Consider the following 115,343-nt stretch of genomic DNA (forward strand, 5'->3'; position numbering starts at 1 on the left):
ACTGTTAAATATTCAAGTTCTTTGTGAGCAGCATAAAGTATAGTTCCACCTGGAGTTTCATATACTCCTCTAGATTTCATTCCTACAAGTCTGTTTTCTAACAAGTCTATAACTCCTATACCGTTCTCTCCACCTACTTTGTTTAATTTATTGATAATGTCAGTTGGGCTTAATTCTTCTCCATCAACTTTCTTAGGTATTCCAGCTTCAAAATAGATTTCTACATATGATGCTTCATCTTTTGCTTTTTCAGGTGGAACTGTCATAAGGTACATTTCTCCCTTATGTTCATTTCTTAAATCTTCTAAATCTCCGCCTTCATGACTTGTATGCCAAATATTTCTATCCCTTGAATATATTTTTTCTTTAGTTACAGAGATTTCTATCCCATTTTTATTTGCATAATCTATAGCATCTTCTCTTGATTTTATATCCCAAATTCTCCAAGGTGCAATAATTTTTATAGTCGGATCTAAAGAAGATATACCAACTTCAAAACGAACCTGATCATTTCCTTTTCCAGTACATCCATGACAGATATATTTAGCTCCTTCTTTATGTGCTACTTCTACAAGAGTTTTAGCAATTAATGGTCTTGCAAAAGAAGTTCCTAATAAGTATTTACCTTCATAAACAGCATTAGCTTTAAGTCCTTTAAAAAGATAATCTGTAACAAACTCTCCAGTAACATCTTCTACATATATCTTTGAAGCTCCAGATCGTATAGCTTTTTTCTCTATTTCTTCAAAATCTTCATCTTGTCCTACATTTACACAACATGCTATAACGTCTAAGTCATAGTTATCCTTTAACCAATGTATAATAATAGATGTATCTAATCCACCTGAATACGCTAATACTACTTTATCTTTCATAAATATACACTCCTTTTTGATTTTTTTGCCTTTTATCTCCATTAAATCTCTGCGATTACCATTGATAACCAAAATATAATATAATAATTATACATACATATTCATAATTATGCAATAGTTTTTTTGTATCTTTCTTAGATCCTACTGCTTCAGAAGTCTTAAAAACACATTAAAATTTGTCTTTATAATTCATATATACAGAAGCTAAATATATCTATTTAATAAATACACTAAAATTATTGTACCCATTACTGTAATAATCATATTTTGCTTTTTTATTATTAAAAAACTTGCAAATACTGCTCCTGTTATTGATGTTAGAATATTCCCTGTTGAATATAACACTTCTGGAAATAAAAGTCCACCAAGTGCAGCATAAGGTATATATTCTAAGAAAGATTTTAAGAATTTTCCTGGATCTTTTCCTTTATATAATATCATAGGTATAGCTCTAGACAAATATGTAACTAGTGCAGCTAAAAATATCATAGTTAATACTTTATTCATTTATTTCACCTTCTTCCTTTGGTAAGAACATTGCCCCAATTAAAGATGTGAATATAATAGTAATAACTACTCTCCAATTACCAATACTATTATTTAAAAATGGAATATAGTAAATGGTTGAACTAATTATCATAGCAATAATAGCTACAATCGCTACTTTTAATGATTTAGAAGCTACTGGAAGAAGTAATCCTAAAAACATAATATAGATTGCAATCCCTATACTATTAGAAAAACTACTTGGTAGTATCCCAGCAAGTAGTGCACCTATTAAAGTTCCAGACACCCATCCTATATAAGATATAGTCTGTACCCCTAAAATAAAAGACGGTTTTAAATTTTCTCTTGTCATAACGATAACAAATACTTCATCAGTAATTCCAAAGCTTAATAAAGCTTTTAATTTCATATTAACTGAGTCTTTTAGTTTATTTGTGATACAAAAAGACATAAGTAAATATCTTGCATTTATTATAAATGTAGTTAATACAATATTACTAACTTCAATTCCAAGATAAAACATATTAACCCCAATAAATTGTGTAGCCCCAGTAAAGTTTGTTAAAGACATTAAAACTGCTAAAGCCCCTGAAAGTCCAGCTGCTTTTGCAATTAATCCAAATGTAATAGCCACAGAAAAATATCCCATAAATATTGGTAATCCAGCTTTTATACCCTGCTTAAACTCTATTTTATAATTAGAATCAATTCCTAAATTCATAAAACACCCCCTTATTTATAAATACACGCGAAAAGATGTATAGATAAATTTTATCTACACATCTTTTAAATACATCTTACTGAAATTATCCTATTATATATAAACTATAAATTTTTTATTATTTCTTCTGCAAACTCCGTAGTTGTAGCTGTTCCACCAAGGTCAGATGTCATAACCTTACCTTCACTTAGAACCTTAGTAATAGCATTATCTATTTTATCTGCTACTTCTAATTCTCCTAAGTGTCTTAACATCATAACTCCACTTAATATAGCAGCCATAGGGTTTGCAATATTTTTTCCTGCTATATCAGGAGCTGAACCATGTACTGCTTCAAATACTGCCATATCAGTTCCTATGTTAGCTCCTGGAACTACACCTAGTCCGCCTACAAGTCCTGATGCCATATCTGATAATATATCTCCGTATAAATTAGTCATAACAAGTACATCATAATTTTCTGGAGATTGCACTAGTCTCATACTCATAGCATCTACTATCATATCATTGAATTCTATACTCTTATGCTTTTCAGCAACTTCTCTTGAACATCTTAAGAAAAGTCCATCAGATAATTTCATTATATTAGCCTTGTGCACAGATGTAACTTTTTTTCTACCTTGCTTTTCTGCTAAATCAAAAGCATACTCTACTATTCTGTCACTTGCTTTTTTTGTTATAAGCTTTATGCTCTCAGCAGCTACATCACCAATACTGTGTTCAATTCCAGCATATAGATCTTCTGTGTTTTCTCTAACTATTATAAGGTCAACATCCTCATATCTTGATTTTATTCCTGGATAAGTTTTTACAGGTCTTACATTAGCATATAGATCTAGCGCTTGTCTTAGTCCTACATTGACACTCTTAAAACCCTTACCAACTGGTGTTGTAACTGGTCCTTTAATTGCTATCTTATTCTTTTTTATACTCTCTATTACATAGTCAGGAAGAGGTGTACCGAACTCAGCTATAACCTTTTCTCCAGCTTCCACTGTCTCCCAATTTATTTCAACTCCACTTGCATCTAAAACACTCTTTGCTGCTGTCATAACCTCTGGTCCTATTCCATCCCCTGGAATCAGTGTTATATTATACGCCATTTTGTTTATACCCCCATTATTTCTTTATTGTATTAATAAGTCCGCCCTTTAATATCATCTCTTGTTGTCTTTCAGAAAGTTGTAATTTCATTTCATATTCTTTATTCTTAGTCTTATTAACAACTACAACTGTTCCTACTTCTGCTCCCTTTATAGTATTATCTATAACAAGTTCATCAAATTCATCTATAGTGTTGTAATCTTCTGGATTAACAAATACTAATGGCATAATTCCATTGTTTATTAAGTTAGCCATGTGAATTCTAGCAAAAGATTTAGCAAGTACTGCCTTTATTCCAAGATAAAGTGGTGCTAAAGCCGCATGCTCTCTACTTGATCCTTGACCATAGTTAGAACCTCCAACTACAAAGCCTCCATTGTTTTCTTTAGCTCTCTTTGGAAATTCTGGATTACATGGTGCTAAGCAATAATCTGATAAATAAGGTATATTTGATCTATATGGCAACAAACTTGCATTTGATGGCATTATATGATCTGTTGTTATATTATCTCCAACTTTTATTAAAACTTTGCCTTCTACTGTATTTTTTAAAGCTTCAGCTTTAGGGAAAGGTTTTATGTTAGGTCCACGTACTATTGTAATTTCTTCTGGCTTTTCTGCTGGATGTACAACTAGATTATCATTTATTAAAAATTCTTTTGGCATTTCTATTTCTGGTGAATCTCCAAATTCTCTTGGATCTGAAATATATCCTGTTATAGCAGATACAGCAGCAATTTCAGGACTTACAAGATATACCCCTGCAGTATTAGTTCCACATCTTCCTTCAAAGTTTCTATTTATTGTTCTTAATGATACTGCTCCATTAGCAGGCGCCTGACCCATTCCAATACATGGTCCACAACCTGATTCAATTATTCTTGCTCCAGCAGCAATCATTTTAGCTAGTGCCCCATTGGCTGCTAACATATTTAAAACTTGCTTTGATCCTGGTCCAATTACTAAGGACATATCCTCATGTATAGTCTTACCATCTAATATTTCAGCAACCTTCATCATATCTACATAAGAAGAATTTGTACAGCTTCCTATAGTGATTTGATTTACCTTTGTACCCTTAACTTCTGTAATCTTAACTACATTATCAGGGCTATGAGGACATGCTACTAATGGCTCTAATTCATTTAAGTTTATTTCAATTACCTCATCATAAATTGCATCCTCATCTGGTTTTATCTCAACATAATCCTGATCTCTACCTTGTGCTCTTAGAAATTCAAGCGTAGTCTCATCACTTGGGAATATAGAAGTTGTTGCCCCAAGTTCAGCTCCCATATTAGTTATTGTAGCTCTATCTGGAACAGATAAGGTTTTTACTCCTTCTCCGCCATATTCGAAAATTTTATCTACTCCACCTTTAACAGTTAATCTTCTTAGAACTTCTAATATAATGTCCTTAGCTGATACCCAAGAATTTAATTTTCCTTTAAGCTCTATTTTTACAACCTTTGGAGTTTTAATGTAGTATTCTCCTCCACCCATAGCAACTGCTACGTCAAGACCACCAGCTCCAATACCAATCATTCCAATTCCACCTGCTGTTGGAGTATGACTGTCTGAACCTACAAGCGTCTGTCCTGGAACTCCAAATCTTTCCAAATGAACTTGGTGACATATTCCATTACCTGGTTTTGAAAAGTAGATACCATGTTTTTTAGTTACTGTTTGTATATACGCATGATCATCAGCGTTCTCAGGTCCTGTTTGAAGCATGTTATGATCAATATAGGCTACAGATTTTTTAGTCTTAACCTTATCTACTCCTAGTGCTTCGAATTGTAAATATGCCATTGTTCCTGTAGAATCTTGTGTTAAGGTTTGATCTATTCTAATTCCTATTTCACTACCTTGTTTCATTTCTCCTACAACTAAATGCTCTTTTAATATTTTTTCTACAATATTATACCCCATAAAAGTCAACCCCTTTTAGAATTAATATGTTGCTATATGAATTTTAATTTGTAATAGCCATCATTCTACGTGAATATTACAACTTTTACACCATAATTATACACCATTATATCATATTTATACAATCTTAGTAAAGTTAATTGCAATATAGACTATTTAAAAATGCATTTTTAAATATTACTTGTCATCTTATGAGAATGAAAAATAATAATTTCCTGAAATAATACCCCCTATTTCTGAGTATAATAATTATCGAGGTGATTTTCTTGTTTGAAAGTATAAAAAATAATAACATCTATAAAAATTTATATAATGGCGAATGGGTTCAGTCTACTAATGCTCCAATAGATATTTTTTCTCCTGTAGATGGCACTTTAGTTGGGAAAATTCAATCTATGAGCGAAAAGGACGTAGATGCATCCATAAAAGCTTCAAAACTTTCACAATTAACTTGGGGTCAAACTCCCATTAACGAACGAGCAAACTTATTGTGTAAAGCTGCTGATCTGCTATTAGAAAATAAAACTATACTATCAGATATTCTTCAAATGGAAATTGCAAAAGATAAAAAGTCTGCATTATCTGAAATTGAAAGAACTGCAGATTTTATAAAATTTACTGCAGAGGAAGGTAAACATATTCACGGTGAATCTGTTGGTTCTGAGAACTTTCCAGGTTTTAAGAAAAATAAAATATCCTTTGTAACTAGAGTTCCTATGGGAGTTGTTCTTGCTATATCTCCTTTTAATTATCCAATAAACTTAGCTGCTTCTAAAATTGCTCCTGCTCTAATAGCAGGAAATAGCGTAATTTTCAAGCCAGCTACTCAAGGTTCCATAGCTGCCCTTCATCTTGCTGATATTTTTAATAAAGCAGGACTTCCAAAGGGAGTATTAAACACTATAACAGGCAAGGGTTCTACAATTGGAGACTATTTAGTAACTCATGAGGATATAAATTTTATCAACTTCACCGGAAGCTCTGATGTAGGAAAGCATATAGCTGTCATTGCAGGTATGGTTCCTATGTTAATGGAGCTTGGCGGAAAAGATGCTGCTTTAGTTTTAAAAGACGCTGACTTAGAAAAAACTGCTCAAAACATAGTATCAGGTGCATATAGTTATTCTGGACAAAGATGCACTGCAGTAAAGAGAGTTCTAGTAGAAGAAGAAATAGCAGACTCCTTAGTTAGTAAAATTAAAGAAAAAGTTAAAAAACTAAAAATAGGAAATCCTAAAGAAGGTGCAGATATAACCCCTTTAATTAACAGCGAGGCTGCAGATTATGTTGAAGGGTTAATTCGAGATGCTATTATCAAAGGTGCTACTCTTGTTACCTCTAGCAAAAGAGTAGGAAATTTAATTTATCCAGTACTATTTGATAATGTTACTACTGATATGAGAATTGCTTGGGAGGAGCCTTTTGGTCCTGTGCTACCTATAATTAGAGTAAAAAATATAGATGAGGCTATAGATATAGCAAACTCCTCTAAATATGGTCTTCAGTCCTCTATTTTCACTAAAGATATTGATAAGGCTTTTTATATAGCTAATAAACTCGAAGTTGGTACAGTTCAAATAAATAATAAAACCGAAAGAGGTCCAGATAACTTTCCGTTTCTTGGTGTTAAATCGTCTGGCATCGGAACTCAAGGAGTAAGATATAGTATAGAAGCTATGAGTAGACCAAAAGCAATAGTTATAAATATAGAAAACCAATAATAAAAAAAGAAAATTGCGTTGCAATTTTCTTTTTTTATTATTGGATATTTTTAGCTATTTCATTTTTAACAATTTCAGCTAGATTTTTTTCTTCTTCTTTTGAAAGGTTCTCTAAGTATATGGCTTTTCCAACAATTACTCTAATCTCACCTTTTTTAAGCCATCCATTATTTTCTTCGAAGATTTTATAACTTCCATCAATAGTAACTGGCACTATAGGAGCATTAGCTTTAGTAGCCATCTTTAAGCTTCCTTTTTTAAACTCTCCTATATCACGACCTTTACTTCTTGTGCCTTCCGGAAAAATAACCATAGAATATCCACTCTTTAAGTTTTCAATCCCCTGATTTATAGCTTTTACAGACTCTCTCACATTTTCTCTATCTATAAACACACATCTAATATTCTTCATCCATTGTGAAATTATCGGAGTTTTTTTCAATTCTTTTTTTGCAATGAATCCCATAGGTTTATTAATAGCAGCTAATATAGCAAGAATATCAAAATTTCCTTGATGATTAGCTACAAAACAACATGCTTCTTCTGGTACATTTTCTAACCCATTTACCTCTAATTTTACTCCAGCTTTTTTAAGTACTTGATTTGCCCAATAAAAGACTACTTCATTTAGAAATTTTTCTGCTTCTTCATCTTTTCCTTGATTTTTCAGATTATTATACTTACGATTTAAACCAAGTGTACGTATTAAATTAAAAACGATATATGTATATATACCTATAGACCTCACACTGATCATTCCCTTCATTAATTCTTTAAACACCTTCTATTATAACGATATAAAAGTATCAATTCAATAAATAGTTTATTTTTCCAATTACTCATGTTTATTTTTTAGAAAAAGTGTAATGATTATAGATATAATTTAAAATCTAGTATATAGATGGAGGTAATCATTAAAAGTTGATATGAAATATAATAAAAAGTATTTTAAATTGTCTTTAATTGTAATAACATTTATAATGGTATATATGTTTTATATTTCTTATACTTATATAAGTAGTTCTATTAATGTAATTTCTCCCACATCTCCTAAAAATATTTTAATTCACTATATAGATGTAGGCCAGGGAGATGCTATTTTAATTCAATCCAATACTAAAAATCTACTAATTGACTCTGGCCCCAATAACAAAAAGACTATTAGTTATTTAAAGAGTCAGGGTATAAAAAAATTAGATTATGTACTGGCAACTCACCCCCACGATGATCATATTGGTTCTATGGATAAAATTATAAGCAATTTTAATGTGCTGAATTTTTACACTCCAAGAATAACAAACAATACAGATGCCTTTAAAAGTATGCTAACTGCTCTTAGTAAAAAAAATCTTAAAATAGTACCAGCAAAGGCTGGAATTAAACTCGATTTAGGAAATGATATCAATTGTACTATACTATCACCAATACGCGATCCCTATAATGAACTAAATAATTTTTCAGCAGTATTAAAGCTCTCTTACAATAATACAAGTTTTTTATTTATGGGTGATGCCGAATCTTATAATGAAAATGAGCTTATAAAAGAAGGCTATAATCTTAAAGCTGATGTAATTAAAATAGGTCATCACGGAAGCAACTCATCAACTTCAAAACTACTGTTAGATAATGTTAAACCTAAAGTTGCTATAATTAGCTGTGGCAGAAATAATGAGTATGGACACCCTAATAAAGATGTTATCAGTAGACTTCAAGAAAAACAAATAAATATTTTTAGAACTGATATAGATTCTTCTATAGTATTAGAAAGTGATGGAAATAAAATAATGAAAAGGTAGTGATAATAATGAATTCAGTAGCATTTGAGGTTTTCGGTATACCCATTAATTGGTATGGTATTATTATAAGTATAGGTATTCTTTTAGCATATTGGGTGGGCTCTAAACAAAGCAAATTATATGATGTAGATTTTGAAAAGGTAACTGACATTTTTATAGTTGCTCTGCCTGTAGCTATATTATGCGCTAGATTATATTACGTTATTTTTGAATGGAGTTCCTATAAAGATACTCCCTCTGAAATACTTAATATTCGCGGTGGTGGGCTTGCAATACATGGAGGAATTTTAGGTGCTACATTTGTTGTCTATATTATGGCAAAAATGAAGAAAATTGAGTTTGGAAAATTGCTTGATATTGCAGCTCCTTGTTTCCTACTCGGTCAATCTATAGGACGCTGGGGAAATTTCTTTAATTCAGAAGCTCATGGTGGACCTGTATCTAAAGAATTTATTTCTAGATTCCCTGAATTTATACAAAGAGGAATGTATATTAGGGGCACTTACTATCATCCAACTTTTCTATATGAATCCATTTGGAACTTATGTATGTTTGCTTTCCTTATGGTATTAAGTAGAAAAAAAGAATTAGCAAAAGGGTCTATATTTTATCTATACATGATTGTATACTCAATTGGAAGGTTCTTTATAGAAGGACTTAGGACAGATAGTTTAATGATGGGCTCCTTAAGAACAGCACAGGTTATAAGTATAGTATTTATAGTTTTTGGTATTTTACTACTTATATATTCAAACAGAAATATACGTGAGACTCACTCCATATAATAAAAAATAAGCACTACAATTTAGTGCTTATTTTTTATACAGTTAATACCCTTGCTACTTTCCAAAGCTACAATTAGGAAATCTACACTCCTCACAGTCCATGCAGATACCCCCATGTCCATACTCTGTTAAGTCTTTATTACTAAGCTTTTCATCAGCTAAAATTCTTGGTAATACAAGGTCAAATACTGTTCTTTTTGAATACATAACGCACCCTGGCAGTCCTAATATAGGTATATCATTTTTATACGCAAGTAAAAACATTGCCCCCGGTAGTACTGGTGACCCATAGCTCACCAAGTCTGCTCCTGTATTTTTTATAGCTGTTGGAGTAACATCATCAGGATCTACGGACATTCCCCCTGTGCATATAATTAGCTCTGCTCCTTTATCTATTAATTTATCTATAGCATCCCTTATCCTACTAAAATCATCTGGAAGTACTACTTGTTCCACTATCTCACATCTGTACTCTTCTACCTTTTGCATTATTACTGGTCCAAAAGCATCCTTTATCCTACCATGATATACTTCATTTCCTGTAGTAATAATCCCTACCTTATTTGATTTAATTGGTATAACCTTAACTATTTTATCCTTAATTAAGTTCTCAGCATTTTTTATTTTTTCTTCTTCAATGATTAGAGGAATCACTCTCGTTCCAGCTACCTTTTGGCCCTTTTTTACTATTGTATTATTATGTACTGTAGATAATATGATTTCACCTAAAGAGTTTAGTTTAAAAAGCTCTTCTTTATTTACTTTTAAAAGTCCATCCTCTTCTGCAATGAAATCTATTTTTCCTTCTTTTATTTCACTAAAAACTAATCCACTTCCTGCTGTTAGCTCTCTTAATCTCTCAGCTGCCTCATTTTCATGAAGCATTCCCTTTTCATATTCCCAAACATAAATATTATCCTTTCCCAAGGATAATAGTACTGGAATATCCTCTTCTCTTATAATATGACCTTTTTTAAATGCCCTTCCCTTAAACTGTCCAGGTATAATCTGTGTTATGTCATGACACAATATTGAACCTACAGCTTCTTCTGTCTTTATGGTTTTCATAGTTTTACCACCTCATAATTTCCCCATATCTTTTCTATGTCTTAAGGAACCTTTATTCTTAACTAATAGAATTTCACTCATTATTGCAAAGGCTATCTCCTCTGGTAATTCTGAAGATATATCGAGTCCTATAGGTGCATGCACTTTTTCTAGATCTTCCTTAAATACTCCTTCTTCCAAAAGATTCTTCATAACCATCACAGTCTTCCTAGTGCTACCTATCATTCCTATATAAGCCGCTCCTCTTGATACTACAGATTTCAAAGCCTTACTGTCTGGCTCATGTCCTCTTGTTGCAATAACTATATAAGTATTTTCATTAATACTATAGTTAGAAAGATTGTATTCTATATCTCCATGTATTACTTCATCTGCTTCACTAAATCTATCTCTATTTGCAAATTCTTCTCTATCATCAAATATAACAGTATAAAAATTAAGTAATTTTGCAAACTTATAAAGCTGTTCCCCAATGTGCCCTCCTCCAACTATCATAAGTCTTTTTCTTGGAGTAAATACCTTTATAAATCCTTTAGCTTCCCCACCACACTGCATCCCGATATCTCCACTATCGTTTAACTTGTAATCAAAATCACTATCTTCATTTTTCTCAATACAACTTATTGCCTTTAATATAACTTCATGCTCAATCCTTCCTCCACCAACTGATCCTAGAATCCTCCCATTAGCCCACACTGCCATAACCGATCCTTTTTTCCTTGGTGTAGAACCTACTATATGAGTTAAAGTAGCCATAGCCACTGGTATTCCATCCTTTAAACTTTCACAAACTTGCTTTAATATTTTCTCCTCCACCCTTATTCCTCCTTACCTTTTTCATATATAATATTCCTTCTAAAACTGATCCCCCAATATTTCTTGCTTTATCTGAAATTGTGTAACAATTCTTTTTCTCTGTAAGCCTTGGATCAATATCTGCAATTTTAAGTCCTTTATGTACTTTACTATTATCTCTTATGAGTCCTCTTAAAACTCCATCTATGGTAGCATTAATCTCAATATTATCTACATAAGCTATTATATCTTTAGCTTTAACAACATCTCCAATTTCCTTTACATTGTTAATAATGCCGCTATATGGACTATATAAAACTCTTTCTTTTGAGTAACCACCAATCTCACCAGGTACCCCTGTATTTTCTGTAGCTTTGCCACTAAATATTAACCTTCCTAAATCGTGTCCTCTATTAGTTTCTATAACTATATTTACATCTCTATCTGCTTCAAAACCTGGACCTAAGGCTATAGTTATAGGTGCCATATCTTTCTTGGTTCCTAAATTTTTCTTAGCTAGTATTGCATCTATTACTATATATGGTTTTAATATATCTATGTATTTACCACTTGGGTCTATTACTACAGGTATATCGTCTTTCTCCCAAGTATTTAGTATTTCTTTCATATAATTCACATGTACAGCAGTTATATTCTCTATTGTTATATACTTTTCATATATAGCTTCGCTAAAACTTACTTTTCTTCTAATCGAAGTAGGCTTATCTATCTCCAATACTAAAACTTTAAATCCACTTCTATGTAATTTTTGTATTACTCCTGAGGCAATATCTCCACCACCTCTTATTATAACAATTTCTTCAAACATCTCTTATCATTCCTTTATACTTATAAGTTTTTCATAATCTTCCCAAGTATCTACATCCATAAGCACATATTCATTCTTAACCTCTATAAATATGACTTTATTCATATTATTATTAATTACATTTCTGCCTCCTATATCTCCTTGAAGTTCTCTAAGCTCATCAAGAGCTTCAAGTGGAAATATTACAGGACTTCCTTTTTTCCCTCTATAGGTAGGAACGATTATGTAATCACTATTTTTTTTAAAGGCATCCACTAAAAGCTCAATAGTCTCAACATCTAGTAATGGCTGATCTGCCGTAAAAAACATATATCCTTTAGCTCTAGTGGTGTTATCTATTCCTAATTTTACTGCTTCACTCTGTCCTATGCTAGGATTATGATTTCTTACAACATTTAGCCCATAGTTCATTGCTAGACTTAGTATTTCTTCATCTTTTACTATAATTGTTCTATTATAAAAATCACAAGATACAACCTTTTCTATAATATGTTGAACTAATGGTTTATCCTTATAAGTCAGTAATAGTTTGTTCTTACCCATTCTTCTTCCATACCCAGATGCCATTATTATAGCATTAATCATCTTCGCTTCCACCCTCAACCTTTTTAATATTATATATTCCTTCCCATATATTCTTTGTCTTTAAGCTTCCCAATACTATTTTTTTTATATATTTGTTATTCTCTTCAAAGATTCTAGTTAATAATTTATTTGCTAAAATCATATCCTCTTTACTTTCTACCTTATTTATAAATAAAATTCTATCTCCTAAAGAATTTTTAAATAATCCTTTATGATGAAATATTAGTAATATTATATTTTCTATACTTATCAATTCACCCTCACAGGAGTTAGTAATATCTATAAATTCCTTTAATCTATGTATATTGTCATTATTGATTTCTTGTCCTATTGCCTGTATATTTAAAACCCCTATGGTTTTATTTGTTTTATTGCTTATTACAGGCTCATTATCCTTCCATCCTTTGATGCTCTTTTCTTTAGAACCATCTGCCTCTACTAAGATGTAGTCAAAATAAGCAGTTTGTTCCTCTAAAAGTTCACAACTTAGCCCAACTAACTTTTTTTCATTATTTATGCCACTTCCATATATATAAATACCTTTATAATTTTTATTATTATGTTTGGAAAAGTCCGCCTTATCTATAGCAATAAAATCAAATTGGTGTTTTCTTGGATGATATATTTTTGTTGTAGTGGTTACAAGAACCTTACTTTCCTCTCTTAATTCTTCACCTAAAGAAAACATTAAAGTAGTCTTTCCCCCTGCACCTACAATTGATATGATATCCCCTTTTCTTATCTGTAATAACTCTTTTAACTTCATTGCTCACCTCTAAACACTATTACTCTTTCACCAAATTCCACAATTTTTTAGAACTTATATTATAAAATGATGACATATATCATTCTCATAATTTCTAAAGAATTATATAATATCATCATTTTATATTAAAACATATTCTACTTATTGTACATTCCCATAAATACCTTCTCAGGAGTTATTGGGAGATCTTGAACTCTAACCCCCACTGCATTATAAACAGCATGAGCTATAGCTGGTGAAGGTGTATTAGTTACAACTTCTCCTATTGACTTTGCACCAAAAGGACCTGTTGGCTCATAACTTTCTTCAAAATCTATAATTATATTTCCTATATCTTTTCTAGATGGAATCTTATATTGCATAAATGAATTCGTCTTAAGTGCTCCTCTTTCGTCATACTTAACATCTTCATATAGTGCCATACCTATTCCTTGAACAAGTCCACCTTCTGCTTGAATCCTAGCTAAGTTAGGATTTATAACAGTTCCACAGTCAATTACAGCTACATAGTCTATTAGTTCTACCTTACCAGTTTCCTTATCAACCTCTACTTCTGCAAATCCAGCCATAAATGGTGGTGGAGATACTGGACTACCATAAGTAGCAGTACCTACTAGCTGAAGTTTTCCTGTACCTAGAACAGCAGTCTCAGCTATTTTCTCTAAAGTCATAGAGTTTCTATCATCTACTGTTTTTAATTTTTCCCCATCAAATTCTACTTCTTCAGTGGGCACTCCCATAAATTTAGCGCCATTTTCTACTATTTGTCTTTTTAATTCCTCTGCTGCATTTACTACAGCCATTCCTGTTACATAAGTTGTACTAGATGCATAGGAACCTGGATCGTATGGTGAAACATCAGTATCTGCTGCGTTTACTATAAATCTATCAACTGATGTTTGTAAAACTTCTGCAGCCATCTGTGCTAATATAGTATCACTTCCGGTTCCCATATCTGTTGACCCTATAAGAAGTGTATAGTTACCATCATCATTTAATCTTACTTCTGCTGAGGCTGTATCTATACCTGCAATTCCTGATCCCTGCATAGTTACTGCCATACCAATCCCTCTTACTTTATTGCTAGATATTTCTCTACTTGGATATTTCTCATCCCATCCAATTAATCTTTTGCCTTTTTCTATACACTTATTTAGTGTTGAACTTCCTAGTTCTTTACCATCATAGGTTAAACAGGTTTCTCCTTCTTGTATCAGGTTTTTCAATCTCAATTCTATAGGATCCATATTTAACTTTTCTGCCAGTTTGTTTACTGCTGATTCAAGAGCAAAAGTTCCTTGAGTTGCTCCATAACCTCTAAAAGCTCCTGCTGGAGTTTTATTTGTATAAACTACATTTCCCATAAACCTAACAGCATTAGTTTTATTGTATAAAGGAAGAGTTTTCTGTCCTACAACACTAAATACTGTGGATGCATGCTCTCCGTATGCCCCGGAGTCTGATAATCCTTGTATATCAACAACTCTTATAAATCCTTCCTTGTCCGCCCCAAGTCTAACTTGTAATCTCATAGGATGACGGCTAGATGTAGATTCAAAAGTCTCTGTTCTATCATATATAATCATTGATGGTTTTCCTGTTTTTAAAGTAACAATTGCCGTAAATATCTCTACTGCAGCAGTTTGTTTTCCTCCAAATCCTCCACCTATTCTTGGTTTGATTACTCTTATTTTGCTAGCTGGTATTTGTAATGCCCTAGCAAGGCCTCTTCTAACATGAAACGGAATTTGAGTTGAACTTACAACTACAAGTCTTCCCATATGATCTAAATAATTGAATGCACGATAAGTTTCCATCATACAATGCGCTTGTGCCTGAGTGTAATAAGTCTCATCTACAATAAAATCACATTTTTTTAGTTCTTCTTCTACATTTCCTACCTCTACCTTTTGGGCAGAAATGATATTTTTTTCTTTACTCATTCCTATATCAAAATTACAGTGAAGATCATCTTCAGGGTGAACTACTGATTTATGTCCTTCTGCTTTTTCAAAATCTAAAACTGGTTCAAATACTTCATATTCAACCTTTATCATTTGCATAGCTTTTTCAGCTGTTCTCTCATCTACTGCCGCTATAATTGCAACTTCATCTCCTACATACCTTACTATTTTATCTAATATTAATCTGTCGTAAGGTGATGGCTCTGGATAGGATTGTCCAGCTAAAGTAAATCTCACATTTGGAACATCTTTATGGGTAATAATACATTCAACACCCTCTATTTTTTCCGCTCTTGAGGTGTCTATAGACTTTATTTCTGCAAAAGCATGAGGACTTCTTAGGATTTTCACTATTAATGCATTCGACATTGCTAAATCTTCTGTATAAACAGGCTTACCAGTAGCAATAGCCATACCATCTATCTTTGCATAGCCTTTTCCTACAATTTTCATTACTGATTCACCCCCAAATAGGTTTTAATAGCTCTTAATTGTCCCATATATCCTGTACATCTACATAGATTACCAGTTAGATAATGCTTTATCTCTTCATCTGTTGGATTTTCAAGTTCCTTTTTCATTGCAATAACAGTCATTATAAAACCTGGACTACAAAAGCCACATTGTTCCGCTCCCTCTGCAACAAGTATCTTTGCAAATTCTTCTGCTTCCTTTTCCACACCTTCTATAGTAGTGATATTTTTACCGTTAGCCTTTATTGATATAACTGAGCATGATAAAGTTGGTTTTCCATCTATCCATACAGTACAAAGACCACAACAAGTTGTATTACATCCTTTTCTTACACTTACCATTCCATTTGCCCTTAAAGTATCTGCTAAAAATTCATTATTCTCTACTTCAAAGGTAACTTTTTTATTATTTAGTGTAAATTCTACTTGCATTGTAATACCTCCTTTATTGCTCTTTTAATTAAAACCTGACATATAGCTTTTCTATACTCTGCAGAACCTCTCATATTACTTCCAAAGGATAACTCTTCTGCTGCTATAGCTGCTGCCTTATCAATATCCTCATCATTTAAGTTTCCTTTAGCTAATTCTTCAGATGCCATTTTAGCAATCCTTGCTCTAAAAGGTCTAGCTCCTACAACTATAGTCCACTCATTATCTAATTCTGACACTGCAACATTTAATATAGGATAATCACTAACAGAATTTCTTAAACTCTTATAAACTGCCTTTCGATGGCTCTTTTTTATAAATATCTTAGTTAGAATATCTTTTTCATAAGGTCTATTTAAAAATTCTTGTAAAGACATTCTTCCACCCTTGTGTAATTCTACTTCCGTATCTAGTGCAAGAAGTGCTGGAATCAAGTCAGAAAATCCATATTTTGAAAATACAGTAGCGCCTATAGTTACTACATTTCTAAACTGAACTCCTATTATATCCTTTACCGCTTGTCCTAAGACTCCATTAAAGTATCTATTAATTAGTTCATTTATCTCTAATTCTCTAAAGTTTGTTGTTGCCCCAATTTCGATATAATCCCCAACTTCTTTTACATAATCTAAATTTAATTTTGATAATTCAATAGCTGTTCCTATTTTCTTAGAAGTCATTCTTAAAAATGCACAACCACCTAAAACTGTATTATTCTTTCTTGAAGCTAGAATAGAGTAAGCTTCCTCTAAAGTTTCCGGTTGAACTAAATTCATTACTGTAAACATAGTATTCCTCCTTTGTATATCTATACTAACTTTAGTAATTTTAAGATTATTTTTATTTTTTCCCGACAGTGGGTGACATAACTATATATTATGTCACCCACTATTTTAACATCACTTTCATTATATCAGCCTTGCTTTTTTTATGAAACCTTTTTTATCAATTTCAAATGGCCTCTACTTGCTTATTCAGTCCTACTTTTTTAACATAATAGTATCCTTCTACTTCTATATTACTTTCAGTTAATATTTTTCTAGCTAATTCAAACTCATTTATATCCACTTTTAATGAAAGACCACAACCAGCACTTATTTCTCTTGGCATAGGTATTATTTTCACTTTTAATTCACATAAGATTAGTTTTTTCTCTGCCCTTATAGCACTATGTGTTGAATTAAACACAACTAAATTAAATAATTCCTCCATAATAACTATCCCCTATGGTTTAATAATATTGTTTGCAGCACTCATTTTTTCAACAATGCTGTACATATTTGTTACTCCTCCAACAGCTAAATCTTCTGTTAATCCATAGTAATTTAGACATGTACCACAAGTTAAAATCTCTACTCCTGCTGCTTCTAACTTCTTTAAATCTTCTATTGCCGGAGATTCTTTAGTAGAAAGTTTTGCTCCTCCATTATAAAAAATGATAGTAGCAGGTAGTTTTTCTATCTCTGTTAAAGCGTAGATAAAACCTTTAATTAAAACTTCACCTAGTTCATCATTTCCTTCACCCATCTTGTCAGAGGAAATTACAACTACTGTATTTTTCTTAGAAATATCTAAGTCTTCACTTCTATTATCGTCATCATTTTCATTAGAACCTAATCCTTTTATAATTTCCACTTCATAATGATCCTTACTTATAATTTTAGAACTATACTGGTATCCTAATTCTTTAGCCATCTTTTCTAAATTTTCTTTAGCAATTTCATTATCTACAATAACTAAAATAGTTCCATCTTTTTCAATAGATTTTATAGCATTCTTAGTCTTTATAACTGGTATAGGGCAAATCTCACCTTTAAAATCCATTTTCATCATATCTTTTCCACCTATTTCCTTCCTCATTTACTATTGAGCATTATACACTACTATTCCAAAATCTTCTCTTTCTACTACCTCACCTACAATATGAGATTTTATCTCAAGTTCATTTAATTCTTTTAACAAGTTTTCTGACTCTCTCTCATCCACACTTATTAAAAGTCCTCCTGAGGTTTGTGGGTCAAACAATATCTCTTCCAAGGCAAATTCTATATTCTCTAGTTTAATCTTGTCCATTAGATGCTTTCTGTTTTTCTGTGCTGCTCCTGTTAATAAAAACTCTTTTGCATAATCATAAGCTTCTTTTATATATGGAACTTTATTTATATCAACTTTAATTGTATACTCATCTTTAATCATCTCATTCAAGTGTCCTAGAAATCCAAAACCTGTAACATCTGTACAAGCATTCACCTTATATATTTTCATTTTCTCTGCTGCATATTTGTTCAATGTTTCCATTGATCTTATCGCTTTTTTGTATGCTTCTTCGCTTGCTTCTCCTACCCTCTTAGCTGTAGTTATTATCCCTACTCCTAGTGGTTTTGTAATTATTATTTTATCACCTATTTTGCAGTTGTTGTTAGAAAGAATTTTACTTGGATGAACTATTCCTGTAACAGAAACACCATACTTAGGTTCAATATCATTTATGGAATGTCCTCCGCATACTATACCCCCTGCTTCTTGAACCTTTTCTGCCCCACCTCTTAATATTTCACCTAGTATCTCCGAATCCATTTTTTCTGGAAAACAAACAATATTAAGAGCTGTTTTCACCTCTCCTCCCATAGCATATATATCACTAAGAGCATTTGTGGCTGCTATTTTCCCAAAGGTATATGGATCTTCAACTATAGGTGTAAAAAAATCTAAGGTTTGTATTATTGCTATATCTTCCGTTAACTTGTATACTGCTCCATCATCTGAACTATCAAATCCTACTAGTAAATTTTCATCAAATTTATTTGGAATCTTTTCTAGTACACTCTTTAAAAAATCAGGTCCTAATTTTGCGCTGCATCCACCACCGCAGCTAAACTTTTTAGACTCGTCTTTATTCATGTCTGCTACCATATATTAAATGCTGTATTACAGCATGTTTTTACCTTTCTTATTGTTTATTTAATTTCATTTTTTCACTATAAACATTATACTTATAGTACGATTATACTTTATAATATACATATTGTTCAAATCACTATTACATAAAAAGAGGTATAAATTTATGATTTATTTTGATAATGCGGCTACCAGCTTTCCAAAGCCTCCCACAGTTGCTCTTGCTGTTTATAATGCTATAAATAACCTTGGAAGTCCTTCTCGTGGCTCACATTCTTTATCTTTAGAAGCCTCTAGAGTTGTATTCACTGCTAGAGAAAAGATTTCAAAGCTCTTTAATTTAAATAATCCTTTAAATGTAGCCTTTACTTCAAACGCTACAGAAAGCTTAAATATTGCTATTAATGGCTCCTTCAATTCAGGTGATCATATAATTACAACAGTAATGGAGCATAATTCTATTCTTAGACCTGTTTACGCACTTAAAAATAAAGGTATTGAAGTTTCTATTATAAACTGTGATGAAAAAGGCTTGTTAAACTACGATGAAATTAAGAATGAAATCAAATTCAATACTAAGGCAATTATCTGCACTCACGGATCAAACTTAACAGGTAATTTAAATGATATAAATAAAATCGGTGAAATTTGTAAAGCACATAAATTATTATTCATATTAGACGCTTCTCAAACTGCTGGAATATTCGATATTGATATGCCATCATCCAACATTGATATACTCTGTTTCACTGGACATAAATCACTTTATGGCCCTCAAGGTACTGGAGGAATTTGCATAAAAGACAATATACACATACGACCTTTTAAAACTGGTGGCAGCGGAAGCATTTCTTATTCTGAAACCCACCCAACTAATATGCCTGATATACTTGAGGCCGGAACTGTTAATAGCCACAGCATCGCTGGACTTTTAGCTGGGATTGAATTTATTGAACATACTGGTATGAAAAATATAAGAGACCATGAACTAAACCTTATGTGGCAATTTTATAATGGTATAAAAAATGTCCCTAAGATTAAAATTTACGGTGACTTTCATACAAGCCTAAAAGCACCTATTGTTTCTTTAAATTTAGGCAACTATGACTCTGCTACTATAAGTGAAGAATTGTGTAACACTTATAACATTGCTACTAGAGCTGGTGCCCATTGTGTACCATTAATGCATAAAGCCTTAGGTACAAAGAAACAAGGTGCTATTCGGTTTAGTTTTTCTTATTTTAACAGTTCTGAAGAAATAGATTTCGCCATTAATGCCTTAAATAAATTAGCAAACTCATAATAAACTACTTATTGGATCATCCAATAAGTAGTTTATTATGTTAAGCCACTTCTTCTGTTACATTAATCTTGAAACTTTTATCCACTGTATCTTTTGGCAATATAATATTTAGTAATATTGCTACTATAGCTGAAATTGCTACTCCTGATCCTGAAAACAGCATCTTAAGTAATGCTGGGAAGTGTTGAGTTGCATCTGGTACTAAGCTAAATCCAAGTCCTAGCCCAATTGAAACTGCAAGTATAGTACCATTTCTACCTACTAAAGGTTCTTCTGTAATCTGATTAATTCCGCCTACTATCATCATGCTAAACATTACAACAGCCGCTCCTCCTAAAACACTTGCAGGCATTATTGCCATTATTGCTCCTACTTTAGGGAATAAACCAGCAATTAGAAGAAATCCCGCTCCTGTTGCTATAGCAAATCTATTAACAATTTTTGTCATAGTAACTAATCCTACATTTTGTCCATAAGAAGTATTTGGTAAAACATTAAATATTGCTGCAATGAAACTTCCTACTCCGTCTGCAATAACTGCTCCTGATACTTCTTTATCAGTAGCTGTTCTTCCTAATCCTCCTGAAGTTATACCACAAGTATCACCTACAGTCTCAACAGTTGTAATGAGGAACATTACCATCATAGATATAATAGCATCTACATGAAATTCTATACCAAATTGTAAAGGCATAGGTATTGCAATCCATCTAGCATTTGCAACAGCTTCAAAATTAACTTTTCCCATTGGAATAGCAATCATATATCCGATTATAAGAGCTATAAGTACAGCTGACATACTCGTAATTCCTTTTGTAAAATGCTTTAAAAGTAATACAATTACTAAAACGGTAGCACCTAATAATAGGTTTTGAGGAGATCCAAAATCTTTAGCCCCAGCTCCACCTGCAAAATATTTCATTCCTGTAGCAACTAATGATAATCCTATTGTTAACATAACTATTCCTGTAACTAGTGGTGGAAAATACTTTCTAATGTGTTTTAAAAATGCTCCCATAAATATTTCAAAAATTCCTCCAACTAATGTTGCACCTAATACTCCGGGCAATCCATATTTAGTTGCTATTGCAATACATACAGGTAAAAAACCAAAACTTGTACCCATTACGATAGGAAGTCTAGCTCCTACTGGGCCTATAGGATAGCATTGAATTAGTGATACCAATCCTGCTACAAACATTGCACATTGAATTAAAAATGCTCTTTGATCAACTGGTAAATTTAATGTATTGGAAATTATTATAATAGGTGCTACATTTCCTACGAACATTGCAAGAACATGTTGCATACCCAAGGTTATAGATGTTCCTAAAGGTGGTCTTCCATCTAATTGATAAACTAATGAATTTTTGTCTTTTTTCATTATCGATTCCTCCTAAAATAAATATTATGTATAAAATGATTTGCTCATTATTTCCAACTCTTTTGTAATCTCATTTATATTATAACAGATTTTCTCAAAAAGTCGAATGTTTTTTTATATTTTATCAAAATCATTTTACCACATGCAGAACATTTTAATTTATATATACTCTAACGTATGTATAAATTATTATTCTTCTATGCTAAAGCAACTGCTTTAATCATCATATACTAATTTAAATTAGTAGCTTTCACTAAAAATAAAAAAACTGAGCCAATGACTCAGTTATCAATTCGAACTCTAATTTAGTTTATATACGCTAAATCCTAAACTTATTATATAACTACATATTCCAAAAATTCTTAAACCAGATAGATTAAATCCCTTACTTAGATAAGGAATATACCCTCTATAACCCCTGCTTTCTATACTCTCTTTTATATCTTTCCACCGCTTCATAGTGTTTAGAAATAAAAGTCCTGCCATTTTCCCTGTGTTTATTATTCTATGATTTATTCCTTGAAATCCCCCTCTAGATTTCATAGACTTATAGAGTATATAATACTCGTCATATATTACTATAAGAAATCTTTCCATAGTTTTAGCTATATCACACATATCTTTTAACCATGAATTTTTAGATAATATAAATAATATATCATCAATTGGTGTTGTAAGTGCTAAAAAGGATAAACAAAACCCTGATGATAATCCTCTAAGAAATACTATTAGGATATATTTAATTCCATAATCAAAAACTAAAGTTAGAGATGAAAATGATGTAAATGCCGCTACTGCTAATATATATTTTGTTACTACCTTCTTATTATTTTCACAAATAACATGTAAGATTAAAAATGCTAATATGTTTACAATGATAGGAAATGTAGTATTACAAAATCCTATTATTATAATAGGTATAATGCTTATCATTAATTTTTCTACAGGATGATAATGAGATATTTTATTCAGTTTTGCTAGGGATATTATTAATTTTACCATTACTCTTCTTTCCCATATAAAACCCTATAAATCCAGAACCTATTGCAGCCTGTAGAGTAAAGAGTAGGCTTTCCACTTCACCTGAAGGTGGTTCCCATATAGCATTATACCATGGCTTATAATCTTCATTTTGCATACTAATTACTTCCTCTATTTGTCCATCAGCCCCTTCAAATTCTCCTCCACTTAAAGAACCAATAAGCATGGATATACTCACTAAGACTACACAAAGCGTAATTAATAAAATGTTTTTCCTCTTCATTTTACTATACCTCCCTCAAATCTTTGAGTTCTTGAGATGAATATTTCTCTACAAATTCAAATATTATAATCGTGATAATTCCTTCTACTATAGCTAATGGAATTTGAGTTATTGCAAATATAGAAACAAATTTTATAAAAGCATGTAATACTCCACCTGTAGTACTTGGAAAAGCTAATGCTAATTGTATTGATGTGACTAAATATGTAGCTAAATCTCCAAGCATACCGGCTAAGAATACAGCTAATTTCTTATTTTTATTTTTAAATCCTATAAAAACTAAATAAGAAACTATTGGCCCTACTATTCCCATAGAAAATACATTGGCACCTAGTGTGGTTATCCCTCCATGAGCTAGAAATATAGCTTGAAATAGAAGAACTACTACCGATACTACACTCATAATAAAGGGTCCAAATATTATAGCTCCAAGTCCTGTTCCTGTAGGATGTGAAGTACTTCCAGTAACTGATGGTAGCTTCATTGCAGATAGTACAAAACAATAGGCAGCAACTAATCCTAATAACATCTTTAAATCCTTCTTACTTTCTGTCTTCTTTCTTATTTGATTTATTCCTTTCATTACAAAAGGAGCTGCTAGTAGAAAGTATGTCCCACTCCAAACTGTAGGTAAAAAACCTTCTGCTATATGCATTGCATATGCCTTAGTGCTCATACTAAATATTAATGAAATACACATAATAAAAAACCACTTATTCCTCATGCAACTTCCCCCAATTTATAATGAAATTACCCTTAATTCTATAACTCTATTACTAAATCAGATTTAAGAACTCTAGCAATTTTTCATTATTTTTTCTATCCTTTATAGCAAATCTCACATAATATTCATTTAAACCTTTAAAATTATGGCACCTTCTTATAGCTATTTCATTTTCCATAGATAAACTATATAGTCTATGACAATCTATATCTTTCAGCTTACATAATATAAAATTACTATAAGTTGTATACACCTTTTCTATTAAACTTATCCTATTTAAATTATTTATCATGAAGCTTCTCTCTTCTTCAATCCACTCTAAAGACTTCTCTATATATTTAAAATCTTTTAACACATATTTAGCTGCAATTTCTGCAAAAGAATTTATATTCCATGGATTTTGCTTTCTACTTATTTCTTTTATTAAAATTTTATCCTTGCATACACCATAGCCCATTCTTATACCTGGCATAGCATAAAACTTAGTAAGTGCTTTTATTATAAAAATACAGCTATAATTTAAAAAGTCTATAAAACTAAAGCCATTCTTTCCTGTAAATTCAATAAAAGCTTCATCTATAATAATCTTTTTATTATTTTCTTCACAATAATCTAGTACCTTTTTAAACTTTTCTTTATTAATAACTCCCCCATTAGGGTTATTAGGATTTCCTATAATAAGTGCCTCTATATTTTGCATCTTAAAAAAGATCTTTTCATAATCATAATCCATATCATCATTTAATTCACAATACTCTACTTTTACATTCCATTTCAATGCACTTTTTTCGTACTCTATAAAAGATGGAGTTAGTATACATATACTCTTAAAACAACTTACTACTAAATCTATAACTTCTGCAGCTCCATTTCCAAGGACTATGTTATCTTCATCTATATCTAATCTTGATTGTTGTTTTAAAGTACTACTAAAATATTCTATACTAAATTTTAAATAATCTAATATATCTCTTCTAAGTATCCTATACTTAACATCTGGATATTTCTCTACTGACTCTAATGCTTCTACTATATGCTCTTTAAAACTTTCCGGCACTCCTAATGGGTTTATATTTGAACTAAAGTCTATAATCTCTCTTCCTTTGAAAATACCATCTGTATAGATATCTCCACCATGTTCCATTTCATCACCTTCTTGTTATATATTCTGCTGTATATTTAATTTCTATATAAAATTTACAATAGCATAGATCATAATCATCAATATTTCAGATGAATACATTAGTTTAACTGAATCATTTATGTGTTCAAAGTTTAGCTCCTTATTTTTATCTCCAATAGTAGGTTTATCTACTCTCTCCCCAAAATAGATATTACTACCCCCTAATTGAACTCCCATAGCTCCTGCTGCTGCCCCTTCTGGATAAGCACAGTTAGGACTTTTGTGATTTTTTCTATCTCTTATCATTATCCTAAAGCTTTCCACTAAATTTCCTTTCACTACAAAAGAGGTTAAACACATTAAAACACCTGTTATTCTTGCAGGTATAAAATTAAATATATCATCTGTCTTTGCTGGGAAAAAGCCAATATATCTATACTTTTCATTCATATAACCAAGCATAGAATCCATTGTATTTATTCCCTTGTACATCACTGCAAGAGGTGCTCCACCGAGGATAGCATAAATAAGTGGTGCTATAACTCCATCTGAAGTGTTTTCAGCTACAGTTTCCACATCTGCTCTTATTATTTCCTTTTCATTTAAACCTGAAGTCTCTCTCCCTACTATATAGGAGAGTTTTACTCTAGCATCCTGCAAATCTTTATTTTTTAAAGCATAGTAAACCTTCTTACCCTCTATCTTTAAAGACTTAGCAGCTATGGTTGTCCATATTATAAATATATTTAATGTATGCTGTAGCCATGGTATTCCTCTAGCTAGCCAAAGTAGAGCAAAAGGAATAAAAAAACTTAAAAAAGCTACAATTACAACAATAAATCCTCCAAAAAATCTTAGTTCTTCATTCGTCTTACAAAATTTTCTTCCTCTTCTATCAAGGTAAGATATAAGTTTTCCTATGTAGATAACAGGATGTGGAAACCATCTTGGATCTCCTAATATCCAATCAATTATAACTGCAATAATTATGTCCAAATTTTTCACCTCTAATCTAATTCCTCCTACATATACTACACCTTATAACCCCTTGGAGTAATCATCTTACCTTCTTTAATATAGGTATGACTATTTCCTACTATAACTATAGAGAACATATCAACTATACTGTCATCAAAATTCTCTAATGTAAATAAAGTAGTTACTTCTCCATCTCTTAATGCATTTTTAACTACAGCAACTGGTGTGTCTGCTTTTCTATATTTTTTTATAGTCTCTATGGATTCCTTTAGATAATGAGGTCTACCCTTACTTTTAGGATTATAAAGTGATATTACAAAATCTGCTGAAGCTGCTGCTTCTACTCTTTTCTTTATAGTTTCATAAGGTGTCATCAAATCACTTAAACTTATGTTACAGTTGTCATGCATAAGAGGTGCTCCTACTATAGACGCTGCTGCTGAAGAAGCTGTAACTCCCGGAATAACTTCTAGATTACTTATATCCTCTTTATCTGCCAGTTCTAGTATAAGTCCTGCCATTCCGTATATACCACTATCTCCTGTACTTATAACAGAGACTATATTATCCTTACTAAGCTTTAGAGCCTCTTTGCAACGCTCTTCTTCTCCCATCATTCCATTAGAGTATATGATTTTATCCTCTACTAGTTCTTTTATCATGTCTATATATTTTACATATCCAACAATAACTTCACTCTCATCAATGGCTTTACGAGCCTTCATTGTCATATGTTCAATGCCACCAGGTCCAATTCCTATAACATATAATTTCCCCATCTATTTCTCCCTCTCAAAATGAATTTTATCTATTTCATATATGTACTCTATAAGCTTATCTATATCGCTGAACTTAGTATCACTGTTACTACTATCTTTTCTTTTTACAACAAAAACTAGTATTCCTTCATTAATAGCAGCTATGATTTTTTCCTCCGTACCTCCAGCAATACCGCTGTCTTTAAGTATTAAAGCCACTGCCCTACATTCCTTTATAAAAGCTGTGTTAAGTTCTAAGCCTACTGGCCCCTTTATTGCAATTATATCCTCAACTTTAACTCCAGAATTTAAACACTTTTCTATAGATTCTACTGTGGGAAGAACCCTGTGTACTATTCTATTTGGAATTTTAAGATTTATAAATTTATCTACATTTTTGCTTCCAGTGGTGTTTAATATAGTACCATTTATACCATATTTAATTAATATTTCTTTTAAATCCTCTAGGTTTTCAATAAGCTCTACATTTTTATATTTTAAATATTCTTTAATAACAGAAGGTCTTTCATATCTTATATAATGTATATTTCTCTCCTTACAAATCTTTTTTGTATTCTCTGTTATCTCTGTAGCATAAGGGTGAGAAGCATCAATTAGAGTTGTAACCCTATACGTAGTTAGTTTTTTTTCTAATTCCGCCTTTGTAAGTGGAGAACTATTTATATATTTGTATTTATAATCCTTTAATAGCTCCTCGCCATAGGAAGTTGCAGTGGTTACAAAGAGATCATCTGTAAATCTATTTAATTTTCTGAGAATTTCCTTTCCTTCACTTGTACCTAGTATAAGTCCTATCATAGCTATTCTCCTTCACCTATACAAAGTGTCATTCCATCACAGGCTATTTTATCTACAATAATCTTTGCTCCACATAAATCCACTGTAGGTTCACACACTGCTCTAATTCCTAAAGTTTTTTCTACAAAATCACTACCTATAAATTTATCCTGCACCCTTCTTATTTCATCTAGGGCCCAAGTCTTAATTGGCCATCCATATGTATTAGATAGATTCAGTATAGCTTCTTCATTACTTTTAACTTCTACAGTAGTTATAAGTCTTACAGCAGAAATGTCTATATTGTATTCATCTAAGCCTTTTTTGACGTAGTTTAACATTTTTTCTGAGCTATAATTCTTTCTACAGCCAACTCCTAGTACTATATTTTTCTTAATTAACTTCAATGCCTTTATATCTTTAGGTAAATCATCAACTTTAGGATGATTCTTTTTATTGGTTATATATACAAGGCCTTTAAAATCCTCATTATTTTTTGTTAACTTTACATAGCCTGAAGGAAGATAATTAGAATCTTCATCACTAAAGAATGCTACTTTTTCTCCTCTGACTAGTAAAGCTGAAATATCCTTTGCTTTAACTAGATCTTCTATTTTAGAATTATTTTTTATAGCAATAATATCTGGAGCTTCTATCCCCAAGGTATCTGTAGCAGTAGTAATTACAGGTTGTGCCTCTAGTATACTACTAACCTTTAAAGTAAGTTCATTGGCCCCACCTAAGTGACCACTTAGTAGTGAGATTACAAACTTTCCCTCATTATCTATTACTAATACTGCAGGATCCTTATCCTTAGTTGTAATATATGGTGCTATAGTTCTTATAGCAATACCTGTTGCACCCACAAATATTATGCCTTCATATTCACTCATTAGCTTTTTTCCTAAGGTTTTTATATTAAAACTTGAATCCTCGTCTTTAAAATAATGGTGTATTTCTATGTACTCCTTTAGTTTTTTAATTATCATTTCACCTTGTGGTGTAAAAGTTACTCCTGCAATCCTCATTTTTCTCCCTGCCTAAACATATGAGTAAAACTTTTATCATATAGAAGACTTTTATCATAATCACACTCAATAAAATCTCCTACTAATATTTGTGCAAGCTTAGTTATATTTGCTTCCTTTACTTTCTCTGAAATATCATCTAAGGTGCCAATAATTATTCTCTCATCTTCCCAAGTGGCCTTTTCTACTACAGCTATAGGTACATTTCTACCATAACCCTTCTTTAATTTTGCAACTACCTTATCTATCATACCTATTGATAAAAATATTGCCATGGAAGCATTACATCTTGCTAAGATTTCTAAGTCCTGCTCTTTAGGTACTGGAGTTCTTCCTTCAATTCTTGTAAGTATAACTGTTTGACTTACAGAAGGTAACGTAAACTCCTTCTTTATAGCAGCTGCAGCCCCAGTAAATGAACTTACCCCCGGTATAACCTCATAGCTGATATTATGTATTTCTAATTCATCCATCTGCTCTTTTATGGCACCATATATAGATGGGTCTCCAGTATGAAGTCTTACCACTGACTTTCCTTCTTCTTCTGATTTTTTCATAACCTCTACAACTTCTTCTAAGGTCATAGAGGCTGAATTATGAATCTCTACACCTTCTTTGCAAAAGTCTAGATGTTTATTGCTAACTAAGGAACCTGCATATATAACTACATCTGCTTGTTCTAATATTCTTCTACCTTTAACCGTTATTAAATCAACATCCCCTGGACCTGCTCCTACAAAATGAACCATGATTTTCCCTCCTTGTAGCTATTTTAATCTTTTCTATGGGCTATGATTAAAGACATGTATTCTCTACTTGATAAAATTTTTTCCCTATCTCTTATAACCTCTTGGCCCTCTCTTCCAGCTTTCTTTACATATACGTATTCAAAACCTTTCTTTTCCAAATCTTCAATAACCTTCTCTTCATTTTTATAAACTTTCATTATAACTAAATTCTTTTCATCTTTAATATTATCTATTTGGTTTGCAGGTATAATTGTTAAGGCTTCATCTCCTATTACTAAAGGTTCCTTTGCAATACTTGCACAAGCACAAAATGAAGTTATTCCTGGTACTGTTTCCGTTTCATATCCTTTTTTCTCAATATGATTTAGTAGATATATATATGTACTATATACAAATGGATCTCCTATAGTTAAAAATGCTACATCTTTTCCAGCTTTTAATCTATCTTCTATTGCTTCAAAAGCTTCATATATCTTTTGCTCTTGCTCTTCTCCACCCATTGGGAAATGCTTTACTAATATTTCTGAATCTTTTTTTATAAAGTCTTCAGCTATTTCAAGTGCAATACTCTTTCCTCCTGACATTGCACTTGGCACAACTATAACATTACAACTTTCTATAATTCTCACTGCCTTTAATGTCAGTAACTCTTTATCTCCTGGCCCTACACCTACACCATATAATTTAGCCATATGAATCCTCCTTAGTTTATTACACTTGTTTTTCTCCTGAAACAATAAATATTGGATTGTTTGCTATGAGCATTAAACTATCTCCCCTAGTTTTACTTATTGCAATTTGAGAACATTCAGTTTTGTATCCCAGTTTCTTTAATTTTTCTAAAGCCTTATAGACATTATCTAAAGTTATAAAGTTTAAAACCATTTTACCTTTAATTTTAAGCATGTTACCGTATTTCTCTATAAGATTTTCTATATTTCCACCACTTCCACCTATAAAAACTCCATCAAACTTTTCATATATTTCTATATCTTCAGCTAACCCTTCTATGATTTCAAAATTATCTGCCTGAAACTTTTCTTTATTTTTATATAAAACTTCTAAGGCCTCTTTATCTTTTTCTATTCCTATAACTTTTCCCAAATTACATATCTTGCTTATTTGAATACTTACAGAGCCTGTCCCTGCTCCAACATCTGCCACTACATAATCATTCTTCAGCTCTAACTTAGCAATACTTAATATTCGCACTTCCTCTTTAGTCATGGGGCAGTTTCCTCTAATGAATTCATCATCTTTAATATAAATCATGCTTCTTCCCCTTTTCTATCTATTATGATTACAGAAAGTTCACTAAATTTCATATCTAAAGCTTTTCTAAAATCAACTATAGTTATTTTCTCATCTTCATAAGACAGATTTTCACCTATATACATAGTTCCTTTAATGCCTTCTGCTATTAGTCTTTCACATATATAAGAAGGTGTGCTCACTTTATCTGTTAACCAAAAGGATATTTTTTCACGCTTTACTATTTCAACAAAGTTTTGCTCTCTACCATGCAGACTACCTAGTGGTATTCCTTGCCATGATTTTTTTATCTTAGCAAAAAAGTATTGGAAAGAACTTATACCAGGCACTATCTCTATATGACCCTTATAATTTTTCTTAATGTACTCTAAGATACCATAAAAACCTGGATCTCCTGAGGCTACTATAGAAATTATTTTTTTATCATTTCTTAATATAAAATCATTAATCTCTTTTAATGTTTCCACTTGCATCTTTTTAGTCTTAATAAAATCTATGCTTTCAATTGCTCTTTTAAATCCAATAACTAAATGGCTATTTTCTATAGTTTCTATAGCTATAGGAAGTATATATTTTTTATCTCCTGGACCTATACCTACTATATTTAACTTCATACAAGCTTTCACTCCCTAGCACTTTCTTCCATCATAAAGTATTCCTTTTTCCATAGAGTACATAATGGATTCCACTTCTATACTGTTATAAGTAAACTGCTTCATTCTCTTCTCTACCTTTTCACCAATAGCATGATATATTGAACTATACTTATCTTCTATAATTTTTATAGCTCCCTCTGTGGTCTTTTCATTATATACAGCCTCTACTAACTCTTTTGGTGCTCCTATTAGCGCTAGTTCAAGAGCAATAACTTCCATTCTTACATCACATACTCTGCTATGAGTATTAAAACAGCCCGCTGAAACCTTACATAACTTTCCTATATGCCCTACTATAAGAATCTTATTTATGTTATTTTCTAGAGCAGAATTTAATGAAAAACCTACAAAATTAGATATGGTTATAGCTTTATCCAATTCTAAACCTAATTTCTTTAGCACATCTTCTCCCATATTTCCAAATACAAATATCAAGTCCTTATGCCCTTTATCAGCTATTTTCTGTCTTATTTCCAAAGCTATGCATTCTTTAAGTGCTTCATCTGACATAGGAGTTACAATTCCTGTAGTTCCTAAAATAGATATTCCACCTACTATATTCAACCTTGGATTAAAAGTTTTTTTAGCAACATCTTCACCCCTAGGGACGAATATAGTAATCTCAACTCCACTGTTATGAGGCAATACTTCTTTAACTTCCTTTTCTATCATAGCTCTAGGTACAGGATTTATTGCCCATTCCCCCTTTTTCACATAAAGCCCTTCACCCTGCACAACTCCTACCCCTGTTCCACCCTTTAAAGTATATCCACTAGACTTTCTCTCTGCTCTTGCCCATATTTCTAATCCATGTGTTATATCTGGATCATCTCCACCGTCTTTAATAACACAGCACTCTACAAATTCTTCACCCTTTACTATCTTTTCTATAGGTATTATAAGTTCTATTCCCTTAGGTGTGTCTATCTTTACATTAGTTATATGTTCACTTCCATATAATATAGCTGTAGCAGCCTTAGCTCCTGCCGCTGCACAAGAACCTGTAGTATATCCACATCTCAATTTTTTGCCATTAAAAGTTATATACATGTCTAGCATATTAGTTACTCCTATCAACAATTAAATACATAAGTGCATTTACAATTGCTGCAGCTACGGTACTTCCTCCTTTTCTTCCTCTTATAGTAATCATAGGAAGTGGAAGTTTTTCTGCTTCTTCTTTTGATTCAGCAGCACCTACAAAACCTATTGGTGCTCCTATTATAAACTTTGCATTGCTTTTTCCTTCTTCTATTAATTCCTTAAGTCTAAAAAGCGCTGTTGGAGCATTTCCAAATACAAAGAATTCTACTCCATCATCTACCGCTTTTTCTACTGCTGCCATAGAACGTGTTATTCCTCTTTCCTTTGCTATCTTAGCTACTTCTTCATCATCTACATAACATTTCACTTCACAATTTAATTCCCTTAGTGCTTTCTTATTTATCCCTGATAAAGCCATCTTCGTGTCTGTATATATGATCATTCCCTTTATTAATAATTCAAGTGCTTTATCAATAGCGCCGTCTCTTATGTAGATAATACTCTTATAATCAAAATCTGCAGTAGTATGTATTACTCTTTTTACTATACTAAGTTCTCTATCATCTAGATTATGAAAACCTATCTCTTCTCCTATTATTTGAAAGCTTTTTTCCTCAATATCCATAGGTGCTTTTATATAGTTCCCCATATGTATTCTACCTTTCTTATAAGTAAGTCCTAATGTTATATTTTTTACTATTTATTTGTACTTTTATTTAAAGTTGTTTTCACAATATCCTTTTTCCGTAAAATATTTTAAAAAGTGTATATTGTTAAAGAAGTGTATATGAGCATAAGTTGCTAGAACATTTTTTTTATGATATCCACACTCCCACTCTTTAATTGTCTCATCATACATAGTTTTGGTTATCTTATAAATCTTTTCTTCAATGCTACTAGTTTTGGATTTATGAAATTCATGACAATTAATTTTAAAACCTTTTGGTAATATTGTATCGTCCTTATTAACTTCAATCTGAGCATATCCAAAGTTTTGAAGACTCTTAGTCATCTCAACTTCTCCACTAATAAATCCTACAGCTTCATGACCTTCTATATTATCTGTAAGATACATAAGTCCACCACATTCTGCATAACATTTAACTCCAGACTCTAAAGCATTTCTTATACTAATTAGCATAGATTTATTTTCACTAAGTTCTTTTATAAAAATCTCTGGATATCCTCCACCTATGTACAATAAGTCAATGCCTTCTGGAATTCTTTCATCATACAAAGGACTAAAGTATATCACTTCTCCTAGTTCTTCTAAAAGCTCTATATTCTCTTTATAATAAAAACTAAAAGCTTTGTCTCTTGCCACTGCGATTTTTATTCCTAAATTCTTTAAATGAAAATGATCTTTAAATCTAGGAGTTTCTTTAAACAATTCTATAAGCCTTTCCATATCAACATATTCTTCAATTAATTCACTACACAGCTCTATTCTTTTATCTAAATCCTTAACTTCACTGCTTTGGATAAGTCCTAAATGCCTACTTCCTAATTTTAGCCTTTCATCCTTTGGTACATAGCCTAACACCTGAACATTGCAATTCTTTTCTATAGCATACTTCAATAACTTAAAATAGTTTTCACTTATATTGTTTAATATTATTCCTCTTATATCTGATTCTTCATATTTCATTATGCCTTTTATCTCTGCACATAAGGTTGCACTTTGTGCTTTAGGAGATATAACTAAAATTACTGGTGTCTTTAGTATTCTAGATACGTGAGCTGTAGAACCTGTTGTCTCTATTCCTTTACCATCATAAAAGCCCATAACTCCTTCTATAACACCAAAATCTCCTGTACCTCTTGAAAAAGCCGCTTTTATTCCTTCTTCTCCCATTAGGAAAAAATCTAAATTTCTTGAAGCTTTACCTGTAATATAAGAATGAAAGGCCGGGTCGATATAATCTGGTCCTACTTTATATCCTTGTACCTTAAAACCTCTATTTATAAGAGCTTTCATTATTCCTAAGGTTATAGTTGTCTTTCCACCACCACTACTATTAGAAGATATAACTAAACTTCTCATATTATTTTTTCAACCCCATGATCTTATAAATATTTTCTATATCTATGTTCTCTCTAACTATATCTGCTAGTTTATCAAGTTCCTTCTCCCTAAGACTCTCATATACTACAGAAGATTTTTCTTTTAATCCTTTTTTTCTTCTAAGCTTATTTACAATATACTCTCTGAAAGCTGCCCCATCAAAAACTCCATGGATATATGTACCCATAATATTTTCTTTTTCATTTACTGCTCCATCATAGTAGCTAACATCTTCACCATTTTTATTTATTATTTCAAATAAAGGTGTAACATCTTCTCCATAAGTAGATACCCCCATATGTATCTCATAACCATATAAATATGATTCTTTGTACTTTGCCTCAACTCTAGTAGTTGTTTTTTCTTTCTCAAAAATTGTATCCACATCTAATAAGTTCATACCTTCTATTTCACCTAAAGAGGTTTCTACTTCATAAGGATCCTTTATTGTTTTTCCTAACATTTGATATCCTCCGCAGATTCCTAGGATAAAACCATATTGTGAATAATTTTTAATAGTATCCTCTAATCCAGAGATTCTTAAATACATTAAATCTTCTATAGTGTTTTTACTTCCTGGGATTATAAGCATATCTGGATTTCCAAACTCTTCATCATTAGTTATAAATCTAACTGAAACATCCTCTTCTATCTTAAGAGCATCTAGATCTGTAAAGTTTGATATGTGTGGCAGCTTAATTACTGCTATGTCTATTTTATTAGTTACCTTACTATTAAACTCTATTGCTCCATCTTCATCTTCTAGTGCTAATTTAAAATAAGGAACTACTCCAACACAAGGAACCTTAATAATTTCTTCAATCATATCTAGACCAGGTTTTAGAATATCTATATCTCCTCTGAACTTATTTATTATGGTGCCTTTTACTCTTAGCTTCTCATCATCACCTAATAAAAGCATTGTCCCTGCTAAAGAGGCAAATACTCCACCCTTATCTATATCACCTACTAATAGTACAGGAGCATCCACAAGCTCTGCCATTCCCATGTTTACTATATCTCTATCTCTTAAATTTATTTCTGCTGGGCTTCCTGCACCTTCCATAACTATAATATCAAATCTTTTTTCAAGCACTTCAAAATCTTCTTTAAGCATACTACTAAACTCAAGCTTCATATTATGATACTCCATAGCTGAAGAATTACAATATACATTTCCTTTTAAAATCACCTGACATTTTCTATCAGTAGTTGGCTTTAAAAGTATTGGATTCATATACACTTCTGGCTCTAACCCTGCTGCATAAGCTTGTAGTACTTGTGCTCTTCCCATCTCTTTTCCATCTAAAGTTATATAAGAATTTAGGGACATATTTTGAGACTTATATGGACATACACTATATCCATCCTGTTTAAATATTCTACAGAGTGCCGTTACTAATATACTCTTACCTACAGATGAGGCGGTACCTTGTACCATAATTTTCGCCACTAACTTCACCTACTTATAATAATTTTATTCCTTTTATATTTCTTCCTAGATATTCATATTTATTTTCTATTACATCATTAATGTGTTGAATATATATATCTTGAAACTTTATAACTTCACCTAAACCAGTTAAAGAGACTTTCACATCAAAGCCTTCATTTATTAAAATATTCTTCCATGAGTCTTCTTCATCTCCTGCCATATCATTTTTAGCATGTTCTCCTGCAACTAACATTAATGGCACAAGTCTTACAGTGTGTCGTCTATCTTTTACTAGTATCTTTATAATATTTTCTATAGTGGGATATCCCTCTACTGAAGCAATATATGTATTTGTGTAATTATGACTCCTTAGAACTTCTTGAAGACATAAATAACAAGCATTTGAAGGATGCATAGTTCCATGTCCCATAAATAGTATAGTCTCACTTGTATCTATAATAGGTTTTATTGCATCTATAAATATATTGTAATCATCTGGTTGACCTTCCTCATAACCTTTATAATAAAGTACTGGTCTTCCTAATTTGATATTTACCTGTGGATTATTGTACTGATAGTATCTTACTATTTCTGATACGTAATCATATTCTACGCCGGGAATAATATGAAGTGGCTGAACTATTATATCTTTAAACTCTTCTAAGATAAGCTTTTCCATAGCTTCTTCTGGAGTATCTATATTTATATTATCTCTATCCTTAAGGACCTTAATTACTCCATGAGCTGTATAAGCTCTTCTTACCTGAAAATCCTTAAAATTCTCTTTAATCCTATCCTCTATTTTATCAATGGTAACCCTCCTAGTATCATGATGGGTTGTACCAAAACTTATAACCAATATAGCCTTTTTCATTTGTATCCTCCTTCTGTTTCTAGCACAGTATTTGCCATGTTAATCTCCTCCATATACAATACTACCTATAAACCAATTACCATATTCATATTTTAAACTCCTTTATTCTCAACCATCATCTAATATCTACTAAACACGCCTTTTCAATCTTAGCTTCTTCAAAAGTTCCCATATTCTCCATAGTAAATAAAGCTGCTTCAATTATATCGAAAGCCATTGGACATCCGCTGCCTTCTCCCAATCTCATTTTTAAATTTATCATCGGCTCTAAGCTCATCTCTTTCATAACATATATAGCTCCTGGTTCTGCGGATAAGTGTGAGGCAAAAATATATTCTCTACATAAATAATTTAATCTGTAAGCACATAAAGCTGCCGCTGAAGCAATAAATCCATCAATAACTATAGGTAATTTATTTTTAGCTGCTCCTAAAAAGCATCCACAAAGCCCTGCAATATCAAAGCCTCCTACTTTAGAAATCACATCAATTACATCTTCTAAATTAGGCTTATTTACTTTTATAGCTTTACTTACTACCTTTTTCTTATTTTCATATTGACTTTCTGTAAGTCCTGAACCTTTACCAACAATTATATCTGGTGAAAGTCCTGTAAGACTACTTATTACTGCCGCTGATGTAGTAGTATTGCCTATTCCCATTTCACCAGTACCAAAAAGTTCATAGCCTTCTTTCACTAGATTATCTACAGTTTCAATGCCTATCTCAATTGCTTTAATTGCCTGTTCTCTTGTCATAGCAGCTTCCTTGGCTATATTTTTAGTTCCATAAGCAATTTTTTTATGTATTATTTCTTCATTATCCATATCAGCATTTATGCCTACATCTACTACAGCTAAATCAGAGTTATAATATTTTGCAAGAGCACATACACCTGTGATACCTGCAATAAAATTGTCTGTAACAATTTTAGTAAAACTTTGAGGACATACACTTACTCCTTCTTCCACTACACCATTATCACTACACATAATTATTATATTTTTCTTATATTTTTTATATTTCATATCTCCTTTGATACCTGCAATTTTTGCTGCAATGTCTTCTAAAGCTCCAAGACTTCCTAAGGGTTTAGTAAGATTATCAATTTTCTTCTGTGCTTTTTCTATTGCTCTTTTATTTAATGGATCTATGGAATCTAATGTATCTTTAAGTAACTTCATAAAATTTTCTCCTCTATTAGTTAAAAAATAAATCCCCCACCTTAAGGTGAGGGATGTCTTCAAAAAAATTACATAAATATACTATCAATAATCTTTAATTTTTATTAGTATACGCTGCAAATTACCTTCCCACCGAAGGATAAGCTATTCATCATGGCAGGTCTCCTGGCTCACGGGTCGCTCTCCTCCAGCCTTCCCAGTATATAATACCAGTGGCAATGGATTTGTCTCCGTTTACAGTAGCGGGGGCTGCAACGGCTTTACACCGTTTTCCCTATTAAACTTAAAGTACCAATGACAGATCAAATATTAAATTTTATTTTCATAATGATTTATAATCTCGTATCTTAATTATAAACTTTATAAAATATTCATTCAAGTTAGTTTTGTATATTTATATAGAATTAATTTATTGTAAAATAAAAAAGAACTAAGTAAAATGCTTAGTTCTTTTATCTTACCTGGCGATGTCCTACTCTTCCACACCGTCTCCAGTGCAGTACCATTGGCGCTATGAAGCTTAACCATCGTGTTCGGGATGGGTACGGGTGTATCCTTCATGCCATAATCACCAGATCATGGCTCCGCGAAAAGGATTCGAACCTTCAACCTATCGGTTAACAGCCGAGTGCTCCACCGTTGAGCTATCGCGGAATACATTATTTATATTATATGAAAGATAGAAAAAGATATACTATCTTTTTTCCATTATTCTTTCAAAATTGCACAGTGAATTTAATGTTTAGATCAAGTCCTCGATCTATTAGTATTAGTCAGCTGAGTACATTACTGCACTTACACCCCTAACCTATCAACCTGGTAGTCTTCCAGGGATCTTACTAGCTTACGCTATGGGAAATCTAATCTTGAGGTGGGCTTCACGCTTAGATGCTTTCAGCGTTTATCCCTTCCCGACATAGCTACCCAGCTGTGCTTCTGGCGAAACAACTGGTGCACCAGAGGTCAGTCCATCCCGGTCCTCTCGTACTAAGGACAGCTCCTCTCAAATTTCCTACGCCCACGGCGGATAGGGACCGAACTGTCTCACGACGTTCTGAACCCAGCTCGCGTGCCGCTTTAATGGGCGAACAGCCCAACCCTTGGGACCGACTACAGCCCCAGGATGCGACGAGCCGACATCGAGGTGCCAAACCTCCCCGTCGATGTGGACTCTTGGGGGAGATCAGCCTGTTATCCCCGAGGTAGCTTTTATCCGTTGAGCGATGGCCCTTCCATACAGAACCACCGGATCACTAAGTCCGACTTTCGTCCCTGCTCCACCTGTATGTGTCGCAGTCAGGCTCCCTTCTGCCTTTACACTCTACGCGCGATTTCCGACCGCGCTGAGGGAACCTTTGAGCGCCTCCGTTACCTTTTAGGAGGCGACCGCCCCAGTCAAACTGCCCACCTAGCAATGTCCTGTGACCAGATTCATGGCCGCCAGTTAGAATTCCAGTACTGTCAGGGTGGTATCCCAAGGACGACTCCACGAAAGCTGACGCTCTCGCTTCTTAGTCTCCCACCTATCCTGTACAGACAATACCGAAATGCAATGCTAAGCTACAGTAAAGCTCTACGGGGTCTTTCCGTCCAACCGCGGGTAGCAAGCATCTTCACTTGCACTTCAATTTCACCGGATTTGCTGCCGAGACAGTGCCCAAATCATTACGCCATTCGTGCGGGTCGGAACTTACCCGACAAGGAATTTCGCTACCTTAGGACCGTTATAGTTACGGCCGCCGTTTACTGGGGCTTAAGTTCATACCTTCGCTTGCGCTAAGCATTCCCCTTAACCTTCCAGCACCGGGCAGGCGTCAGCCCCTATACATCAGCTTACGCTTTAGCAGAGACCTGTGTTTTTGATAAACAGTTGCTTGGGCCTGTTCACTGCGGCCTCCTCTCGGAGGCACCCCTTCTCCCGAAGTTACGGGGTTAATTTGCCGAGTTCCTTAGCAGCAATTCTTCCGACGGCCTTAGGATTCTCTCCTCATCTACCTGTGTCGGTTTGCGGTACGGGCACCAATTTGCTCCATAGAGACTTTTCTTGGCAGCGTGGAATCAGATACTTCGCCCATAGGGCTCCCCATCACACCTCAGACTTAAATTGAGCGGATTTGCCTACTCAACATCCTAAGTGCTTAGACGCACATCCAATAGTGCGCACATCCTATCCTCCTGCGTCATCCCATTTGTCAAACGCATTTTGGTGGTACTGGAATATCAACCAGTTGTCCATCACCTACGCCTTTCGGCCTCGGCTTAGGTCCCGACTAACCCTGGGAGGACGAGCCTTCCCCAGGAAACCTTAGATATTCGGCCAACAGGATTCTCACCTGTTTCTCGCTACTTATGCCAGCATTCTCACTTCTGCACTGTCCACCACTCCTTACGATATGGCTTCTACCTGTGCAGAAAGCTCCTCTACCACGTGTACGTAGTACACATCCATAGCTTCGGTGGTAAGTTTTAGCCCCGTTACATCTTCGGCGCGGGATCTCTCGACTAGTGAGCTATTACGCACTCTTTAAATGAGTGGCTGCTTCTAAGCCAACATCCTAGTTGTCTTAGAAATCCCACATCCTTTCCCACTTAACTTACACTTTGGGACCTTAGCTGATGGTCTGGGCTGTTTCCCTTTTGACCACGGATCTTATCATTCGTAGTCTGACTGCCGGGGTACCAGTATGTGGCATTCGGAGTTTGATAGGGTTCAGTAACTGTTGTCAGCCCCTAGCCCATTCAGTGCTCTACCTCCACTACTTAATTACCCGACGCTAGCCCTAAAGCTATTTCGAGGAGAACCAGCTATCTCCGAGTTCGATTGGAATTTCTCCGCTATCCACAGCTCATCCCATGGTTTTTCAACACCAACGTGGTTCGGACCTCCACGGAATTTTACTTCCGCTTCATCCTGGCCATGGATAGATCACCCGGTTTCGGGTCTACGATATGCAACTAGTTGCCCTGTTCAGACTCGGTTTCCCTTCGGCTCCGCACCGTAGGTGCTTAACCTTGCTACATATCGTAACTCGCTGGCCCGTTCTACAAAAAGTACGCCGTCACACATTAACGTGCTCCGACCGATTGTAGGCACACGGTTTCAGGTTCTATTTCACTCCCCTTCCGGGGTTCTTTTCACCTTTCCCTCACGGTACTGCTTCACTATCGGTCACTAGGTAGTATTTAGCCTTGGGAGATGGTCCTCCCAGCTTCCCACAAGGTTTCACGTGTCTCGTGGTACTCTGGAGTAGATCTACTTCTCTCTTCTTTTTGCCTACAGGGTTATTACCTTCTACGACAGAACTTTCCAGTTCTCTTCGACTAAAAAGATTGAAGCGTTATGATCTATCCGCAACCCCAGAAACAAAGTTTCTGGTTTGGGCTCTTCCCCTTTCGCTCGCCGCTACTGAGGGAATCGATTTTTCTTTCTCTTCCTTCTGGTACTTAGATGTTTCAGTTCCCAGAGTGTACCTCTATATACCTATGAATTCAGTATATAGTACATGATGTTTATCATGTGGGTTTCCCCATTCGGAAATCTACGAATCACAGGCTGTGTGCGCCTACTCGTAGCTTATCGCAGCTTATCGCGTCCTTCTTCGGCTCCTAGTGCCAGGGCATTCACCGTGCGCCCTTTCTAACTTGATCGTTAGACGCTTGTAAACATAAATGTTATACAAGACTTCACTCCTCAGATATACTGAGTGAGATTTATTACTAAAACTAATTACTTAGTTATAGTAGATTTCTTAATATTCACTGTGCAATTTTCAAAGAACAAAAGCAGACATCCAAATCTTCGATTTGTGATGGTCGCTTTGCCAAACACGTAGTGTTTAGCTTCCTAGAAAGACATTAGTCTTTCAAAATTAAACAGAATTAAGGATAAATTATTTCCAGTCTATGAAAGCTGTGAGCTTTCATTTCTCCCTAGAAAGGAGGTGATCCAGCCGCAGGTTCTCCTACGGCTACCTTGTTACGACTTCACCCCAATCACCAATCCCACCTTCGACTGCTGGCTCCTTGCGGTTACCTCACAGGCTTCGGGTGTTACCGGCTCTCATGGTGTGACGGGCGGTGTGTACAAGACCCGGGAACGTATTCACCGCGACATTCTGATTCGCGATTACTAGCAACTCCAACTTCATGTAGGCGAGTTTCAGCCTACAATCCGAACTGGGACCGGTTTTTTAGTTTGGCTCCCCCTCACGGGTTTGCTTCTCGTTGTACCGGCCATTGTAGCACGTGTGTAGCCCTAGACATAAGGGGCATGATGATTTGACGTCATCCCCACCTTCCTCCTGGTTAACCCAGGCAGTCTCGCTAGAGTGCTCAACTTAATGGTAGCAACTAACGATAAGGGTTGCGCTCGTTGCGGGACTTAACCCAACATCTCACGACACGAGCTGACGACAACCATGCACCACCTGTCTTCCTGCCCCGAAGGGCTTCCTCTGTTACGAGTAATTCAGGAGATGTCAAGTCTAGGTAAGGTTCTTCGCGTTGCTTCGAATTAAACCACATGCTCCGCTGCTTGTGCGGGTCCCCGTCAATTCCTTTGAGTTTTAATCTTGCGACCGTACTCCCCAGGCGGAATACTTATTGCGTTTGCTGCGGCACCGAGGGTGGTACCCCCCGACACCTAGTATTCATCGTTTACGGCGTGGACTACCAGGGTATCTAATCCTGTTTGCTCCCCACGCTTTCGTATCTCAGCGTCAGTTACGGTCCAGAAAGTCGCCTTCGCCACTGGTGTTCTTCCTAATCTCTACGCATTTCACCGCTACACTAGGAATTCCACTTTCCTCTCCCGCACTCTAGATACCCAGTTTCAAATGCAGCGCCCAGGTTAAGCCCGGGAATTTCACATCTGACTTAAATATCCGCCTACATACTCTTTACGCCCAGTAAATCCGGACAACGCTTGCCACCTACGTATTACCGCGGCTGCTGGCACGTAGTTAGCCGTGGCTTCCTCCTTGGGTACCGTCATTATCGTCCCCAAAGACAGAGCTTTACAATCCGAAGACCTTCATCACTCACGCGGCGTTGCTGCGTCAGGGTTTCCCCCATTGCGCAATATTCCCCACTGCTGCCTCCCGTAGGAGTCTGGACCGTGTCTCAGTTCCAATGTGGCCGATCACCCTCTCAGGTCGGCTACGCATCGTCGCCTTGGTGAGCCGTTACCTCACCAACTAGCTAATGCGCCGCGGGTCCATCTCAAAGCGGATTGCTCCTTTGATTATCTTCTCATGCGAGAAAATAATATTATGCGGTATTAATCTCCCTTTCGGGAGGCTATCCCCCTCTTTGAGGCAGGTTACCCACGTGTTACTCACCCGTCCGCCGCTAATCCGTTCCCGAAGGAACTTCATCGCTCGACTTGCATGTGTTAGGCACGCCGCCAGCGTTCGTCCTGAGCCAGGATCAAACTCTCAATTTAAAAGTTTAATCTGTTACTCATTACTTAAAGTTTTTGACTGGCATTTTATTTACCTTAATTTCTGTTTAATTTTCAAAGACCAAGTTTTCTTCGCCATCTCTCGACAGCTTATTTATTATATCAATTTCAAATTGTTTTGTCAACTTTTTTTAAATTGATATCATCTTTTTTGAGAACTCTTAAATTCCCAACCCCCAGTATCTAATTCACTGCTTTATAAATTACTGTCTTAAAGGTAGCTAGTCATACTAGATATTTATTTTTCTTTGTTCTCTCCAATCGACAAGGAATATCTTATCACAGAATTATTACTATTTTTATATAAATTTAGCGTTTATATTAATAAATCAGACTCATTTCTTTGATTTTCTTTAAAATTCTTAATTTAAAACATATTGATACACTAGGATATGTATACTGAGTTTATATATTTTTGATAATTGTATGTACTATTCTAAATAGCTTTAGCTATTTAAAACAAAAACATCATAAGTTACCAATATTTTTACTATCTTTCAAAATAATAAAATTAAAGCAAAAAGTAAATAATAAAACTAAATATTAATAGAGGAAAGTGTTTATTATGTGAAATATTCGTTTTTGGATTTTTTTTACTATAGTTTTAATACTTGCAGTAGCCGTAATATCCGTTCGGAAACTCCGCTTCATTGATGTTAATGTAATGATAATGATTGTAGCACTAGTAATGTCGTGTGATATGTTCTTTTGCAAACATCTCCATTTGTATACCTATATAAGTATTGAGTATAAAGGTTGGTATAGTTTTTGGGTAAATCTATTTACAATACCTTTATTAGGATTAATCTTCATTAAGTTTATTCCCAAAAATATCAAAAGAGTAGTTATTTATATTATAATATGGACAATGATAGGAACAGCGTTCGAATTATTTATTGCTAAGCCTTTGGGTATAGTGCTATACCCAAAGTGGAATGTACTTCGTTACTCTCCTATCGGCTATATTTTGGTATTCTCATTAGTTTATATTTATTATAGGCTACTGTTAAAATACTGCAAGAATACATAATAAAATTCTATAAGTAAAAAATAAAAAACACTAAGCATTTGCTTAGTGTTTTCATCTTACCTGGCGATGTCCTACTCTTCCACACCGTCTCCAGTGCAGTACCATTGGCGCTGTGAAGCTTAACCATCGTGTTCGGGATGGGTACGGGTGTATCCTTCACGCCATAATCACCAGATGACCAGACATCCAAAATCTTCGATTTTGTGATGGTCGGTTACTCATGAGCATCAGCTCAGGAGTTTCCTTTAAGGCTTTTAGAGTACTCATCAGCTACGCTGAGGAGTGTCATTGAAAGAATTTTGTTCTCTCAAAATTGCACAGTGAATTTAATATTTAGATCAAGTCCTCGATCTATTAGTATTAGTCAGCTGAGTACATTACTGCACTTACACCCCTAACCTATCAACCTGGTAGTCTTCCAGGGATCTTACTAGCTTACGCTATGGGAAATCTAATCTTGAGGTGGGCTTCACGCTTAGATGCTTTCAGCGTTTATCCCTTCCCGACATAGCTACCCAGCTGTGCTTCTGGCGAAACAACTGGTGCACCAGAGGTCAGTCCATCCCGGTCCTCTCGTACTAAGGACAGCTCCTCTCAAATTTCCTACGCCCACGGCGGATAGGGACCGAACTGTCTCACGACGTTCTGAACCCAGCTCGCGTGCCGCTTTAATGGGCGAACAGCCCAACCCTTGGGACCGACTACAGCCCCAGGATGCGACGAGCCGACATCGAGGTGCCAAACCTCCCCGTCGATGTGGACTCTTGGGGGAGATCAGCCTGTTATCCCCGAGGTAGCTTTTATCCGTTGAGCGATGGCCCTTCCATACAGAACCACCGGATCACTAAGTCCGACTTTCGTCCCTGCTCCACCTGTATGTGTCGCAGTCAGGCTCCCTTCTGCCTTTACACTCTACGCGCGATTTCCGACCGCGCTGAGGGAACCTTTGAGCGCCTCCGTTACCTTTTAGGAGGCGACCGCCCCAGTCAAACTGCCCACCTAGCAATGTCCTGTGACCAGATTCATGGCCGCCAGTTAGAATTCCAGTACTGTCAGGGTGGTATCCCAAGGACGACTCCACGAAAGCTGACGCTCTCGCTTCTTAGTCTCCCACCTATCCTGTACAGACAATACCGAAATGCAATGCTAAGCTACAGTAAAGCTCTACGGGGTCTTTCCGTCCAACCGCGGGTAGCAAGCATCTTCACTTGCACTTCAATTTCACCGGATTTGCTGCCGAGACAGTGCCCAAATCATTACGCCATTCGTGCGGGTCGGAACTTACCCGACAAGGAATTTCGCTACCTTAGGACCGTTATAGTTACGGCCGCCGTTTACTGGGGCTTAAGTTCATACCTTCGCTTGCGCTAAGCATTCCCCTTAACCTTCCAGCACCGGGCAGGCGTCAGCCCCTATACATCAGCTTACGCTTTAGCAGAGACCTGTGTTTTTGATAAACAGTTGCTTGGGCCTGTTCACTGCGGCCTCCTCTCGGAGGCACCCCTTCTCCCGAAGTTACGGGGTTAATTTGCCGAGTTCCTTAGCAGCAATTCTTCCGACGGCCTTAGGATTCTCTCCTCATCTACCTGTGTCGGTTTGCGGTACGGGCACCAATTTGCTCCATAGAGACTTTTCTTGGCAGCGTGGAATCAGATACTTCGCCCATAGGGCTCCCCATCACACCTCAGACTTAAATTGAGCGGATTTGCCTACTCAACATCCTAAGTGCTTAGACGCACATCCAATAGTGCGCACATCCTATCCTCCTGCGTCATCCCATTTGTCAAACGCATTTTGGTGGTACTGGAATATCAACCAGTTGTCCATCACCTACGCCTTTCGGCCTCGGCTTAGGTCCCGACTAACCCTGGGAGGACGAGCCTTCCCCAGGAAACCTTAGATATTCGGCCAACAGGATTCTCACCTGTTTCTCGCTACTTATGCCAGCATTCTCACTTCTGCACTGTCCACCACTCCTTACGATATGGCTTCTACCTGTGCAGAAAGCTCCTCTACCACGTGTACGTAGTACACATCCATAGCTTCGGTGGTAAGTTTTAGCCCCGTTACATCTTCGGCGCGGGATCTCTCGACTAGTGAGCTATTACGCACTCTTTAAATGAGTGGCTGCTTCTAAGCCAACATCCTAGTTGTCTTAGAAATCCCACATCCTTTCCCACTTAACTTACACTTTGGGACCTTAGCTGATGGTCTGGGCTGTTTCCCTTTTGACCACGGATCTTATCATTCGTAGTCTGACTGCCGGGGTACCAGTATGTGGCATTCGGAGTTTGATAGGGTTCAGTAACTGTTGTCAGCCCCTAGCCCATTCAGTGCTCTACCTCCACTACTTAATTACCCGACGCTAGCCCTAAAGCTATTTCGAGGAGAACCAGCTATCTCCGAGTTCGATTGGAATTTCTCCGCTATCCACAGCTCATCCCATGGTTTTTCAACACCAACGTGGTTCGGACCTCCACGGAATTTTACTTCCGCTTCATCCTGGCCATGGATAGATCACCCGGTTTCGGGTCTACGATATGCAACTAGTTGCCCTGTTCAGACTCGGTTTCCCTTCGGCTCCGCACCGTAGGTGCTTAACCTTGCTACATATCGTAACTCGCTGGCCCGTTCTACAAAAAGTACGCCGTCACACATTAACGTGCTCCGACCGATTGTAGGCACACGGTTTCAGGTTCTATTTCACTCCCCTTCCGGGGTTCTTTTCACCTTTCCCTCACGGTACTGCTTCACTATCGGTCACTAGGTAGTATTTAGCCTTGGGAGATGGTCCTCCCAGCTTCCCACAAGGTTTCACGTGTCTCGTGGTACTCTGGAGTAGATCTACTTCTCTCTTCTTTTTGCCTACAGGGTTATTACCTTCTACGACAGAACTTTCCAGTTCTCTTCGACTAAAAAGATTGAAGCGTTATGATCTATCCGCAACCCCAGAAACAAAGTTTCTGGTTTGGGCTCTTCCCCTTTCGCTCGCCGCTACTGAGGGAATCGATTTTTCTTTCTCTTCCTTCTGGTACTTAGATGTTTCAGTTCCCAGAGTGTACCTCTATATACCTATGAATTCAGTATATAGTACATGATGTTTATCATGTGGGTTTCCCCATTCGGAAATCTACGAATCACAGGCTGTGTGCGCCTACTCGTAGCTTATCGCAGCTTATCGCGTCCTTCTTCGGCTCCTAGTGCCAGGGCATTCACCGTGCGCCCTTTCTAACTTGATCGTTAGACGCTTGTAAACATAAATGTTATACAAGACTTCACTCCTCAGATATACTGAGTGAGATTTATTACTAAAACTAATTACTTAGTTATAGTAGATTTCTTAATATTCACTGTGCAATTTTCAAAGAACAAAATTTGATGTCTAAAAATCTTAGTTTGCTTGTATTTTAGACATTTAAAAATCAATCAACAATTTAAATTGTTGATTGATTTTATTGGTGGGTCTAAATGGACTCGAACCATCGACCTCACGCTTATCAGGCGTGCGCTCTAACCAGCTGAGCTATAGACCCTTAATGGTGGAGATAAAGAGATTCGAACTCTTGACCCCCTGCGTGCAAGGCAGGTGCTCTCCCAACTGAGCTATACCCCCACTAGATATTCTATTCAAAAACCGACAATACCTCTTGTAAAATCAGTTATTGATAGTCGTATGACATTAAAGAGAATTACTTATTCATTGTAAATTAATTATTAACAATAAATTTTAGTCTCTCAAAATTAAACAGAATTAAGGATAAATTGTTTCCAGTCTATGAAAGCTGTGAGCTTTCATTTCTCCCTAGAAAGGAGGTGATCCAGCCGCAGGTTCTCCTACGGCTACCTTGTTACGACTTCACCCCAATCACCAATCCCACCTTCGACTGCTGGCTCCTTGCGGTTACCTCACAGGCTTCGGGTGTTACCGGCTCTCATGGTGTGACGGGCGGTGTGTACAAGACCCGGGAACGTATTCACCGCGACATTCTGATTCGCGATTACTAGCAACTCCAACTTCATGTAGGCGAGTTTCAGCCTACAATCCGAACTGGGACCGGTTTTTTAGTTTGGCTCCCCCTCACGGGTTTGCTTCTCGTTGTACCGGCCATTGTAGCACGTGTGTAGCCCTAGACATAAGGGGCATGATGATTTGACGTCATCCCCACCTTCCTCCTGGTTAACCCAGGCAGTCTCGCTAGAGTGCTCAACTTAATGGTAGCAACTAACGATAAGGGTTGCGCTCGTTGCGGGACTTAACCCAACATCTCACGACACGAGCTGACGACAACCATGCACCACCTGTCTTCCTGCCCCGAAGGGCTTCCTCTGTTACGAGTAATTCAGGAGATGTCAAGTCTAGGTAAGGTTCTTCGCGTTGCTTCGAATTAAACCACATGCTCCGCTGCTTGTGCGGGTCCCCGTCAATTCCTTTGAGTTTTAATCTTGCGACCGTACTCCCCAGGCGGAATACTTATTGCGTTTGCTGCGGCACCGAGGGTGGTACCCCCCGACACCTAGTATTCATCGTTTACGGCGTGGACTACCAGGGTATCTAATCCTGTTTGCTCCCCACGCTTTCGTATCTCAGCGTCAGTTACGGTCCAGAAAGTCGCCTTCGCCACTGGTGTTCTTCCTAATCTCTACGCATTTCACCGCTACACTAGGAATTCCACTTTCCTCTCCCGCACTCTAGATACCCAGTTTCAAATGCAGCGCCCAGGTTAAGCCCGGGAATTTCACATCTGACTTAAATATCCGCCTACATACTCTTTACGCCCAGTAAATCCGGACAACGCTTGCCACCTACGTATTACCGCGGCTGCTGGCACGTAGTTAGCCGTGGCTTCCTCCTTGGGTACCGTCATTATCGTCCCCAAAGACAGAGCTTTACAATCCGAAGACCTTCATCACTCACGCGGCGTTGCTGCGTCAGGGTTTCCCCCATTGCGCAATATTCCCCACTGCTGCCTCCCGTAGGAGTCTGGACCGTGTCTCAGTTCCAATGTGGCCGATCACCCTCTCAGGTCGGCTACGCATCGTCGCCTTGGTGAGCCGTTACCTCACCAACTAGCTAATGCGCCGCGGGTCCATCTCAAAGCGGATTGCTCCTTTGATTATCTTCTCATGCGAGAAGATAATGTTATGCGGTATTAATCTCCCTTTCGGGAGGCTATCCCCCTCTTTGAGGCAGGTTACCCACGTGTTACTCACCCGTCCGCCGCTAATCCGTTCCCGAAGGAACTTCATCGCTCGACTTGCATGTGTTAGGCACGCCGCCAGCGTTCGTCCTGAGCCAGGATCAAACTCTCAATTTAAAAGTTTAATCTGTTACTCATTACTTAAAGTTATTGACTGGCATTTCATTTACCTTAATTTCTGTTTAATTTTCAAAGACCAAGTTTTTCCTCTCAACTTTCGACAACAATAAATATTTTATAATATTTATCTTATAATGTCAATCTATTTTTTTTCATTGTCATATATATTTTTACTTTTGTTTTGCTCCCTTAGGAACATTTGCTATTCTATCAAAATATCTTTTTATATTTTACACACCATTCCTAACCTATTCAATTTATGCCTCTATTCCTTTCAATACATACAATTTGCTCTAATATTCTTGTTATGACACTTCTGGATATGTTGATACAATAAATCGTATAGCTCTTATTAAAGAACTATACGATTTATTATATTGTTTATAAATGAAAATGTTCAGCTATTTCTTCTGATGCTTGCTCATCGAAATCATTTATAAATCTTTCCATACCTTCATGAGATTCAATATAGAAACCTTCTTCATCAGTAACCATATTCATTTTTATAAGTTCAGTTGTAGCATTTCCACTAAATAATGCCTTCCATTCATTCTCAGTTACAAGTCCAGAATAAGTATCGTATTCAGATTCATCTAAAACTGATCCATATTGGCCATCATAAAATACTACTAGTTCACTATTTTTATTAATAACAGATATCTTCTCTACTCTTGTATACAATGGACCATCAAGTTCATCACTAACTATAAACACACCTAAATCTTCTTCTTCTTTAACTAATTTACAACATTGAACTTTCCAAAGCCCAGTATCATTTTTTACCCATTTTTTATTACTTATTATATTTTCAACTTTTTTGCTCCAATTCATTTTTAACACTCCTTATAACTTAACATTTTCTCGTTTAATATTTTCTACATAATTATTGTTCCTTTTTGTAAATTTAATATTCAAGTACAATATTATTCTTTCTAAATAAACAAAAAAATAAAAGCTAAAATAGAATAAACCCTACTAGCTTTTATCAATACTTTATATTAAGTTAAAAAATATCAACATTATCAAAATGATTCCTACCAATATTCTATATATAGCAAAGACTCTCATAGGTCTCTTTTTCAAGAATGCTACAAATTTCTCTACAACAATAAGTGCAATTATAAAGGACACTATAAATCCAACTACAAGACCTATAATCTGCACTAAACTTAGTAATGCTATATTAATTTTTACAAGCTTTATTATAGATACACCTATCATTACTGGCAATGCTAAAAAGAAAGAAAATTCAGCTGCAGCTACAGTTGATAATCCTGCTATCCACGCTCCTATTATAGTGGAAGCCGATCTTGACATTCCTGGCCACATAGCCAAACATTGAAAACATCCGATTATAAAAGCTTGTTTTAAAGTTACATCATCAATAGATTTAGTTACAAATTTCCCTCTATACCTCTTTTCTGCATAAAGCATTCCAAAAGCACCTATTAAAAGAGCTGCTGTTACTGTAACTGGATTAAATAACTTCTCTTCTATCATATCATCAAAAAGAATTCCTAGAACTCCTGCTGGTATACAAGCTACCCCTACAGTAAACCAAAACTTAAATCCAGACTTTGGTTTACTTAGAGAAAAATTCTTAAAAGTACTTTTAATTTTATTCCAATACAAAACTACTATAGCTAATATAGCTCCTAGTTGAATTATCATAGTAAAAGAATCTATGTATTGCTTTGTATATAAAGCTTTAGGTAATATTCCTTCTTTAAATCCAATTAAATTTCCAACAATAATCATATGACCAGTAGAGGAAACAGGTAAAAATTCTGTTACTCCCTCAACAATTCCTATAATTATTACTTTAAGCATAAAAATCAAACTTTCCATAAAACATCACTCTCACTTCCATAATATTAATCCTTTTAACTTTAGTTGATTTGATTAATATTATATCTTTATTTCCAGATTCCTGTCCACTTTTTAATCCTTTAATTCTTATCTATATACTCAAATACTATCTCTCTTACTGTTGTTCTACCATTTTCTGAAAGTTTAATAATATTAATACCTTCCTTTATTTCCACGACAAAATATTTGTTTTCTTCTTTAAAAGGTCCGTTATCTATACTTATGTAGTACTTATTGACCATAGTACTATTTTTAAATACTCCAGCTACTAATTCCATCTTTATATTTTTATCTATAGCTTTATCACTAGCTTTCTTTGAAAAAATAATAGTAGCAATTTTATCATTACTTTCAATTTTTTGTTCTTTAGGCGAAAGTTCAAATAAATAACTATTGTTTAAAAATATAGTTGGGTAATTAAAATTAATATTTATTGGAATATTATCTATATTAATATTCTTAGAATAACATATATAAGAATTACTTTTTCCAATGCCATATACACCATTATCAATCTTTATACTGTAAGCTTCAAGATATTTAATTATATCTTTTTTATATTTGCTCTCACTTTTTTCTCCTACAACACTTAGTTCTTCTAAGTTATTATTAATAACTTCAATAGCACTCATAGGGATATCATTTTTTAAAATATAGTTGTTATTTGAAGGATCTATCATTATCCATTTATTGTACTTAGTACTCCAAATTTCACATACACTTATATTATCTTTAATTTTAACCTTATCTTCCTTGGAAGCAATTAGTTTCCCTATTCTTGATATCATTCCTGTTGATAATGCAAAGTCATTAAAAACTATACAAATTTCCTCATCTGAATAGGCATCTTTTTTTCCTAAATCTTCTAATACATCTAAACTACTTTTATTATCTGTAATAACTTTTATATTATTTTTATATTTCATATTATCATTTATCCAATTTAAAATCTTTAAACTTTTATCTAATTCATCTTTACTTCCATTTATAATTTTATCTAGGTTGTATTTATTATTTATTTCTTCCAGTATTTCTTTATTACTATTATTATAATAGAATTTTATATTCTTTTCTTTGTAAATATTATCCCATTTATTGACCTGAAGTCCTATAACTTTCGTATTTCCTTTTAATCTAAGTCCAATTATAAAGCCAAATGATATTAATATTAATATAATAATTCTTATATGTTTTTTTCTTCTCATAATTAACCACCTATCTGTATGTCTTATTTTAAGATCTACATAATCTACTAATTAATAGTATCGTAGTTTTTTTTATTATATTAATATTTTTATATTTTATTTAATCAATGTTTTTTCATAATTCTTATATACTTATAATTTATGACACTTTAAGATTTAATTTCATATATTTAACTAATAGCTTGTCCAACTTTTGACTTAATTCTATTACTTCATAATCAGTTATATTATCATATCTTTCCTCTACCAACTTATTCAATTTATATCTTGTATCTTCAATTGTTTCATTTATTAAATTTATGCTAGTTTCTAAATTATTTTCCTCATCATATAAATATATCACTATATTTGCTCCTCTCAGATCACTTCACTTCATTAGTAATTTTATATACCATTTACTTTATTTTCGACATTATATTTACAATTATACCATAATATTATAAAAAAGTAAATATTTTATAATAATTTGTTGAGAAAATTTCAATTGATCTTTTAAATAAAAAAATCCATAAAGTGTGTACACTTCATGGATTCTTAAAACTTGTTTCAATTTTCATAGCTATAAACTATTTTTCCATCTATAATTGTATAAAGGGTATTTGTGAATACCTCTAAAGGATTACCATCATAAATAGCTATATCTGCATCTTTTCCTTTTTCTATGCTACCTACCCTATCATCTATCCCACATATTTCAGCAGCATTTATAGTGATAGCTTTAAGTGCCTCCTCAACTCCTAAACCTTTTTTTGCTACAATCCCTGCACAGATTGGTAAGTACTCAATAGGAATTACTGGATGATCTGTCATTATAGCTATTTTCACACCTTTTTCATGTAATATATTTGCAGTTTGAAAGGTTTTATTCTTTAATTCTATTTTAGACCTAGAAGTTAATATAGGTCCTAGTATGACATGACTCTTTGAATCTTTTACATAGTCCGCAATAAGATGACCTTCTGTACAATGATCAAGTGTAATTTTCAACTGAAATTCTTTCCCTATTCTTATAGCTGTCATAATATCATCAGCTCTATGACAATGTACCTTTAGTGGAATTTCTTTATCTAGTATAGGAATCAAAGCTTCTAGCTTGAAATTCTCTTCAAAATCTTTTCCTTCTCTTAATGCCTTTTCTTTTTTAATTTTATAGTTTTTCGCCTTATTTAAAGTTTCTCTTAACAATGACGCTGTTGCCATTCGGGTAGTAGGCATTTTTTTCATACCTTTGTATATCCTTTTAGGATTTTCTCCTAGTGCTACCTTTATAGCCGCTGGTTCCATTATAATCATATCATCAACACAAAAACCTTTGGTTTTCATCGCAACAAATTGTCCACCTATTACATTGGCACTTCCAGGCCCTGTCATAACTGTTGTAATCCCTGATTTCATTGCTTCCTCAAAAGAAGCATCCATAGGATTTATAGCATCTATCGCTCTAAGTTCTGGGGTAATAGGATCAGTAGCCTCATTAATATCCATTCCCTCACTTCCCATATCCTGTTCATAAATCCCTATATGACAATGAGCATCTATTATTCCCGGAATAACCCATCCCCCTTTTGCATCAAGAATTTGTGCTTCTTCTATGTAAATATTCTCTTCTACCTTTTCTATTTTTCCATCTTTTATAAGTACGCATCCATTTTCGTAGGTTTTACCAGTCATAGTGACTATTTTTCCATTTTTAATTAAAAGCATGTTTTTTTACTCCTTTTATCTTATAATTAATCCCTAAAAACACCTTTCATATAGCTAATTTATTAAATAAAAAAGAATATGGACTTTCATCCATAATCTTTTCTTAACGAACTTTTCTATTTTTATATAGTATAGCTAATACGACAATTAATATTAGCATTGGTAATGAAAAGATAAACTCTATAATATTAAACACAAATCCTAAAACTGCCATCACTAATGCTATTGCTAACCCTATACCTGCAATAGGAAGCATTATTGCTCCAACAATTGATAAAATAACGATTAGAATTACAATAGCAAAAGCAATTCCAAATAAAGTCTCCATATAATATCCCCCTTTTGACTTTAATTATAGCTGGAACAAACTAATATTAAATACTATCTTACTATAAAATCTTCTAATCTCCCTAAATTAATATCACTAATCCTAGCTTCAGGAGTTCCTAATCTTCTAGTTTCTATAAATCCACCATGAAAATCAGAACCAGCTGTTATAATTGTTCCTTTTTCTCTGCACCATTGTACGCATTTATTTATTATTTCCTTACTGTGATTAGGATGATAACACTCTACTCCTTCTATTCCTAGTTTCAAAAAAGTACTCAACTTCTCATCAACAGGTATACTATTCTTTTCATAATAAGGGTGTGCTAAAATCGGCACTCCACCTGCTTCTTTTATAACTTTTATAACTTCTTCACTTGAAGGAAATACAGGAAAAAGAATTGTTTTTTCATTGTAAAATAACCTATTAAAATAATCTCCTACATCTCTACAAAGTCCTTTATCTATTAAGAAATTTAATGTTTTCCATCCTCCACGTCTCTTATCATAATCATACTTTTCATACTCTACAAAATCTATATCATATCCTTTATCTATTAAATATTTTACGGATTGATGATTTCTATTTTCTAAGAGATTTTTATTGTTATTTATCAACTCTATAAGTTGTATATTGTTATTATCTGTTCCATAAGCTAGTATATGATACATATCTCCATTAAATGTACTTGAAATTTCTATTCCCGGAATAAATAAAACATTTTTTTCTTTAGCAAGCTGTTTCATATTTTCAACGTTTTCTATTTCATCATGATCAGTAATAGATATAAGCTCTATATTGTTTTCTAATATTTTTTCTATAAGTTCTTCAGGATTTAGAGTTCCATCTGATGCATTTGTATGAATATGTAAATCAACTCTAGCATTATTATCTAAAATATCTATACCCCTCACCTCCTAAATAAATTAAGTGGTAAAATTAAAATGAATTTAGCTCCTAATTTATTATTTAAATTTTACAGCTGTTCCATAGGCTATTACTTCAGCTGAGCCCTGCATTATTGCACTTGATGCATATCTTATATTTATTACAGCATCAGCCCCAAGGTTTTCTGCTTCTTGAGCCATACGTTTTGTTGCTATTGCTCTAGCCTCATTCATCATCTCAGTATAAGACGATACTTCTCCACCAACTAATGTTTTAAGACTACTCATTATATCTTTACCAACATGTTTCGAATGTACCGTTGACCCCTTTACTAAAGAAATAGTCTCTAATTCTTTACCACTTACAAAATCAGTATTTACTAATATCATCTTCATCTTCTCCTTTAATCTCTTTTATTCTTAAAACTAATGTATATATTAACATTCCTAAAACTATTAAAAATATAAATACAACTATAAGAACTATAAAAATAGATATATCAGATTCTATAAGACCAATAGTTATACCTAAAGCATATAGTATTAAAAAAATAGATGCTATTACAGTAACTATAACTGCTGGCAATATACCTTTTTTCATATATCTCCCCCCAAACATTTATTTATATATATTATATTATCATACATATAAAATTTAAAATAGCAATCTGCTCAGTCATACTTATTAGTAATGCTTCTATAATTCAAAACTACTTTCATCTATCCATTTTAAATTTGGTCTTATATATTTTATGTCTTCTACTAACTTGTATAGCGCTAAATCTTTTTGTTTAGCTTCTATCATAACATCTATATCTTTATTAAAGCTTCTACATACTTCAATAAACTTTATAAACTCCTCCACACAAATATAATCTCCGTGTTTCCTATCTTTTTCTCCCTCTCTTGGACTAGATACATGAATTTTAGGCGGAAGTATCTCTTTAGTCCAAGTATTTAAGAATCCTTCTATTACTTCTTTTAAATCTTCTCCTTGATTATTACAACTATGATGATGCATATCAAAAACCATAGGTATATTTACAGCTCTACATATTTTTAAAACCTCTTTTGCTGTATAAGTTTTATCATCGTTCTCTAAAATAAGCTTACTTGTTATTTCTTTTGGAAAATACTCAAAGTTTTTAATAAACCTTTCTATAGCTTGTTCTTTCCCTCCCTCAGCACTTCCTACATGCAGAACCATTTTACCAAGGGGATAATCTATGTCTTCAAATAAATCAACATGGGTTAAAAGATTTCTTTGTGTATTCTTTACCACATCCTCCTTTACACTATTTATTACATTAAATTGATCTGGATGAGTGTCTACTCTCATTTTACTTTCTTTAATCAATTTCCCTATTCTTTCAAAATCTTTCTTAAATATCTTTCTGTAGTCCCATTTTTTTACATCCGGATGAGTAGATAATGGAATTAATGCTGAAGTTACTCTATAAAAGTGTATTTTATTTTCTATATTATATTCTAATATTTTATATAAATCATCTAAATTAGATAAGGTAACTTTCTTTAACTTATTAATCTTCTCTTCTTCTGATAACAATTTAGAATAGTTAGCATAAGTTACAGTACTTGAAGAAGTTACCTTTGGAAGCTTAAGCGCAATAGCTACATATCCAAGTCTAACTTTCACTGGAACACCTCTATTAAAATTTATTTTTATTAAAAAGGAGATAAGAATAGACTATTCTTATCTCCTTTATTATTTACTTATAAATTTGTTCATATTCTACATCAATTACATTACTAGTATCCATATCATCAAATTTTCCCTCACATATTTCTATGGATTCTACTTTATCTACGTTAACCTTTTTTAAAGTTAAAAGTCTACTTTTTATAAACTTTACAGCTTTATAAATGCCCCAAGCAGCTATCCCTACTGGAATTAGTATAAGTAATCCTTGTATTACAAAAATCATTGCAGCAAAAATCATCATGGAAACAAGTAATGCTTTTAACCCTCTTTTTATTCCTACTCTATGATTTAAGTATTCCATTACCATCCCTCACTTAAAAATATAATTTATAATTAAATTATATCATATCTTTTGAAGTATAGTATAAATCCCATATTATAAAAGTATTAATTTTCTATTAACTCATCTCTACTTTAAGTTTTATCTATATGAATATTAGAATTCTATAATCGTCTAAAGTGGTCATTTTTAAAACCATGTCCTTTTTCTATTATATGGTCTAATTGCTCTAAAAGGGCCTCTTTTTCTTTATTTAGGTTTGCTGCTAAGGGAGCATAGTTTGAAGCATGATTACTTCTAAATGTACATTTGTCCACATTTAGGTTTCTAACAAGCTCTCTTGTCTCCATCATAACTTCAATAGGAGATAGCAATGTCAACTCTCCACTTTTAAGTCTTTCATTTATCTCAGTATTTGGCTCTACCATAAGTGTAAGAAGTCCTAAATAATCTGGGTTAATTTCTGAAATAACTTTTGCTGACTCAATAGCATGTGTCTTCCACTTCTCTTTTCCTCCAAGACCTGAAATTAGAGTTGCAGAAAGTTTTATACCTGTTTTTTTAACCTTTTGTCCAGCTTCTATCATTTCTTTAGAGGTTACTCCTTTATTTACATCCTTAAGTACCTCATCGCTTCCACTTTCTACGCCTAGATATATTATATCAATTCCTAAGTTTTTAAGCTTAATTAATTCCTCTTCACTTTTTCTTAATATAGCCTTAGGAGTAGCATATATTCCTATTCTATCACACTCCGGAAATAAGCTTTTTATTTTAATTAATATTGCCTCTAAATCCTCTGTTTTAATTATTAGGGCATCTCCATCTGCTAAGAATATTCTCTTTACAGTTCTATAAGCTTGTCGAGCCATTTCAAAGTCTTCAAATATATCTTCTAATTTTCTTATTTTAAATTTTTTATCCTTGTACATATTACAAAAAGTACATCTATTGTGAGAACACCCTACTGTAACTTGAACAATTAAGCTATACGCTTCACTTGGCGGTCTATATACCGTACCTTCATATCTCATAAAATCATCTCCTTAATAATTCTTTTTAATAACTTTACTTTATTATATATTCATTGTTTTGTCTATATTTGTTTCATAATCAGTATAATATAATACTCCATTTTCTATGCGCAGATTAGTAGAGTGTCTATTATTTAGCTTAGTTTTTCCTGTTCCATCTTTCCTTACCCTATAAATATATCCACCATATGAGTAATTACTAAAATATATCCATTCATCATAAATTGAAATAAATAAAGCTCTATCGTTTAATATCTTCTCTTTATTAGTTCCATCTATACTTATTTTATAAATTCTATTATTATCTGAGTTGCTACTATAATAGATATCTTGTCCACTTGTTATAGGATAACTCATATCCTGTAAGTAACTAAATCTATCATCAGTACTTTTCGGATATTTACTATTGTCCCAGATATGATCTTTAGAAAGTTTTTCATCTGTTACATTAAAATAAGCATAACTTAACTCATCTCCACCACTACTTAATACAGGATCATTCCATGTAGCATCTAACTGATAATAATTATCCTGAATTTTTACTATATTCCATGCATGTGGAATAATTTGACCACCACTCACTCCATCTCCAATTACATATATACTTTCAATACCTGCTGTATTTAATAGTCTATACATAGCTCTTGCATAACTATCGCAAACACCTACACCTTCTATTAAAACTCCATAATCTAAGTAGGATTCACTAGGCATATTGCCTGTATACAGCCTAGCATCATATTTTGCATTATTAACAACATAATCATGTAGGGCTAATTCTTTTTCTAAATCACTCATGCCTGTTTTTAAAACCTTAGAAATTATTTCTTTAGCCTTATTTTCAGATGCTTTTTTCATATACTCCATACGTTCTTTTGTGAAATCATAATTGAAATTTATATCCATAACCGCTGGACCTGTTGATGCATAACTTGAAATACTAGCTCTCGTTCCTCTATATCCATAATTTAATATAGGATTGTCATTAACTACCTTATTTGCAATCTCTAAACTATAATCTTTTGAATTGTAATTACTTATATTTAAAGTAACCTGTGATTTAAAATTAGCTAAGGCATATCTTAATGCATCGTAGTATTCCTGTGAATTATTTATTTTTGTACCAGGATCATTAAAAACTTCCTGTAGTAAACTATTAGAATCTCTATTTTCTTCTGCCTTAACAGAAAAATCGAATCTTATCCCTTGTTTTAAATTTGACCCTTTAGAGGATTTTACTCCAGTACCAATAAATAATATATATTCATTTCCATGATTATAATAATTTAAAGGTTTTATTGTAATAGAATTATTACTCTCATCATAATCTATTGTTATTTTTAACCTTTCATTAGTTACTGCTTGTACAACATTAATGTTATCATATAGTGTACTCTCATCTAAAGAATGATTAAACTTAATTTTCCATATCTTATCTATAGCTACATTTTCTTCTTGTGAAGTCCATATTTTATAATCAGTGTCTACAGCAAGTGCATTACTAAACCATAAACATTGATATATTATAATCAACACAAATAATAGTTTTATAATTCTTCTATAAGTTTTCATCTCTTTCCCCCAAGTTATATTTTAAAGTTGAAAATAATTTTTATGTTTTCATTATAATATAATTATCTTATTTAGAATAATAAACTTGATAGTCTTAGTATCTTAATTTAGAATCTTTTAAGTAAAACTTCTATTCTTTTATTTAGATTATCTATAACTTCAATATTATGATCTTTCATTTGAAAACTTATGAATTCTAAAGCATAGATTATTGAATATATATCAACTATTTTTCTTTGAGTATACGTAACATTCATAAATTTACATAATTCCTCTACATAGTGAATGCATTTTTTATCCATATGCAACAATATTCCTGTTTGTAATAGTCCTATTAAATAGAGGGGATCTCCATAACATATCCAGTCAAAATCTATAAGACCTTTAAGTTCTCCATCTTTAATCATAACATTTCGTAAACCTATCTCATCCATAAAAGGTACAGGCTTTACAGCTTGAAAATACCGATTATTATCTTTAATCAATCTATGTATAGAATTTATTTTCTCTTCATCTAAAAATTTACTAGTTTCCTTTGAAAGTATAAAAAACCTATCTTCTATAAAATTTAACCAATTATCGTATTTTGCAACTTCATTAATATTTGCTCTTCCAAAACCTTTTCCCTTGGGGAGTTTCATTACTTTTTGTTGGTATAACACTACCTTTTCCGCTAGTAAACTAATCTCTTCTTTGCTCATCTTTTCTATTTCAAATCTTAAATCTCTTCCTTCTATTTTACTTAAAACGATATACCCTATTCCATATTCTTCTTTATTATCGTCCATAAGTATTACTTCTGGTACAGGAATATGTAGGTTTCTTAAAATATTTAAGTTTTTCTCATAATTCTTGATTATTACTTCATCCGTATTTGTTCTTACAATAACCTGTAAATCTGAAAATATTACATTATAAACTTTATTAAAAAATCCAAATTTAATTCTTTCTACTTTTAAAGGTAATCTTTTAATTTTTTCGTTAATTATCTTTTCAATTAATATTAATTCATCCATGGTATATCACCTCATACATTTATTAATCTATTTTTCATGGAAACTCTTATTTTTTAAGACCTTATTATTTAATATTTCGTTAATTAATTATCCACGTAAATATTTAAAAATTCAAGTCTTAATCCTTCTTAATAAACTTTTGAAAACTATTACTATAATTCATACTGGGACAAACTTTAACTTAATAATACCTAAAAAGGTTTATATTTTTTCTTAATATATTGTATTTTATATTATTTTAATATATTATATATTTTATAATAACTTTCATGAATATGATTTTCATGGACTTGGGGCTTTTAAATTTAAATTAGGGGGTTTATTATGAAATCTATTATTACTGTATTAGGAAGCGATAAAATTGGCATCATTGCCGGAGTAAGTACTATACTTTCAGAAGCTAATGTAAATATTTTAGACATTAGTCAAACAATTCTTCAAGATACTTTTACTATGATAATGTTAGTAGATTTATCTAATTCATCTAAGACTTTTAGTGAATTAAAAGAGCTTTTAGCTTTAAAAGGAACAGAACTTGAATTATCTATTAAAATTCAACGTGAAGACATATTTAATTCTATGCACAACATTTAGGAGTAGGTGATATTATGATAAATCAAAATACTATAATGGAAACAATCACTATGATTGAAAAAGAAAAACTAGATATTCGTACTATTACTATGGGAATTTCACTGAGAGATTGCTGTAGCTTTGATGGTAAAAAGTCTCGAGAAAAAATATATGATAAAATTACTAAATATGCAGAAAACTTGGTTAAAGTAGGAAATGAAATTGAAACAGAGTACGGAATTCCAATTATAAATAAAAGAATATCTGTTACACCTATTTCTCTAATAGCGGAGTCTTGTGGCGACACTAATTATGTAGAATTCGCAAAGACTTTAGATAGAGCAGCAAAAGCTGTAGGAGTTAACTTTATTGGAGGGTATTCAGCTTTAGTTCATAAAGGATACTCTAAGGGTGATAAAATTCTAATATCTTCTATCCCTGAGGCTCTTAGTGTAACTGATATGGTTTGCTCTTCTGTAAATATAGCTACAAGTAAAGCTGGTATCAATATGACAGCTGTAAAAGAAATGGGCCAAATCATTAAACAAACTGCTGAATTAACTAAGGCTAAAGATGGTCTTGGTTGTGCAAAATTTGTAGTTTTTGCTAATGCAGTTGAAGATAATCCTTTTATGGCAGGAGCTTTTCACGGTGTTGGTGAAGGCGAGTGTATAATTAATGTTGGTGTAAGTGGTCCTGGAGTAGTAAAATGTGCTTTAGAAACTGTTAAAGGCGCAAGCTTTGATGTAGTAGCTGAAACAATAAAGAAAACTGCTTTTAAAATTACTAGAATGGGTCAACTAGTTGCAACTGAAGCATCAAGAAGACTAAACGTACCTTTTGGTATAATAGACTTATCTCTAGCTCCTACTCCTGCTATTGGTGATAGTGTAGCTCACATTCTAGAAGAAATGGGAATACAAAGTTGTGGCGCTCACGGTACTACTGCTGCATTAGCTCTTTTAAATGATGCTGTGAAAAAAGGTGGAGTAATGGCTGCTGCTCAGGTAGGTGGTCTTAGTGGAGCATTTATCCCAGTAAGTGAAGATGCTGGAATGATCGATGCAGTTCTAAATGGATCTTTAAACCTTGAAAAACTTGAAGCTATGACTTGTGTATGTTCTGTTGGACTTGATATGATTGCAATTCCTGGTGATACTTCAGCAGAAACTATATCAGCTATAATCGCTGACGAAGCTGCTATTGGAGTTATAAACAATAAAACTACTGCTGTCAGATTAATACCTGTACCTGGCAAGGTTGTTGGAGATATGGTAGAGTTTGGCGGTCTTTTAGGAAGAGCTCCTATTATGCCTGTAAGTAAATTTAGTAGTGCTGATTTTGTTAATAGAGGTGGCCAAATACCGGCACCTATTCATAGTTTTAAGAATTAACATAAAAGAGATAGGCATATTTTAATGTCTATCTCTTTTTATTTATTTTTACCATCTTATATAGAATTGAATTTCTTATACAGTTTAAATGATTATGAATTTAAATACTTTCTTAATTTTTCTATAGCACTTCTTTTTCTTTTTAGAATTGTCCCATATTTAACTCCTATATCTTCTGAATAGTCTTTTATTTTTACTTTTTCAAAATAAAATATTCGTATTAAACTTTGTTCTTCATCACTTAGCATGTTTATAGCCTTATGTAGCTTCATTATTAATTCCTGACTTATATATTCTTCTTCAATATTATAATCCTCTGGTACTAAATCTAATATCTCTCCCCCATCTTTTCCTTCTTTATTTAAACTACTTTCAAATCTCTCTTTATTTCTTTTTCTGATTTCATAATTAAAATTATTTGTAATAGCATAAGTAACATACGCAACAAAGTTTCCTTTTTCTAAATTGTAACTTTCTATAGCTCTCAATATAGATATAATTCCTATTTGTATTATATCTTCAATATCATAATTTTTTATAAATACTCCTTGTGCCTTCTTAACCACAAAAGGTTTAAATCTATTTATAATCTCTTCCTTACAATTTACATCTCCCCCCTTAGCTTCCTCTACTAGTTTTTCTATATATTCATTCATTTATCTTTTCCCCCTTTGTTTTGTTTACATATAGTAAATATGCACTTTCTACAAAATGTGTAAAAGAAAAATAAAATAGAATACTTTAATAAATTATGGAAATAATATTATTAAATTAATATAATAAAGGTGTGATGATTTTATGCGAATTCCAAATCATATAGGTATAATTCCCGATGGTAATAGACGTTGGGCTGTAGATAAAGGAATGACAAAAGATAGAGGGTATTCTTCTGGTCTTGACCCAGGACTAGACCTTCTGCGTACTTGTAAAGAACTAGGAATTAAAGAAGTAACTTATTATGGATTTACTACCGATAACACTAAAAGACCTATTATACAAAGATTAGCTTTTACTAAAGCTTGTATTGATGCAGTAAAAATGATAAGTAGTGAAGACTCAGAATTATTAGTGCTAGGAAATTCAAACTCAGCAATGTTTCCAAAAGAACTTTTACCTTATACAAAGAGGACTACGTTTGGTAAAGGTGGAATAAAAGTAAATTTCTTAGTGAACTATGGATGGGAATGGGACTTAGGAGATCTTTTACTTAGTAATAGCAGTAATAGAAAAGATATTACTAAGTGTTTAAAATCTTCTGATGTATCAAGAGTAGATTTAATAATTCGTTGGGGCGGTAGAAGACGTCTTAGTGGATTTTTGCCAGTTCAATCTATATATTCAGATTTTTATGTAATAAATGATTATTGGCCGGATTTTACAAAAAAACACGTATATGATGCTATAGACTGGTATAATACCCAAGACATAACTCTTGGTGGTTAATTTCAATCTAAAAAAAGAAGTTAGATATGAACTTCCTTTAAAGTAAAGAGTAGAGTGTATTCATTCACACTCTACTCCATTTTTAATAATCCATTTTTCGTATAACTCTGGACGTTCCTCTTTTAATAAATTAAGGAATTTATCTAAGTACATTGCTTTTTTTAAGCCTTTCATTAAATGACTTGGGTAACTTTTTTTTCTACTAAAACATCCCTTAGGATCAATTACCATAATAGACTCATCTTCTTGCACAAATATGTCCTTACATCTTATATCAATCTTGGAAAATTTCAATTCTTCAAATTCTTCTAAAAGGTTGATTATATTTAAAGCAAGTTTTTTACTAAGTCCATTCCATTTGATATAGTCCTTCATGCATTGACCGCCTACATAATCTCTTACCATATATATGTTGTTGTATTCATAGGCTTTTGGAAAACATTTTGCTCCATCTACTTTTTTTAAAATCTGATATTCTCTCTTACAACTCTTAGCAGTAGTGCAAATTTTAACTACTTTACCATCTTCACGCAAGAATACTTTTCCATGATGCCCTTCACCCAAAAACTTACATCCATCTAAGTTTAGTCCTGCGTTATTATTATAATCTTCAATTACTTTTAGTCTTCCTTCTTCTTTTTTAAAATTTTCTTTAACTCTACTCTTCTCCATAATGCACCTTTTACACATTACTATTTACATTTATATTATGAATCATAGTTTAATTCTGCGACAATTTATTTAAGCCTTCAATCCATTCCTCTGCTAGAGTAGGTCTTTCTTCTATTAAAACTTTAATAAAATCATCTAAATAATTAATTTTATCTAAATCTGTTAGTAATAATTGTGGGAAGGACATTTCTTTTACATAACATTTTCTTGGGTCTATTACCTTTATATCTTCATTAGTTTGTACGTAAATATGTCTAGCTGCCATATCTAATCTTGTAAATCCTAGTCTTCTAAATTCCTCTATTAGATTAATAAGACTTAAGCCTAGTTTTCTAGATATTCCTTTTTTCTTAACATATGCTTCTAGAGGAGTTCCAGGGACATATTCTCTTATCATAGAGTACTCATCAAGCTCTATTGCCTTAGGGAAATATTTACTTCCCTCTACAATCTTTAATAGCTCATATTCATTATTGCACTTTTTTTTATCCTTAAATATCTTTAAAACTCTGTTATCAGGTGTCAAATATACTTTTCCTTCATATCCTTGACCTAAAAATTTGCATTTCTTAATATTTACTCCAAAATACTGTTTACTAATGATAATCACCTCTAATCACTAGCCTATTAATTACATACGACTATATTAATATACTATTAAAAGATGCTTGTCTAAGTTACATAAACTACATATAAAAATAGAACCAAAAAGGAGTTATACACCTTTTTGGTTCTATTACTATGAAAATAGTGTTCTATCACTTAAAAAGTCTTCCTTACTATTATTATTGAAGTACTCAAGTAATTTTTCTATAGTAAGTTGCTTTTTTTCTTCTCCACTAATATCTACAATAACCTTTCCATGATGAAGCATTATAAGTCTATTCCCTAAGGTAATTGCATGATTAAGATTATGTGTTACCATTAAAGTTGTTATATTTTTTTCTTTAACGATATTTTCAGTAAGTTCAATTATCTTTTCAGAAGTTTTAGGATCTAATGCTGCTGTATGCTCATCTAAAAGTAAAAGCTCTGGATTTCCCATTACAGTCATTATAAGAGATAACGCTTGCCTTTGTCCTCCTGATAAAAGACCTACTTTTGTATGAAGTTTTTCCTCAAGTCCAAGTTCAAGACTTGAAAGAATCTCCTTAAAAAAAGGAATGTTCTTTTTATTTACAGCAAAGCTAAGATCAAATTTCTTACCTTTATTATATGCCATAGACATATTTTCAAGAATAGTCATAGATGGTGCTGTACCCTTTGTCGGATCTTGAAAAACTCTACCAATTAATTTTGTACATTTGTATTCTGGAAGCCTTGATATTTCTTTACCTGATAAGTTAATGGAACCTTGATCAACTTGTATCGTTCCAGAAATTATATTTAACAAGGTGGATTTACCCGCTCCATTACTTCCTATTATAGTTATAAAATCTCCCTTATTTACTTCTAAATTAAGTCTATTAAAAACAACATTTTCATTAACAGTATTTTTATTGAACACCTTGTATAGATTTTGTAGTTGCAGCAATTGGTTCATCCCCTTTTCTTCCTATCTTAGAAAACCTTTCTCCAAACTTAAAGTTATTTGCACCTAATACAAGAATAACAATTAATGATGTTACTAGCTTTAAATCCTGTGGGTTAAGTCCAAACCTAAGTGCTCCTGAAATGGCTAATTTATATAATATTGCTCCTATTACTGCCATTGCTGTGGCTTTAATAAATTTAATTTTACCCAAAATAGATCTTCCCAATATAACAGCTGCAAGACCTACAACTACAGTACCTGTTCCCATACCTACATCTGCATAACCCTGATGTTGTGCCATTACAGAACCTCCTAATGCCACAATTCCATTTGAAATGCTAAGGCCAACAACCTTTATTACATCCTTATCTATTCCTAGAGAAGTAACTAGCTGCTCGTTATCTCCTACAGCATTTAACGCAAATCCTAATTTTGTTTTTAAAAAAACATCTAAAAGTATTTTAACCCCTATAGCTACTACTGCTATTATTATAATTGGAGCCACCATACTTGTTGTACTAAATATAGTATCAAAACCAAAGAAAGCAATATTTGCTTTCCCCATTACTCTTAAATTAATAGAGTAAAGTCCTATCATCATAAGTATTCCTGAAAGAAGATTTGTAATCTTAAGCTTAACATGCAAAATACCTGTCATTATTCCTGCTATCATTCCAGCAATTATAGAAAATATACATGCCATAAATGGATTTATTCCCTTTGATAAGCACAGCGCTGTAAGCGCTGCACCTAAAGGAAAAGTACCATCTACAGATAAATCAGGAAAATCTAGAATTTTATAAGTTATATATACCCCAAGTGCTACTATTGCAAATATAAACCCTTGCTCTAATACACCTATTAAGAAACCAGACATTATTTTACGCCCCCCGTAACTTTTTCTGCACTTGCTTTTATATCATCTGGAACTTTTATATTTAACTTCTTAACTGCATCTTCATTTATAGCAACGCTTGAATCTTTTAAAATAGTAACTGGAATTTCAGAAGGTTTCTTTCCTTCTAAAACTTCTACAGCTTTTAGTCCCGTTTCGTATCCAAGCTTATAGTAATCCATTCCTGCTGTAGCAACAGCTCCGCCCTTTACTTGACCTAATTCTGAACCGAAAACAGGTATGTTTTTACCATAACAAATATTAGTAATTGTTGGTGCTGCTGCCGCAACCATATTATCTGTTGGAATATATATTACATCTACTTTATCAATTATTGCCGATAAAGCTTGTGGAATTTCATTACTACTAGTTACTCCAGCTCCTACTATTTCATATCCATAACTTGGAGCTACTTTTTTTGCTTCTTCTATTTGTAATCCTGAATTAGCTTCACTTGTATTATAAATCATACCTATTTTTTTTGTTTGAGGTACTAGCTTTTTAATTAAGTCAAATTGTGCATTTATTGGAAATGCATCTGATGTACCAGTTACATTAGTTTCTGATTTTTCTAGAGATTTTACTAGTTTAGCATCTACTGGGTCAGTTACTGCCGTAATAAGTATTGGTATATCTTTTTTAGCCTTTTGAGTAGCATTAAATGCTGCTTGAGCTGATGGAGTTGCTATAGCTAAAATTAAATCCGCATTATCATTTACAAATTTCTCAGCAATTGTTTGTGTTGTTGGCATATCGCCTTGAGCATTTTGAAAATCTATTTTTATATTTGTTCCATCTTTGTAATTCTTATCTTCAAGAGCTTTTATAAATCCTTTTCTAGCTGCATCTAATGCATCATGCTCAACAATTTGAGTAATTCCTATCTTAAAAACCTTGTCCTTAGGCTGTTCTCCAGTAGATGGAGACTTAGAACCTGAACATCCTCCTAAAACCCCTACCATTAATAACGAACTTAATAAAATTGATATTTTCTTTCTTTCTACCATTCTACCTTCCCCCTTATAAAATAAAAATACCTCTCCTATTAGGAGAGGTATTTTTGTATACTTAATAAAGCAAAGCACAAAACTAATGCATCAACTCAAAATTAATGTCTATAGCTGTTACTTGCTTAAATTATTCCATATCTCCTACCAAACTTACCATTCTACAATTTTTACCTTCTAAACATTAATCCATTTTACATATATAAATTTCTTATATTTTACATGAAAATAATACTTTTGTCAAATACTATTATGCCCCCTGCTCTGGTATAGATCGATGACCAATTCCTATGACAACTTCATTTAAATGTAGGAGTCCAATGCTCATAAATATACAAACACTTATATGTTCTCCACCTCTAGCGATACCAATTTTTCCACCTACACTGAGTCCATTAGCTTTTGTTGCTACTTGCATTATGGCTTCTCTAGCAGCCCCTACTACTGCTCCATCGTGAACATGTAAATCTTTTATAATTCCCATTCTCTTCGATGCTACTAATGCTCTCTCCATTATTTTAGATATAGAATCATTAATATTTCCACCTACATCAACTGCAGCAGTAAGTATTTTTTTCTCTTTAAATTCTTCTTCTAATCTTTTTTCTTCTGTTCTTTCAGATGTAGCCATTTTAATGGCCGCCTTTGCTACTTCCAAACTATTATAATTCATTTTTTCACCTCTATTATGCAATAGCTACCTCATCATTCAATATTCAATTCTATATATTACCTTCACCATATATAAACTTTATTAGCTTAATATTATTCTTTAATCTTGTTGTTTAAGTCTTATTCCTTTTTCATTTTGCTCAATTTTATCTTCTTTCATCAATCTTCCTACAGCCCTTTTAAATGCTGCTTTACTCATCTTTAATCTATCCATTATATCTTCCGGTGAGCTTTTATCATTTAATGGTAAGAATCCATCATATCTTTCTATTTTATTTAAAATCAACTGAGCATCATTATCCATCTGTTTATGTGCCACTTCTCTCAAGGATAAATCTAATTTCCCATCTTCTTTAACTCTTATAATTCTACATTCAACTTCTTCTCCAACTTTTATTTCTCTATTTTGTTCACTTTTAGGTATTAATCCTCTATATTTATTATCCACTGCTACTAGTACTCCTATTTCAGGATTCACTGAGTACGCAGTTCCTTTTACCCATTGATCTTTTTCATAAGGGCTATCTGTTCTTAAAAACTTAGCTACAAATGTAGTAGCTGTAAGTCTTTCGCTTTTATCTACATACACTCCTACTAAATATTTTTTTCCTGCTTGAACCTTATATTTCTGTTCTTTAAAAGGAAGTAATATATCCTTTTCTAAACCCATATCAAGAAAAGCTCCTATCTCTGTAGTTTCTTTCACCTGAAGTCTTGCCAATTCTCCTGATTGAACTAATGGCTTTTTCCTTGTAGCTATAAATCTATCCTCTGAATCTTTATATATAAATACTTCTACATCATCTTCTACATTTAATCCAGCAGGAAGCTGATTGTTAGGAAGAAGAATATTATCATCTGTGTTTCCTGTGCCGGCATCTAAATATGCTCCAACCTTTGCAATATTCACTACCTTTAAAGTCTGTGTTTTTCCTAATTCTATCATAATATGTTCCATCCTTTGTCTTTATTTTTTTTATTATATATTAGTTTAATTAAATTTTCTCTTAATATGTAGAATAATTTAGTTAAATTTTCTATTTTCTTGTCATCTATCTATTGTAATCCACTTTATTGTTAACCGTCAACCGACTATCTATAGTCTACAAATTTTATTTTTGTAACTTGTTTAATAATCTTATCATATTATATATATTACTAACCTATAGTTTTACTAATTTTCATAAGTAATTATGTATTAATTCAGTTATTAAAATAAAGAATAAGGAATGCAGAACATGAATATTTCCCATTAAACACACCAGTATTTGCTATATTCAATATATATTGTATAATGGATACTAAAACTATTATGTAAATGGTAAATCACTGAGTCATTTATAAAAGGAGATGAAAGTATGAGTAAGACTGTGGCAGCTTTTTTTGATATAGACGGTACGTTATATAGAGAAGGTATGATAACTGAAATTTTCAAAAAATTTATTAAATCCGAAATAATAGAAACAGATCGTTGGTACAATGAAGTAAGAGATTATTACCTCAAATGGGATAAAAGAATAGGTAATTATGACGACTATCTTATAAGGATGGCAAACATATATATCGAAGCTGTAAAAGGACTTCATAAAACTCAAGTAGAATTTATAGCTAAAAAGGTAATAAAAGAAAAAGGAGATCGAGTTTATACTTATACTAGAGATATGATTAGGTGGCATAAAAAACAAGGCCATAAGGTTATAACTATTTCTGGAAGTCCTATAGAATTAGTTAGGGAAATGGCTATAAAACATGGTTTTGATGATTATCTCGGAACAGAGTATTTAATGGATAGTAGTCATCACTACACAGGAGAATTAGTTCCTATGTGGGACAGAGATAATAAACAAGAGGCCATAGACTGTTTTGTTGAAAAATACTCTATAGATTTATCTCAAAGCTATGCGTATGGTGATACCGCTGGAGACTTTACTATGCTTAAGATTGTAGGAAACCCAAGGGCTATAAATCCAACTCGCGAGCTAATAAATCTACTTCTTACAGACCCTATAACAAAAGATAAATCTAAAATAATCGTAGAAAGAAAAGATGTAGTTTATACTCTAGACGCTAATACTATCAACATATAATTAAAGATATATTCTACCTATGCCCCCTTATATTGATTTTAAATTTATATATTGATATTATATAATAAGTCAAATTATATAGGGGGCCTACATATGAATTCAACATCAAAAGTTATAATATCTATGATAATATGGGGAAGCTTAGGGGTTTTTGTTAAGAATATAAACTTACCATCTATGGAAACTGCTTTTTTAAGAGCTATAATAGCCAGCAGTATATTCATTATTTATAATATGTTTACAAAAAAAGCTAATCTTAGACTATACTCAAGAAAAAATTTAATACTCTTAATTATATCCGGAATAGCTATAGGCTTTAATTGGGTACTACTTTTTCAAGCCTATAAATTCACTACAATATCAAATGCCACTTTAAGTTATTACTTCGCTCCTATATTTGTAGTAGGATTATCACCTATTGTATTAAAAACCAAGTTAACTCCGCGTAAACTCATGGCAGTAATAGGAGCTATGCTTGGTTTATTTTTAATATTAAACAATCAAAGCACTACTTCAAATATTTCATATAGTCAAATTAAAGGAATTAGCTACGGACTTGCAGCCGCCTGTCTATATGCTTCTGTTATACTATTAAATAATTATATTAAGGATTTGTCAGGCTTTGAAAGAACAATAATACAGCTCTCGGCTTCGACCCTTGTTCTTCTTCCTTTTATAATATCTAGAGATCAACTTCATATTAATAGCTTAAAAAGTTTAATTTTAATATTAATTTTAGGAGTAATTCACACTGCTGTAGCCTATTTTTTATATTTCTCTGCCTTAAAAGATGTAGACGTACAAAGTGCTGCTGTATTAAGCTACCTTGATCCAATTTCAGCGTTATTTTTTAGTGTTTTACTTTTAAATGAATCTATCGGTATCTGGCAGATTTGTGGAGGAATCTTAATACTATTTTCAACCTTTCTAGCTGAGAATATTAAACTATCTAAAAAGGAAGAGATCGCTTCACATTATGAATTATAAGCAGAGAACATAAAAGCTCCGAGAAAAGATATCCTCAGAGCTTTTTTATTATTTCATTTCTAGATTTTCAAATATACTAGCATTAGTAAATAATATTATGAATGAAGCAAAAAGATTATATAAAATAAGTATTATATACTGTAGATATTCCGCCATATATAAATTCTTATATACTATACTTATAACTATAGAAATAATTATTCCTGGGGCAATTATACCAACAGTAATTAATAGTTTTAGCATAATCTCAAGATTTTTACTGTGTTCTCCTAGAATTCTCTTTGAAAGTATATCCCCGTATATATAGATACTTCCAAAGCTCATATATGTCAATGCACAAAGAATTATTGTCACTAATGATGCCTTAAATATAACTCCAACAACAAGAAAAAGTGCAAATCCATCTATTGCATTTTTAATATTGTCTGCTAGAGTTGCATAAAATACCTTATTTGCAGAGTTTCCCGGTATTAAAAAAATATAGGGTTTTGTAATTTCTTGGGCCCACTTTCCTTGCATAGTCATGAACAACAACATGTATACTGTAAAATATAATATTAAATTTACACCTATGTTTTTGTCTCTTAGTAATAATCCAAAAACTGTTCCAATCACAATCATAAGTAACGTACCTTTATTTATAAAGAAAAATCCCGTCTTTTTATATTCAAGAAGTTGTCTATAAAATATTGCCTTAGCTCCCGTCCCTTTATACCTTTGTTTAATCTTTCTAACCCTACTTTTATCATTTACGCTTAATATTCTACCTTCCTTTTTCGCTAAATAGAACTTTTCTAAATACTCTGTTGCATTGAGAACATCTTCATAATAATCCATATTCATCTTGAATAAAAGAACTATTATTAAGCCTAAAGTCATAACTATTAATCCTAAAAAAACATAAAATTGTGTATTTATCCCTATAACTGCTGCCATAAATATTCCCTTAAACCATCCTACGAAAGGAATATAGTAAAAGTATTTATTGTTTAAAATGCTTTCTGTAGATTGAATTATATCTTTACTTACCATAAATTGTATTAAAAATAGTATTATAACTAATGCACCTATTAGGTTAATTCCTTTTTCAAAATAATGTCTTATATTTTTGTCCTTAGCACATACTGAATATATTAAAACTCCAACTATTGATAATGAAAAAGTGAACATGAAAAATGCTAAGATTATAAGTATGCCACCATACGCTTTGAGCGGAAAAAAGTTTTTCATATTAGGAATTTGAAAAACAAAAAATACCATAGTGAAAAATGATTTATAAAGTTGCTTTATAAATCCATAAATTAATACTTTTCTTGGTTCTATGGGTGAAGTAAAAACTAGATTCACATCAGAAATTCTAAAAAATGTACCACCTCTACTTATTCCAATTTTCACACTAAAATATGCAAAGGCTAGTATAACTCCACCTATTATTGTTCCATAAATATTTGGTGAAGCTGCTTTTAATATACTTGAAGGCGTAAAAATGCTATATCCTATTATGAATAGAAGAAGTATTGCGAATAATATATATCCAATTAGTGCTACTGGTTTTTTCTTAAGCTCTTTTATATGATTTTTTATACTCTTTTTTAATATGTAAAATAAAGGCTTCATTTTATTCCTCCGTAACCTTAAAGAATATTTCTTCTAAAGATTGACTTTTTTCTTTAAGTTCTTCTCTACTTGTTGAAAAAACAACAACTCCTTTATTTACAATAAGTGCTTTATCCCATATTTCATCAATACTATCTATTATGTGAGTGCTTATAATTACACTACATCCTTGTTCCTTTAGTTCTACAAACACACTTTTAAGCTCCTTGATAGCCTTGGGATCTAGTCCTATCATAGGTTCATCAAATAAAATTACTTTAGGATTTGTAATTAACCCACAACATATGCTTACCTTTTGCTGCATTCCCTTGGAAAGCTCTTTACCCAACTTGTCTCTTTTATCAAATAAATCAAATCTTTTCAAAAGCTTTTCGGCTTTTTCTTTATAATCCTTTATAGCATATGCATTTGCTATATATTCTAGATGTTCGTACACCGTAAGCATATCATAAAGGACTGGGGTCTCTGGTACATAGCTAAATAGTTTCTTTGCCTCTATTGTTTTATTTTTATATCCACAGCTAAAACATTATCATATTGCTTAACTAAATTTTTTCACACTTAACATATTATTAATTTCTCCTTCTATTTTTTACTTTATAAGGGTAAAATTATCTTTATAGGATTATATCATATACTTATTTAAGTATACAAATTCAAGAAACCCTAGAAATTTATTGGAGGTATTGAAAATGCCCAAGCACATAAAAAGTCGAAAAAGAAAGATCGGATCTGCTCCTGGGACTTTAGTTCATATCGGAGAACATACTAGTGAAAACATAAGAATAGATTTAATAGAGTATAATGATAATATTTTTAATAAAACCTCTATAAATAATATAGAAAAAGCTTTTCATAAAAGCATAGATAGTTCTGTAATATGGATAGATATTGATGGACTTTATGATATAGATCTAGTAAAAAAAGTTGGGGATAATTTCAACATTCACTCTTTAATATTAGAAGATATTCTAAATACAGACCAGCATCCTAAAGTTGATTTAGAAAACAATTATATATACATAGTTCTTAAGATGCTCTATTACGATAAATTCTCTAAAGAAATAAAGTCTGAACAAGTTAGTTTCGTATTATTTGATGATTGTCTTATTTCCTTTCAGGAATTTCCTGGAGATGTCTTTGATAATATAAGAAACAGACTTGAGACTAATAAAAATAATATAAGAAGTAAGGGTTCCGACTATCTGCTTTACTCCTTAATAGATGCTATAGTAGATAGTTATTTTAATATATTTGAAAGTATAGGAGATGTTTTAGATAAAATCGAAAATAATCTTATGAATAACCCTACCAAAAGCTTACTATCAGATATATACAACCTTAAGAGAGATATAATTTTTCTTCGAAACTCTGTATGGCCCCTTAGGGAAATTGTAAGTACCTTAATCAAGGATGAACATATCTTAATTGACGAAAAAACTACCATATATTTAAGGGACGTTTATGATCATATCATTCAAATTATAAATGTAATTGAAACTTATAGAGATATTTTATCTGGAATGCTTGATATTTATCTTTCAAGCATGAGTAATAAAACTAATGAAGTAATGAAAGTTTTAACGGTATTCTCTACTATTTTTATCCCTCTTACATTTTTAACAGGTATTTATGGTATGAACTTTCACTATATGCCTGAGCTTAGTTTTAAGTATGGGTACCCGATTTTTTGGATTATTACCATTGCATTAATTTTATTTATGATAAATTATTTCAGGAAAAAAAATTGGTTCTAAAAAAAGGTCATGTTATGAGTAATTTACATAACATGACCTTTTAATCGTAGATTTGGGATATCTGCTTAGAATGCTGGAACTATTGCTCCCTTATATTCTTCTTCTATAAACTTTTTGATTTCTGGTGAGTTAATTGCTTCAGTTAAAGCTTTTATATATTCCTTATCTTTGTTATCTTCTTTAACAGCTAATATATTAGCATAAGGAGAATCCTTAGATTCAATTGCAAGAGCATCATTTGTAGGATTTAATCCTGCTGGTAGTGCATAGTTTGTATTAATAACTGCTGCATCTACATCTTTTAAAGTTCTTGGAAGTTGTGCTGCTTCTAATTCTTGTATTTTTATATTTTTAGGATTTTCTGTAATATCTAATTTAGTTATTAGTGCTCCTTCTTTAAATTTAAGAATTCCTTCTCTTTCAAGTAGTCTTAAAGCTCTAGCTTCATTTGTTGGATCATTTGGCACTGCAATAGTCGCTCCATCTTTTATTTCTTTTAAATCTTTTAATTTTTCTGAGTATACTCCCATTGGCTCTAAGTGAACTTTAGTAGTATATGTTAAATGTGTCTTTTTTTCTTCATTAAACTTCTCTAAATAAGGAACATGTTGGAAGAAGTTAGCATCTAATTGACCATCTTCAACAGCAGTATTAGGAATTACATAATCATTAAATACTTTGATTTCTAAAGTATAACCTTTTTTCTCAAGTATTGGTTTTACTTTTTCTAAAATTTGAGAGTGTGGTTCTGGAGTTGCTCCAACTACTATTTTCTTCTTTTCTTCTGGCTTAGCCGCTTCTTTATTTCCGCAGCCTGTAAGTCCGATAGCACCTAAAACCACTGTACTTGCTAATAAAACTGATAAAATTCTTTTTTTCATTTATAATTCCCCCTTATTATTTATTAATTCTTTTATATTTTATAAATTACTATAAATAGTATTTTATATTTATCTGTTTACCTTTTTATATATTAGTGTTCCTATTGTCTGAATAGCTTGAACAAGTACTATTAAAACTATTACTGTAGCTATTAGAACATCTGTTTTAAACATCTGATATCCATATCGCATAGCTACATCTCCAAGTCCGCCAGCTCCAATTGCACCTGCCATTGCAGAAAATCCCACTACAACTATGGCTGTAAGGGTTATCCCTGAAACAATAGAAGGTAGGGCTTCCGGAAGCATAATTTTAAATACAATTTGAGAAGTACTTGCTCCAAAGGACTTTGCAGCTTCTATTACTCCTTTATCTACTTCTTTAAGTGCTGATTCTATTACTCTTGTCACAAAAGGAGCGCAACCAATAGTTAATGGTACTATTGCTGCAGTCGTTCCAATGTAAGTTCCCAATAAAAGTCTTGTAAATGGTATTAGTAATATTAATAAAATGATAAATGGAAAAGATCTTAACACATTTATAATCATATCTAGAGTGTTATATACTGGCTCATTTGGCTTTAATCCATTTTTATCAGTAATAATCATTATAATTGCTGGTACAAAACCTATTAAAACTGCTAAAAATGTAGAAATTAAAACCATATACAGGGTTTCTCCAAGTGCTGGAATTAAAATATTAGTCAACATATCTATAGAACCTCCCAATGTACATTTTTCTCATTAAGATAAGAAGAAACTATATGTTTTTTTTCTTCTGGCACATTTATTACTAAGCTTCCAAGTACACCAACACTAAATTTTTCAAGTTTTCCCCAAACAATAGAAAAATCTATATCTAATTCTCTAGCCATAGAGGTTATTATACTATTTTGACTTAGCTCTTTTGGGAAGAATATTTTTATGTTTACTCCTTCTGTTGGGAGTACATCTTCTTCACCTAATAAATTTTCCATTTCCTTAGTTGGATTTAAGAAAACTTCCTCTACTTTTCCAGCCTGAATTACTCTTCCGCCTTCCATTAAAGCTACCTTTGTACAAGCTTCTTTTATAACTTCCATTTGATGAGTAACTATAATAACTGTTATGCCTAATTTTTCATTTATTTCTCTAAGTAATTGTAGTATAGATTTTGTAGTTTTAGGATCAAGGGCTGAAGTTGCCTCATCACACAGTAAAATACTTGGCTGAAGAGTTAATGCTCTTGCGATAGCAACTCTTTGTTTTTGTCCTCCACTAAGCTCTTTAGGCCTGCTATTAGCTTTATCCTCTAGTCCAACAAGAGCCAGTAGTTCTTTTACTCTTTTATCTATATCTTCTTTACTATATCCCCAGGTTTCTAGTGGCAAGGCAACATTTTGCCATACATTTCTTCTATTTAATAAACTAAAGTTCTGAAATATCATTCCTATATCTTTTCTAAACTCTCTAATTTCTTTTTCTTCAAGATCCTTTACTTCTCTACTACCTACTATTACATTTCCTGAATCATAGCTCTCAAGACCATTTATACATCGTAGCAGTGTAGACTTTCCAGCTCCACTATGTCCTATAATCCCAAAAATTTCTCCTTCTTCTATTTCTAAACTTACATCTTTTAAAACTTTATCTTCTCCAAAATATTTTACTATATTTTTTATCTCGATCATTGCTGCACCCCCTGCTACTTGTTGATAAAAAAATAAAGACCCAAGGATGTCCTTAGGTCTAAAATTCCTATGTATCCTCATCTTCCAGCTTTTGCTGCAGGATTTAGCACCATTGTATAAACTATAATATATACTTTATACCGGTTGCCGGGTTTCATCGGGCCAGTCCCTCCACCACTCTTGATAAGCTATATTCAATTCTTTGTTTATTATATTACTGTACAGAATAATTGTCAATAGAGTTTTAGAACTTTTTATTATTCCTCTATTTTTTCTAATTTATTCATAAGTTCAATTAAATCTTCCAAAAACTTTAAATGTTTCTTTTCTTCTTCAATAATATTTAACAAGATTTTTCTTTCTTCTTCAGTCTCTACTTCTTTTAACATTTTCTCGTATAAACTTATACTCTTTTTTTCATCTTCTGTCGCAGTTACATAAATATTAGTTTGAACTTTAGGTAAACTCTTTAGAAATTCTGTTTGACTCTTCCTTTCAAAAATACTTGTATATTTATTTAGATTACTTTCGACATTAACATTAATATCCATGTTTTTATTCATCAAACCTCTAAATATATTATAGTGTTTAGTTTCTTCTAGTGACAAAAACTCAAATATCTCTTTTAACCACTCATCCTTACAAGTCTTGGCTAGTTCCTTATAATAATTCCGTCCATCTTCTTCCATCTTCAAAGCAAATTCATATATACTCAAAACAATTCCTCCTAAATAGTTATCAAATTAATTTTATAGTCTAATACTCACTTATCATGTTGTTAATAACTTCTCCTGGAGCAACCATCGGAAATACTTTTTCTGAATAACTTATTTGACATTCTATGAGAACAGGTTCATTAAGCCCTAATGCATAATTTAATACCGCCTCTACTTCTTCTTCTTTTGTAACTCTAATTGACTTTATTCTATAAGCCTCACCAAGTTTTACAAAGTCAACTTCATCTTCAAATACAGTATGAGAAAATCTTTTGTCATAAAACATCTCTTGCCATTGATGAACCATCCCAAGACAGCTATTATTTAAAACCAACTGTATTATTGGAATTTTATATCTTGATATAGTAGCCAACTCAATAGAATTCATTTTAAAACTTCCATCCCCAGCTATATTTATAACCTTTTTTCCTGTATTTCCAAAATAAGCTCCAATAGCTGCTCCTAAACCAAATCCCATAGTCCCAAGTCCACCTGATGATATAAAAGTTCTTGGCTCCAAATACTTATAATATTGAGCTGCCCACATCTGATTTTGACCAACCTCTGTTGTTATAATGCATTTACCTTTAGTTATTTCGTATAGCTTTTCTATCACATATTGTCCACTTAATCCTTCATTTCTATTATATGATAGAGGATACTTTTCTTTCCACTCTTTAATTTGCGAATTCCAATCCCCATCAGATTTTTCATCTACAATTTTAGTTAAATCTTTCAATATAACTTTTACATCTCCACTTAAAGGAATATCTACTCTAATATTTTTCCCTAGTTCCTTTTCATCAATGTCTATATGAATTATTTTAGCATCCGGTGCAAATCCTTCAATCTTACTTGTTACACGATCATTAAACCTTGCTCCTATTGCAATTAATAGATCACATTTAGTTACCGCATAATTAGAACAACGTGTTCCATGCATTCCAATCATCCCAGTAAAATTTTTATGTTCTCCCGATATACTTCCAAGACCCATTAAACTACATGTAACAGGGGCCTTTATTTTCTCTGAAAATTTCACTAGTTCTTCATTGGCCTCTGAACTTATAATTCCACCGCCAGCATAGATTATAGGTTGCGATGATAAGTTTATAAGATCAGCCGCTTCTCTAATACTTCTTTCTAAATTTTCCCCAAAAGAACTGGTTACTCCTACTTCTTTTATATTATTAATTAATACTTTTGTATAATTCCCCATGGCTACTTGAATATCTTTAGGTATATCTACTAGTACAGGACCTTTCCTTCCGCTCTGTGCAATAGCAAAAGCCTCCTCTAAAATAAATATAAGCTCATTTACATCTTTTACTATAAAGTTCTTTTTTGTAATTGTAGATGTAATTCCAAGTATATCTACCTCCTGAAAAGAATCCTTAGTCAATAGAGGTTGAGCAACCTGCCCTGTTATTATAACCAACGGTACCGAGTCTCTATAGGCTGTTGCGATACCTGTAACTGTATTGGTTGCTCCTGGCCCTGAAGTCACAAGAACTACTCCTACTTTTCCCGTTGCTCTTGCATAACCATCTGCAGCATGTGCTGCCCCTTGTTCATGGGCAGTTAATATATGTCTTATATCTTTCTCATCATATAATGCATCATAAATTGGAAGAACAGCTCCTCCTGGGTAACCAAAAATAACTTCTACTCCTAATTCCTTTAAGCCTTCCAGTAAAATTCTAGCCCCATCTAACATCCTAAAACGCCTCCTTAATATTGCCCCATAATTAGTAAATTTAGAAATAAAAAAAAGACCCCTTGCCCATGAGGCGAAAAAGTCATGTAATCGCGGTACCACTCAAATTTATCTCTTCAACTTCTAACGACAATGCCGGCACAGCTTACTCTACATTTCAGCCTGCAACTCTGGGGTGATTTTCAATAAAATATAATCTATGGGCTTTCACCTACTCCCACTCTCTTTTAGATTAATCTTCTACCTACTTTTCCCCTTCTCTGTTTTTAATATTTATTTTTACATTTGTAGATGAGTATACTATTTTAAAATTTTTATGTCAACATAAATTATGAAAAAACTCCTGCAAAAAAAGATTTTTATCATGAGAATTACAAAAATAGAGATTACATTCTCGTAATCTCTATTTTTATATTCTACTTTTATTATTGTATAAATGCAGAATATATTGCATTTATAGCATTTTCAAAATCCTTAGTCTCTACTCCAATTATTATATTTATCTCACTTGAACCTTGGTCAATCATTCTTATATTTACATTATTCTTAGCTAAAGCTGTGAACATTTTTTCAGATACGCCTACTGTTTTTGCCATTCTTCTTCCTACAGTAGCTATTAAAGCCATATTAGGTATAACATGAAGAGAATCAGGGTTACATTGTCTTTTTATTTCATCTAATACTCTATCTAGCTTATTTTCTAATTGATGATCTTCAATTACAACAGATATAGTATCTATTCCTGATGGCATATGCTCAAAGGACACTCCGTAAGATTCTAAAATAGTTAAAAGTCTTCTACCAAAGCCTATCTCTGCATTCATATAGGATTTTTCAATAGCAATAACCGTAAAGTTCTTTTTACCTGCTATTCCAGTTATCGCTGGAGCATTATTTTCAAATTCTACATTATCTATAATTACAGTTCCTTTATCCTCTGGAGCATTCGTATTCTTAATATTTATAGGAATTCCGCCTTCTCTAGCTGGGAAAATTGCATCTTCATGTAAAACTGTTGCTCCCATATATGAAAGTTCTCTTAATTCCTTATATGTAATTTTTTCAATTGTCATTGGATTATCAACTATTCTCGGGTCAGCCATTAAAAACCCAGATACATCTGTCCAGTTCTCATATAATTCCGCCTCTACATCTCTAGCAATAATACATCCTGTAATGTCAGAACCTCCACGAGTAAAAGTCTTTATTAATCCATTCTCCATAGCTCCATAGAAACCTGGTATAACTGCCTTATCGATTTTTAAAAGTTTAGATTTTATAGCTATTTTTGTGCTCTCAGAATCAAAACAACCATACTTATCAAATATTATTACCTCTGCAGCATCTACAAATTCATAGCCAAGATAATCTGCAAGAATTAGACCATTTAAGTATTCTCCTCTACTTGCTGCATAATCAGCAGTACTACCCTCTGATATTACTCTTTTAACTTCATCTAAATGAGCATTTATGTTTATGTTTAATTCTAATTCATTTACTATCTCATTATATCTTTCTTGTATAATGGTAAAAACCTCATGAAAAGAGATACCCTTTTCTACATGTGTATGACATAAATAAAATAGATCAGTAATTTTATAATCTTTACTATGTCTTTTGCCCGGTGCTGAAGGAATTATATACCTTCTTTTTGTATCTTGTAATACAATATTTTTAACTTTTTTAAATTGCTCTGCATTAGCTAAAGAACTGCCCCCAAACTTAGCTACCACTATATTGTCCATTTTTTTTGCCCCCTATTTGTTAATTTGAAATTTATATATTCATAAATTCTATCATATCTATAGAATATTGCAATACATTTTTAACTTTCTAGATTTTGCTTATTAATTCTAAAGGAACATATAATTTCATAAATCTATTACCCTTACCGTCTATATACTTTCCTTTATTATCTAATACCATAACCGTCGCCCTCTTATTGATTCCATATATTACACCATTTACTTTTTTTCCTTCATAATTAAAGCTTACATGTCCTCCTCTATGAAGTCCTAAGTTTTTTGCTGCTATCTCGCTATTTGTAGGTAGAGAGTGATATGCTTCTTTATGTTTAAATATGTTAAAAGCTATATTTTTAAATCTTATATTCTTACAACTTGAATTTCCAAAAACATAAAATTCTAAAAGATGAATTAATTCATGCTCAAAGACAATAAAAAGCGCATGTAAAGAATCATGTGTCTTTATACCTCCTACATTCTTCTCTCTTTTAACTTTATAATATTCAAATAAAAAATTCACACCTATTTTAATTTCAAAACTTTTATTTTCTTCTGATAGTACAGCTATATTTCTAGGCACAATAGTTTTACCAGCACTTTTATTCATTCTCTTAGATAAAGAGAACTTTATCTTCCCTTTAAATTCATTCTTAAAATAATTACTAAAAAAGTGTTCATCATATATATTAAAAAGTGTGTTTAAATCCTCTTCTGATATTTTTTCAATTATTCCAGATTTTATATTTTCAGACTTACTTAAAAACGCTTTCCTAATTAGAATACCCTTGTCTATAATTTGTATTTCATTAAAAACCTTTCTTACTAACTCCTCTTTCATATAACACCTCAATTAATTATATTAAATTGAAAAATTTGAAAATTCTAATATATTTTTACTGACTATATCATATAAAGTAATAAGATATAGATTCTTAATTTTCTATTAATTTATCCCCTAATCACATAAATTAAACAAGGAGGTTAATTATGTGTACATGTCCTATTTTAGATCAATGTCCATTTTTTAAAAATAAGCTAACTAATATGCCTCCAAACTCTGAAGTTCATAAGATTAAATATTGTATCAATGATAGTTTTAAATGTGCTCGATTACTAGCTGCAAGAATTTTAGGCACTAACTCAATTCCTCAAAATTTACTTCCCAATGAAATGCTTAAGATTGAAGAACTAATTAATACACAACAAATTAAAAAACAGCCTAGAAGATAAATTCTTCTAGGCTGTTAAAATTTCAACTCCATCATCTGTAACTAACACTGTGTGTTCCCATTGTGCCGTTAATTTTCCATCAGCAGTTATCGCCGTCCATCCATCTTCTAATACCTTACATCTAAAAGTTCCTAGATTTATCATAGGTTCAATAGTAAATGTCATCCCTGGAATAAGTACCATGCCTGAATTAGGTCTGGCAGCATGATCAACAAAAGGTTCTTCATGAAAATCAACTCCAATTCCATGTCCGCCAAATTCTCTAACTACTGAGTATCCATTTCCTTCTGCCAATTGTTGAATAGCGTGACCTATATCCCCTACAGTTGCAAAAGGCTTTACTTGAAGAATTCCAATATCTAAACACTCTTTTGCCATTTTCACTAATTTAGTAGCTTCTTCCGATGCTTCTCCTATTATAAACATTCTACTTGCATCTCCGTAATATCCATTTAAGATGCAGGTTACATCTACATTTACAATATCTCCATTTTTTAAAGTTCTTCCACTTGGAATCCCATGACAAACCACCTCATTAATGGACACACAGACACTCTTAGGATATCCCATATAATTTAACGGTGCAGGAATAGCTCCAAGTTCTATAGTATAGTTATGAACCCATGTGTTTATCTCTTCTGTAGTTATACCTTCTTTTATTCTTTCTGCCACCATATCTAAAACCTTTTTAGTTGTCTTACAACTCTTTCTAATTCCATCAATCTGTTCTGGTGTTTTTATAATTCCTCTTGGTGGTATTATAAAACCTTCATCTTCCATAGCACTTAACTTTTCATCTATATGAATATGACACGCTTTATACTTTTTACCACTTCCACACCAACACAAATCATTTCTAGATACCTTATCCATTCATTCACCTTCTAAACTAATTTTTATTCTATGTATTTAATTTTATCATACTTTACAGGTCAATATACAGTTATAATTTCACAATCAGAAAAAAATAAGAACTTAGAGTTTTTATACTCTAAGTTCTAAAGTTTTAAATCTTAAATTACTTTTTAAATATTCCTAAAGGTTTACCCATTGGTAAAAACGTTCTTCCTAAGTGTGGGTTTAAAACTGTAGCAGCAGATGCATAGAATGAACCTATAGCTATTCCTAATTCAAATACGCCTGCCATCAGGTGTGTAACCTCTGGAGCTACCCCAAAAGTGAATAATGCTAATGATAACAGTAATAAATCGATTATAATGAATAAAGTTAATAGAACCTTGTTAGCTTCTGCTGCTCCTATTGTCATAAATGCACTAAAAATAAAATACCCTACAAAAGCAAAACCTAATTGATGTGCATCTACACCCTTTGCTAACGTTTCCCCTAAAACACCATTTTGAATCATCCAGCTGAAACCTACAGATATCCAGAAAAATGCGAAAGCTCCGAATGCTGTTGCTCCAAATACATTACCTCGTTTGTAGTCTCCAATAGAACCAATTATTTGAGCTAGTCCACCTAAAAAAATTGCCCATGGGATTAAGAATGCAGTTCCATGTGTAATTCCAAGTTTTTGAGTTGATGCAACAAGTGTTATCATCGCTAGTCCAAATAATGATAATGATGACGGATCTGCAAATAAAACCTTTACTGTTTGTTCTTGATTTGTATTCATAGCAACCTCCAAAAATAATATTATAATATATCAAGAAATAATTAATACAATTATACAATATCAAAAAAAGTTATAGTTGTCAAACATTTTTGAATATTGTCACAGAGTTTTTTATAATTTATTAAGTGTTTTTGTAAATTAAAATACTTAAATGCAGTGTAAATTTTACACTAATATAATTTATTTTAAATAAAAAATAGCTTGATTTAGATTATCAGTCTAAATCAAGCTATTTTTTATCTATTTATTCTTCTATTATTTGTCCTTTATTTATTATTGCGTTTAATGCTACTCCAATTATTGAAGCTAAGCTAAGTCCTGTTATTTTTACACCTTCTGCTACAGGGATACCTATAACTACTCCTGTATACTTTTCGACATATGTCGTTCCAAGTCCAATTAATAATATAGTTGCAATAACTAGAATGTTTTTTACATCAAAATCTACTTTACCATTACTTAACGTCTTTACTCCTATCAATGATATCATACTAAATAACATTAAGCTTATTCCGCCCATAACTGGTACTGGTATACTACCTAAGAATCCGCCTATCTTAGCTATAAATCCTAGTGCTACCGCAAACACTGCTGCTAGTCTAAGAATTGCTGGGTTATAATTTTTAGTTATAGCTAGAACTCCAGTATTTTCACCATAAGTTGTATTAGCAGGAGCCCCTATTAGTCCTGCAAAAGCCGTTGCTAGTCCATCTCCAAGAAGCGTTCTATTTAAGCCTGGATCTTCAATAAAGTTTTTTCCAACAACTTCTCCATTAGTTGTAATATCTCCTACATGCTCCATAAATACCGCAAGAACAATCGGTGCAATCATTGCAATAGCACCTAAATTAAATTTAGGAAGTGTAAAGTGTGGCATTGCATACATTGGAGCTACCTCCATAAGTTTAGTGTCTACAATTCCATATTGTAATGATAATAAATATCCAACTATTACAGCTATAAGTATTGAAAGTTGTTTTAAGAAACCTTTGCCTTTTAAACTTAATATAACAGCTACACTTAATGTAACCCCTGCTATTATAACGTTTGCTTTTGCCATACCGAATGCTACTGGTACTAAGTTTAATCCTATTACTATTATCATTGGTCCTACTACTTGGTTAGGTAAATATTTTTTTATACTTTTAACTCCGATTTTCTTTATTACAAAAGATAAAGCCACATAGAGTAAACCTGCAACTACTATACCACCCTGTGCATAAGCAAGATCTCCACCAAACTTCTCTTTAACTGTCAATATTCCGCCTATGAATGCAAATGACGAACCTAAGAATACTGGAACCTTTCTTTTAGTGCATGCATGAAATATCAATGTTCCTACCCCTGCTGAAAACAATGCAACTGATGCATCAAAACCGGTAAGCATCGGAACTAATACCGTTGCTCCGAACATTGCTATTAAGTGCTGAAGTGCTAAAATAACCTTTTTTGCATTTTCTAACAAAGTAGGACTTTCTTTCACCTCTACATTTTGCTCAACTTTTTTCACTAATACGTTTTCTGACATAAAAAACCCTCCTTAAACTTTTGAATTATAAGGAGAAAATCGCTCTTCTCCTTTTTCCAGCCTCACTGGACTGAATTAAAAAGTAACTTCACACCAAATAATAAAAAAACTTCTCACCACGCTGGTAAGAAGTTATATTAACACCACAAAATTTCCCTTTGGTATTATAACTAATGATCTTACCAGCCTCACTGGACTGGATTAAAGATTCCTTATTATTCTTTTGAATAATTATAACATCTGTTTAAGTTAAATTCAATAGGTAAATTAATATTTTATTACTATTCTAAATAATCAATATTTGAAAAATATATCTACTTATAATTTATATACCTCTATTAACTAGGACTAAAATTGAAGGTATTGTTACTAAAGATAATAATGTGGTTACAAAAACAATTAAAGATGCATAACTGGATTCCTTATCATTATTCTCTGCATATATAGCACATACTGCTGCTACTGGCATAGCCTCTATAATTATAGCTACATTTATAAGCATAGAATTTGCTCCTATTAGTTTTAATAATAAATATGTTAAAGTTGGAGCAATTATAAGCCTCACTAATGAAACATAGTAAACACTTTTTTCCTTAAATATTTCTTTAAACTCTACTCCTGAAATCATATAACCTATTATCATCATTGATATAGGGGTAGTTACATCCCCTATTAATTTAATTGAATCAGATAGTACATTAGGAATTTTAATCGAAAACAGAAAAATGATTAATCCTATAAATACGCATATAATACCTGGATTTAGAAAGATCTTTTTAAAAAGATTCTTTTCATTTTTATTTGTAAATAAAGATATTCCATAAGTCCATACAAATATATAAAATGGTATATTAAATACTGATCCATAAAGAACCCCCAGACTTCCAAGAGCACTTTGTAATACTGGAAATCCCATGAAACCGCTATTTGAAAAGATAGTAGCAAATTTTAAAATATCACTCTTGTTTTTCTCAAATTTAATAAATAGTATTTTACTTATAAGAATAAGCAGTAAATGTATAACCATAGAGTAAATAAATACTTTTATCATATTTGATACCAATTCATCTGAATAACTGTATCTTATGAAAGATGATATTATCATCATAGGCAGAGTAATTTTTAATAATATATCTGTAAGTCCTTTATTACTAGTATTGTTAATAATGTTTTTCTTTCTTCCATAAATCCCCGAGCACATTATAATAAAAAGTATTAATACTTGATTAAAAACATTTAAAGTACTCAATATACAAAACTTACTCCTTTACATTCTAGAAGAATTCTTAAATCTGCTTTTAATTTATCATTTATCTCCTCACAATCTCTCACTAGCTTAAATCCTTCAATAATAACATTTTTACAAATAGTTTTATTTGGTATGTCTATACTCTGGATAAACTGCAAATACTTTATCACATTAATAGTAGTTAAATTGTTTTCTAATTGAATTGTATTTTTTATAATTTTCTGTATTGTCCGTTTCTCCTGCTCTTTGACTTTAATATCTTTCACTATATTTTTTACGACAACAGCAGGTACAGTTAATAGTCCTGCTATAGCAATAATTCCTGCGACTTTCTCATTTTTTTTGTATGTATATTTCACTATAACTACCCCCATATTTTTCATATATAATATTTGAACTTATTATTTAAAATATATGAGGATAATTTCTAAATATTCTTTTAACACCGTATATGACAAAAGGCATGTTTTTAATTAATCTATATATAAAAATAGACGTATTATTAACATGCCTTTCTATTATTTATTCAAATAACAAGCTACTATTTCACCATAATAAATTGTATGATAGTCATCATCTGGATATGAAGCTTTCTTAATGTCTTCGCTTAATAGGCTTATATCCATATCTTGTTTGTATACTACTCTACATTCATATACATAGCCACAGTTAGCTATAACAGGAACACTTACACTTTTACCTTCACTAACTTCTAACTTACATTTTTCAAACTTATCTACATTTTTACCTGATTGCGTTCCACAAAATGCTAATGTATCTTGAAAACTTTCATCTGCTGGTATACTTATAGTAAATTCTCCAGTATTCTCTAAAAAATCATGAGTATATCTTGATTTTCTAACTAGAGTAGTAAAAATAGGTCTATTCCATTCAAATCCTATATTTCCCCAGCTTATAGTCATAGTATTTATCTTTTCCTTATCTTTTACTGTTAAAAATGCTCCTTTCTTATGTAGGTTTTCCATAGCTTTGTCAAGATTTTCAGTAAACTTAACTGACATAAAAATTCCTCCTTAGATATAATTGTTTTATATGATTGTATCATATTTGCTATATATTTCTATCAATTTTCTACATAGGTAAAAGGTTAAATCAAAATAAAATATATAATTTAACCTTTCTTTAGCTAAGCACCTATTTTAACATCATTTAAATATTGTTTTAGCATCTCATTTAGAATTTTACTATTTTCACAATAATCATTAAAAGTATTTTCTATTGAAGTTACTTCCCCTAATTCTACTGCATTTACAAACTTCTCGAAAGCCTCCTTTGTTTTTTCCTTCTGTAATATTCTTGCTCTGATTTCTTTTTTGTGCTTTGATTCATAATCTTTTCTAAAACCCTTAATTTTATCTTCATACCTTTTTCTACTCTTCTCTAATTGACGTTCTCCTTCTCTCTTAGTAATCTTACCATTTCGAACTAATTCTCTTATAAATATTATTTCTTTTTTCATTTCTTCTTTTATTTTAAAATTATTGTCTTCTCTTTGTTTTTTTAGAGAAATACCTAGTTCAGTTTTTAGGCTATTTCTTTCTACATATAACTTTTCACCTTTTTGTGATATTCCTAGAACATAATTTTCAGCATTTTTAAATAGTGACTCATAATTTTCTTTTATGTATTCATTTTTTATAGATATTTCATTTAGCTTAATGTCTTCTTTTGCATAGGAGACATTGGCAATTAATATAGTAGAAGATAAAATCCCCAAAATTATACTCCATTTAAATTTCATTATGCATACCCCCTTTTTTTATTTAAATTTTCTAGGTTTAGTATGTGCATAAACTTTATAAATATATAGGAATTTTAATGGATTAGTTTTTTTTAATAGTCTAAATAGAATTTATTATATATGCATATACTTTATCCATGTGATAAAATATATATTGTAATATAAAATTTTGGATGAGGTGATTAATTATGTTTACTTTACCAGAACTTCCATATGCATATAATGCACTTGAGCCGTTCTACGATGAGGAAACCGTTAGACTACATCACGACAAACATCATCAAGGATATGTTGATGGACTTAACAATGCTGAAGCAAAGTTAAAAGAATGTAGAGAAACAGGAAATTTTGCTTTAATAAAGCATTGGGAAAGAGAACTTGCTTTTCATGGATCAGGTCATATACTTCATACCCTATTTTGGGAAAACATGATTCCTGGTGGTTCTCAATTAACAGGAGAATTAGCGGATAGAATAACTCAAGATTTTGGTGATGTTGAAGCAATGAAAAAACAATTTACCGCAGCTTCTACTGCTGTAGAAGGTTCTGGCTGGTGTGTTCTAGCTTGGGTTCCAAACCTTAATAAACTTGAAATACTTCAAGTTGAGAAACATCAAGATTTAGCTATTTTGGGATGTATACCTCTATTAATATTAGATGTTTGGGAACATGCTTACTATTTAAAATATCAAAATAGAAGAGCAGACTTTATATCTGCATTTTGGAATATTGTAAATTGGAATATAGCAAATCAAAGATTTGCAGAAGCACTAAAATTAAAATAAGTTCCTCAATATTATTTCACTTAAATTATTACTTACATAAAGGGTACGTATCCGTACTCTTTATTTTTATATAATTTATCAATTTTGACTACATATTTAATTTAGATATTGCAAATATTTAAGTTATAACCATTATTAATCTATATTAGCTTTTTATTGAAACATTTAGCACTTCATAGTATTCTATTAGTATTACTTAAAACAATTAAACAACTACATACAATATTCTTTATAAGGAGGATTAACTTTGGAAAAAATAGCCTTAATTACAGATAGTACGTCTGATTTAAGCAATGAGATCCTAGATACGTATAATATAAAGGTACTTAACTTAAAAATTATTTATAAAGATAAAGAATATATTGATAGAGTGGATATAACTCCTCAGCAAGTATATGATAATATGAAAGTAGAAGTTCCTCATACCTCTTTACCTTCTATTCAAGAAATGCACGATCTTTTTGATACTCTTGAGAAAGAAGGGTATACTCATGTTATTGGAGTATGTATTGGTTCTGCTTTATCTGGAACTTACAACGCATTAAAGCTTGTATCAAATGAACATACAAAAATAAATAGTACTATTTTCGACTCTAAATCACTAACTCTTGGCGCAGGGGCACTTATGATAGGTTGCGGCGAAATGCTAAAGCTGGGCAAGAGCTATTCTGAGATTGTTGAAGCTCTACCAAAGATGAGAGATAAAATTAGTGTATTCTATATAGTAGATACTCTTGAATACTTAGTTAAAGGTGGAAGAATAGGAAAGGTATCTGGGGTTCTAGGCACTCTTTTAAACCTTAAGCCTATAATCTCTATTGATTCTGATGGTGTATACTACACCCACTCAAAAGTTAGAGGAAAAAAACAAGCAAAAACTAAACTTTTGGAAATAGTCAACGATATTTTAGCCACTACCACTGCTAGAGTATGGGTACTACACGGTGGTGCTTATGAAGAAGGCATGAATTTTTATGAAGGATTAAAAAATAATCCAAATATAGTTTCTCTAGGGTTTGGAGATATAAGTCCCGTTGCTGGAGTTCATACTGGACCTGGTCTTATAGGTGTTGTTATTGCAAAAGAGCCATTTATTTAAATGGCTCTTTTACTTTAAATCCTTTATTCACATGACACAGTGTTTTTTAATATTCCTATTTTTTCAATAAAAGATATGACTTCATCTCCATTTTTTAAGAATTTCTGAGGTTTGAATCCACTTCCCACACCAGCTGGCGTGCCCGTAGCTATAATATCTCCTACTTTTAGAGTAATACCTTCTGATAACTCACTTATAATATGAGGTATGTCAAATATAAACTCACGAGTATTAGAATTTTGTCTAAGTTCACCATTTATATAACACTTAATATCTAGTTCTACTGGAAACTTAATCTCACTTTTATCTACAATACATGGTCCCATTGGGCAAGTTCCATCCAAACTTTTTCCTACCAGCCACTGAATATGTTTAGCTTGTATATCCCTTGCCGATATATCATTTAGAATTGTATATCCAAAAATATACTCTTCTACCTTATCCTTAGGTATGTTTTTCCCTTCTTTACCAATTATTACAGCTAACTCTGCTTCATAGTCTAATTTATTAGTTATATTAGCATTTAAAAGTATTTTCCCATTCTGTCCTACAGCCTCATCAACGAATTTACTAAAATATATTGGATATTCAGGAATCCCATTTTTAAACTCTATATTGCTGGGAACCTCATTTACATGCTCCCTATAATTTTTACCAATGCATATAACTCCTCTTTTTGGAAAAGGAATAGGTGCTTTAATTATTACTTTATCTATATCTATTTCTTCATAATTTCCTTCTATCTTTTCTAGTGAATATTTATATTCACTAGAAAAGCCTTCAATTAAATCCAACATAGTATTTGGTGCATTTGCTCCCAAAACATCTTTTAATCTAATTACTTTTTTTTCATCCTTAGTAAGTATTCCTAATTGTTCCTCTTTGTCTAATATATAGTTAAGGAATTTCATTTGTATACATCTCCATTTTTATCTGTTTATATCAACTTTATAATTCAAATTATTCCAAAGAAAGCTTACCTTCTTTTAACTCAACCTTTATGTGCGATCCATCAGCAAACTTCTTTTGTAAATATTGTTCTGCAATCTCATCTTCAATATACTTTTGAATAGCTCTTCTTAAAGGTCTTGCCCCATACTTTTCATCATATCCAACTTCTAATATATAGTCTTTTGCTTCTTTAGAAATATCTAAAGTTATTTTTTTTTCACTAACTTCATTTATAACTTCTTTTAACATTAAGTCCATAATGCTATAAAGTTCATCTCTTTTTAGAGCTTTAAACACAATAGTTTCATCAACTCTATTTAAAAATTCAGGTTTAAATATTTCTTTTAAAGCTCCCTTAACATGTTTCTCTAATGCACTATATCCTTCTTGTGCAAAACCAATTCCAGAAGACTTAAAATTAGTTCCTGCATTGGATGTCATTATAATTACTGTATTTTCAAAAGAAACAGTTCTTCCTTGACTATCTGTTAATCTTCCATCTTCAAGGATTTGAAGTAACATGTTAAATACATCTGGATGAGCTTTTTCTATTTCATCCATCAAAATAACAGAGTAAGGTTTTCTTCTTACTTTTTCAGTTAATTGACCCCCTTGATCATACCCAACATACCCCGGAGGAGCTCCAATAAGTTTAGAAACTGTATGTTTCTCCATATATTCAGACATATCCACTCGTATAAGTGAGTCCTCACTTCCAAATAGTTCTACTGCTAAAGCTTTTACAAGTTCTGTTTTACCAACTCCTGTAGGTCCAACAAAAATAAATGAAGATGGTTTCTTCTTCTTCTTAAAACCTAATCTATTACGTCTTATTGCTCTTGAAAGTGAAACAATAGCTTCATGCTGACCAATAATTCTTTTATGCAATTTGTTCTCTAGATTAATTAACTTCTGAGCCTCTTCCTCAGTAATCTTTTGCACCGGAATCTTAGTCCAAGCTTCAATAACATATGCAATATCTTCAATATCTAACTCTACGCTATTACTTTTACTTTCAATGTTTCTAATCTGCTCTTGTATCTTACATTCCTCTACCTTATATTGTGCAGCTCCCTCATAATCATTATTATCTGCTGCTTGTTTTATATTAAATTGTATTTCTTCTAGTTCTTCCTTTAAAGCTTTTAATTCTACTAAGCCTTGATTCTTCAAATTCGCTCTGGAACCAGCTTCATCAATAACATCTATAGCTTTATCTGGCAAAAATCTATCTGATATATATCTTTCTGATAATATTACAGCAGACTCTATAACTTCATCTGAAATTTTTACTTTATGATAATCTTCATAATAACTTTTAATACCTTTTAGAATTTCTACAGTCTCTTCGCTTGTAGGTTCTTCTACTAAAATTGGTTGAAATCTTCTCTCTAAAGCCGAATCCTTTTCAATATGCTTTCTATATTCCTCTAGTGTAGTTGCCCCTATTACTTGTATTTCTCCCTTTGCTAAAGCTGGCTTTAGAATGTTTGCTGCATTCATTGCTCCACCCTGAGCTTCTCCTGCACCAATAATGTTATGAATTTCATCAATCACTAAAATAATATTTCCATTATCCTTTGCCTCTTCTATAATGGATTTCATTCTACCTTCAAATTGACCTCTAAACTGTGTTCCTGCTACAATAGATGTGAGATCAAGCAGGTATACTTCTGCATCAAATAATTTAATTGAAACTTCTCTCTGTGCAATTCTAACTGCTAATCCCTCTGCAATAGCAGTCTTACCTACACCGGGTTCTCCAATTAATATAGGATTATTCTTATTTCTTCTATTAAGAATCTGAATAACTCTATCTATCTCTCTATGTCTTCCAACTACCTTATCAACTTCTCCATTTTTAGCTTTTCTAGTTAGATTTATCCCATATAAATCAAGGTGTTTTCTTTTCTTTTTAAATAGTCCACCCTTATTTTTAGTATCTTGTTTATCTTCTACATTTTTAGATGCTTTATTTTCCTCTTGAAAATTTTCAATATCCTCAATACTGTCCTCTTTCTCCTGTGGAAATATTCCACTGAAAAGATTAGAAAGTAAATTATTTTCTCCTAAGTCATCCATACTTATATCCTGGAACATTCCATTCATTTGTTCAGCTATATTCTCCATATTTTCTGGCGTTATGCCCATTTGTTTCATCAATTGCTCCATAAGAGGGTATCCCATTTTCTTTGCACATTCTAAACATATTCCTACCATTTCTGATTTTCCATTTTCAACTTTTGCTGTATATATGGTTGCTGTATTTTTATTGCATATAGAACATTTTTGCATATAGATCATCTCCGTATTCATATAGTAAATGCAATTAATATAGTTAAAGTATATCATACTTTAACTATACTTTTTTATCAATTATATTAATAGAAACAATTTGTTAAAAAATAATGAACTATTACTTTCTTGCTTTTTTCCTACATTATATAACACCATTTCACTTAATCTCTAATAAACTATAATAGGATTACTATTTGGAGTGTGATTTTATGAATGAATCTTCTTTCTATAGAAAATTAATAATGGGCGTTACTTCTAGAATTCCATTATTAGACGGAAACTATAGTCAAGCTATAAATTTCGATAATGCAGCAACAACACCCCCTTTTACCACAGTAATTCAAGAAGTTATAAAATTTCTTTCACTATATTCTTCTGTCCACCGAGGCTTTGGCTATAAATCTCAATTATCTACTAAATTATATGAGGATAGTAGAAATATAATTTTAAAGTTTATTAATGCAGACCCTAAAGATCATACTGTTATCTTTGTAAAAAACACTACTGAAGCCATAAACAAACTTTCTAATATGCTCTATAATAAATATAAAGACGATGTTATCTTATCAACAGATATGGAGCATCATTCCAATGATTTACCCTGGAGGAAATATAATATAGATTATATTTCAGTTGATGAATGTGGAAGATTATCTTTAGAGGATCTAAAACATAAATTAAAGAAATATAACGGAAGGGTTAAACTAGTTACTATTACAGGCGCCTCTAATATTACTGGGTATAGAAATCCTATACACGAAGTTGCTAGACTTGCTCATAGATATGGTGCCAAAATTCTAGTAGATGGAGCTCAATTGGTTCCTCATGCAAAGATAGATATAAAACCCTCCTCCTCAAAGGATCATATTGACTATCTAGTATTCTCAGGCCATAAAATGTACTCTCCTTTTGGAATTGGAGTATTAGTAGGCTCTAGAGTAGATTTTGAAAATTTACCACCAGACTATACTGGAGGAGGTACTGTTGATATAGTAACTCATGACTATATTAAATGGAGTGAATCTCCTCAAAAAGATGAAGCAGGTTCACCTAATGTTGTTGGTGTAATAGCTTTAGCTACAGCTATAGAAACTTTAAATTCCTTGGGCATGGATAATGTAGAACGTCATGAAAATGAACTAACTCAGTATGCTCTTAAAGCTTTGAGTCAAGTCCCTGATTTAAAGATATATTGTGATGGAATGAATTCTCATCAACGTATAGGCACTATAGCCTTTAATATAAGTGAAATGAATCACGAATTAATAGCAAAAATCCTATCTTATGAAGCTGGGATTGCTGTTAGAAATGGATGTTTCTGTGCTCAGCCCTATGTACAAAAGTTGCTAAGAATGACAAAAGAAGAAATAGAAGAAAGAGTAAAAGAAGGCAGTCATGAACCTGGTATGGTTAGAGTAAGCTTTGGAATATATAATACTCGTAGAGAAGTTGATATCTTGGTAGATACCCTAAAAAAAATAGTATCAAATAAGGAATTATATAAAGATAAATATAACTCCTTACCTAATGACTTATATTTTCAAACATCTAATTAATATAAATACTTCTGTTTTATTAAATATTTTAAACTAATTTGCTCTAACTGAAAAAAGATAGTCACTTAAACTTCTACTCTAAGGGACTATCTTTTCTATTTATAGGTAACTTCTTAAATTGTGACACTTCACGGCTGAACCAGATATCGTTCTAAAGTAGAAAAGAGAGTGAGCTTCCTTATAACTCTGATGTACAATGAGGACATCTTGTCCCATATATATGTATGTCACTATAGCAATATTTACAAGTCTTTACCTTTCCAATTAATGGAATAGATTTTTCTTTTTTCTTAATTAAGTTTATGACATTGTCCCGGAGGTATTTGTAAATAAATAGATGTAGCGAAGTGGAATCCTTTTTTGACTTGCTCCCAAGTTTGTACATAGATAATTTTTAATAAAATAGCTATGCCAGCTAAAATGTTGAATACCTAATTTGACAATTTTTTAAAAAAGGCGTACAATACCACTATACCCCCGTAGGGTAGATAGGCCTATTTAAGGAGGAGATATAAATGAAAAAATATATGAAAGCAAATCGAGCATACACCCCCATTAGAAAATATGGCTGGATATTTACTGTACTAGTAGCTATTGGTGGTTTATGGGTACCTAAATTAGGACTATTAGTGGTGCTAATTATGGCTGGATTAACTGCAACGTCCTTTTTCACAGGACGTTACTGGTGTGGTAACATGTGCCCTCATGGTAGTTTATTTGATGTAATTATGCTACCACTTAGTAAAAATAAAAAAATCCCTAATTTTTTTTATTCTAAAGCAATGATTAGTTTATTTTTTGTATTCTTTATGTTTAACTTTGTTCGTAGAATTATAGCAGTCATACCATTTTGGGGAAAATACGACTTTTTAGACCAATTGGGAATGGTTTTCTCAACTACTTATTTAATGGTTATGATTGTAGGTGGATTACTAGCCATAACGGTGAATCCAAGAACCTGGTGTCAATTTTGCCCTATGGGAACTCTACAAAAGCTTTCTTATAAACTAGGGACATTAGTAGGCGCAACTAAAAAAATTGAGAAAAAAGTGACAATATCAGATGAAAATAAATGTATAAGCTGTGCTAAATGCGAAAAAGTCTGTCCTGTTCAGTTAGCACCATATTTAGATTTCTCAGATAAAAATCAGTTTAACAATGTGGACTGTATCAAATGTGGTGTTTGTACACAAAATTGTCCAATTAATCTTTTATCGCTAGCTACAGAAGAAGAAGGATTAGCCTTAAAGGAAAAAAGTAAAATTGGAAATGCATAGGATTGGAGTTGACTACCAGCTGTAACAATCCCATTTCTAAAGTGGAAGAAAGAGAATTTTCTTCCGTTACTTATTTTTAAAATTTATTAAGAAAAGAATAGCCCTTAGTTGCTATATCATTATTATACTAGGAGTGGTAAAAATGTGTATGAATTTATTCTGGTGTAAGTTTGAAAATATGGACGTTGAGGATTGTCCCACATACGGTAAGCCTTACTGCCAAGATGGAATAGATGGGTTCCAGTGCGAATCCCTTTTGCAAAAAAGAGTCGAAGAAAAAACTGACGAAAAAGAATAAGGTATTAGGTTCCCACGAAAAAAGTAGAAGTATTTTTAAAAAGTTGCAAAATAGAATTGCCACGAAAGATAAATCCAGCAGGACAAAAAATTTCTGCTGGATTTATTGTTGTGGAAATAGTAACAGACCTTATCAGCAAAGCTGCCATTCGAGCTTCAGCTCTAGTTTTAAATCTTCTTCCATATAGCTTATCCTTCTTCAAAAATGAGAAAAAGGATTCAGCATAGGCCTTATTTTTCATAAAACTATTTTAATATAATGGGTGGCAACTAGGAAATGGATATGAAGTATGGTTATATTCAAGGTGAAGATAAGTTATTTTACTTGCTAAATTTAATGATATGCAGAAGAATGGGTAAAGTTTCTAAATAAAACTTTATGCACTTTTTCTATGTATTCTCATGTGTAATTTAAGGTTTTTAAATCACTTTTACTGTTATCCAAAACTTTACTACTTGAGAAATTACCATTCTCTTTATACTTAATTGATATTCTTTTCCATCTAGTTTCATTATTCTTCTATCAATTATTTCATATAAAATTTCCCCATCAACTTTATCAACATCTTTTCCAATTAATCCTTTAAATTTATCTTTGATATGTTTCTCAAGAGCAATCTTTGTTATATCATCTCTTTCTTCTTCCTTATCATACTTTAATTCTACCTCTATTTCTTTAACAATAAATCTCCTTTTTTCAATAGATGCCTCAAGTTTCTCAAATCTATCATTCTTTTCTTCAATCACAGTTTTAAGATATTGAATTTCTTTTATATAATTATCAATTCTATAACTAATAAGAGAGTTTATTAGTATAACTCCCACTAATCCACCTAAACATATACCCAATAAAAAGAATAGAAAATAATTCAACTTTTTTATTTTACCCATATTTCACCACATTTTTGAAGGAGTTTTAATAACCTCATGCCTATATTCATCCCAATCAAAGCCGACAGTATATAAATAATTTGTTTAATAAGAGCTCCAATCTCTCCTTTAAAAATTCCTCCCTCAATTACTTCAAAGGATGAAAAAGTACCTCCTAGAGCTGTTGCTACTGCCCAAATTTTTATTGAACTAGCTAAATCCATCATAGTTTTTAAAGGAGGATCATTATTAATCAAAGCTCCTACTCCTGCAAAAAAAGTTGCTCCTAATAAAACTCCTAAAGATATAAAAAAACTATATATAATGCTTGAAATAAAATTAGACACTTATACCACCCTTACACAGAATAATAATTCTATATAATTTATGATATAAATCTCTTCAATATCACTTAACTTTACTTGTGAATAAACTTGTAGCGCTTTACTTCTTACTCCTCAGTATAAAAATTAAATTAATAAACAAAATACTATAGAATAAAACTTAATCTGGAGGTATAAATATATATGTTTCCAACAAAATTTGATCCTCAACATCAAGATACTCAACCTGGCCTTGAAACATTAATGACGCCAAAACCAACTTCTGAAAATCCAGACTATAAAGCTTCTGGAAAGCTCCTTAATAAAGTAGCAATAATTACAGGTGGAGATAGCGGTATTGGTAAGGCTGTTGCTTTAACTTTTGCAAGTGAAGGAGCAGACATTGTAATAGTATATTTAAACGAAGAAGTAGATGCAAACGAGACTAAATCTATGATTGAAAAAAAAGGACGCCGTTGTCTTGCTATCGCTGGAGACTTAGGAGATGAAAACTTTTGTCAAAAGGTTATTACCGATACTATGAGTTCTTTTGATCACATAGATATCTTAGTAAATAATGCAGCAGTTCAATATCCTCAGAATAGTATCTTAGATATAACTACCGAACAGCTTGAGCTTACTTTTAAAACCAACATATTTTCTATTTTTTATTTAACTAAAGCTGCACTACCTCATTTTAAAAAGGGAAGCAGTATAATAAACACTAGTTCCATAACAGCTTATGCTGGTCATGAGACTTTACTTGATTATTCTAGTACAAAAGGTGCTATTACAACCTTTACTCGTTCCTTATCATTAAACTTAGCTAGTGAAGGTATTAGAGTAAACGCTGTAGCTCCTGGTCCAATCTGGACTCCTTTAATTCCTTCTAGTTTCTCAAAAGAAGATGTTGCAAAATTTGGTACTACTACACCAATGGGTAGAGCTGGTCAGCCTTGTGAACTTGCACCAGCTTACGTATATCTAGCTTCCGAAGACTCCTCTTATGTGTCTGGTCAAGTAATTCACATAAATGGTGGAAAAATAACTGAAAGCTAAATTTCATTATCCTTAAAATGAAAACTCTAGGCCTACTGAACTGCTTCCTATATACTTATTAAAAGTATACTGGGAGCAGTTTAGAAAAACACCTAGAGTTTTTATAAAAAATTACCTATTCTATTGTATTAAATATTACTTTACTTTGAACTAGGAAATCCTGCATATTCAATTCCTAGACTATCCGATAAATCTTTGTCAACTGTAACTAGGTCCCTAATATCTAATTGTGAAAAATCTGTCTTTCCCATAGCTGTGAGTGCTAGCTTCATTTCTTCAACCGATGAATTTAAGAAATTATTAAGATTCTTTGCTCCTCTTTCTATATCTAAATCTTCTTTTAGCTTTCCATCATATAATACAAGTTGCGGTGTAGGTTCTGAAGGAGTTGCGTTTACAGACTGATCTTGTAACATTGATACTAGTGCTATAGATCCTATGTATACAGCACTTGCTCCTAATGCTATAGCCTTTAAAAACTCTCCTGGAGTTTTAAGTCCACCTGCTGCAATTAAATCATACTTATCCTTTGCACATTTTAGCTCTAAATACTTTGATGCTCTAGCTATAGCATATAAAGTAGGTAGCCCCATATCGTCTGAAAGTGTTGGTGGAGATACTGCTGTTCCTCCTTCAGCTCCATCAATTACAATATAGTCTACATTGGTTTTTAGAACTACTTCTAGTTCTTTTTCTATAAAATGAGTAGCTGCAATTTTAATACCTATAGGAACCTCATACTTTTCTTTTAATCCATTTAATAAATTAATTATGTCTTCTGAAGTATTTACTCCCGTTAATCTAGGTTTAATTACCCCATCTGCTCCTTTTTCAATATGCCATGTATCTCTTAAATGCTCATCTATTTTCTCTGCACTTGTTATAGACTTAACTGCTCCTCCCCAAGCACCTTGTCCTAGCTGTACTTCTATAGCATCTAGTCTAGATAATTGATCTTCAGTATTCATCCATTCCCCACGATTGTATTGTCCTATAAGATATTTAGCTGCATCTCTTTCTTCATTTGAAAGTGCTGATTCACCAGTGTTCGTTGATGTTCCTGCAAGTGATGCTCCCTTTGCTAAAGCTACCTTTGCTTTTAGACTTAGGGATCCGCCATAAGACATGCCTGTTATCATAATTGGCATTGAAAGTTCTAAAGGTTTCTTTGCTCTCTTTCCAATAGTCACTCCCGTACTTATTTGAGTCTTATCATCTGTAGGCAATGAAAAAAGTTGAGTTGGATTTAGAAATACTTTCTCCCATGGAGATTGAACATTGGGACTACCGTAAGCTCTCTTAAGTATTTGACCTGATTGAGCTCTCATAGATGCTTCAATTATAGCTTTTAATGTGAGTTTCTGAGCTGCTGTAGCCATAACAAAAAGATTCTCATTGTATGAATCTTTAAGTAACCTCTCCATCATCTCATCAGATGCACTATTTACCAAACCTCTAATTATACCTTGAAACATAATTTACCTCCTTTGTATTATAAGAAAACTGTATTACACTCTTCTTATGTTACTAGCATTTTTTGAGTATTGAGAGAAAGTTATTCACAAATTAAATATAATTTTTATTTATAAATTTTATCTATAAATTTTGCTATATTTTCAAATACTAAAATAAAGGAGGGATATACAATGTCTGATAATAAGTATAAAGAACGTTTTATGGCAGTTCCTATTGAGCGTCACGAAACTGCTGCCTGGGCAAATATAGAAGCTACTCAAAATATTTCTCAAGTTACTATACCAAGTGAACTTGAAATTTTTGAAGCTAAAGACTGGGTTGATGAAAATCACAAATAAGTACTTATCTTTATATGCAGTTTTTTGACAAACTGGTGCTGTTTCAAACCTGAAAATAATTTCTAGGTGCAACAGCACCTTTTGTTTTTACAAGTAAAAAAAGCGGATTCCTCGGAATCCGCTTTTCATATATAATCTATTTATGCTTATTATTATAATTTTAACAACAAACTATAGATATCCACAATCATCTAATGTTTTGTATACTTTGTATTTCTCTTTAGCATGCTTTTCTGCTTCTGTAAATAATTCTTCTGCCGCATCTGGGAATACAGTTGCTAAGGATGTATATCTGATTTCTCCTAATATGAAGTCTCTGAAAGACTCTGTTGGTTCTTTAGATTCTAATCTAAATGCATTTGCTCCGGTTTCCTTAAGCATTGGGTTATATCTATATAAATGCCAATATCCAGACTCTACTGCCTTCTTTTCTTCAGATATACTTGTTCCCATACCAGTTCGTATACCGTGACTCACACATGGAGAATAAGCAATTATTAATGAAGGTCCTTTATATTTTTCCGCTTCTATAATAGCATTTATAGTTTGGTTCATATTTGCACCCATGGATATTTGTGCTACGTAGACATATCCATAGCTCATTGCCATCATTCCAAGATCCTTTTTCTTTATTCTCTTACCACCTGCTGCAAATTTTGCTACAGCTGCTGTTGGTGTAGCTTTAGAAGATTGACCTCCTGTATTTGAGTAGATTTCTGTATCCATTACAAAAATGTTTACATCATCACCCATAGCAAGAACTTGATCTAATCCACCATATCCAATATCATATGCCCATCCGTCTCCACCTAGTATCCATTGGGATTTCTTAATAAGATGATCTTTATTTTCTAAAATCTCCTTAATTAATTCATTGTCTTCACATTTATGTTGCTCTACTATATCTAAGAATCTTGCAGTTGCAATTTTAGAAGCTTCTCCATCATCTTTACCTTGAAGCCATTCATGTATAACTTCTTTTACTTCTTCATCTATCTTTGTATCAGTAGCTTTTCTCATTAAATCAGCTATTCTATTTCTTATTTGTTTAGTAGCTAAGAACATTCCATATCCAAATTCAGCATTATCTTCAAATAATGAATTAGCCCAAGCTGGACCTTTTCCTTCTGCATTAGTTGAATAAGCCATTGATGGTGCGCTAGCTCCCCAAATTGATGAACATCCTGTGGCATTTGCTATAAGCATTCTATCTCCAAATAGTTGAGTTAAGAGTCTTATATAAGGAGTCTCACCACATCCAGGACATGCTCCACTAAACTCAAGAAGAGGTTTTCTAAATTGACTTCCCTTTAATGTATTATGATCTACTGCACCTTCTTTTGGAATTATAGTAGTTGCAAATTCCCAGTTTTCAGACTCCATTTCCATCTCATGCTCTGCTGGTTTCATTATTATTGCTTTGCCTTTAGCTGGACATATATCTGCACAGTTTCCACATCCAGTACAGTCCATTGGTGATATTTGAATACGATATTCATAATTTTCTAGACCTTTTCCAATAGCTTTCTTAGTCTTAAATGTATCTGGTGCATTGTTACATTCATCTTTATCTAATAAGAATGGTCTTATAGTTGCATGTGGGCAAACATATGAACATTGGTTACACTGAATACATTTATCTATTTGCCATTCAGGTAACATTACCGCAATACCACGTTTTTCATAAGTTGTAGTTCCATTAGGGAATAATCCATCTTCCATACCTACAAATGCACTTACAGGTAATTCATCTCCTTCGAGTCTTGCTATAGGTCTTTGAATATTTTTAATAAAGTCTGGCTCATCTTTTATTGGGAATTTATCCTTTTCTTCTTCTGCACTGGCCCAAGCTTTTGGAACTTCTATTTGAACAAGTCCTCCTACCCCCCTATCTATTGCAGCTTGATTCATATCTACTATGCTCTTGCCTTTTTTGCCGTAAGTTTTTACAACTGATTTCTTTAAATGTTCAACAGCATCTTCAACTGGAATTACATTAGCAACACTAAAGAAAGCAGATTGCATTATCATATTAATTCTATTTCCAAGTCCTATCTCTGAAGCAATTTTAATTGCATCAATTGTATATAATTTTATATTATTTTTTGCAATATATCTTCTTATAGATGCTGGTATTTTTTCCTCTAATTCATCTTGTTTCCATGGACAATTAAGTACAAAAACACCGTTCTCTTTTAATCCTTTTAATATATCGTAATTATATATAAAAGATCTGTTGTGACATGCAATATAGTCTGCATTATATACTAAATACGGAGATTTTATTGCTTTTTCACCAAATCTTAAGTGAGATATAGTAGTACCACCAGATTTCTTACTATCATATGAAAAATATGCTTGAACATCTAGTTTAGTATTTTCTCCAATTATTTTTACTGCTGTTTTATTTGCTCCAACAGTACCATCTGATCCTAAGCCCCAGAACTTACAGCTTATAGTTCCTTTTGGTGTAGTATCTATAATATCTTCTTCTGGTAATGAAGTATTATTTACATCATCTACGATACCAATAGTGAATCCATCTTTCGGAGTATCACTTTTTAAGTTTTTAAATACAGCGATGATTTGAGTTGGTGTAGTATCCTTCTGACCAATTCCGTATCTACCTCCAACTATTAGTGGTCTCACTTCTTTATTATTATATAAATGAACTATATCTTGATATAAAGGCTCTCCGAGTGAACCTGGTTCCTTAGTTCTATCAAGCACTGCAATTTTCTTTACACTCTTTGGTAAAACATTAAAGAAATATTTTAGTGAGAATGGTCTATATAAGTGAACTTTAACTACTCCAACCTTTTCTCCTTTACTAATTAAATAGTCTATAACTTCTTCTATTGTATCGCATACAGAACCCATAGCTACTATTACATATTCTGCATTCTCATCCCCATAATAATTAAAAGGATGATACTCACGTCCTGTTAGTTTAGTTATTTCTTTCATATAATCTTCTACTAAATCTGGAATAGCATTGTAGAATGGATTGGAAGCCTCTCTTACTTGGAAGTATATATCTGCATTTTGTGCAGTTCCTCTATGTGTAGGATGCTCTGGATTTGTAGCCCTTTTTCTAAATTCTTTTATTGCGTTGTGATCTACAAGCTTTTCTAAATCTTCATACTCTATAGTTTCTATTTTCTTATATTCATGTGATGTTCTAAATCCATCAAAAAAGTGTAGGAATGGTACTCTTGCCTTAATTGCAGATAAGTGGGCAACACATCCTAAATCCATTACCTCTTGAACAGTTGATGAAGCAAGCATAGCAACTCCTGTTTCACGAGTAGCCATTACGTCTTGATGATCTCCAAATATTGATAATGCATGAGTTGCTAGTGCACGAGCACTTACATGAAGTACTCCCGGAAGCAACTCTCCGGCCATCTTATACATGTTTGGAATCATTAGAAGTAATCCTTGTGATGCTGTATAGGTAGTTGTTAAAGCTCCCGCCGCAAGAGAACCGTGCATTGTTCCTGCTGCACCTGCTTCTGATTGCATCTCACTTACATGAACTGTTTGCCCGAATATATTCTTTTTACCGTGTGCTGACCACTCATCTACTAATTCTGCCATGGGTGAAGATGGTGTAATCGGATATATTGCAGCTACTTCAGTAAAAGCATAAGATGCATAAGCTGCTGCTTGATTTCCATCCATGGTCATAAATTTTCCCATATATATTACCTCCTCTTTATGTAAATCTTAATTATACCTACTTATTATTTGATTTTATTTAATTACCATACATAAATTTTGGAACTTTTTTATATTTTTTTAATAATGTATGATTATTATAGAATGCGTATATTTACATACAAAAATTTGAGGAATAGTAAAATACTATTCCTCAGATCAATTATGAGCTTAATTTTCCATTAGAAATAACCTTTGTGTTTAAATATTATTAGTTTATATATCTATTGAAATTTTAGTTCATTAATTTTTTCTTTTCTATTTTCTTGTTTTTCATTTAGATTTTTAATATCTTCTTTTGGCATGCGGCTAGCGTTGTTATTAAGGTATCCCTCTGCATACACATAGTTTTTTTCTATATTCTTAAGTTCTTCATTAATTATTTTATCTGACTTTTCATTATTCATATTAATTTTCTCCTCCTTTTTAGTCTACTTCATTATTTTTAGTTTTTGGACAAGGTTTAATACTATTAAATCTCTGGTAAACAAATTGCTATGATTTTAGGACTAAAATTAATATATAATTAAACAATAATAAAACAACAAAAAGAGTTTCTTTGAAAAACTCTTTTTGTTGTTTTATTAGATTTCTTATCTAAAGTTTTCGTTGTTTCTGTTGTTATTGTTTTCTTTGTTGTTATTTAAATTGTTATTTCTGTTGTTGTTATTGTTGTCTCTGTTGTTATTTAAATTGTTGTTTCTGTTGTTATTGTTATTATTATTATCCATTTTTTTGTTCCTCCTCTAAATTTGGGTTTAATAATTTTCACTCTGTTATTTTATCTTTTTTATATAGATTTAATATCATGAAGTTATGATATTTTAAAATAAATTTTATATTTTTCTAACTTCATAACCACAATAAAAAGAAGTTCCTTAAAAGAAACCTTCTTTATATTATTACAACTAAACTTCCTATCTGAAATTGTCGTTGTTTCTGTTGTTATTATTATTTTCTCTGTTGTTGTTTAAATCATTGTTTCTGTTATTGTTATTGTTGTCTCTGTTGTTGTTTAAATCGTTGTTTCTATTATTATTGTTGTTTCTGTTGTTGTTATTGTTCATTTTTGTTCCTCCTCAAATTTGGGTTTAATAATTTTTACTATGTTATTTTGTCTTGTTTTAATCTTTTAATACTTGGTAAATTATTCTTTTTACAAAGTAAATTATTTCTATATTAATGTGCTCTAGGATTTTCAAAACTTGGTGCTGCTGGGTCTGGATTCTCAAAATATCTTCCTGGAGTAGATAAATCAAAATATAATTTAGAGTCTTCAGTAATTCCAAAATCTTTATTTGAGCCTGTATCTTTAATTTTATTTAATGCCTCCCTAAATAAAGCATTATGTGCTTCCTCTCTATTAAGTAAAAAGTCTATAGTTTCTCTTACATATTTATCATTTATTTGCCTATGCAGATATTCATAAACTACCTTTGCTCTTTGCTCAGCTGCTATATTTGATAATAAATCTGCCACTAAATCTCCAGTTACATTTACATAATCTGCAGTCCAAGGATGACCTGAAGAATTCATAAGCATAGGGCTAAGTCCACCTAATACATGCGTTTCAATTTCTCCTGCTATAACACCATTGGCATTTACCTCGTGACCATTCAAAAGATTAATAGTTTGAGCTACCATCTCCATATGACTTAATTCTTCTGCTGCAATATCTAGGAATAAGTCCTTTATTGTAGGATCTTTTATTCTAAAACTTTGAGACATATACTGCATTGCTGCTTTAAGTTCACCTTGTGGTCCACCTAATTGCTCTTGAAGTAGAACCGCATATTGCGGATTAGGTCCTTCAACCCTTACCTCTTTTAATAATGCCTTATCATGTTTAAACATATAATCTTTTCCTCCTAACAAATTTTATGTATTTTACTATTTAATATTATTTACTGTAATATTTTGCGTGACTCCTTTTATAATATACATAATAACTTTTTATAAACAAAAAAAGCTAGATAAGATTCCTCTAGCTTTCTTGTTCATTTTCTTCCTTATTTAATTCTGCATAGCTATTGGCATCTAATTTACTCAGCACATTTTTATATCCTATCTTTATAAAGTCATTATTATATAGTTCCTTGTAACTAATCTTATCAATATCTAACTGTAAAATATCTTTGTAATTAGTTCCATATATTTTACTGAGCAGCAATTCACAATCCAGCCTTACTAAGTCATATCCTTCCTTATCATCAAATTTTAATTCATTTATGTGCTTATTTACCGTTTCTAGTATTCCATATAACTGATATATATAACTTAATTCTTTTAAATTAAATTTACCTGTTAAAGAAGACACAACTCTTGAGTAGTCTTTATTTATAGGGATAGGGTATCTATTTGTAAAATCTCTACTATCAAAATGATTTAAAGTTCTAATACTCTGAAATATAGAATTACATATATCAAGCCTTATTATATTTATATTTTCACAGAGCTTTAAGTTTTTCTCTGTTTCTTTATGTTTTCTACTATCTTCAACAATCTTATTTTCAACTTCTATTGTTTTTACCGTAGAATGATTTGTAGTAATCCACGTGCATGTTGCACCAATGAGAGATCCCATTATTACAGCAGTAGCAGAAATAATAGGTGTTATAAATTCCTGCTGTATTCTCATCTAAATCACCTAACCTTTCTAACATTTGTAACTTTCATAAGCTAATACCAAACGAACCCTTATATTTATATTTTCCGTACAATATATTTTTATTCTAATCTACATATTAATCTATGCATATGGTATAATATGTTTTTGCAATTTCTGCTTACATATTAGAGAGGTGATTCTTATGAATAAATCAAAGGAACTTGAAACGAAAAGTATAGGAAGTCTTCTTTTAAAGTTTTCAATTCCCGCTATTATTGGAATGCTTGTTAATGCACTATATAATATAGTGGATAGAATTTATATAGGAAATATAGGACAAGGTGTAGGTGAAAAATCCTTAGCTGGTGTCGGCATAACTATGCCTATTTCTAGTACTATAATGGCTTTCGGAATGTTAGTCGGAATTGGTGCAGCTACATTAATATCAATAAAATTAGGTAAAAAAAGCAAAGAAAGTGCTGAGAAAATACTAGCTTTAGCACTAATCTTAGAAATATTATTCTCTTTACTTGTTTCTATTTTAGGAATATTATTTTTGACTCCAATTCTAAAAACTTTTGGTGCTAATCCGGAAAGTATATTTTATGCAAAAGAATATATAACTATAATACTTGCTGGTGCCGTATTTCAAAATATTGGTTTTGGTATAAATAACATTATTCGTTCTGAGGGAAACCCTAAAATCGCAATGAAAACTATGCTTGTGGGTGCTTTTTTAAATGTTATTCTAGATCCAATTTTTATATTTGATTCATTAACTATATTTGGTTTTCAAATAAATATAGGATTTGGACTTGAGTCGCGAGGAGCTGCTATTGCTACAATATTATCTTCATCCGTAACTACTGCTCTAGTTCTGCATTATTTTATAAGTAAAAATAGTGGAAGCGTTCTTAAACTTAAAAGAATCAATTTAAAACTAGATAAAAAACTAACTTTAGAGATACTTTCTATTGGACTATCTCCTTTTTCAATGCAACTTGCTACTAGTGCAGTATCTGCATTATATAATAGGGGATTACTAAAATATGGTGGCCAAACTGCCGTTGCTGCAATGAGTATTATTGCTAGTATATCAATGCTTATATTAATGCCTATATTCGGTATTAACCAAGGTGCCCAGCCAATATTAGGCTACAATTATGGTGCCAAGGAATACTATAGAGTAAAAAAAACCTTAAAACTAGCAATAACTGCTGGAATTTCTATTGCTTCTATTGGATTTATAATTATTCAATTCTTCCCTCATATTTTATTTATGGCTTTTGCAAAAGATGCCCCAGCATTAATAACACTTGGCTCTCGTGGACTGAAAATCGACTTAATATTCTTACCTGTAATAGGTTATCAAGTTGTAGCTTCTAACTATTTTCAAGCAATAGGAAAAGCTAAGATTTCTATATTTTTATCTTTTCTAAGACAAGTTATAGTATTAATACCTATTATTCTAATTCTTCCTAGATTTTTAGGTTTAAACGGTCTTTGGATATCTCAGCCTATAGCAGATATTGTTGCAGCAATCCTTACAAGCATTTTCTTGTACAAGGAAATGTTAGCTATAAAACATCTAGAGAAATTCGAAAAAAATAAAAAAGAAATAATATAGGAGAATTAATTTAATAATTCTCCTTTTACTCGTATCTTAATGCTTCTATAGGGTCAAGTTTAGCAGCCTTTTTAGCTGGATATATTCCAAAAAATATCCCTACTGAAGATGAAAAAAGTAAAGTTCCTAGTATAGTAGTGGGTGATAATACAGGAGTAACCCTTACAAAGCTGCCTATTAAAGTACCTCCTAAAATTCCAATTATCATTCCTATAATTCCACCTATAAGTGAAAGTATTAGAGATTCAGTTAAAAATTGCATTAAAATATTCTTTGTTGTAGCCCCTATAGCCTTTCTTATACCTATTTCTCTCGTCCTCTCTGTTACGGAAACTAACATAATGTTCATGACCCCTATTCCGCCTACTAAAAGTGAAATAGCTGCAACAGCTCCTATAAAAGCTGTAAATATCGTAATTACTTTATTTACTTGTTCTAATTGCTTTAATATATTTTCGGGTTTGTAAACTTCTCTTCCTTTATTATTATGTCTACTTTCCAAAACATGTATAGCACCATTTCCAGCACTCTCAGCATCTTCCTTTGAAGTTGCACTTAACATTATTACATCTAGAACAGTATCAGCGTATAAACTATTTATAAATGTTGATGGTACTACTGCAAATGCTGGCATATTCTCATCAACCCCTCCAAAGATACCCATCTGACTCTTTGTAATTCCTATAATTGTAGCTTTCTTAGGTGACAACTTTGAACCTATATTAACTTTTTTTCCTGTAACATCTGTATATCCAAATAGGCTTCTTGCAGCTATTTCATCAAGAACTACTACTGCCTTCCCCTCTTGATACTCTCTTTTATTAAAAAATCTTCCGTGTATTATTTCATAGTTATCAATATATAACATTTCATCATTGCCACTACTTATATGCGCCCTTTTCATGGTAGATTCTGAACTTATTATTCCTTGTTTATGAATTGATGGTGATGCATATTTTACTGTAGGAACCCTTTCCTTAATTTCCCGTACATCATCATTAGTTATAAAATCACTACTACTTGCCTTTTGTAAATTCACTTTAATGCTTATTGTAGCAGCACCTATCTTTTCAAACTCACCTGTTATACTCTCCTTTGCTCCTTGCCCAAGGGACACAAGGGTTATTACTGAACTGATTCCAATTACTATACCTAACATAGTAAGAAAAGATCTTAATTTATTAGACTTTATACTTTCTAAAGAAATCTTAAAATTTTCAATAAAACTCATAATTCCACCTCCTCACACCATCTAATCTATATGTTTATCTAATAAATATTCTATCCTTTACATCTTCATAAGAAACTATCTCCCCGTCTCTAAACATCACTATTTTCTTTGTATACTTCGCTACATCTGGCTCATGAGTAACTATTATTATGGTGGCTCCTTCATCATTTAAATCTTGAAAAATTTTAATTATTTCATTGGTAGACTTTGTATCTAAATTACCTGTAGGCTCATCTGCCATAATTACTGATGGTGAATTTACAATAGCTCTAGCAATAGCTACTCTCTGCTTTTGCCCTCCTGAAATTTGAGTAGGTTTATGTTTTACCCTATCTTCTAATCCCACTTTTCTAAGAGCTTCTAGCGCTTTATATCTTCTCTCTTTATAAGGCATTCCGCTATAAATCATAGGTAGTTCTACATTTTCTAGAATGCTCATTCTTGGAAGTAAGTTAAAAGCTTGAAATACAAATCCAATTTCTTTATTCCTAATACGTGCTAATTCATCATCTTTAAGATTAGATACGTTTTTTCCATTTAATAGATATGTTCCGCTATCCATTCGATCTAAGCAGCCTAATATGTTCATAAATGTAGATTTTCCTGATCCTGATGCTCCCATAATAGATGTAAATTCTCCCTGATTTACCTTAAGACTAACACCTTTTAAAGCCATAAAGTTTATGTCACCATTAATATAGGTTTTAATAACATCATTAACTTCTAGCATTCTTATCCTCCACAATTTCCTCAATCTTCATGCCAGCTTTAACTACACTTCCTGGGTTTAAAATAACCTTATCTCCTTTTTTTAATCCTTCAAGAACCTCTACCTCAGTATCTGATTGTATTCCTATTTTAATTTCTCTTTCCTTTGCTACTCCACCCTCATTTACAAGAGTATAACTTTTATCATATTTATCACTTATTATTGCTTCTGCTGGAACCTTGATTACATTATTTACACTTGATACTAAGATATCTACGTCAACATCAAAATTCACCTTTAAAGTTGTTGATTTATCAAGTATATCAATATCTACTGATAACGTAGTATCTCCTCCTACAGCAGACATTGATGTGGTTCCTTTAGCTACTGGATTTATAAAAGAAACTTTTCCTTTTAAAATCTTTCCAGCATCTCTTACAACCACTTCCTGTCCAAGCTTAACTTTAGATGCATCATATCTTCCTATTGATACTGTTATTTTTAAATTATCTATGTTTTCTAATACTGTTACTGGTTGAGCTGGATTTGATATAGATCCCTCGGATACATTGAGTGCAGTAATTGTTCCATTAAAGTCTGCTACAATGCCTTTTTCTACTAGTAAGAGTCTCGACTTAGCTAAATCCAAACTTGTTTTTGCAAGAGAAACTGAATTGTCCATCTGCTTTATCTTTTCATTTGAAATAGGTTGCAGTACCTCTCTTTGCTGTTTATACGCTGGAAGTAATGCTAATTCTGCTGGATTAGTACTATTTTCTATTTCTTTAATTTTATTATCTAGTTCAGATATTTTATTATTTATCTGATTTCTTTGATTTATGATGTCTTTTTGTTGAAGTAGGGCATTATTATACTGTATTCTTGCTTGTTTTTCTGCACTTTTTACATCTTCTACATCATACGATAATATTACATCTCCTTTTTTTACCACTTCTCCAACTTTTACATTTATCTTATTAACCTTAAATTGTGTTCCAAAATACTCCTTACTTTGTTTTGACTTTACTATCCCTGAGGTAGACATATAAGCTCTAATATCTCCTACTATAACCTCTGAAACTCTAACCTTAACTACACTTGATTTCCTTGGAAATAATTTCACGTAAATTATGGCAAGTGATATCAGTAATATGATTATTATTGTTGTTTTTCTTTTGTTCATTTTATCTTTCCTTTCAATTAAATAAGTTAATATAAATCTTACTTTCCACATTTTAATTAGTATTATTAATATGGACATTACTCATCTTATTTAATCAAAAAATAAAGTTATTAGACTGAATGTGAAATAACTTTTTGTACTTATTTATTTAATTCAGTTTCTTTTTAATAGTCTATTTTTATATTATAATACATATATCTAAGTGAAATTTTAAATAAAGGAGAGTAAATCTAATGCCTGAATTTTTATCAGAATTATGTTCAAAGTTTCAAACTATTAGTGTCTTAATAAGATTGATGATAACTTTAGTTATTATAATTATATTGCGTCTATCAAAAAAGAGTATACGTTCCTTTATTGATAAATCTAATTCAGATTCCAAAGACATAATAAAATATAAAAAAACATCCTCATTATTAATAAATATTTTGTGTTGTATAATCATTATACCAATATGGATGTCTCCATCTGATAAGATCATAACATTTTTAGGTATCTTCTCTGCTGGACTTGCCCTTGCATTCCGTGATGTTGTAGCTAATTTTCTTGGATGGATTATCATTAACACTCGAAAGCCTTTTCAAATTGGTGATAGAATAAAACTGGGTAAGGCTCTTGGAGATGTACTAGCAGTAGATTGGTTTTACACCACTATAATTGAGGTTGTAGAAAACGACAATAAAACTCATGGACAAAGTACTGGAAGAATTACTTATATACCAAATATAAAAGTTCTTACTGAAGAACTTATAAATGAGACAAATTCCTTCCCTTTTACTTGGAACGAGCTTGAAGTGAATCTTACCCTAAAAAGTAACTGGAGAAAAGCCAAAGATATATTACTATCTATTGCTAACGATAAAGTAGGCTATATAGAAGAAGAAGCCAAGGATTCCTTAAATATTGCATCAAAAACCTTACCAATTTATTATGAAAATCTTTCTCATATAGTATACACTTCTGTAGATTCTGGAAAAATTTGTTTAAACTTGAGATTTATTTGTAAAGCACGAAATTTTAGAAACTTAAAGCATGATATAGTAGAGAATTTTTTAGATGAGTTCTCTAAACATGACGATATAGAATTGTTATAAATAGATGTGCTTATCTTTATTTAAATTTAATAAAAAAATCAGCCTAAACTTAGATAATAATTCTAAACTCAAGCTGATTTTTTTATATTCTTATTTATCTGTTAATTAACGATACATACTCTTGCATATTTCTAACATTTTTATATGCTGGCCTTATAATCTTTGGTTCACTTACTACTTGCTCAATTCTATGAGAACACCATCCAGGTACCCTTGCTGCTGCAAATAGTGGAGTATATAATTCCCTTGGTATATTTAACATGTCATATACAAAGCCTGAGTAAAAATCCACATTAGCGCATATAGCATTATTACCTTTTAGTTCTCTAAATAGTTCAATAGATAAATTTTCTATATTTCTATAGAAATTAAACTCATCAGTTCTTCCTTTTTCTTTTGCTAGGTCTAATGCCTTTTCTTTAAGAAGCACAGATCTTGGGTCTGATAAAGTATATATAGCATGACCCATTCCATATATTAATCCAGCTCCATCAAAAGCTTTCTTGTTTAAGATCTTAATTAGGTACTCTCTTATTTCTGCAGTATTGCCCCAATCTTTTACATTGTTTTTAATATCTTCAATCATACCTAGTACCTTTATATTAGCTCCACCATGCTTCGGTCCCTTTAAAGAACCTACAGCAGCAGCTATAGCAGAGTACGTATCTGTTCCCGTAGATGATACTACATGTGTTGCGAAAGCTGAGTTATTTCCTCCACCATGCTCTGCGTGTAAAACTAAGGCTAAATCCAG

109 protein-coding genes, 3 tRNA genes, 6 rRNA genes, 1 pseudogene, 2 riboswitches and 1 other annotated feature (2 of these 122 running past the window's edge) are annotated in these 115,343 nt (G+C 32.2%); of the genes and pseudogenes, 21 read left to right on the top strand and 98 right to left on the bottom strand.

Going from position 1 to position 115,343, the window contains the following annotated elements:
• From ACX0KU_RS14750 to ACX0KU_RS14770, 5 genes are all read right to left on the bottom strand, one after another.
• Nucleotides 1-875 carry the 5' portion of an argininosuccinate synthase gene (locus ACX0KU_RS14750; RefSeq protein ID WP_472990741.1) on the bottom strand. The gene continues 328 nt to the left of window position 1, outside the view, so only the first 875 of its 1,203 coding nucleotides appear in the window; its start codon is at nt 873-875; its stop codon lies off the left edge, out of view.
• A gap of 204 nt (nt 876-1,079) precedes the next feature.
• A complete protein-coding gene (locus ACX0KU_RS14755) occupies nt 1,080-1,382 on the bottom strand; it encodes an AzlD domain-containing protein (RefSeq protein WP_472990742.1) in 303 nt (100 codons plus the stop codon).
• Nucleotides 1,375-2,103, bottom strand: coding sequence for an AzlC family ABC transporter permease (locus tag ACX0KU_RS14760; protein ID WP_472990743.1), 729 nt, complete (start codon nt 2,101-2,103; stop codon nt 1,375-1,377). The genes ACX0KU_RS14755 and ACX0KU_RS14760 overlap by 8 nt, the downstream gene beginning before the upstream one ends.
• A 104-nt stretch (nt 2,104-2,207) precedes the next feature.
• A complete protein-coding gene (locus ACX0KU_RS14765) occupies nt 2,208-3,206 on the bottom strand; it encodes an isocitrate dehydrogenase (NAD(+)) (RefSeq protein WP_472990744.1) in 999 nt (332 codons plus the stop codon).
• 16 nt (nt 3,207-3,222) lie between these two features.
• A complete protein-coding gene (locus ACX0KU_RS14770; protein WP_472990745.1) occupies nt 3,223-5,139 on the bottom strand; it encodes an aconitate hydratase in 1,917 nt (638 codons plus the stop codon).
• Between the two features lie 266 nt (nt 5,140-5,405).
• On the opposite strand from ACX0KU_RS14770, the gene ACX0KU_RS14775 reads away from it, so the two are divergent.
• Nucleotides 5,406-6,860, top strand: a complete 1,455-nt coding sequence (locus ACX0KU_RS14775) for an NADP-dependent glyceraldehyde-3-phosphate dehydrogenase (RefSeq protein WP_472990746.1) — start codon at nt 5,406-5,408, stop codon at nt 6,858-6,860.
• Nucleotides 6,861-6,897: 37 nt separating this feature from the next.
• Here the strand turns inward: ACX0KU_RS14775 and ACX0KU_RS14780 are convergent, their stop codons facing one another.
• Nucleotides 6,898-7,641: a lysophospholipid acyltransferase family protein gene (locus ACX0KU_RS14780; protein ID WP_472990748.1), complete on the bottom strand. Its 744-nt coding sequence runs from the start codon at nt 7,639-7,641 to the stop codon at nt 6,898-6,900.
• A 145-nt stretch (nt 7,642-7,786) separates the two neighbouring features.
• Here ACX0KU_RS14780 and ACX0KU_RS14785 point away from each other — a divergent pair, with 145 nt between their 5' ends.
• Both ACX0KU_RS14785 and lgt read left to right on the top strand, forming a co-directional pair.
• The gene (locus tag ACX0KU_RS14785; protein WP_472990749.1) at nt 7,787-8,656 is read left to right on the top strand and encodes a ComEC/Rec2 family competence protein; all 870 of its coding nucleotides are present in this window, start codon (nt 7,787-7,789) and stop codon (nt 8,654-8,656) included.
• Between the two features lie 8 nt (nt 8,657-8,664).
• Nucleotides 8,665-9,441, top strand: a complete 777-nt coding sequence (gene lgt / locus ACX0KU_RS14790) for a prolipoprotein diacylglyceryl transferase (RefSeq protein WP_472990750.1) — start codon at nt 8,665-8,667, stop codon at nt 9,439-9,441.
• 54 nt (nt 9,442-9,495) lie between these two features.
• Here the strand turns inward: lgt and ACX0KU_RS14795 are convergent, their stop codons facing one another.
• The 11 genes from ACX0KU_RS14795 to selD form a co-directional block, all read right to left on the bottom strand.
• Nucleotides 9,496-10,509, bottom strand: a complete 1,014-nt coding sequence (locus tag ACX0KU_RS14795) for a molybdopterin-binding protein (RefSeq protein ID WP_472990751.1) — start codon at nt 10,507-10,509, stop codon at nt 9,496-9,498.
• Nucleotides 10,510-10,521: 12 nt separating this feature from the next.
• Complete coding sequence (locus ACX0KU_RS14800) at nt 10,522-11,325, bottom strand: XdhC family protein (RefSeq protein ID WP_472990753.1); 804 nt, start codon at nt 11,323-11,325, stop codon at nt 10,522-10,524.
• Nucleotides 11,294-12,133 (bottom strand): selenium-dependent molybdenum cofactor biosynthesis protein YqeB, encoded by an 840-nt coding sequence (gene yqeB, locus ACX0KU_RS14805; RefSeq protein WP_472990755.1) that lies wholly within the window; start codon nt 12,131-12,133, stop codon nt 11,294-11,296. The genes ACX0KU_RS14800 and yqeB overlap by 32 nt, the downstream gene beginning before the upstream one ends.
• A 6-nt stretch (nt 12,134-12,139) precedes the next feature.
• The gene (mocA, locus tag ACX0KU_RS14810) at nt 12,140-12,718 is read right to left on the bottom strand and encodes a molybdenum cofactor cytidylyltransferase (protein WP_472990757.1); all 579 of its coding nucleotides are present in this window, start codon (nt 12,716-12,718) and stop codon (nt 12,140-12,142) included.
• A complete protein-coding gene (gene yqeC / locus ACX0KU_RS14815) occupies nt 12,711-13,484 on the bottom strand; it encodes a selenium cofactor biosynthesis protein YqeC (protein ID WP_472990758.1) in 774 nt (257 codons plus the stop codon). Before yqeC ends, mocA begins: the two co-directional genes overlap by 8 nt.
• 137 nt (nt 13,485-13,621) lie before the next feature.
• Nucleotides 13,622-15,901: a xanthine dehydrogenase family protein molybdopterin-binding subunit gene (locus tag ACX0KU_RS14820; RefSeq protein WP_472990759.1), complete on the bottom strand. Its 2,280-nt coding sequence runs from the start codon at nt 15,899-15,901 to the stop codon at nt 13,622-13,624.
• The gene (locus tag ACX0KU_RS14825) at nt 15,901-16,353 is read right to left on the bottom strand and encodes a (2Fe-2S)-binding protein (RefSeq protein ID WP_472990760.1); all 453 of its coding nucleotides are present in this window, start codon (nt 16,351-16,353) and stop codon (nt 15,901-15,903) included. The genes ACX0KU_RS14820 and ACX0KU_RS14825 overlap by 1 nt, the downstream gene beginning before the upstream one ends.
• Complete coding sequence (locus tag ACX0KU_RS14830; RefSeq protein ID WP_472990761.1) at nt 16,344-17,141, bottom strand: FAD binding domain-containing protein; 798 nt, start codon at nt 17,139-17,141, stop codon at nt 16,344-16,346. Before ACX0KU_RS14830 ends, ACX0KU_RS14825 begins: the two co-directional genes overlap by 10 nt.
• Nucleotides 17,142-17,304: 163 nt before the next feature.
• Entirely contained in the window at nt 17,305-17,565 is a 261-nt protein-coding gene (locus tag ACX0KU_RS14835) for a putative Se/S carrier protein (RefSeq protein WP_472990762.1), read from the bottom strand.
• A 12-nt stretch (nt 17,566-17,577) separates the two neighbouring features.
• Entirely contained in the window at nt 17,578-18,213 is a 636-nt protein-coding gene (gene yedF / locus ACX0KU_RS14840; protein WP_472990763.1) for a sulfurtransferase-like selenium metabolism protein YedF, read from the bottom strand.
• Nucleotides 18,214-18,216: 3 nt separating this feature from the next.
• Nucleotides 18,217-19,254 carry a selenide, water dikinase SelD gene (selD, locus tag ACX0KU_RS14845; RefSeq protein WP_472992472.1) on the bottom strand — a complete coding sequence of 346 codons (1,038 nt, stop codon included), beginning with the start codon at nt 19,252-19,254 and terminating at the stop codon, nt 18,217-18,219.
• Nucleotides 19,255-19,417: 163 nt separating this feature from the next.
• On the opposite strand from selD, the gene ACX0KU_RS14850 reads away from it, so the two are divergent.
• Nucleotides 19,418-20,554, top strand: a complete 1,137-nt coding sequence (locus ACX0KU_RS14850; RefSeq protein WP_472990764.1) for an aminotransferase class V-fold PLP-dependent enzyme — start codon at nt 19,418-19,420, stop codon at nt 20,552-20,554.
• 40 nt (nt 20,555-20,594) lie between these two features.
• On the opposite strand, the gene ACX0KU_RS14855 is transcribed toward ACX0KU_RS14850, so the two are convergent.
• The 42 genes from ACX0KU_RS14855 to ACX0KU_RS15060 all read right to left on the bottom strand — a co-directional run bounded on the left by ACX0KU_RS14855 (nt 20,595) and on the right by ACX0KU_RS15060 (nt 61,316).
• Nucleotides 20,595-21,938, bottom strand: a complete 1,344-nt coding sequence (locus ACX0KU_RS14855; RefSeq protein WP_472990765.1) for a uracil-xanthine permease family protein — start codon at nt 21,936-21,938, stop codon at nt 20,595-20,597.
• Nucleotides 21,939-22,238: 300 nt separating this feature from the next.
• On the bottom strand, nt 22,239-22,940 hold the full coding sequence (gene cbiQ, locus ACX0KU_RS14860) for a cobalt ECF transporter T component CbiQ (RefSeq protein WP_472990766.1): 702 nt from the start codon (nt 22,938-22,940) through the stop codon (nt 22,239-22,241).
• On the bottom strand, nt 22,903-23,202 hold the full coding sequence (locus ACX0KU_RS14865) for an energy-coupling factor ABC transporter substrate-binding protein (RefSeq protein WP_472990767.1): 300 nt from the start codon (nt 23,200-23,202) through the stop codon (nt 22,903-22,905). The genes cbiQ and ACX0KU_RS14865 overlap by 38 nt, the downstream gene beginning before the upstream one ends.
• A 4-nt stretch (nt 23,203-23,206) precedes the next feature.
• Nucleotides 23,207-23,926 carry an energy-coupling factor ABC transporter permease gene (locus tag ACX0KU_RS14870; RefSeq protein ID WP_472990768.1) on the bottom strand — a complete coding sequence of 240 codons (720 nt, stop codon included), beginning with the start codon at nt 23,924-23,926 and terminating at the stop codon, nt 23,207-23,209.
• A 52-nt stretch (nt 23,927-23,978) separates the two neighbouring features.
• A complete protein-coding gene (locus tag ACX0KU_RS14875) occupies nt 23,979-25,070 on the bottom strand; it encodes a pyridoxal phosphate-dependent aminotransferase (protein ID WP_472990769.1) in 1,092 nt (363 codons plus the stop codon).
• 42 nt (nt 25,071-25,112) lie between these two features.
• Nucleotides 25,113-26,045 (bottom strand): adenosylcobinamide-phosphate synthase CbiB, encoded by a 933-nt coding sequence (gene cbiB, locus ACX0KU_RS14880; RefSeq protein WP_472990770.1) that lies wholly within the window; start codon nt 26,043-26,045, stop codon nt 25,113-25,115.
• 35 nt (nt 26,046-26,080) lie between these two features.
• Nucleotides 26,081-26,806 (bottom strand): precorrin-3B C(17)-methyltransferase, encoded by a 726-nt coding sequence (gene cobJ, locus ACX0KU_RS14885; RefSeq protein WP_472990771.1) that lies wholly within the window; start codon nt 26,804-26,806, stop codon nt 26,081-26,083.
• A complete protein-coding gene (locus ACX0KU_RS14890) occupies nt 26,807-27,604 on the bottom strand; it encodes a cobalt-precorrin-6A reductase (RefSeq protein WP_472990772.1) in 798 nt (265 codons plus the stop codon).
• Between the two features lie 2 nt (nt 27,605-27,606).
• Nucleotides 27,607-28,611, bottom strand: a complete 1,005-nt coding sequence (gene cbiG / locus ACX0KU_RS14895) for a cobalt-precorrin 5A hydrolase (protein WP_472990773.1) — start codon at nt 28,609-28,611, stop codon at nt 27,607-27,609.
• Nucleotides 28,608-29,360, bottom strand: a complete 753-nt coding sequence (cobM, locus tag ACX0KU_RS14900) for a precorrin-4 C(11)-methyltransferase (RefSeq protein ID WP_472990774.1) — start codon at nt 29,358-29,360, stop codon at nt 28,608-28,610. The genes cbiG and cobM overlap by 4 nt, the downstream gene beginning before the upstream one ends.
• 23 nt (nt 29,361-29,383) lie before the next feature.
• Nucleotides 29,384-30,052 carry a cobalt-factor II C(20)-methyltransferase gene (locus ACX0KU_RS14905; protein ID WP_472990775.1) on the bottom strand — a complete coding sequence of 223 codons (669 nt, stop codon included), beginning with the start codon at nt 30,050-30,052 and terminating at the stop codon, nt 29,384-29,386.
• 19 nt (nt 30,053-30,071) lie between these two features.
• The gene (gene cbiT, locus ACX0KU_RS14910; protein ID WP_472990776.1) at nt 30,072-30,632 is read right to left on the bottom strand and encodes a precorrin-6Y C5,15-methyltransferase (decarboxylating) subunit CbiT; all 561 of its coding nucleotides are present in this window, start codon (nt 30,630-30,632) and stop codon (nt 30,072-30,074) included.
• Nucleotides 30,629-31,246 (bottom strand): precorrin-6y C5,15-methyltransferase (decarboxylating) subunit CbiE, encoded by a 618-nt coding sequence (cbiE, locus tag ACX0KU_RS14915; protein ID WP_472990777.1) that lies wholly within the window; start codon nt 31,244-31,246, stop codon nt 30,629-30,631. Before cbiE ends, cbiT begins: the two co-directional genes overlap by 4 nt.
• A gap of 15 nt (nt 31,247-31,261) precedes the next feature.
• The gene (gene cbiD / locus ACX0KU_RS14920; protein ID WP_472990778.1) at nt 31,262-32,347 is read right to left on the bottom strand and encodes a cobalt-precorrin-5B (C(1))-methyltransferase CbiD; all 1,086 of its coding nucleotides are present in this window, start codon (nt 32,345-32,347) and stop codon (nt 31,262-31,264) included.
• Nucleotide 32,348: 1 nt separating this feature from the next.
• The gene (locus tag ACX0KU_RS14925; protein ID WP_472990779.1) at nt 32,349-32,981 is read right to left on the bottom strand and encodes a precorrin-8X methylmutase; all 633 of its coding nucleotides are present in this window, start codon (nt 32,979-32,981) and stop codon (nt 32,349-32,351) included.
• 63 nt (nt 32,982-33,044) lie between these two features.
• Nucleotides 33,045-34,376, bottom strand: a complete 1,332-nt coding sequence (locus ACX0KU_RS14930) for a cobyrinate a,c-diamide synthase (protein WP_472990780.1) — start codon at nt 34,374-34,376, stop codon at nt 33,045-33,047.
• A gap of 1 nt (nt 34,377) precedes the next feature.
• Nucleotides 34,378-35,850 (bottom strand): cobyric acid synthase, encoded by a 1,473-nt coding sequence (locus ACX0KU_RS14935; RefSeq protein WP_472990781.1) that lies wholly within the window; start codon nt 35,848-35,850, stop codon nt 34,378-34,380.
• A 13-nt stretch (nt 35,851-35,863) separates the two neighbouring features.
• On the bottom strand, nt 35,864-36,706 hold the full coding sequence (locus ACX0KU_RS14940) for a sirohydrochlorin cobaltochelatase (RefSeq protein ID WP_472990782.1): 843 nt from the start codon (nt 36,704-36,706) through the stop codon (nt 35,864-35,866).
• A gap of 115 nt (nt 36,707-36,821) precedes the next feature.
• Nucleotides 36,822-37,889, bottom strand: a complete 1,068-nt coding sequence (gene cobT / locus ACX0KU_RS14945) for a nicotinate-nucleotide--dimethylbenzimidazole phosphoribosyltransferase (RefSeq protein WP_472990783.1) — start codon at nt 37,887-37,889, stop codon at nt 36,822-36,824.
• Between the two features lie 138 nt (nt 37,890-38,027).
• A riboswitch (cobalamin riboswitch) is annotated at nt 38,028-38,201 on the bottom strand.
• A gap of 147 nt (nt 38,202-38,348) precedes the next feature.
• Nucleotides 38,349-38,465, bottom strand: a 5S ribosomal RNA gene (rrf, locus tag ACX0KU_RS14950).
• 3 nt (nt 38,466-38,468) lie between these two features.
• Nucleotides 38,469-38,543, bottom strand: a tRNA-Asn gene (locus ACX0KU_RS14955).
• A gap of 89 nt (nt 38,544-38,632) precedes the next feature.
• Nucleotides 38,633-41,537 (bottom strand): 23S ribosomal RNA (locus ACX0KU_RS14960).
• A 286-nt stretch (nt 41,538-41,823) separates the two neighbouring features.
• A 16S ribosomal RNA gene (locus ACX0KU_RS14965) occupies nt 41,824-43,332 on the bottom strand.
• Nucleotides 43,333-44,438: 1,106 nt separating this feature from the next.
• Nucleotides 44,439-44,555, bottom strand: a 5S ribosomal RNA gene (gene rrf, locus ACX0KU_RS14970).
• 159 nt (nt 44,556-44,714) lie between these two features.
• Nucleotides 44,715-47,619 (bottom strand): 23S ribosomal RNA (locus ACX0KU_RS14975).
• 217 nt (nt 47,620-47,836) lie between these two features.
• Nucleotides 47,837-47,913: transfer RNA gene (locus ACX0KU_RS14980), tRNA-Ile, on the bottom strand.
• A 4-nt stretch (nt 47,914-47,917) separates the two neighbouring features.
• Nucleotides 47,918-47,993 (bottom strand) — tRNA-Ala (locus ACX0KU_RS14985).
• A gap of 193 nt (nt 47,994-48,186) precedes the next feature.
• Nucleotides 48,187-49,695: ribosomal RNA gene (locus ACX0KU_RS14990) — 16S ribosomal RNA — on the bottom strand.
• The 16S, 23S and 5S rRNA genes sit together here with 3 tRNA genes alongside, the layout of an rRNA operon.
• A gap of 384 nt (nt 49,696-50,079) precedes the next feature.
• Nucleotides 50,080-50,529 (bottom strand): hypothetical protein, encoded by a 450-nt coding sequence (locus tag ACX0KU_RS14995; RefSeq protein WP_472990784.1) that lies wholly within the window; start codon nt 50,527-50,529, stop codon nt 50,080-50,082.
• 162 nt (nt 50,530-50,691) lie between these two features.
• Nucleotides 50,692-51,546: an undecaprenyl-diphosphate phosphatase gene (locus ACX0KU_RS15000; RefSeq protein WP_472990785.1), complete on the bottom strand. Its 855-nt coding sequence runs from the start codon at nt 51,544-51,546 to the stop codon at nt 50,692-50,694.
• Between the two features lie 101 nt (nt 51,547-51,647).
• Nucleotides 51,648-52,772 carry a transglutaminase domain-containing protein gene (locus ACX0KU_RS15005; protein WP_472990786.1) on the bottom strand — a complete coding sequence of 375 codons (1,125 nt, stop codon included), beginning with the start codon at nt 52,770-52,772 and terminating at the stop codon, nt 51,648-51,650.
• A 139-nt stretch (nt 52,773-52,911) separates the two neighbouring features.
• Nucleotides 52,912-53,115 (bottom strand): Spo0E family sporulation regulatory protein-aspartic acid phosphatase, encoded by a 204-nt coding sequence (locus tag ACX0KU_RS15010; protein ID WP_472990787.1) that lies wholly within the window; start codon nt 53,113-53,115, stop codon nt 52,912-52,914.
• A gap of 203 nt (nt 53,116-53,318) precedes the next feature.
• Nucleotides 53,319-54,476 (bottom strand): amidohydrolase, encoded by a 1,158-nt coding sequence (locus tag ACX0KU_RS15015; RefSeq protein WP_472990788.1) that lies wholly within the window; start codon nt 54,474-54,476, stop codon nt 53,319-53,321.
• A gap of 103 nt (nt 54,477-54,579) precedes the next feature.
• Nucleotides 54,580-54,804 carry a hypothetical protein gene (locus tag ACX0KU_RS15020; RefSeq protein ID WP_472990789.1) on the bottom strand — a complete coding sequence of 75 codons (225 nt, stop codon included), beginning with the start codon at nt 54,802-54,804 and terminating at the stop codon, nt 54,580-54,582.
• A 53-nt stretch (nt 54,805-54,857) separates the two neighbouring features.
• Nucleotides 54,858-55,718: a PHP domain-containing protein gene (locus ACX0KU_RS15025; protein WP_472990790.1), complete on the bottom strand. Its 861-nt coding sequence runs from the start codon at nt 55,716-55,718 to the stop codon at nt 54,858-54,860.
• A 51-nt stretch (nt 55,719-55,769) separates the two neighbouring features.
• Nucleotides 55,770-56,081 carry a YbjQ family protein gene (locus tag ACX0KU_RS15030; protein WP_472990791.1) on the bottom strand — a complete coding sequence of 104 codons (312 nt, stop codon included), beginning with the start codon at nt 56,079-56,081 and terminating at the stop codon, nt 55,770-55,772.
• The gene (locus tag ACX0KU_RS15035) at nt 56,062-56,292 is read right to left on the bottom strand and encodes a hypothetical protein (RefSeq protein WP_472990792.1); all 231 of its coding nucleotides are present in this window, start codon (nt 56,290-56,292) and stop codon (nt 56,062-56,064) included. The genes ACX0KU_RS15030 and ACX0KU_RS15035 overlap by 20 nt, the downstream gene beginning before the upstream one ends.
• 96 nt (nt 56,293-56,388) lie before the next feature.
• Entirely contained in the window at nt 56,389-57,348 is a 960-nt protein-coding gene (uvsE, locus tag ACX0KU_RS15040) for a UV DNA damage repair endonuclease UvsE (protein WP_472990793.1), read from the bottom strand.
• A gap of 73 nt (nt 57,349-57,421) precedes the next feature.
• A complete protein-coding gene (locus ACX0KU_RS15045; RefSeq protein ID WP_472990794.1) occupies nt 57,422-57,715 on the bottom strand; it encodes a hypothetical protein in 294 nt (97 codons plus the stop codon).
• A 143-nt stretch (nt 57,716-57,858) separates the two neighbouring features.
• Nucleotides 57,859-58,728, bottom strand: a complete 870-nt coding sequence (locus ACX0KU_RS15050) for a radical SAM protein (RefSeq protein WP_472990795.1) — start codon at nt 58,726-58,728, stop codon at nt 57,859-57,861.
• A gap of 42 nt (nt 58,729-58,770) precedes the next feature.
• Nucleotides 58,771-60,300, bottom strand: coding sequence for a DUF5050 domain-containing protein (locus ACX0KU_RS15055; protein WP_472990796.1), 1,530 nt, complete (start codon nt 60,298-60,300; stop codon nt 58,771-58,773).
• Between the two features lie 107 nt (nt 60,301-60,407).
• Nucleotides 60,408-61,316, bottom strand: coding sequence for an aminoglycoside phosphotransferase family protein (locus ACX0KU_RS15060; RefSeq protein WP_472990797.1), 909 nt, complete (start codon nt 61,314-61,316; stop codon nt 60,408-60,410).
• 324 nt (nt 61,317-61,640) lie between these two features.
• Between ACX0KU_RS15060 and ACX0KU_RS15065 the strand changes: the two genes are divergently transcribed.
• Both ACX0KU_RS15065 and ACX0KU_RS15070 read left to right on the top strand, forming a co-directional pair.
• Nucleotides 61,641-61,910: an ACT domain-containing protein gene (locus ACX0KU_RS15065; protein ID WP_472990798.1), complete on the top strand. Its 270-nt coding sequence runs from the start codon at nt 61,641-61,643 to the stop codon at nt 61,908-61,910.
• Between the two features lie 17 nt (nt 61,911-61,927).
• Entirely contained in the window at nt 61,928-63,283 is a 1,356-nt protein-coding gene (locus tag ACX0KU_RS15070) for a DUF711 family protein (protein ID WP_472992473.1), read from the top strand.
• 92 nt (nt 63,284-63,375) lie between these two features.
• Here ACX0KU_RS15070 and ACX0KU_RS15075 read toward each other — a convergent pair whose 3' ends face one another.
• Nucleotides 63,376-63,939, bottom strand: a complete 564-nt coding sequence (locus ACX0KU_RS15075; protein WP_472990799.1) for a sigma-70 family RNA polymerase sigma factor — start codon at nt 63,937-63,939, stop codon at nt 63,376-63,378.
• A gap of 142 nt (nt 63,940-64,081) precedes the next feature.
• Here ACX0KU_RS15075 and ACX0KU_RS15080 point away from each other — a divergent pair, with 142 nt between their 5' ends.
• A complete protein-coding gene (locus ACX0KU_RS15080; RefSeq protein ID WP_472990800.1) occupies nt 64,082-64,726 on the top strand; it encodes an undecaprenyl diphosphate synthase family protein in 645 nt (214 codons plus the stop codon).
• Nucleotides 64,727-64,786: 60 nt separating this feature from the next.
• Here ACX0KU_RS15080 and ACX0KU_RS15085 read toward each other — a convergent pair whose 3' ends face one another.
• The 7 genes from ACX0KU_RS15085 to ACX0KU_RS15115 form a co-directional block, all read right to left on the bottom strand.
• Entirely contained in the window at nt 64,787-65,398 is a 612-nt protein-coding gene (locus ACX0KU_RS15085; RefSeq protein ID WP_472990801.1) for an RIO2 family protein, read from the bottom strand.
• Between the two features lie 49 nt (nt 65,399-65,447).
• On the bottom strand, nt 65,448-66,008 hold the full coding sequence (locus ACX0KU_RS15090; protein WP_472990802.1) for a serine/threonine protein kinase: 561 nt from the start codon (nt 66,006-66,008) through the stop codon (nt 65,448-65,450).
• Between the two features lie 129 nt (nt 66,009-66,137).
• The gene (locus ACX0KU_RS15095; protein ID WP_472990803.1) at nt 66,138-66,932 is read right to left on the bottom strand and encodes an ABC transporter ATP-binding protein; all 795 of its coding nucleotides are present in this window, start codon (nt 66,930-66,932) and stop codon (nt 66,138-66,140) included.
• On the bottom strand, nt 66,895-67,809 hold the full coding sequence (locus tag ACX0KU_RS15100) for an ABC transporter permease (protein ID WP_472990804.1): 915 nt from the start codon (nt 67,807-67,809) through the stop codon (nt 66,895-66,897). The genes ACX0KU_RS15095 and ACX0KU_RS15100 overlap by 38 nt, the downstream gene beginning before the upstream one ends.
• On the bottom strand, nt 67,809-68,834 hold the full coding sequence (locus tag ACX0KU_RS15105) for an ABC transporter substrate-binding protein (protein WP_472990805.1): 1,026 nt from the start codon (nt 68,832-68,834) through the stop codon (nt 67,809-67,811). The genes ACX0KU_RS15100 and ACX0KU_RS15105 overlap by 1 nt, the downstream gene beginning before the upstream one ends.
• 250 nt (nt 68,835-69,084) lie before the next feature.
• Nucleotides 69,085-69,507, bottom strand: a complete 423-nt coding sequence (locus tag ACX0KU_RS15110; RefSeq protein ID WP_472990806.1) for a HutP family protein — start codon at nt 69,505-69,507, stop codon at nt 69,085-69,087.
• A 99-nt stretch (nt 69,508-69,606) separates the two neighbouring features.
• On the bottom strand, nt 69,607-70,452 hold the full coding sequence (locus ACX0KU_RS15115; protein WP_472990807.1) for a CvfB family protein: 846 nt from the start codon (nt 70,450-70,452) through the stop codon (nt 69,607-69,609).
• A gap of 412 nt (nt 70,453-70,864) precedes the next feature.
• Here ACX0KU_RS15115 and ACX0KU_RS15120 point away from each other — a divergent pair, with 412 nt between their 5' ends.
• Together ACX0KU_RS15120 and ACX0KU_RS15125 are read left to right on the top strand one after the other, a co-directional pair.
• Entirely contained in the window at nt 70,865-71,593 is a 729-nt protein-coding gene (locus tag ACX0KU_RS15120) for an HAD-IB family hydrolase (protein ID WP_472990808.1), read from the top strand.
• A 93-nt stretch (nt 71,594-71,686) separates the two neighbouring features.
• Nucleotides 71,687-72,580 carry a DMT family transporter gene (locus ACX0KU_RS15125; RefSeq protein ID WP_472990809.1) on the top strand — a complete coding sequence of 298 codons (894 nt, stop codon included), beginning with the start codon at nt 71,687-71,689 and terminating at the stop codon, nt 72,578-72,580.
• Nucleotides 72,581-72,628: 48 nt separating this feature from the next.
• Here ACX0KU_RS15125 and ACX0KU_RS15130 read toward each other — a convergent pair whose 3' ends face one another.
• Nucleotides 72,629-74,197 carry a putative ABC exporter domain-containing protein gene (locus ACX0KU_RS15130; RefSeq protein WP_472990810.1) on the bottom strand — a complete coding sequence of 523 codons (1,569 nt, stop codon included), beginning with the start codon at nt 74,195-74,197 and terminating at the stop codon, nt 72,629-72,631.
• Nucleotide 74,198: 1 nt separating this feature from the next.
• Nucleotides 74,199-74,717 (bottom strand): annotated as a pseudogene (locus ACX0KU_RS15135) (ABC transporter ATP-binding protein); the annotation flags it as partial.
• Between the two features lie 172 nt (nt 74,718-74,889).
• On the opposite strand from ACX0KU_RS15135, the gene corA reads away from it, so the two are divergent.
• Nucleotides 74,890-75,954 carry a magnesium/cobalt transporter CorA gene (gene corA / locus ACX0KU_RS15140; RefSeq protein ID WP_472990811.1) on the top strand — a complete coding sequence of 355 codons (1,065 nt, stop codon included), beginning with the start codon at nt 74,890-74,892 and terminating at the stop codon, nt 75,952-75,954.
• Nucleotides 75,955-76,019: 65 nt separating this feature from the next.
• Here the strand turns inward: corA and ACX0KU_RS15145 are convergent, their stop codons facing one another.
• From ACX0KU_RS15145 to ACX0KU_RS15175, 7 genes are all read right to left on the bottom strand, one after another.
• Nucleotides 76,020-76,835: a MetQ/NlpA family ABC transporter substrate-binding protein gene (locus tag ACX0KU_RS15145; protein ID WP_472990812.1), complete on the bottom strand. Its 816-nt coding sequence runs from the start codon at nt 76,833-76,835 to the stop codon at nt 76,020-76,022.
• A 69-nt stretch (nt 76,836-76,904) separates the two neighbouring features.
• Nucleotides 76,905-77,546 (bottom strand): methionine ABC transporter permease, encoded by a 642-nt coding sequence (locus ACX0KU_RS15150; protein ID WP_472990813.1) that lies wholly within the window; start codon nt 77,544-77,546, stop codon nt 76,905-76,907.
• A 2-nt stretch (nt 77,547-77,548) separates the two neighbouring features.
• Nucleotides 77,549-78,505: a methionine ABC transporter ATP-binding protein gene (locus tag ACX0KU_RS15155; protein WP_472990814.1), complete on the bottom strand. Its 957-nt coding sequence runs from the start codon at nt 78,503-78,505 to the stop codon at nt 77,549-77,551.
• A 74-nt stretch (nt 78,506-78,579) separates the two neighbouring features.
• Nucleotides 78,580-78,695, bottom strand: a riboswitch (SAM riboswitch).
• 67 nt (nt 78,696-78,762) lie between these two features.
• A complete protein-coding gene (locus ACX0KU_RS15160) occupies nt 78,763-79,221 on the bottom strand; it encodes a ferritin-like domain-containing protein (RefSeq protein WP_472990815.1) in 459 nt (152 codons plus the stop codon).
• 40 nt (nt 79,222-79,261) lie between these two features.
• Nucleotides 79,262-80,938 (bottom strand): biosynthetic-type acetolactate synthase large subunit, encoded by a 1,677-nt coding sequence (gene ilvB / locus ACX0KU_RS15165; RefSeq protein WP_472990816.1) that lies wholly within the window; start codon nt 80,936-80,938, stop codon nt 79,262-79,264.
• Between the two features lie 66 nt (nt 80,939-81,004).
• Nucleotides 81,005-81,208: a binding site (T-box leader), on the bottom strand.
• 155 nt (nt 81,209-81,363) lie between these two features.
• Complete coding sequence (locus ACX0KU_RS15170) at nt 81,364-82,683, bottom strand: aspartate kinase (protein ID WP_472990817.1); 1,320 nt, start codon at nt 82,681-82,683, stop codon at nt 81,364-81,366.
• Nucleotides 82,684-82,771: 88 nt separating this feature from the next.
• Nucleotides 82,772-83,521: a hypothetical protein gene (locus ACX0KU_RS15175; protein ID WP_472990818.1), complete on the bottom strand. Its 750-nt coding sequence runs from the start codon at nt 83,519-83,521 to the stop codon at nt 82,772-82,774.
• Between the two features lie 149 nt (nt 83,522-83,670).
• On the opposite strand from ACX0KU_RS15175, the gene ACX0KU_RS15180 reads away from it, so the two are divergent.
• Nucleotides 83,671-83,913 (top strand): hypothetical protein, encoded by a 243-nt coding sequence (locus ACX0KU_RS15180; RefSeq protein ID WP_472990819.1) that lies wholly within the window; start codon nt 83,671-83,673, stop codon nt 83,911-83,913.
• 6 nt (nt 83,914-83,919) lie between these two features.
• Here ACX0KU_RS15180 and ACX0KU_RS15185 read toward each other — a convergent pair whose 3' ends face one another.
• The 7 genes from ACX0KU_RS15185 to ACX0KU_RS15215 form a co-directional block, all read right to left on the bottom strand.
• A complete protein-coding gene (locus tag ACX0KU_RS15185; RefSeq protein ID WP_472990820.1) occupies nt 83,920-84,786 on the bottom strand; it encodes a methionyl aminopeptidase in 867 nt (288 codons plus the stop codon).
• 145 nt (nt 84,787-84,931) lie between these two features.
• Nucleotides 84,932-85,549 (bottom strand): acetate uptake transporter, encoded by a 618-nt coding sequence (locus tag ACX0KU_RS15190; protein WP_472990821.1) that lies wholly within the window; start codon nt 85,547-85,549, stop codon nt 84,932-84,934.
• A gap of 244 nt (nt 85,550-85,793) precedes the next feature.
• Nucleotides 85,794-87,077 carry a uracil-xanthine permease family protein gene (locus ACX0KU_RS15195; RefSeq protein WP_472990822.1) on the bottom strand — a complete coding sequence of 428 codons (1,284 nt, stop codon included), beginning with the start codon at nt 87,075-87,077 and terminating at the stop codon, nt 85,794-85,796.
• Between the two features lie 325 nt (nt 87,078-87,402).
• On the bottom strand, nt 87,403-88,326 hold the full coding sequence (locus tag ACX0KU_RS15200; RefSeq protein ID WP_472990823.1) for an AEC family transporter: 924 nt from the start codon (nt 88,324-88,326) through the stop codon (nt 87,403-87,405).
• Nucleotides 88,323-88,685 carry a transcription factor gene (locus ACX0KU_RS15205; protein ID WP_472990824.1) on the bottom strand — a complete coding sequence of 121 codons (363 nt, stop codon included), beginning with the start codon at nt 88,683-88,685 and terminating at the stop codon, nt 88,323-88,325. The genes ACX0KU_RS15200 and ACX0KU_RS15205 overlap by 4 nt, the downstream gene beginning before the upstream one ends.
• A 159-nt stretch (nt 88,686-88,844) precedes the next feature.
• Entirely contained in the window at nt 88,845-89,348 is a 504-nt protein-coding gene (locus tag ACX0KU_RS15210; RefSeq protein ID WP_472990825.1) for a flavin reductase family protein, read from the bottom strand.
• Between the two features lie 125 nt (nt 89,349-89,473).
• Nucleotides 89,474-90,088 (bottom strand): hypothetical protein, encoded by a 615-nt coding sequence (locus ACX0KU_RS15215; protein WP_472990826.1) that lies wholly within the window; start codon nt 90,086-90,088, stop codon nt 89,474-89,476.
• Between the two features lie 185 nt (nt 90,089-90,273).
• Here ACX0KU_RS15215 and ACX0KU_RS15220 point away from each other — a divergent pair, with 185 nt between their 5' ends.
• Nucleotides 90,274-90,873, top strand: a complete 600-nt coding sequence (locus ACX0KU_RS15220; RefSeq protein ID WP_472992474.1) for a superoxide dismutase — start codon at nt 90,274-90,276, stop codon at nt 90,871-90,873.
• Between the two features lie 247 nt (nt 90,874-91,120).
• Nucleotides 91,121-91,972 (top strand): DegV family protein, encoded by an 852-nt coding sequence (locus ACX0KU_RS15225; protein WP_472990827.1) that lies wholly within the window; start codon nt 91,121-91,123, stop codon nt 91,970-91,972.
• Nucleotides 91,973-91,995: 23 nt separating this feature from the next.
• Here the strand turns inward: ACX0KU_RS15225 and ACX0KU_RS15230 are convergent, their stop codons facing one another.
• Nucleotides 91,996-92,883: a fumarylacetoacetate hydrolase family protein gene (locus ACX0KU_RS15230; RefSeq protein WP_472990828.1), complete on the bottom strand. Its 888-nt coding sequence runs from the start codon at nt 92,881-92,883 to the stop codon at nt 91,996-91,998.
• 49 nt (nt 92,884-92,932) lie between these two features.
• Nucleotides 92,933-95,218: an ATP-dependent Clp protease ATP-binding subunit gene (locus ACX0KU_RS15235; protein ID WP_472990829.1), complete on the bottom strand. Its 2,286-nt coding sequence runs from the start codon at nt 95,216-95,218 to the stop codon at nt 92,933-92,935.
• A 212-nt stretch (nt 95,219-95,430) separates the two neighbouring features.
• On the opposite strand from ACX0KU_RS15235, the gene ACX0KU_RS15240 reads away from it, so the two are divergent.
• The 4 genes from ACX0KU_RS15240 (at nt 95,431) to ACX0KU_RS15255 (ending at nt 98,579) form a co-directional block, all read left to right on the top strand.
• Complete coding sequence (locus ACX0KU_RS15240; RefSeq protein ID WP_472990830.1) at nt 95,431-96,777, top strand: aminotransferase class V-fold PLP-dependent enzyme; 1,347 nt, start codon at nt 95,431-95,433, stop codon at nt 96,775-96,777.
• Nucleotides 96,778-97,292: 515 nt separating this feature from the next.
• The gene (locus ACX0KU_RS15245) at nt 97,293-98,054 is read left to right on the top strand and encodes a 4Fe-4S binding protein (RefSeq protein ID WP_472990831.1); all 762 of its coding nucleotides are present in this window, start codon (nt 97,293-97,295) and stop codon (nt 98,052-98,054) included.
• 142 nt (nt 98,055-98,196) lie between these two features.
• On the top strand, nt 98,197-98,352 hold the full coding sequence (locus ACX0KU_RS15250) for a hypothetical protein (RefSeq protein WP_472990832.1): 156 nt from the start codon (nt 98,197-98,199) through the stop codon (nt 98,350-98,352).
• Between the two features lie 56 nt (nt 98,353-98,408).
• Nucleotides 98,409-98,579 carry a hypothetical protein gene (locus ACX0KU_RS15255; RefSeq protein WP_472992480.1) on the top strand — a complete coding sequence of 57 codons (171 nt, stop codon included), beginning with the start codon at nt 98,409-98,411 and terminating at the stop codon, nt 98,577-98,579.
• Nucleotides 98,580-98,771: 192 nt separating this feature from the next.
• On the opposite strand, the gene ACX0KU_RS15260 is transcribed toward ACX0KU_RS15255, so the two are convergent.
• Together ACX0KU_RS15260 and ACX0KU_RS15265 are read right to left on the bottom strand one after the other, a co-directional pair.
• Nucleotides 98,772-99,242 (bottom strand): sporulation membrane protein YtrI, encoded by a 471-nt coding sequence (locus ACX0KU_RS15260; RefSeq protein WP_472990833.1) that lies wholly within the window; start codon nt 99,240-99,242, stop codon nt 98,772-98,774.
• Entirely contained in the window at nt 99,230-99,568 is a 339-nt protein-coding gene (locus ACX0KU_RS15265) for a YtrH family sporulation protein (protein WP_472990834.1), read from the bottom strand. The genes ACX0KU_RS15260 and ACX0KU_RS15265 overlap by 13 nt, the downstream gene beginning before the upstream one ends.
• Before the next feature lie 180 nt (nt 99,569-99,748).
• On the opposite strand from ACX0KU_RS15265, the gene ACX0KU_RS15270 reads away from it, so the two are divergent.
• The gene (locus ACX0KU_RS15270; RefSeq protein WP_472990835.1) at nt 99,749-100,603 is read left to right on the top strand and encodes an SDR family oxidoreductase; all 855 of its coding nucleotides are present in this window, start codon (nt 99,749-99,751) and stop codon (nt 100,601-100,603) included.
• A gap of 140 nt (nt 100,604-100,743) precedes the next feature.
• Here the strand turns inward: ACX0KU_RS15270 and ACX0KU_RS15275 are convergent, their stop codons facing one another.
• Nucleotides 100,744-102,078, bottom strand: coding sequence for an FMN-binding glutamate synthase family protein (locus ACX0KU_RS15275; RefSeq protein WP_472990836.1), 1,335 nt, complete (start codon nt 102,076-102,078; stop codon nt 100,744-100,746).
• A gap of 171 nt (nt 102,079-102,249) precedes the next feature.
• On the opposite strand from ACX0KU_RS15275, the gene ACX0KU_RS15280 reads away from it, so the two are divergent.
• A complete protein-coding gene (locus tag ACX0KU_RS15280) occupies nt 102,250-102,417 on the top strand; it encodes a CDIF630_02480 family spore surface protein (RefSeq protein WP_472990837.1) in 168 nt (55 codons plus the stop codon).
• Between the two features lie 171 nt (nt 102,418-102,588).
• On the opposite strand, the gene nifJ is transcribed toward ACX0KU_RS15280, so the two are convergent.
• The 6 genes from nifJ to ACX0KU_RS15310 all read right to left on the bottom strand — a co-directional run bounded on the left by nifJ (nt 102,589) and on the right by ACX0KU_RS15310 (nt 108,775).
• Complete coding sequence (nifJ, locus tag ACX0KU_RS15285) at nt 102,589-106,119, bottom strand: pyruvate:ferredoxin (flavodoxin) oxidoreductase (RefSeq protein WP_472990838.1); 3,531 nt, start codon at nt 106,117-106,119, stop codon at nt 102,589-102,591.
• Nucleotides 106,120-106,361: 242 nt separating this feature from the next.
• Entirely contained in the window at nt 106,362-106,544 is a 183-nt protein-coding gene (locus ACX0KU_RS15290) for a hypothetical protein (RefSeq protein ID WP_472990839.1), read from the bottom strand.
• A 186-nt stretch (nt 106,545-106,730) separates the two neighbouring features.
• Nucleotides 106,731-106,868 carry a hypothetical protein gene (locus ACX0KU_RS15295; protein ID WP_472990840.1) on the bottom strand — a complete coding sequence of 46 codons (138 nt, stop codon included), beginning with the start codon at nt 106,866-106,868 and terminating at the stop codon, nt 106,731-106,733.
• Nucleotides 106,869-107,054: 186 nt separating this feature from the next.
• On the bottom strand, nt 107,055-107,204 hold the full coding sequence (locus ACX0KU_RS15300; RefSeq protein ID WP_472990841.1) for a hypothetical protein: 150 nt from the start codon (nt 107,202-107,204) through the stop codon (nt 107,055-107,057).
• Nucleotides 107,205-107,316: 112 nt separating this feature from the next.
• Entirely contained in the window at nt 107,317-107,991 is a 675-nt protein-coding gene (locus tag ACX0KU_RS15305) for a manganese catalase family protein (protein ID WP_472990842.1), read from the bottom strand.
• 130 nt (nt 107,992-108,121) lie between these two features.
• Complete coding sequence (locus ACX0KU_RS15310) at nt 108,122-108,775, bottom strand: hypothetical protein (RefSeq protein ID WP_472990843.1); 654 nt, start codon at nt 108,773-108,775, stop codon at nt 108,122-108,124.
• Between the two features lie 172 nt (nt 108,776-108,947).
• Here ACX0KU_RS15310 and ACX0KU_RS15315 point away from each other — a divergent pair, with 172 nt between their 5' ends.
• The gene (locus tag ACX0KU_RS15315; protein ID WP_472990844.1) at nt 108,948-110,372 is read left to right on the top strand and encodes an MATE family efflux transporter; all 1,425 of its coding nucleotides are present in this window, start codon (nt 108,948-108,950) and stop codon (nt 110,370-110,372) included.
• Nucleotides 110,373-110,397: 25 nt separating this feature from the next.
• On the opposite strand, the gene ACX0KU_RS15320 is transcribed toward ACX0KU_RS15315, so the two are convergent.
• From ACX0KU_RS15320 to ACX0KU_RS15330, 3 genes are read right to left on the bottom strand one after another with little or no spacing between them, the layout of a single operon-like run.
• Nucleotides 110,398-111,603 (bottom strand): ABC transporter permease, encoded by a 1,206-nt coding sequence (locus ACX0KU_RS15320; protein WP_472990845.1) that lies wholly within the window; start codon nt 111,601-111,603, stop codon nt 110,398-110,400.
• A gap of 34 nt (nt 111,604-111,637) precedes the next feature.
• A complete protein-coding gene (locus ACX0KU_RS15325) occupies nt 111,638-112,333 on the bottom strand; it encodes an ABC transporter ATP-binding protein (protein ID WP_472990846.1) in 696 nt (231 codons plus the stop codon).
• Nucleotides 112,320-113,495: an efflux RND transporter periplasmic adaptor subunit gene (locus ACX0KU_RS15330; RefSeq protein ID WP_472990847.1), complete on the bottom strand. Its 1,176-nt coding sequence runs from the start codon at nt 113,493-113,495 to the stop codon at nt 112,320-112,322. Before ACX0KU_RS15330 ends, ACX0KU_RS15325 begins: the two co-directional genes overlap by 14 nt.
• 233 nt (nt 113,496-113,728) lie before the next feature.
• Here ACX0KU_RS15330 and ACX0KU_RS15335 point away from each other — a divergent pair, with 233 nt between their 5' ends.
• Complete coding sequence (locus ACX0KU_RS15335; protein ID WP_472990848.1) at nt 113,729-114,589, top strand: mechanosensitive ion channel domain-containing protein; 861 nt, start codon at nt 113,729-113,731, stop codon at nt 114,587-114,589.
• Nucleotides 114,590-114,683: 94 nt separating this feature from the next.
• On the opposite strand, the gene ACX0KU_RS15340 is transcribed toward ACX0KU_RS15335, so the two are convergent.
• On the bottom strand, nt 114,684-115,343 hold the 3' end of the coding sequence (locus ACX0KU_RS15340; RefSeq protein WP_472990849.1) for a citrate/2-methylcitrate synthase. The gene runs 723 nt beyond the window's last position; 660 of the gene's 1,383 nt are visible here — the last part of the coding sequence; the start codon falls outside the window, past its right edge; the stop codon is at nt 114,684-114,686.

This window comes from Clostridium sp. X (assembly GCF_055755365.1).

Excerpts from the sequence above, each read along its gene's own strand:
- cbiE (WP_472990777.1), bottom strand. The coding sequence starts at position 31,246 with ATGAAGTTAAATATAGTAGGTATAGGTCCAGGAGATAAAAAATATATA.
- ACX0KU_RS14835 (WP_472990762.1), bottom strand. The coding sequence starts at position 17,565 with ATGGAGGAATTATTTAATTTAGTTGTGTTTAATTCAACACATAGTGCT.
- ACX0KU_RS15275 (WP_472990836.1), bottom strand. The coding sequence starts at position 102,078 with ATGTTTCAAGGTATAATTAGAGGTTTGGTAAATAGTGCATCTGATGAG.
- ACX0KU_RS15150 (WP_472990813.1), bottom strand. The coding sequence starts at position 77,546 with ATGTTGACTAATATTTTAATTCCAGCACTTGGAGAAACCCTGTATATG.
- ACX0KU_RS15230 (WP_472990828.1), bottom strand. The coding sequence starts at position 92,883 with ATGAAATTCCTTAACTATATATTAGACAAAGAGGAACAATTAGGAATA.
- yedF (WP_472990763.1), bottom strand. The coding sequence starts at position 18,213 with ATGAGGAAGGAAATAGGTGGAAAAGATATGATGAAAATGGATTTTAAA.
- ACX0KU_RS14930 (WP_472990780.1), bottom strand. The coding sequence starts at position 34,376 with ATGAGAAGTTTAGTTATATCTTCTAATAGTAGTGGTGGTGGAAAGACA.
- ACX0KU_RS15235 (WP_472990829.1), bottom strand. The coding sequence starts at position 95,218 with ATGCAAAAATGTTCTATATGCAATAAAAATACAGCAACCATATATACA.
- ACX0KU_RS15065 (WP_472990798.1), top strand. The coding sequence starts at position 61,641 with ATGAAATCTATTATTACTGTATTAGGAAGCGATAAAATTGGCATCATT.
- ACX0KU_RS14995 (WP_472990784.1), bottom strand. The coding sequence starts at position 50,529 with ATGAATTGGAGCAAAAAAGTTGAAAATATAATAAGTAATAAAAAATGG.
- ACX0KU_RS15280 (WP_472990837.1), top strand. The coding sequence starts at position 102,250 with ATGTCTGATAATAAGTATAAAGAACGTTTTATGGCAGTTCCTATTGAG.
- ACX0KU_RS15180 (WP_472990819.1), top strand. The coding sequence starts at position 83,671 with ATGTGTACATGTCCTATTTTAGATCAATGTCCATTTTTTAAAAATAAG.
- ACX0KU_RS14765 (WP_472990744.1), bottom strand. The coding sequence starts at position 3,206 with ATGGCGTATAATATAACACTGATTCCAGGGGATGGAATAGGACCAGAG.
- ACX0KU_RS15115 (WP_472990807.1), bottom strand. The coding sequence starts at position 70,452 with ATGATAGAATTAGGAAAAACACAGACTTTAAAGGTAGTGAATATTGCA.
- ACX0KU_RS15325 (WP_472990846.1), bottom strand. The coding sequence starts at position 112,333 with ATGCTAGAAGTTAATGATGTTATTAAAACCTATATTAATGGTGACATA.
- ACX0KU_RS14770 (WP_472990745.1), bottom strand. The coding sequence starts at position 5,139 with ATGGGGTATAATATTGTAGAAAAAATATTAAAAGAGCATTTAGTTGTA.
- ACX0KU_RS14785 (WP_472990749.1), top strand. The coding sequence starts at position 7,787 with ATGAAATATAATAAAAAGTATTTTAAATTGTCTTTAATTGTAATAACA.
- cbiD (WP_472990778.1), bottom strand. The coding sequence starts at position 32,347 with ATGCTAGACATGTATATAACTTTTAATGGCAAAAAATTGAGATGTGGA.
- ACX0KU_RS15320 (WP_472990845.1), bottom strand. The coding sequence starts at position 111,603 with ATGAGTTTTATTGAAAATTTTAAGATTTCTTTAGAAAGTATAAAGTCT.
- cbiT (WP_472990776.1), bottom strand. The coding sequence starts at position 30,632 with ATGATTTATATTAAAGATGATGAATTCATTAGAGGAAACTGCCCCATG.
- ACX0KU_RS15045 (WP_472990794.1), bottom strand. The coding sequence starts at position 57,715 with ATGGAATACTTAAATCATAGAGTAGGAATAAAAAGAGGGTTAAAAGCA.
- ACX0KU_RS15015 (WP_472990788.1), bottom strand. The coding sequence starts at position 54,476 with ATGCTTTTAATTAAAAATGGAAAAATAGTCACTATGACTGGTAAAACC.
- ACX0KU_RS14905 (WP_472990775.1), bottom strand. The coding sequence starts at position 30,052 with ATGGCTAAATTATATGGTGTAGGTGTAGGGCCAGGAGATAAAGAGTTA.
- ACX0KU_RS15170 (WP_472990817.1), bottom strand. The coding sequence starts at position 82,683 with ATGGACAATATAGTGGTAGCTAAGTTTGGGGGCAGTTCTTTAGCTAAT.
- cbiQ (WP_472990766.1), bottom strand. The coding sequence starts at position 22,940 with ATGGTAAAATTAATAATATCCCTAGCAAAACTGAATAAAATATCTCAT.
- cobT (WP_472990783.1), bottom strand. The coding sequence starts at position 37,889 with ATGAAGTTACTTAAAGATACATTAGATTCCATAGATCCATTAAATAAA.
- ACX0KU_RS15085 (WP_472990801.1), bottom strand. The coding sequence starts at position 65,398 with ATGGAGAAGAGTAGAGTTAAAGAAAATTTTAAAAAAGAAGAAGGAAGA.
- ACX0KU_RS15270 (WP_472990835.1), top strand. The coding sequence starts at position 99,749 with ATGTTTCCAACAAAATTTGATCCTCAACATCAAGATACTCAACCTGGC.
- ACX0KU_RS15110 (WP_472990806.1), bottom strand. The coding sequence starts at position 69,507 with ATGAATTATAATAGTTTGGAAGTAGCAAAGGCGGCCATTAAAATGGCT.
- ACX0KU_RS15005 (WP_472990786.1), bottom strand. The coding sequence starts at position 52,772 with ATGAGAAGAAAAAAACATATAAGAATTATTATATTAATATTAATATCA.
- ACX0KU_RS14755 (WP_472990742.1), bottom strand. The coding sequence starts at position 1,382 with ATGAATAAAGTATTAACTATGATATTTTTAGCTGCACTAGTTACATAT.
- yqeC (WP_472990758.1), bottom strand. The coding sequence starts at position 13,484 with ATGAAGTTAAAAGAGTTATTACAGATAAGAAAAGGGGATATCATATCA.
- ACX0KU_RS14795 (WP_472990751.1), bottom strand. The coding sequence starts at position 10,509 with ATGAAAACCATAAAGACAGAAGAAGCTGTAGGTTCAATATTGTGTCAT.
- ACX0KU_RS15035 (WP_472990792.1), bottom strand. The coding sequence starts at position 56,292 with ATGAAAAAAGGTATATTGCCAGCAGTTATAGTTACTGTAATAGCATCT.
- ACX0KU_RS15245 (WP_472990831.1), top strand. The coding sequence starts at position 97,293 with ATGAAAAAATATATGAAAGCAAATCGAGCATACACCCCCATTAGAAAA.
- ACX0KU_RS14855 (WP_472990765.1), bottom strand. The coding sequence starts at position 21,938 with ATGAAAAAAGACAAAAATTCATTAGTTTATCAATTAGATGGAAGACCA.
- ACX0KU_RS14890 (WP_472990772.1), bottom strand. The coding sequence starts at position 27,604 with ATGATAGGACTTATACTAGGTACAAGTGAAGGAAAGGAAATTCTCAGA.
- yqeB (WP_472990755.1), bottom strand. The coding sequence starts at position 12,133 with ATGTTTGAAGAAATTGTTATAATAAGAGGTGGTGGAGATATTGCCTCA.
- ACX0KU_RS15240 (WP_472990830.1), top strand. The coding sequence starts at position 95,431 with ATGAATGAATCTTCTTTCTATAGAAAATTAATAATGGGCGTTACTTCT.
- ACX0KU_RS15190 (WP_472990821.1), bottom strand. The coding sequence starts at position 85,549 with ATGAATACAAATCAAGAACAAACAGTAAAGGTTTTATTTGCAGATCCG.
- ACX0KU_RS15315 (WP_472990844.1), top strand. The coding sequence starts at position 108,948 with ATGAATAAATCAAAGGAACTTGAAACGAAAAGTATAGGAAGTCTTCTT.
- cbiG (WP_472990773.1), bottom strand. The coding sequence starts at position 28,611 with ATGAGGATTGCAGGAGTAACTTTTACACCACAAGGTGAAATGATAATT.
- ACX0KU_RS14825 (WP_472990760.1), bottom strand. The coding sequence starts at position 16,353 with ATGCAAGTAGAATTTACACTAAATAATAAAAAAGTTACCTTTGAAGTA.
- ACX0KU_RS14865 (WP_472990767.1), bottom strand. The coding sequence starts at position 23,202 with ATGAAGAGGAAAAACATTTTATTAATTACGCTTTGTGTAGTCTTAGTG.
- ACX0KU_RS15125 (WP_472990809.1), top strand. The coding sequence starts at position 71,687 with ATGAATTCAACATCAAAAGTTATAATATCTATGATAATATGGGGAAGC.
- cobJ (WP_472990771.1), bottom strand. The coding sequence starts at position 26,806 with ATGGGGAAATTATATGTTATAGGAATTGGACCTGGTGGCATTGAACAT.
- ACX0KU_RS15215 (WP_472990826.1), bottom strand. The coding sequence starts at position 90,088 with ATGAAATTTAAATGGAGTATAATTTTGGGGATTTTATCTTCTACTATA.
- mocA (WP_472990757.1), bottom strand. The coding sequence starts at position 12,718 with ATGATTAATGCTATAATAATGGCATCTGGGTATGGAAGAAGAATGGGT.
- lgt (WP_472990750.1), top strand. The coding sequence starts at position 8,665 with ATGAATTCAGTAGCATTTGAGGTTTTCGGTATACCCATTAATTGGTAT.
- ACX0KU_RS15000 (WP_472990785.1), bottom strand. The coding sequence starts at position 51,546 with ATGGAAAGTTTGATTTTTATGCTTAAAGTAATAATTATAGGAATTGTT.
- ACX0KU_RS14760 (WP_472990743.1), bottom strand. The coding sequence starts at position 2,103 with ATGAATTTAGGAATTGATTCTAATTATAAAATAGAGTTTAAGCAGGGT.
- ACX0KU_RS15175 (WP_472990818.1), bottom strand. The coding sequence starts at position 83,521 with ATGAAAGAGGAGTTAGTAAGAAAGGTTTTTAATGAAATACAAATTATA.
- ACX0KU_RS15155 (WP_472990814.1), bottom strand. The coding sequence starts at position 78,505 with ATGATCGAGATAAAAAATATAGTAAAATATTTTGGAGAAGATAAAGTT.
- ACX0KU_RS15305 (WP_472990842.1), bottom strand. The coding sequence starts at position 107,991 with ATGTTTAAACATGATAAGGCATTATTAAAAGAGGTAAGGGTTGAAGGA.
- ACX0KU_RS15290 (WP_472990839.1), bottom strand. The coding sequence starts at position 106,544 with ATGAATAATGAAAAGTCAGATAAAATAATTAATGAAGAACTTAAGAAT.
- ACX0KU_RS15295 (WP_472990840.1), bottom strand. The coding sequence starts at position 106,868 with ATGGATAATAATAATAACAATAACAACAGAAACAACAATTTAAATAAC.
- ACX0KU_RS15055 (WP_472990796.1), bottom strand. The coding sequence starts at position 60,300 with ATGAAAACTTATAGAAGAATTATAAAACTATTATTTGTGTTGATTATA.
- ACX0KU_RS15335 (WP_472990848.1), top strand. The coding sequence starts at position 113,729 with ATGCCTGAATTTTTATCAGAATTATGTTCAAAGTTTCAAACTATTAGT.
- ACX0KU_RS15130 (WP_472990810.1), bottom strand. The coding sequence starts at position 74,197 with ATGAAGCCTTTATTTTACATATTAAAAAAGAGTATAAAAAATCATATA.
- ACX0KU_RS15185 (WP_472990820.1), bottom strand. The coding sequence starts at position 84,786 with ATGGATAAGGTATCTAGAAATGATTTGTGTTGGTGTGGAAGTGGTAAA.
- cobM (WP_472990774.1), bottom strand. The coding sequence starts at position 29,360 with ATGGTTCATTTTGTAGGAGCAGGTCCAGGGGATGTTGATTTAATAACG.
- ACX0KU_RS15075 (WP_472990799.1), bottom strand. The coding sequence starts at position 63,939 with ATGAATGAATATATAGAAAAACTAGTAGAGGAAGCTAAGGGGGGAGAT.
- ACX0KU_RS15210 (WP_472990825.1), bottom strand. The coding sequence starts at position 89,348 with ATGTCAGTTAAGTTTACTGAAAATCTTGACAAAGCTATGGAAAACCTA.
- ACX0KU_RS15260 (WP_472990833.1), bottom strand. The coding sequence starts at position 99,242 with ATGGGTAAAATAAAAAAGTTGAATTATTTTCTATTCTTTTTATTGGGT.
- nifJ (WP_472990838.1), bottom strand. The coding sequence starts at position 106,119 with ATGGGAAAATTTATGACCATGGATGGAAATCAAGCAGCAGCTTATGCA.
- ACX0KU_RS15195 (WP_472990822.1), bottom strand. The coding sequence starts at position 87,077 with ATGTCAGAAAACGTATTAGTGAAAAAAGTTGAGCAAAATGTAGAGGTG.
- ACX0KU_RS15330 (WP_472990847.1), bottom strand. The coding sequence starts at position 113,495 with ATGAACAAAAGAAAAACAACAATAATAATCATATTACTGATATCACTT.
- ACX0KU_RS15120 (WP_472990808.1), top strand. The coding sequence starts at position 70,865 with ATGAGTAAGACTGTGGCAGCTTTTTTTGATATAGACGGTACGTTATAT.
- ACX0KU_RS15100 (WP_472990804.1), bottom strand. The coding sequence starts at position 67,809 with ATGTCTGGTTTCTTAATAGGTGTATTAGAGCAAGGGTTTATATTTGCA.
- ACX0KU_RS15310 (WP_472990843.1), bottom strand. The coding sequence starts at position 108,775 with ATGAGAATACAGCAGGAATTTATAACACCTATTATTTCTGCTACTGCT.
- ACX0KU_RS14870 (WP_472990768.1), bottom strand. The coding sequence starts at position 23,926 with ATGAGGAATAAGTGGTTTTTTATTATGTGTATTTCATTAATATTTAGT.
- ACX0KU_RS15050 (WP_472990795.1), bottom strand. The coding sequence starts at position 58,728 with ATGAGATATGAAGGTACGGTATATAGACCGCCAAGTGAAGCGTATAGC.
- ACX0KU_RS15250 (WP_472990832.1), top strand. The coding sequence starts at position 98,197 with ATGTGTATGAATTTATTCTGGTGTAAGTTTGAAAATATGGACGTTGAG.
- ACX0KU_RS15030 (WP_472990791.1), bottom strand. The coding sequence starts at position 56,081 with ATGATATTAGTAAATACTGATTTTGTAAGTGGTAAAGAATTAGAGACT.
- ACX0KU_RS15060 (WP_472990797.1), bottom strand. The coding sequence starts at position 61,316 with ATGGATGAATTAATATTAATTGAAAAGATAATTAACGAAAAAATTAAA.
- ilvB (WP_472990816.1), bottom strand. The coding sequence starts at position 80,938 with ATGTTAGATGGGGCTAGAATTTTACTGGAAGGCTTAAAGGAATTAGGA.
- ACX0KU_RS14820 (WP_472990759.1), bottom strand. The coding sequence starts at position 15,901 with ATGAAAATTGTAGGAAAAGGCTATGCAAAGATAGATGGTATGGCTATT.
- ACX0KU_RS14830 (WP_472990761.1), bottom strand. The coding sequence starts at position 17,141 with ATGTTTACAGTAATGAATTTAGTTCAACCGGAAACTTTAGAGGAAGCT.
- selD (WP_472992472.1), bottom strand. The coding sequence starts at position 19,254 with ATGAATAAAGACGAGTCTAAAAAGTTTAGCTGCGGTGGTGGATGCAGC.
- ACX0KU_RS14875 (WP_472990769.1), bottom strand. The coding sequence starts at position 25,070 with ATGGAACATGGTGGAGATATCTATACAGATGGTATTTTCAAAGGAAGA.
- ACX0KU_RS14850 (WP_472990764.1), top strand. The coding sequence starts at position 19,418 with ATGATTTATTTTGATAATGCGGCTACCAGCTTTCCAAAGCCTCCCACA.
- ACX0KU_RS14940 (WP_472990782.1), bottom strand. The coding sequence starts at position 36,706 with ATGAAAAAGGCTATATTGGTTATAAGTTTTGGTACAACCCATCATGAT.
- ACX0KU_RS15145 (WP_472990812.1), bottom strand. The coding sequence starts at position 76,835 with ATGAAAAAAAGAATTTTATCAGTTTTATTAGCAAGTACAGTGGTTTTA.
- ACX0KU_RS14925 (WP_472990779.1), bottom strand. The coding sequence starts at position 32,981 with ATGGGGAACTATATAAAAGCACCTATGGATATTGAGGAAAAAAGCTTT.
- ACX0KU_RS15080 (WP_472990800.1), top strand. The coding sequence starts at position 64,082 with ATGCGAATTCCAAATCATATAGGTATAATTCCCGATGGTAATAGACGT.
- ACX0KU_RS15105 (WP_472990805.1), bottom strand. The coding sequence starts at position 68,834 with ATGGTAGAAAGAAAGAAAATATCAATTTTATTAAGTTCGTTATTAATG.
- ACX0KU_RS15300 (WP_472990841.1), bottom strand. The coding sequence starts at position 107,204 with ATGAACAATAACAACAACAGAAACAACAATAATAATAGAAACAACGAT.
- ACX0KU_RS15020 (WP_472990789.1), bottom strand. The coding sequence starts at position 54,804 with ATGGAGACTTTATTTGGAATTGCTTTTGCTATTGTAATTCTAATCGTT.
- corA (WP_472990811.1), top strand. The coding sequence starts at position 74,890 with ATGCCCAAGCACATAAAAAGTCGAAAAAGAAAGATCGGATCTGCTCCT.